At 69.9% G+C, this 112,390-nt stretch carries 111 protein-coding genes and 2 pseudogenes (2 of these 113 only partly in view); 56 read left to right on the top strand and 57 right to left on the bottom strand.

Translation table 11 applies throughout. The features are described from left to right. A protein-coding gene (locus P3X83_RS28325; RefSeq protein ID WP_277308286.1) for a fructosamine kinase family protein crosses the window boundary here: on the top strand, positions 1 to 723 show its 3' portion. It extends 93 nt beyond the left edge of the window; only the last 723 of its 816 coding nucleotides appear in the window; the start codon falls outside the window, past its left edge; the stop codon is at positions 721 to 723. A gap of 25 nt (positions 724 to 748) precedes the next feature. Here the strand turns inward: P3X83_RS28325 and hisN are convergent, their stop codons facing one another. The 4 genes from hisN to P3X83_RS28305 form a co-directional block, all read right to left on the bottom strand. Then, the gene (gene hisN / locus P3X83_RS28320; protein ID WP_277308285.1) at positions 749 to 1,552 is read right to left on the bottom strand and encodes a histidinol-phosphatase; all 804 of its coding nucleotides are present in this window, start codon (positions 1,550 to 1,552) and stop codon (positions 749 to 751) included. 79 nt (positions 1,553 to 1,631) lie between these two features. Next, complete coding sequence (rsgA, locus tag P3X83_RS28315; protein ID WP_277308307.1) at positions 1,632 to 2,648, bottom strand: ribosome small subunit-dependent GTPase A; 1,017 nt, start codon at positions 2,646 to 2,648, stop codon at positions 1,632 to 1,634. Next, entirely contained in the window at positions 2,645 to 3,928 is a 1,284-nt protein-coding gene (aroA, locus tag P3X83_RS28310) for a 3-phosphoshikimate 1-carboxyvinyltransferase (protein WP_277308284.1), read from the bottom strand. The genes rsgA and aroA overlap by 4 nt, the downstream gene beginning before the upstream one ends. A gap of 35 nt (positions 3,929 to 3,963) precedes the next feature. Then, on the bottom strand, positions 3,964 to 4,629 hold the full coding sequence (locus tag P3X83_RS28305) for a Uma2 family endonuclease (protein ID WP_277308283.1): 666 nt from the start codon (positions 4,627 to 4,629) through the stop codon (positions 3,964 to 3,966). Positions 4,630 to 4,724: 95 nt separating this feature from the next. On the opposite strand from P3X83_RS28305, the gene P3X83_RS28300 reads away from it, so the two are divergent. After that, entirely contained in the window at positions 4,725 to 5,474 is a 750-nt protein-coding gene (locus P3X83_RS28300; RefSeq protein ID WP_277308282.1) for an SOS response-associated peptidase, read from the top strand. 211 nt (positions 5,475 to 5,685) lie between these two features. Then, positions 5,686 to 6,018, top strand: a complete 333-nt coding sequence (locus P3X83_RS28295; protein ID WP_277308281.1) for a TraR/DksA family transcriptional regulator — start codon at positions 5,686 to 5,688, stop codon at positions 6,016 to 6,018. Positions 6,019 to 6,055: 37 nt separating this feature from the next. On the opposite strand, the gene P3X83_RS28290 is transcribed toward P3X83_RS28295, so the two are convergent. Beyond that, the gene (locus tag P3X83_RS28290; RefSeq protein WP_277308280.1) at positions 6,056 to 6,802 is read right to left on the bottom strand and encodes a methyltransferase domain-containing protein; all 747 of its coding nucleotides are present in this window, start codon (positions 6,800 to 6,802) and stop codon (positions 6,056 to 6,058) included. Positions 6,803 to 7,095: 293 nt separating this feature from the next. On the opposite strand from P3X83_RS28290, the gene P3X83_RS28285 reads away from it, so the two are divergent. The 7 genes from P3X83_RS28285 to P3X83_RS28255 all read left to right on the top strand — a co-directional run bounded on the left by P3X83_RS28285 (position 7,096) and on the right by P3X83_RS28255 (position 14,156). Beyond that, entirely contained in the window at positions 7,096 to 7,701 is a 606-nt protein-coding gene (locus P3X83_RS28285; protein WP_277308306.1) for a sigma-70 family RNA polymerase sigma factor, read from the top strand. Beyond that, the gene (gene rsrA / locus P3X83_RS28280) at positions 7,698 to 7,964 is read left to right on the top strand and encodes a mycothiol system anti-sigma-R factor (protein ID WP_277308279.1); all 267 of its coding nucleotides are present in this window, start codon (positions 7,698 to 7,700) and stop codon (positions 7,962 to 7,964) included. Before P3X83_RS28285 ends, rsrA begins: the two co-directional genes overlap by 4 nt. A 50-nt stretch (positions 7,965 to 8,014) precedes the next feature. Continuing rightward, positions 8,015 to 8,959 carry an NAD-dependent epimerase/dehydratase family protein gene (locus P3X83_RS28275; RefSeq protein ID WP_277308278.1) on the top strand — a complete coding sequence of 315 codons (945 nt, stop codon included), beginning with the start codon at positions 8,015 to 8,017 and terminating at the stop codon, positions 8,957 to 8,959. A 374-nt stretch (positions 8,960 to 9,333) separates the two neighbouring features. Next, entirely contained in the window at positions 9,334 to 10,626 is a 1,293-nt protein-coding gene (locus tag P3X83_RS28270; RefSeq protein ID WP_346742756.1) for an HD-GYP domain-containing protein, read from the top strand. Beyond that, the gene (locus P3X83_RS28265; RefSeq protein WP_277308276.1) at positions 10,623 to 11,906 is read left to right on the top strand and encodes an HD domain-containing phosphohydrolase; all 1,284 of its coding nucleotides are present in this window, start codon (positions 10,623 to 10,625) and stop codon (positions 11,904 to 11,906) included. Before P3X83_RS28270 ends, P3X83_RS28265 begins: the two co-directional genes overlap by 4 nt. Positions 11,907 to 12,572: 666 nt before the next feature. After that, positions 12,573 to 13,901: a biotin carboxylase N-terminal domain-containing protein gene (locus P3X83_RS28260; protein ID WP_277308275.1), complete on the top strand. Its 1,329-nt coding sequence runs from the start codon at positions 12,573 to 12,575 to the stop codon at positions 13,899 to 13,901. Positions 13,902 to 13,940: 39 nt separating this feature from the next. Continuing rightward, on the top strand, positions 13,941 to 14,156 hold the full coding sequence (locus tag P3X83_RS28255; protein ID WP_277308274.1) for a biotin/lipoyl-binding carrier protein: 216 nt from the start codon (positions 13,941 to 13,943) through the stop codon (positions 14,154 to 14,156). Between the two features lie 49 nt (positions 14,157 to 14,205). Here P3X83_RS28255 and P3X83_RS28250 read toward each other — a convergent pair whose 3' ends face one another. Continuing rightward, positions 14,206 to 14,586 carry a hotdog domain-containing protein gene (locus P3X83_RS28250; protein ID WP_277308273.1) on the bottom strand — a complete coding sequence of 127 codons (381 nt, stop codon included), beginning with the start codon at positions 14,584 to 14,586 and terminating at the stop codon, positions 14,206 to 14,208. 353 nt (positions 14,587 to 14,939) lie between these two features. On the opposite strand from P3X83_RS28250, the gene P3X83_RS28245 reads away from it, so the two are divergent. After that, positions 14,940 to 16,850, top strand: a complete 1,911-nt coding sequence (locus tag P3X83_RS28245; RefSeq protein ID WP_277308272.1) for a serine/threonine protein kinase — start codon at positions 14,940 to 14,942, stop codon at positions 16,848 to 16,850. A 38-nt stretch (positions 16,851 to 16,888) separates the two neighbouring features. Here P3X83_RS28245 and P3X83_RS28240 read toward each other — a convergent pair whose 3' ends face one another. The 4 genes from P3X83_RS28240 to P3X83_RS28225 form a co-directional block, all read right to left on the bottom strand. Further along, the gene (locus tag P3X83_RS28240) at positions 16,889 to 18,535 is read right to left on the bottom strand and encodes an acetolactate synthase (RefSeq protein WP_277308271.1); all 1,647 of its coding nucleotides are present in this window, start codon (positions 18,533 to 18,535) and stop codon (positions 16,889 to 16,891) included. 95 nt (positions 18,536 to 18,630) lie between these two features. Further along, positions 18,631 to 19,347 (bottom strand): dethiobiotin synthase, encoded by a 717-nt coding sequence (gene bioD, locus P3X83_RS28235; RefSeq protein ID WP_277308270.1) that lies wholly within the window; start codon positions 19,345 to 19,347, stop codon positions 18,631 to 18,633. A gap of 127 nt (positions 19,348 to 19,474) precedes the next feature. Then, on the bottom strand, positions 19,475 to 20,194 hold the full coding sequence (locus tag P3X83_RS28230) for a GntR family transcriptional regulator (RefSeq protein ID WP_277308269.1): 720 nt from the start codon (positions 20,192 to 20,194) through the stop codon (positions 19,475 to 19,477). Then, positions 20,191 to 21,360: an 8-amino-7-oxononanoate synthase gene (locus P3X83_RS28225; RefSeq protein ID WP_277308268.1), complete on the bottom strand. Its 1,170-nt coding sequence runs from the start codon at positions 21,358 to 21,360 to the stop codon at positions 20,191 to 20,193. The genes P3X83_RS28230 and P3X83_RS28225 overlap by 4 nt, the downstream gene beginning before the upstream one ends. Before the next feature lie 161 nt (positions 21,361 to 21,521). Between P3X83_RS28225 and P3X83_RS28220 the strand changes: the two genes are divergently transcribed. After that, positions 21,522 to 23,042 carry a PAS domain-containing sensor histidine kinase gene (locus P3X83_RS28220; protein WP_277308267.1) on the top strand — a complete coding sequence of 507 codons (1,521 nt, stop codon included), beginning with the start codon at positions 21,522 to 21,524 and terminating at the stop codon, positions 23,040 to 23,042. 178 nt (positions 23,043 to 23,220) lie between these two features. On the opposite strand, the gene P3X83_RS28215 is transcribed toward P3X83_RS28220, so the two are convergent. Beyond that, a complete protein-coding gene (locus P3X83_RS28215; protein ID WP_277308266.1) occupies positions 23,221 to 23,475 on the bottom strand; it encodes a WhiB family transcriptional regulator in 255 nt (84 codons plus the stop codon). 283 nt (positions 23,476 to 23,758) lie between these two features. Next, positions 23,759 to 24,721, bottom strand: a complete 963-nt coding sequence (locus P3X83_RS28210) for a diacylglycerol kinase family protein (RefSeq protein ID WP_277308265.1) — start codon at positions 24,719 to 24,721, stop codon at positions 23,759 to 23,761. A gap of 74 nt (positions 24,722 to 24,795) precedes the next feature. On the opposite strand from P3X83_RS28210, the gene P3X83_RS28205 reads away from it, so the two are divergent. The 5 genes from P3X83_RS28205 to P3X83_RS28185 are packed head-to-tail and all read left to right on the top strand — an operon-like array spanning position 24,796 to position 28,044. Continuing rightward, positions 24,796 to 24,957 carry a hypothetical protein gene (locus P3X83_RS28205; protein WP_277308264.1) on the top strand — a complete coding sequence of 54 codons (162 nt, stop codon included), beginning with the start codon at positions 24,796 to 24,798 and terminating at the stop codon, positions 24,955 to 24,957. Positions 24,958 to 25,012: 55 nt separating this feature from the next. Continuing rightward, positions 25,013 to 26,230: an aminopeptidase gene (locus tag P3X83_RS28200; protein ID WP_277308263.1), complete on the top strand. Its 1,218-nt coding sequence runs from the start codon at positions 25,013 to 25,015 to the stop codon at positions 26,228 to 26,230. 48 nt (positions 26,231 to 26,278) lie between these two features. Beyond that, a complete protein-coding gene (locus P3X83_RS28195; protein ID WP_277308262.1) occupies positions 26,279 to 26,881 on the top strand; it encodes a helix-turn-helix domain-containing protein in 603 nt (200 codons plus the stop codon). Continuing rightward, on the top strand, positions 26,878 to 27,639 hold the full coding sequence (locus tag P3X83_RS28190; RefSeq protein WP_277308261.1) for an SRPBCC domain-containing protein: 762 nt from the start codon (positions 26,878 to 26,880) through the stop codon (positions 27,637 to 27,639). Before P3X83_RS28195 ends, P3X83_RS28190 begins: the two co-directional genes overlap by 4 nt. Before the next feature lie 9 nt (positions 27,640 to 27,648). Next, positions 27,649 to 28,044, top strand: a complete 396-nt coding sequence (locus P3X83_RS28185; protein ID WP_277308260.1) for a hypothetical protein — start codon at positions 27,649 to 27,651, stop codon at positions 28,042 to 28,044. 26 nt (positions 28,045 to 28,070) lie between these two features. Here the strand turns inward: P3X83_RS28185 and P3X83_RS28180 are convergent, their stop codons facing one another. The 3 genes from P3X83_RS28180 to sodN all read right to left on the bottom strand — a co-directional run bounded on the left by P3X83_RS28180 (position 28,071) and on the right by sodN (position 29,871). Next, the gene (locus P3X83_RS28180) at positions 28,071 to 28,871 is read right to left on the bottom strand and encodes an RNA polymerase sigma factor SigF (RefSeq protein WP_111169729.1); all 801 of its coding nucleotides are present in this window, start codon (positions 28,869 to 28,871) and stop codon (positions 28,071 to 28,073) included. Further along, positions 28,868 to 29,293 (bottom strand): anti-sigma factor, encoded by a 426-nt coding sequence (locus P3X83_RS28175; RefSeq protein ID WP_277308259.1) that lies wholly within the window; start codon positions 29,291 to 29,293, stop codon positions 28,868 to 28,870. The genes P3X83_RS28180 and P3X83_RS28175 overlap by 4 nt, the downstream gene beginning before the upstream one ends. Positions 29,294 to 29,469: 176 nt before the next feature. Then, positions 29,470 to 29,871, bottom strand: coding sequence for a superoxide dismutase, Ni (gene sodN / locus P3X83_RS28170; protein WP_277308258.1), 402 nt, complete (start codon positions 29,869 to 29,871; stop codon positions 29,470 to 29,472). A gap of 17 nt (positions 29,872 to 29,888) precedes the next feature. Between sodN and P3X83_RS28165 the strand changes: the two genes are divergently transcribed. Continuing rightward, entirely contained in the window at positions 29,889 to 30,272 is a 384-nt protein-coding gene (locus tag P3X83_RS28165) for a S24/S26 family peptidase (protein WP_346742755.1), read from the top strand. A gap of 15 nt (positions 30,273 to 30,287) precedes the next feature. Here P3X83_RS28165 and P3X83_RS28160 read toward each other — a convergent pair whose 3' ends face one another. Genes P3X83_RS28160 through P3X83_RS28145 form a run of 4 tightly spaced genes read right to left on the bottom strand, consistent with a single transcriptional unit; the run spans position 30,288 to position 33,334 of the window. Further along, a complete protein-coding gene (locus P3X83_RS28160) occupies positions 30,288 to 30,821 on the bottom strand; it encodes a CGNR zinc finger domain-containing protein (protein ID WP_277308257.1) in 534 nt (177 codons plus the stop codon). Between the two features lie 44 nt (positions 30,822 to 30,865). Continuing rightward, complete coding sequence (locus P3X83_RS28155; RefSeq protein WP_277308256.1) at positions 30,866 to 31,624, bottom strand: amino acid ABC transporter ATP-binding protein; 759 nt, start codon at positions 31,622 to 31,624, stop codon at positions 30,866 to 30,868. After that, the gene (locus P3X83_RS28150; RefSeq protein WP_277308255.1) at positions 31,621 to 32,460 is read right to left on the bottom strand and encodes an amino acid ABC transporter permease; all 840 of its coding nucleotides are present in this window, start codon (positions 32,458 to 32,460) and stop codon (positions 31,621 to 31,623) included. The genes P3X83_RS28155 and P3X83_RS28150 overlap by 4 nt, the downstream gene beginning before the upstream one ends. Positions 32,461 to 32,464: 4 nt before the next feature. Continuing rightward, on the bottom strand, positions 32,465 to 33,334 hold the full coding sequence (locus P3X83_RS28145) for an ABC transporter substrate-binding protein (RefSeq protein WP_277308254.1): 870 nt from the start codon (positions 33,332 to 33,334) through the stop codon (positions 32,465 to 32,467). Positions 33,335 to 33,757: 423 nt separating this feature from the next. On the opposite strand from P3X83_RS28145, the gene P3X83_RS28140 reads away from it, so the two are divergent. The 3 genes and pseudogenes from P3X83_RS28140 (at position 33,758) to P3X83_RS28130 (ending at position 37,713) form a co-directional block, all read left to right on the top strand. Beyond that, the gene (locus P3X83_RS28140) at positions 33,758 to 34,888 is read left to right on the top strand and encodes an NADP-dependent malic enzyme (protein ID WP_277308304.1); all 1,131 of its coding nucleotides are present in this window, start codon (positions 33,758 to 33,760) and stop codon (positions 34,886 to 34,888) included. Between the two features lie 54 nt (positions 34,889 to 34,942). Then, a pseudogene (locus P3X83_RS28135) lies at positions 34,943 to 36,117 on the top strand (RNA-guided endonuclease TnpB family protein); the annotation flags it as partial. Between the two features lie 237 nt (positions 36,118 to 36,354). After that, positions 36,355 to 37,713, top strand: a complete 1,359-nt coding sequence (locus P3X83_RS28130) for a hypothetical protein (protein ID WP_277308253.1) — start codon at positions 36,355 to 36,357, stop codon at positions 37,711 to 37,713. 69 nt (positions 37,714 to 37,782) lie between these two features. On the opposite strand, the gene P3X83_RS28125 is transcribed toward P3X83_RS28130, so the two are convergent. The 4 genes from P3X83_RS28125 to P3X83_RS28110 form a co-directional block, all read right to left on the bottom strand. After that, on the bottom strand, positions 37,783 to 39,303 hold the full coding sequence (locus P3X83_RS28125; RefSeq protein WP_277308252.1) for a hypothetical protein: 1,521 nt from the start codon (positions 39,301 to 39,303) through the stop codon (positions 37,783 to 37,785). A gap of 189 nt (positions 39,304 to 39,492) precedes the next feature. After that, the gene (locus P3X83_RS28120; protein ID WP_277308251.1) at positions 39,493 to 41,004 is read right to left on the bottom strand and encodes a hypothetical protein; all 1,512 of its coding nucleotides are present in this window, start codon (positions 41,002 to 41,004) and stop codon (positions 39,493 to 39,495) included. 408 nt (positions 41,005 to 41,412) lie between these two features. Further along, the gene (locus P3X83_RS28115; RefSeq protein WP_277308250.1) at positions 41,413 to 42,591 is read right to left on the bottom strand and encodes a trypsin-like serine protease; all 1,179 of its coding nucleotides are present in this window, start codon (positions 42,589 to 42,591) and stop codon (positions 41,413 to 41,415) included. A gap of 296 nt (positions 42,592 to 42,887) precedes the next feature. Beyond that, entirely contained in the window at positions 42,888 to 44,369 is a 1,482-nt protein-coding gene (locus P3X83_RS28110; RefSeq protein WP_277308249.1) for a hypothetical protein, read from the bottom strand. Between the two features lie 319 nt (positions 44,370 to 44,688). Between P3X83_RS28110 and P3X83_RS28105 the strand changes: the two genes are divergently transcribed. The 4 genes from P3X83_RS28105 to P3X83_RS28090 all read left to right on the top strand — a co-directional run bounded on the left by P3X83_RS28105 (position 44,689) and on the right by P3X83_RS28090 (position 47,065). After that, complete coding sequence (locus P3X83_RS28105) at positions 44,689 to 45,177, top strand: SSI family serine proteinase inhibitor (protein WP_277308248.1); 489 nt, start codon at positions 44,689 to 44,691, stop codon at positions 45,175 to 45,177. 99 nt (positions 45,178 to 45,276) lie between these two features. After that, entirely contained in the window at positions 45,277 to 46,317 is a 1,041-nt protein-coding gene (locus P3X83_RS28100; protein WP_277308247.1) for a DUF2293 domain-containing protein, read from the top strand. Beyond that, positions 46,314 to 46,682: a VOC family protein gene (locus tag P3X83_RS28095; protein WP_277308246.1), complete on the top strand. Its 369-nt coding sequence runs from the start codon at positions 46,314 to 46,316 to the stop codon at positions 46,680 to 46,682. Before P3X83_RS28100 ends, P3X83_RS28095 begins: the two co-directional genes overlap by 4 nt. A 50-nt stretch (positions 46,683 to 46,732) precedes the next feature. Continuing rightward, a complete protein-coding gene (locus P3X83_RS28090) occupies positions 46,733 to 47,065 on the top strand; it encodes a hypothetical protein (RefSeq protein WP_277308245.1) in 333 nt (110 codons plus the stop codon). Here P3X83_RS28090 and P3X83_RS28085 read toward each other — a convergent pair. From P3X83_RS28085 to P3X83_RS28075, 3 genes are all read right to left on the bottom strand, one after another. Continuing rightward, positions 47,046 to 47,237: a DUF397 domain-containing protein gene (locus P3X83_RS28085; RefSeq protein ID WP_277308244.1), complete on the bottom strand. Its 192-nt coding sequence runs from the start codon at positions 47,235 to 47,237 to the stop codon at positions 47,046 to 47,048. The two genes, P3X83_RS28090 and P3X83_RS28085, sit on opposite strands and share 20 nt — an antisense overlap. Positions 47,238 to 47,343: 106 nt before the next feature. Continuing rightward, entirely contained in the window at positions 47,344 to 47,535 is a 192-nt protein-coding gene (locus P3X83_RS28080) for a DUF397 domain-containing protein (RefSeq protein ID WP_277308243.1), read from the bottom strand. Further along, positions 47,526 to 48,353 carry a helix-turn-helix transcriptional regulator gene (locus tag P3X83_RS28075; protein WP_277308242.1) on the bottom strand — a complete coding sequence of 276 codons (828 nt, stop codon included), beginning with the start codon at positions 48,351 to 48,353 and terminating at the stop codon, positions 47,526 to 47,528. Before P3X83_RS28075 ends, P3X83_RS28080 begins: the two co-directional genes overlap by 10 nt. Positions 48,354 to 48,436: 83 nt before the next feature. Here P3X83_RS28075 and P3X83_RS28070 point away from each other — a divergent pair, with 83 nt between their 5' ends. After that, complete coding sequence (locus tag P3X83_RS28070) at positions 48,437 to 48,919, top strand: ATP-binding protein (RefSeq protein ID WP_277308241.1); 483 nt, start codon at positions 48,437 to 48,439, stop codon at positions 48,917 to 48,919. Positions 48,920 to 48,938: 19 nt separating this feature from the next. Here the strand turns inward: P3X83_RS28070 and P3X83_RS28065 are convergent, their stop codons facing one another. From P3X83_RS28065 to P3X83_RS28055, 3 genes are all read right to left on the bottom strand, one after another. Continuing rightward, complete coding sequence (locus P3X83_RS28065) at positions 48,939 to 49,163, bottom strand: DUF397 domain-containing protein (protein WP_277308240.1); 225 nt, start codon at positions 49,161 to 49,163, stop codon at positions 48,939 to 48,941. 669 nt (positions 49,164 to 49,832) lie between these two features. Continuing rightward, entirely contained in the window at positions 49,833 to 50,414 is a 582-nt protein-coding gene (locus P3X83_RS28060) for a hypothetical protein (protein WP_277308239.1), read from the bottom strand. A 19-nt stretch (positions 50,415 to 50,433) separates the two neighbouring features. Next, entirely contained in the window at positions 50,434 to 57,996 is a 7,563-nt protein-coding gene (locus P3X83_RS28055; protein ID WP_277308238.1) for a LamG-like jellyroll fold domain-containing protein, read from the bottom strand. Positions 57,997 to 58,800: 804 nt separating this feature from the next. Here P3X83_RS28055 and P3X83_RS28050 point away from each other — a divergent pair. From P3X83_RS28050 to P3X83_RS28040, 3 genes are all read left to right on the top strand, one after another. After that, the gene (locus P3X83_RS28050; RefSeq protein ID WP_277308237.1) at positions 58,801 to 59,094 is read left to right on the top strand and encodes a nuclear transport factor 2 family protein; all 294 of its coding nucleotides are present in this window, start codon (positions 58,801 to 58,803) and stop codon (positions 59,092 to 59,094) included. Between the two features lie 66 nt (positions 59,095 to 59,160). After that, positions 59,161 to 59,985, top strand: coding sequence for a phosphotransferase (locus P3X83_RS28045; RefSeq protein ID WP_277308236.1), 825 nt, complete (start codon positions 59,161 to 59,163; stop codon positions 59,983 to 59,985). A 95-nt stretch (positions 59,986 to 60,080) separates the two neighbouring features. After that, positions 60,081 to 60,464 carry a RidA family protein gene (locus tag P3X83_RS28040; protein WP_277308235.1) on the top strand — a complete coding sequence of 128 codons (384 nt, stop codon included), beginning with the start codon at positions 60,081 to 60,083 and terminating at the stop codon, positions 60,462 to 60,464. A gap of 3 nt (positions 60,465 to 60,467) precedes the next feature. Here P3X83_RS28040 and P3X83_RS28035 read toward each other — a convergent pair whose 3' ends face one another. From P3X83_RS28035 to P3X83_RS28020, 4 genes are all read right to left on the bottom strand, one after another. After that, positions 60,468 to 61,121, bottom strand: coding sequence for a response regulator transcription factor (locus P3X83_RS28035; protein ID WP_277308234.1), 654 nt, complete (start codon positions 61,119 to 61,121; stop codon positions 60,468 to 60,470). Next, positions 61,118 to 62,233, bottom strand: a complete 1,116-nt coding sequence (locus tag P3X83_RS28030) for a histidine kinase (RefSeq protein ID WP_277308233.1) — start codon at positions 62,231 to 62,233, stop codon at positions 61,118 to 61,120. Before P3X83_RS28030 ends, P3X83_RS28035 begins: the two co-directional genes overlap by 4 nt. 29 nt (positions 62,234 to 62,262) lie before the next feature. After that, a complete protein-coding gene (locus tag P3X83_RS28025) occupies positions 62,263 to 63,093 on the bottom strand; it encodes a hypothetical protein (RefSeq protein WP_277308232.1) in 831 nt (276 codons plus the stop codon). A gap of 188 nt (positions 63,094 to 63,281) precedes the next feature. Then, the gene (locus tag P3X83_RS28020) at positions 63,282 to 64,382 is read right to left on the bottom strand and encodes a serine protease (RefSeq protein WP_277308231.1); all 1,101 of its coding nucleotides are present in this window, start codon (positions 64,380 to 64,382) and stop codon (positions 63,282 to 63,284) included. Between the two features lie 432 nt (positions 64,383 to 64,814). On the opposite strand from P3X83_RS28020, the gene P3X83_RS28015 reads away from it, so the two are divergent. From P3X83_RS28015 to P3X83_RS28005, 3 genes are all read left to right on the top strand, one after another. After that, positions 64,815 to 65,720, top strand: coding sequence for a hypothetical protein (locus P3X83_RS28015; protein WP_277308230.1), 906 nt, complete (start codon positions 64,815 to 64,817; stop codon positions 65,718 to 65,720). A gap of 55 nt (positions 65,721 to 65,775) precedes the next feature. Continuing rightward, positions 65,776 to 66,732: a zinc-binding dehydrogenase gene (locus tag P3X83_RS28010; protein ID WP_277308229.1), complete on the top strand. Its 957-nt coding sequence runs from the start codon at positions 65,776 to 65,778 to the stop codon at positions 66,730 to 66,732. Between the two features lie 90 nt (positions 66,733 to 66,822). After that, positions 66,823 to 67,710, top strand: a complete 888-nt coding sequence (locus P3X83_RS28005; protein ID WP_277308228.1) for an oxygenase MpaB family protein — start codon at positions 66,823 to 66,825, stop codon at positions 67,708 to 67,710. A 141-nt stretch (positions 67,711 to 67,851) separates the two neighbouring features. On the opposite strand, the gene P3X83_RS28000 is transcribed toward P3X83_RS28005, so the two are convergent. From P3X83_RS28000 to P3X83_RS27990, 3 genes are all read right to left on the bottom strand, one after another. Further along, positions 67,852 to 68,637, bottom strand: a complete 786-nt coding sequence (locus P3X83_RS28000; protein WP_277308227.1) for a PadR family transcriptional regulator — start codon at positions 68,635 to 68,637, stop codon at positions 67,852 to 67,854. Continuing rightward, positions 68,634 to 69,512 (bottom strand): DUF4097 family beta strand repeat-containing protein, encoded by an 879-nt coding sequence (locus tag P3X83_RS27995; protein ID WP_277308226.1) that lies wholly within the window; start codon positions 69,510 to 69,512, stop codon positions 68,634 to 68,636. Before P3X83_RS27995 ends, P3X83_RS28000 begins: the two co-directional genes overlap by 4 nt. Positions 69,513 to 69,622: 110 nt before the next feature. Then, a complete protein-coding gene (locus tag P3X83_RS27990; protein WP_277308225.1) occupies positions 69,623 to 69,805 on the bottom strand; it encodes a DUF6104 family protein in 183 nt (60 codons plus the stop codon). Between the two features lie 149 nt (positions 69,806 to 69,954). Between P3X83_RS27990 and P3X83_RS27985 the strand changes: the two genes are divergently transcribed. The 4 genes from P3X83_RS27985 (at position 69,955) to P3X83_RS27970 (ending at position 71,500) form a co-directional block, all read left to right on the top strand. Continuing rightward, on the top strand, positions 69,955 to 70,179 hold the full coding sequence (locus P3X83_RS27985) for a hypothetical protein (protein WP_277308224.1): 225 nt from the start codon (positions 69,955 to 69,957) through the stop codon (positions 70,177 to 70,179). Positions 70,180 to 70,353: 174 nt separating this feature from the next. Next, a complete protein-coding gene (locus tag P3X83_RS27980; protein ID WP_277308223.1) occupies positions 70,354 to 70,527 on the top strand; it encodes a hypothetical protein in 174 nt (57 codons plus the stop codon). Between the two features lie 8 nt (positions 70,528 to 70,535). Next, positions 70,536 to 71,159 (top strand): TIGR00645 family protein, encoded by a 624-nt coding sequence (locus P3X83_RS27975; RefSeq protein ID WP_277308222.1) that lies wholly within the window; start codon positions 70,536 to 70,538, stop codon positions 71,157 to 71,159. 206 nt (positions 71,160 to 71,365) lie between these two features. Further along, positions 71,366 to 71,500: a hypothetical protein gene (locus tag P3X83_RS27970; protein WP_277308221.1), complete on the top strand. Its 135-nt coding sequence runs from the start codon at positions 71,366 to 71,368 to the stop codon at positions 71,498 to 71,500. A gap of 69 nt (positions 71,501 to 71,569) precedes the next feature. Here the strand turns inward: P3X83_RS27970 and P3X83_RS27965 are convergent, their stop codons facing one another. Both P3X83_RS27965 and P3X83_RS27960 read right to left on the bottom strand, forming a co-directional pair. Then, a complete protein-coding gene (locus P3X83_RS27965; RefSeq protein WP_277308220.1) occupies positions 71,570 to 75,283 on the bottom strand; it encodes a multifunctional oxoglutarate decarboxylase/oxoglutarate dehydrogenase thiamine pyrophosphate-binding subunit/dihydrolipoyllysine-residue succinyltransferase subunit in 3,714 nt (1,237 codons plus the stop codon). 202 nt (positions 75,284 to 75,485) lie between these two features. Further along, entirely contained in the window at positions 75,486 to 76,154 is a 669-nt protein-coding gene (locus tag P3X83_RS27960) for a phenylalanine--tRNA ligase beta subunit-related protein (protein WP_277308219.1), read from the bottom strand. 170 nt (positions 76,155 to 76,324) lie between these two features. On the opposite strand from P3X83_RS27960, the gene P3X83_RS27955 reads away from it, so the two are divergent. After that, positions 76,325 to 76,888, top strand: coding sequence for a winged helix-turn-helix domain-containing protein (locus P3X83_RS27955; protein ID WP_277308218.1), 564 nt, complete (start codon positions 76,325 to 76,327; stop codon positions 76,886 to 76,888). Continuing rightward, positions 76,885 to 78,213, top strand: a complete 1,329-nt coding sequence (locus P3X83_RS27950) for an MFS transporter (protein WP_277308217.1) — start codon at positions 76,885 to 76,887, stop codon at positions 78,211 to 78,213. Before P3X83_RS27955 ends, P3X83_RS27950 begins: the two co-directional genes overlap by 4 nt. Here the strand turns inward: P3X83_RS27950 and P3X83_RS27945 are convergent. Next, entirely contained in the window at positions 78,131 to 79,021 is an 891-nt protein-coding gene (locus tag P3X83_RS27945; protein WP_277308216.1) for a glutathione S-transferase C-terminal domain-containing protein, read from the bottom strand. The two genes, P3X83_RS27950 and P3X83_RS27945, sit on opposite strands and share 83 nt — an antisense overlap. 87 nt (positions 79,022 to 79,108) lie before the next feature. Here P3X83_RS27945 and P3X83_RS27940 point away from each other — a divergent pair, with 87 nt between their 5' ends. Beyond that, on the top strand, positions 79,109 to 80,167 hold the full coding sequence (locus P3X83_RS27940; protein ID WP_277308215.1) for an MBL fold metallo-hydrolase: 1,059 nt from the start codon (positions 79,109 to 79,111) through the stop codon (positions 80,165 to 80,167). A 152-nt stretch (positions 80,168 to 80,319) separates the two neighbouring features. Next, positions 80,320 to 80,862, top strand: a complete 543-nt coding sequence (locus tag P3X83_RS27935; RefSeq protein WP_277308214.1) for an NAD(P)H-dependent oxidoreductase — start codon at positions 80,320 to 80,322, stop codon at positions 80,860 to 80,862. Positions 80,863 to 80,868: 6 nt separating this feature from the next. Here the strand turns inward: P3X83_RS27935 and P3X83_RS27930 are convergent, their stop codons facing one another. Further along, complete coding sequence (locus tag P3X83_RS27930) at positions 80,869 to 81,927, bottom strand: dihydrodipicolinate reductase (protein ID WP_277308213.1); 1,059 nt, start codon at positions 81,925 to 81,927, stop codon at positions 80,869 to 80,871. A gap of 220 nt (positions 81,928 to 82,147) precedes the next feature. Between P3X83_RS27930 and P3X83_RS27925 the strand changes: the two genes are divergently transcribed. Both P3X83_RS27925 and P3X83_RS27920 read left to right on the top strand, forming a co-directional pair. Continuing rightward, positions 82,148 to 83,047, top strand: coding sequence for an SDR family oxidoreductase (locus P3X83_RS27925; protein WP_277308212.1), 900 nt, complete (start codon positions 82,148 to 82,150; stop codon positions 83,045 to 83,047). A 161-nt stretch (positions 83,048 to 83,208) separates the two neighbouring features. Then, positions 83,209 to 83,982 (top strand): ROK family protein, encoded by a 774-nt coding sequence (locus P3X83_RS27920; RefSeq protein WP_277308211.1) that lies wholly within the window; start codon positions 83,209 to 83,211, stop codon positions 83,980 to 83,982. On the opposite strand, the gene P3X83_RS27915 is transcribed toward P3X83_RS27920, so the two are convergent. Continuing rightward, positions 83,947 to 84,429 (bottom strand): TIGR00725 family protein, encoded by a 483-nt coding sequence (locus P3X83_RS27915; RefSeq protein WP_277308210.1) that lies wholly within the window; start codon positions 84,427 to 84,429, stop codon positions 83,947 to 83,949. The genes P3X83_RS27920 and P3X83_RS27915 overlap by 36 nt on opposite strands. A gap of 390 nt (positions 84,430 to 84,819) precedes the next feature. Here P3X83_RS27915 and P3X83_RS27910 point away from each other — a divergent pair, with 390 nt between their 5' ends. Both P3X83_RS27910 and P3X83_RS27905 read left to right on the top strand, forming a co-directional pair. Then, positions 84,820 to 85,113, top strand: coding sequence for a hypothetical protein (locus tag P3X83_RS27910; RefSeq protein WP_277308209.1), 294 nt, complete (start codon positions 84,820 to 84,822; stop codon positions 85,111 to 85,113). 278 nt (positions 85,114 to 85,391) lie between these two features. After that, positions 85,392 to 85,733: a VOC family protein gene (locus P3X83_RS27905; protein ID WP_277308208.1), complete on the top strand. Its 342-nt coding sequence runs from the start codon at positions 85,392 to 85,394 to the stop codon at positions 85,731 to 85,733. Positions 85,734 to 85,754: 21 nt separating this feature from the next. On the opposite strand, the gene P3X83_RS27900 is transcribed toward P3X83_RS27905, so the two are convergent. After that, on the bottom strand, positions 85,755 to 86,849 hold the full coding sequence (locus P3X83_RS27900; protein WP_277308207.1) for a sigma-70 family RNA polymerase sigma factor: 1,095 nt from the start codon (positions 86,847 to 86,849) through the stop codon (positions 85,755 to 85,757). A gap of 129 nt (positions 86,850 to 86,978) precedes the next feature. On the opposite strand from P3X83_RS27900, the gene P3X83_RS27895 reads away from it, so the two are divergent. From P3X83_RS27895 to P3X83_RS27885, 3 genes are all read left to right on the top strand, one after another. Next, the gene (locus P3X83_RS27895; RefSeq protein ID WP_277308206.1) at positions 86,979 to 87,668 is read left to right on the top strand and encodes a DUF4429 domain-containing protein; all 690 of its coding nucleotides are present in this window, start codon (positions 86,979 to 86,981) and stop codon (positions 87,666 to 87,668) included. A 196-nt stretch (positions 87,669 to 87,864) separates the two neighbouring features. Then, the gene (locus tag P3X83_RS27890) at positions 87,865 to 89,025 is read left to right on the top strand and encodes a S1 family peptidase (protein ID WP_277308205.1); all 1,161 of its coding nucleotides are present in this window, start codon (positions 87,865 to 87,867) and stop codon (positions 89,023 to 89,025) included. Between the two features lie 137 nt (positions 89,026 to 89,162). Further along, positions 89,163 to 89,552, top strand: a complete 390-nt coding sequence (locus P3X83_RS27885; RefSeq protein ID WP_277308204.1) for a hypothetical protein — start codon at positions 89,163 to 89,165, stop codon at positions 89,550 to 89,552. Here P3X83_RS27885 and P3X83_RS27880 read toward each other — a convergent pair. Both P3X83_RS27880 and P3X83_RS27875 read right to left on the bottom strand, forming a co-directional pair. Beyond that, complete coding sequence (locus P3X83_RS27880) at positions 89,542 to 90,630, bottom strand: Zn-dependent alcohol dehydrogenase (RefSeq protein ID WP_277308203.1); 1,089 nt, start codon at positions 90,628 to 90,630, stop codon at positions 89,542 to 89,544. The two genes, P3X83_RS27885 and P3X83_RS27880, sit on opposite strands and share 11 nt — an antisense overlap. Before the next feature lie 51 nt (positions 90,631 to 90,681). Beyond that, positions 90,682 to 90,873 carry a ferredoxin gene (locus tag P3X83_RS27875; protein WP_277308303.1) on the bottom strand — a complete coding sequence of 64 codons (192 nt, stop codon included), beginning with the start codon at positions 90,871 to 90,873 and terminating at the stop codon, positions 90,682 to 90,684. Between the two features lie 109 nt (positions 90,874 to 90,982). Here P3X83_RS27875 and P3X83_RS27870 point away from each other — a divergent pair, with 109 nt between their 5' ends. Beyond that, positions 90,983 to 91,636 (top strand): class I SAM-dependent methyltransferase, encoded by a 654-nt coding sequence (locus P3X83_RS27870; RefSeq protein WP_277308202.1) that lies wholly within the window; start codon positions 90,983 to 90,985, stop codon positions 91,634 to 91,636. Here P3X83_RS27870 and P3X83_RS27865 read toward each other — a convergent pair. The 4 genes from P3X83_RS27865 to P3X83_RS27850 form a co-directional block, all read right to left on the bottom strand. Further along, a complete protein-coding gene (locus P3X83_RS27865) occupies positions 91,623 to 94,004 on the bottom strand; it encodes an acyltransferase domain-containing protein (protein WP_277308201.1) in 2,382 nt (793 codons plus the stop codon). The two genes, P3X83_RS27870 and P3X83_RS27865, sit on opposite strands and share 14 nt — an antisense overlap. Positions 94,005 to 94,163: 159 nt before the next feature. Beyond that, positions 94,164 to 95,219: a prenyltransferase gene (locus tag P3X83_RS27860; protein ID WP_277308200.1), complete on the bottom strand. Its 1,056-nt coding sequence runs from the start codon at positions 95,217 to 95,219 to the stop codon at positions 94,164 to 94,166. Continuing rightward, on the bottom strand, positions 95,216 to 95,929 hold the full coding sequence (locus tag P3X83_RS27855; RefSeq protein ID WP_277308199.1) for a class I SAM-dependent methyltransferase: 714 nt from the start codon (positions 95,927 to 95,929) through the stop codon (positions 95,216 to 95,218). The genes P3X83_RS27860 and P3X83_RS27855 overlap by 4 nt, the downstream gene beginning before the upstream one ends. Further along, on the bottom strand, positions 95,929 to 97,188 hold the full coding sequence (locus tag P3X83_RS27850) for a glycosyltransferase family 4 protein (RefSeq protein WP_277308198.1): 1,260 nt from the start codon (positions 97,186 to 97,188) through the stop codon (positions 95,929 to 95,931). The genes P3X83_RS27855 and P3X83_RS27850 overlap by 1 nt, the downstream gene beginning before the upstream one ends. A 289-nt stretch (positions 97,189 to 97,477) precedes the next feature. On the opposite strand from P3X83_RS27850, the gene P3X83_RS27845 reads away from it, so the two are divergent. Together P3X83_RS27845 and P3X83_RS27840 are read left to right on the top strand one after the other, a co-directional pair. Next, positions 97,478 to 98,506, top strand: a complete 1,029-nt coding sequence (locus P3X83_RS27845; RefSeq protein ID WP_277308302.1) for a GDP-mannose 4,6-dehydratase — start codon at positions 97,478 to 97,480, stop codon at positions 98,504 to 98,506. Between the two features lie 79 nt (positions 98,507 to 98,585). Further along, complete coding sequence (locus P3X83_RS27840) at positions 98,586 to 99,368, top strand: DUF1707 domain-containing protein (RefSeq protein ID WP_277308197.1); 783 nt, start codon at positions 98,586 to 98,588, stop codon at positions 99,366 to 99,368. Between the two features lie 9 nt (positions 99,369 to 99,377). Here P3X83_RS27840 and P3X83_RS27835 read toward each other — a convergent pair whose 3' ends face one another. From P3X83_RS27835 to P3X83_RS27825, 3 genes are all read right to left on the bottom strand, one after another. Beyond that, positions 99,378 to 100,586, bottom strand: coding sequence for a cytochrome P450 (locus tag P3X83_RS27835; RefSeq protein WP_277308196.1), 1,209 nt, complete (start codon positions 100,584 to 100,586; stop codon positions 99,378 to 99,380). Between the two features lie 184 nt (positions 100,587 to 100,770). Next, a complete protein-coding gene (gene argG, locus P3X83_RS27830) occupies positions 100,771 to 102,219 on the bottom strand; it encodes an argininosuccinate synthase (protein ID WP_277308195.1) in 1,449 nt (482 codons plus the stop codon). Positions 102,220 to 102,308: 89 nt separating this feature from the next. After that, positions 102,309 to 103,535, bottom strand: coding sequence for an esterase-like activity of phytase family protein (locus P3X83_RS27825; protein WP_277308194.1), 1,227 nt, complete (start codon positions 103,533 to 103,535; stop codon positions 102,309 to 102,311). A gap of 105 nt (positions 103,536 to 103,640) precedes the next feature. Here P3X83_RS27825 and P3X83_RS27820 point away from each other — a divergent pair, with 105 nt between their 5' ends. Genes P3X83_RS27820 through P3X83_RS27810 form a run of 3 tightly spaced genes read left to right on the top strand, consistent with a single transcriptional unit; the run spans position 103,641 to position 105,924 of the window. Beyond that, positions 103,641 to 103,976: a helix-turn-helix transcriptional regulator gene (locus tag P3X83_RS27820; protein WP_277308193.1), complete on the top strand. Its 336-nt coding sequence runs from the start codon at positions 103,641 to 103,643 to the stop codon at positions 103,974 to 103,976. Further along, positions 103,973 to 104,914: a permease prefix domain 1-containing protein gene (locus tag P3X83_RS27815; RefSeq protein ID WP_277308192.1), complete on the top strand. Its 942-nt coding sequence runs from the start codon at positions 103,973 to 103,975 to the stop codon at positions 104,912 to 104,914. The genes P3X83_RS27820 and P3X83_RS27815 overlap by 4 nt, the downstream gene beginning before the upstream one ends. 44 nt (positions 104,915 to 104,958) lie before the next feature. Then, positions 104,959 to 105,924 carry an NAD(P)-dependent alcohol dehydrogenase gene (locus P3X83_RS27810; RefSeq protein ID WP_277308191.1) on the top strand — a complete coding sequence of 322 codons (966 nt, stop codon included), beginning with the start codon at positions 104,959 to 104,961 and terminating at the stop codon, positions 105,922 to 105,924. On the opposite strand, the gene P3X83_RS27805 is transcribed toward P3X83_RS27810, so the two are convergent. From P3X83_RS27805 to P3X83_RS27795, 3 genes are all read right to left on the bottom strand, one after another. Beyond that, positions 105,914 to 107,179 carry a sigma factor-like helix-turn-helix DNA-binding protein gene (locus P3X83_RS27805; RefSeq protein WP_277308190.1) on the bottom strand — a complete coding sequence of 422 codons (1,266 nt, stop codon included), beginning with the start codon at positions 107,177 to 107,179 and terminating at the stop codon, positions 105,914 to 105,916. The genes P3X83_RS27810 and P3X83_RS27805 overlap by 11 nt on opposite strands. Beyond that, a complete protein-coding gene (locus tag P3X83_RS27800; protein WP_277308189.1) occupies positions 107,176 to 107,544 on the bottom strand; it encodes a hypothetical protein in 369 nt (122 codons plus the stop codon). The genes P3X83_RS27805 and P3X83_RS27800 overlap by 4 nt, the downstream gene beginning before the upstream one ends. Positions 107,545 to 107,971: 427 nt before the next feature. Continuing rightward, complete coding sequence (locus P3X83_RS27795; RefSeq protein WP_277308188.1) at positions 107,972 to 108,688, bottom strand: polyprenol monophosphomannose synthase; 717 nt, start codon at positions 108,686 to 108,688, stop codon at positions 107,972 to 107,974. Positions 108,689 to 108,807: 119 nt separating this feature from the next. Here P3X83_RS27795 and P3X83_RS27790 point away from each other — a divergent pair, with 119 nt between their 5' ends. Continuing rightward, positions 108,808 to 109,380, top strand: coding sequence for a TetR/AcrR family transcriptional regulator (locus P3X83_RS27790; RefSeq protein ID WP_277308187.1), 573 nt, complete (start codon positions 108,808 to 108,810; stop codon positions 109,378 to 109,380). A 100-nt stretch (positions 109,381 to 109,480) separates the two neighbouring features. Further along, on the top strand, positions 109,481 to 110,680 hold the full coding sequence (locus P3X83_RS27785) for a Cmx/CmrA family chloramphenicol efflux MFS transporter (protein WP_277308186.1): 1,200 nt from the start codon (positions 109,481 to 109,483) through the stop codon (positions 110,678 to 110,680). Between the two features lie 527 nt (positions 110,681 to 111,207). Here P3X83_RS27785 and P3X83_RS27780 read toward each other — a convergent pair. From P3X83_RS27780 to P3X83_RS27770, 3 genes and pseudogenes are all read right to left on the bottom strand, one after another. Next, a complete protein-coding gene (locus P3X83_RS27780; protein ID WP_277308185.1) occupies positions 111,208 to 111,621 on the bottom strand; it encodes an HAD-IA family hydrolase in 414 nt (137 codons plus the stop codon). 20 nt (positions 111,622 to 111,641) lie between these two features. Continuing rightward, entirely contained in the window at positions 111,642 to 112,019 is a 378-nt protein-coding gene (locus P3X83_RS27775; protein ID WP_277308301.1) for a DUF2255 family protein, read from the bottom strand. A 60-nt stretch (positions 112,020 to 112,079) separates the two neighbouring features. Continuing rightward, positions 112,080 to 112,202 (bottom strand): annotated as a pseudogene (locus tag P3X83_RS27770) (IMP dehydrogenase); the annotation flags it as partial. A 183-nt stretch (positions 112,203 to 112,385) separates the two neighbouring features. Between P3X83_RS27770 and P3X83_RS43370 the strand changes: the two are divergent. After that, positions 112,386 to 112,390, top strand: the beginning of a protein-coding gene (locus P3X83_RS43370) for an SDR family oxidoreductase (RefSeq protein ID WP_346742754.1). 244 nt of this gene lie beyond the right edge of the window; the window shows 5 of its 249 coding nt (coding positions 1-5); it begins with the start codon at positions 112,386 to 112,388; its stop codon lies off the right edge, out of view.

The following is a 112,390-nucleotide window of genomic DNA, read 5'->3' as shown; positions in this document are numbered from 1 at the left end:
GCCGAGACAGGCGGTGTTCCCGCCCTGTTCACCTCGGAGGCCGCCGGGCTGCGCTGGCTGGCCGACGCGGGCGCGGTCGCCGTGCCCGAGGTGTTAGAGGCCGCGGACGACCGTCTGGTGCTCTCCTGGGTCGAGGCGGGCGACGCCACCGCCGAGACCGCCGTACGCCTGGGACGCGAACTGGCCCGGATGCACGCCACCGGCGCCGACGCATTCGGAGCCCCGTGGCCGGGCTTCGTCGCCGAACTGCCGATGGACAACACGGCCGGCGCCGAATGGCCCGCCTTCTACGGCGAGCGCCGCCTGCTGCCGTTCGTGCGCCGGGCGCGCGACGCCGGGCAGCTCTCGGCGGGCGACGCCGATCTGCTCGACGAGGTGATCGAGGCGCTGCCCGGCCTGGCCGGGCCGGCCGAGCCGCCCGCCAGGATTCATGGCGACCTGTGGGGCGGCAACGTGCTGTGGACGGCGGAGCGCGCCGTCCTGGTCGATCCGGCCGCGCACGGCGGGCACCGTGAGACCGACCTCGCCATGCTCGCGCTGTTCGGGGCCCCGCACCTGAACACCATCGTGTCCGCCTACCAAGACGAACGCCCCCTGGCCGACGGCTGGCGGGAGCGGGTCCCGCTGCACCAGCTCCACCCGCTGCTGGTGCACGTCTGCCTGTACGGCGAGGCGTACCGGGGCAGCCTGCTCGACGCCGCCGCCCGCGCCCTCGCCCTCTGAGGCGGGCCGGGTGGGTTACGGCGGGTCAGACGGGAAGCGTGAGCGGGCCTCCGCCCAGCCGCCTGAGCACCTCACTGTGCAGCGGTCCGTTCGAGCACACCAGGCTGCCGCCGTCGAGGCCGGGCACTCCGGACAGGTCAGTCCAGATGCCGCCCGCCTCCTCGACGATCACGGTCAGCGCCGCCATGTCCCACGGCGACAGCTCCGGCTCGGCCGAGACGTCCACCGACCCCTCCGCCACCAGCACGTGCGACCAGAAGTCGCCGTAGGCGCGGGTCCGCCAGCACGAACGCGTCAGCTCGATGAACGCCGACAGCCGCCCGGCCTTCTCCCACTCTTCGAGGTCGGAGTACGACAGCGAGGCGTCGTTCAGTTTGCCGACCGACGACACGCGGCAGCGCGACGCCTTGGTCAGGCCGCGGCCGGTCCACGCGCCGCCGCCCCTGGCGGCCCACCAGCGGCGGCCGAGCGCGGGGGCCGACACCAGCCCGACGACGACCTGGTCACGGTCCATCAGGGCGATCAGCGTCGCCCACACCGGGACACCGCGCACGTAGTTCTTGGTGCCGTCGATCGGATCGACGATCCACGAACGCGCGCCGTACCCCGTGGTGCCGAACTCCTCGCCGACGACGGCGTCACGCGGGCGGGCCCGCCGCAGGGTGCCGCGGATCGCCTCCTCGACCGCGCGGTCCGCGTCGCTCACCGGAGTGAGGTCAGGCTTGGTCTCGACCCGCAGGTCGGCCGCCCTGAAGCGCCGCATGGTCAGATCGTCCGCCGCGTCCGCCATCACGTGGGCTAGGCGGAGATCGTCGCTGTAGTCCGTCACGATGGCAAACGGTATCGCGTCATCGCCCGATCGCCGCTTTCTAGGGACATAGCGTGGTCAATCGGCGTGGCTTTCCGGCTCACCCCTGCTGGGCCTGCTCCGGGTCGGGCTCGCCCTCCCGGCTGGCCAGCAGCCGCCGCAGGGACGCCAGCCGCGCGGCCCCGGCGTGGCCCTGCTCCACCCAGGCGTCGAGCGCGCACTCGCCGGCCTGGTGGGTGCAGCCCTTGGGGCAGTGGACGGTGCCGTCCACCAGGTCGGGGAAGGCGTGCAGCACGTTGTCGGGCGACACGTGGGCCAGGCCGAAGCTGCGCACCCCGGGCGTGTCGATGATCCAGCCGCCCTCTGGCAGCTCCAGCGCCACCGCCGAGGTGGAGGTGTGGCGGCCCCGGCCGGTCACCGGGTTGACGTGCGAGACCGCGCGTTCGGCCGCCGGGACCAGCGCGTTGACCAGCGTGGACTTGCCCACGCCCGAATGGCCGACGAGCACGCTGAGGCGGTCGACCAGCCGCTCGCGCAGCTCGCTCAGGTCGCCGCCCTTGCGCACCACGACGTACGGCACGCCCAGCGGGTCGTAGAGCGCCACCAGTTCGTCCGGCGGCGCCAGGTCTGCCTTGGTCAGGCAGAGCAGCGGGTCGATCTCCGCGTCGTAGGCCGCCACCAGGATGCGGTCGATCATCCGCGGCCGGGGCGGCGGATCGGCCAGCGCGGTGACGATCACCAACTGGTCGGCGTTGGCCACGACCGGGCGCTCGATGCCGTCGCTGAACTCGGTGTCGTCGGCGGAACGGCGCAGCATCGAGCGGCGCGGCTCCAGGCGCACGATCCTGGCCAGGGTGTCGGGACGCCCGCTGACATCGCCCACCAGGCGCACCCGGTCGCCCACCACGATGCCCTTGCGGCCCAGCTCACGGGCCTTCATCGCGGTCACCACGGTCGGCCGGTCGCCCTGGACCAGGCAAGTGAACCGGCCGCGGTCGACCGCCACGACGAAGCCCTCCACCGCGCCTTCGTGCGCAGGGCGGATCCGCGTCCGCGGCCGCGACCCCTTCCCCGGTCGGACCCGGACGTCGTCTTCGTCGTACTGGCGCTTCCTCAGCGGCCACCCTCCAGCATTTCCCGCCACATCCGGGCGAACTCGGGGAGGGTCTTGGCGGTGGTCGCGATGTTCTCCACCCGCACCTCCGGGACGGCCAGGCCGATCACCGCGCCCGCCGTGGCCATCCGGTGGTCGTCGTAGGAGTGGAACAGCCCGCCGTGCAGCGGGCGCGGCCGGATGATCAGACCGTCGTCGGTCTCCTCCGCGTCGCCGCCCAGCCGGTTGATCTCGGTGACCAGCGCGGCCAGCCGGTCGGTCTCGTGGCCGCGCAGGTGAGCGATGCCGCGCAGCCTGCTCGGGCCCTCGGCCAGCGCCGCCAGGGCGGCGATCGTGGGGGTCAGCTCGCCCACGTCGCGCAGGTCGGCGTCGATGCCGGACGGCCTGCCCGAGCCGGTGACCGTGAGGCCGCCGGAGCCGCGCCGCACCGTGCCGCCCATCGCGGTGACCAGGTCGCGCAGCGCGTCGCCCGGCTGCGTGGTCTCCTCGGGCCAGCCGGGAATGGTGACCGTGCCGCCCGTCACCAGTGCCGCCGCCAGGAAGGGCGCGGCGTTGGAGAGATCGGGTTCGACGGTGAGGTCACGGGCCGCGATCGGGCCGGGCTCGACCCGCCAGACATCGGGCTCTGAGTCGTCGACGCGCACGCCCGCCGCGCGCAGCATCTCCACGGTCATCCGGATGTGCGGGGCAGAGGGCACCGGGGGCCCGGAGTGGCGTACGGTGACGCCCTTCTCGAAGCGCGGCGCGCACAGCAGCAGCCCGGAGACGAGCTGGGAGGAGGCCGACGCGTCGAGCGTCACCTCGCCGCCCTGGACCGGGCCGCGGACCGTGAACGGCAGCGCGTCTCCCTCGACCCGGGCGCCCAGCGCGCGCAGCGCGGCCAGCAACGGCCCCATCGGCCGCTTGCGGGCGTGGGGATCGCCGTCGAAGAACACCTCGCCGTCGCCGAGCGCCGCCATCGGCGGCACGAACCGCATCACGGTGCCCGCCAGGCCCGCGTCGATGCGGGCGCCACTGCGCACCGGCCCGGGAACGACCCGCCAGTCGGTGGAGGACGTGGTCTCATCCGTGGGTTCCATGGTCGCGCCGAGCGCGCGCAGGGCCGCCACCATCAGATCGGCGTCACGGCTGCGCAGCGCCCGCAGCACCGTGCCGGGGCCGTCGGCCAACGCGGCGAGCAACAGCGCACGGTTGGTCACGGACTTCGAACCGGGCAGCGGGACGGTCGCCGCCACGGGCTCGCTCACAGTGGGCGCGGGCCACGGATCCGGATGCTGGGACATGCCGCAACTCTACCGGTCAGGCTCGCGCGAGACCGTCAGAGGAAGATCGCGGTGTCGAGCGTGACGTCGATCGGCTCGGGAATGTGGATCTCCTTCCCCATGGTGACGGTCGTGAAGGTCGTGTAGGTGCCGTCGGCGGGCTCACTGAAGACCGTGACGGACGGGGGGTCGTCGATCGGGTCGACCAGCAGGTAGATCGGAACGCCGCCGGTGGCGTAGACCTCCGGCTTGTGCTCTCGGTCGTTGTCGACGCTGCTCGGTGACACCACCTCGCCGACCATGACGAGCCCGCTGACGAACAGTTCCCGTCGTCCCCAGCGGGGAGCGTCGTGCGGAGCGATGACGAGGTCGGGCGCGTAACACTCACGCGTGTCGTCCGTACACACGTCCAGACCCGCGTAGGTCTTCCAGCCCTTCTCTCGTGCGTGCGGGACGAGAGCGACCGACAGGATCGTCACGGCGTCCTGGTGCTCGGGGCTGCCTAGGGGGCTCACTATCAACCGTCCTTGGAAGATCTCGGCGCGCATTCGGGTGCGGCCGACGAGGGAAGAGTGGATTTCCCGAAGGGTCGTCAGCTCGTCGCCGGCCGGGACCGCGGGCTCCGACGCCGGGGGAATCGGCATGGTCACGGAGGGTTCCAGCGGCTTGCCGTGCGCGGTGACGTCGGATCGGGAGAGGCGGGCTTTCATGGTCATCTTCATCGGGTCAATGTGTCCCTTCGTGTCCGCACTGACACGCTCAGTATTCACCATCGCAATCGCACATGCGAGCGATTCGGAGATGGCACCCTGAAGGGATGTGCGGTAGATACGCGTCGGCGCGCAACAAGCATGAGCTGCTCGAAGAGTTCCGGGTGGAGGTGGACGGCGAGCCGGAGCGGGAGCTTCGCCCCGACTACAACGTGGCCCCCACCAAGGAGGTCTACGCGGTGCTCAGCCGGGTGCCGAAGGAGGAGGGCAAGTCCAAGGAGCCCGTCCGGCAGCTCCGGATCGTCAAGTGGGGGCTGGTGCCGTCCTGGGCGAAGGATCCCTCGATCGGGTCGCGGATGATCAACGCCAGGGTCGAGACGGTCGCGGAGAAGCCGTCGTACCGCAAGGCGTTCGCGCGGCGGCGCTGCCTTCTGCCCGCCGACGGCTACTTCGAGTGGTACCAGTTCGACAAGAAGCGCAAGCAGCCCTATTTCATTCATCCCGCCGACGGCGGGGTGATGGCGATGGCCGGCCTCTACGAGTTCTGGCGCGACCGGAACAAGCCGGACGACGATCCGAGTGCGTGGCTGGTGACCTGCACGGTGATCACCACCACGGCCAAGGACGAACTGGGCCGCATCCACGACCGGATGCCGATGCTCGTCGAGCGGGACCGCTGGTCCGAGTGGCTCGACCCGAAGCTGACCGCGACCGACCAGGCCCAGGGGCTGCTGGTCCCGGCCACGCCCGACCGGCTGGAGGCCTATCCGGTGTCCACGGCGGTGAACAGCGTCCGCAACAACGGCCCGGAACTGCTCCAGCGGGTCGATCCCGAGGAGGGCGCCGCGATCGGCTGATGTCGTCGAATGCTCACTTCTCAGACAGAGGAGCGAAAAGTGGGGGTCACGGCGGTGTAAGAAGCGCGTCAAGTGGGCATCCGGTCAGGAAAGCGGTGACCCGTCCTACGCCGTGGTAGGGCGCCACCGGTATAGAGCGGACCCCTGCGCCTGGCGGGAACTTCGGGGACTTCCGTCGCGAGGCACTCATCCGTCCCGGAGGTGCGGACTCGTGGATGACGCGACCGCGCGTATGCGCCTGGAGAACATGCTCGGGGATCTCGACCGGTCGATCGCGGTGCTACGCGGCGATCCGGTGGGCGTGCGCGACCGCTCGGCGGCCGACGCGGGCTCCCATCTGACCGACGCCGACCGGCACCAGGCCATGCTCGACGTCGCCGACCGGCAGCGCGGCGCCGTCATGGACGCGCTGAAACGGCTCGAAGAAGGCAGTTACGGCCGGTGCGTGGACTGCCGCAAGCCGGTCCCCGAAGGCCGGCTGGAGGCGAGACCCGAGGCGTCCCGCTGCGTGCAGTGCCAGTCGAAGCGGGAGCGCCGCCGCTGAGCCGCGCCCGTGCGGCGGCGCGTGGCCGCCGCGCGGGTCAGGCCGCCTTTCTGGCGCTGGCCACCAGGTGGATGCCGACGGTGTCGTCGTCCTCCGGGTTGGCCTCCAGCTCGGTGCGGACCAGCCAGGTCAGCGCGCGGGAGTCGGACGCCAGCACGTGATCCACCGTCGAGGGCGACAGCACGGTGCGCGGCCGGATCCACTCGACCTCCAGCCCGGCCCCGGTCAGCAGCTCGCGGAGCTGGGCGCTGGTGAAGCAGCGGGTGATGCTGCCGTCGGGCCACGGCACCAGCATGACCTCGCCCTTCTGGCACAGGTGGGCCCAGTAGTTCTGCTCGGCCAGGATCGCCATGCCCAGCACCAGTGAGTCCACGCAGACCAGCGCCCGCCCGCCGGGCCGCAGCACCCGGGCCACGTCGTCCATCGCCGACTCGGCCATCAGCTCCACAGAAAGCGCGCGTTCCTCGGCGACCACCGCGTCGATGCTCTCGTCGGGCAGGAACCCGAGGTCGTCCGCCCTGATCTGACGCACCCGGTCGGCGTCGCGCAGCTTGTCCTGCTCGGCCGCCGCGTCGATGCGGAAGTCGATCACCTCGATGACGCGGTGCCCGCAGTGCGCCGCCTGGGCCGCCCACTGCCCGCCGCCTCCGGACATGTCCAGCAGGGTCGAGGGGCGCTCGGGCAGCCACCGGCCGAGCTGCTCCGCGGCGACCGCGCGGTAAAAGGTCCAGTACGGCCCGAGGGTGCCTGAGCCGTTCAGTTCTTCGGCCGGAATGGGCAGCACACGCGGCTCCTGGGCTTTCGGGGTTTTCCGGGGATTGGGGCTACCAGCCGGTACGTATCTTTTTCCCCGTACCGGGACTCTCGTCACCTTCTATCTTGCGGGAACAGACGACCGGGCGCCGGTGTTGCCGACTACTGACGCACGATCTTCTCCCGAGAGGATGTCCGCGCATGCAGGCGCTGCTCGAACCCGGTACTCGCTCCGGCCCCGCTCAGCGGCCGGAGACGCAGGAGCGGGTATCCTCCGCTGAGTACGGTATCCCGCTTCTGCCGGGCACCGGTGATCTTAAGGGGGTGGGTCCGGTCCCTGCGACAGGCGCGGAGACTCTGGAACAGCGGAGCGGGCGGTTCGAGCGCGACGTAATGCCGTATCTCGACCAGCTCTACTCCGCCGCTCTCCGGATGACGAGGAACCCGGCGGACGCGGAGGATCTCCTGCAGGAGACCTTCGCCAAGGCTTTCGCGTCCTTCCACCAGTTCCAGGAAGGGACCAACCTCAAGGCGTGGCTCTACCGAATCCTGACCAACACCTTCATCAACAGTTACCGAAAGAAGCAGCGGGAGCCGAAGCAGTCGGGCACCGAGGAGATCGAGGACTGGCAGCTCGCCCGTGCCGAGTCGCACACGTCGGCGGGGCTGAAGTCGGCCGAGATAGAGGCGCTCGACCACCTGCCGGACAGCGACGTGAAGGATGCCCTGGCCGCGTTGCCGGAGGAGTTCCGCATCGCCGTCTATCTGGCCGATGTCGAAGGCTTCCCCTACAAGGAGATTGCCGACATCATGGGCACTCCGATCGGCACGGTGATGTCGCGGCTCCACCGCGGCAGGCGCCAACTCCGGGGGCTTCTTGAGGACTACGCGCGCGAGCGCGGTCTGGTCCCGGCGGAGGGATCCAAATGAGCTGCGGCAACCCGCACGACACCGACTGTCGTGACGTACTGGAAATGGTCTACAGCTACATCGACGGCGAGCTGGACGAGGGCGACTGCGTCGACATCCGCGTCCACCTCGACGAGTGCGGGCCCTGCCTCGCCGAGTACGGCCTGGAGGAGGCGGTCAAGCGCCTGATCGCGCGGCACTGCGGCTGCGATCCGGTTCCGGCCGACCTCCGGGCCAAGGTCCTCACCCGGATCCAGCAGGTGCGCGCCGAGCTGGCGGAGTGACCTCCTAGGATCGTCTCTAGATCGTGGTGGAGACGAGGAGGGGCGATCCGATGCGGGTCATGGTCACCGGCGGGGCTGGATTCATCGGATCCAACCTGGTCGACCGGCTACTGGGCGAGGGCCACGAGGTCATGGCGGTGGACGACCTCTCGGGCGGTCACCTCGACAACCTCGCGGATGCCTCCCGCGAAACACGCTTCGAGCTGCGCACGCTCGACATCCTCGACCCGGCGCTCGCCGCGCTGACGGCCGAGTTCCGGCCGGAGGTCATCTGCCACCTGGCCGCGCAGATCAGCGTCCGCAAGAGCGTCGCCGACCCGATCCGCGACGCGCGGCTCAACGTGGAGGGCACCGTCTCGGTGCTGGAGGCGGCCCGCGCGGGCGGCGCCCGCAAGGTGGTCTTCGCCTCCTCCGTCGCGGTGTACGGCAGGCCGTCGGTGATCCCGGTGCCGGGCGGCGCGGCGACCGACCCGCGCTCGCCGTACGCGGCCTCCAAGCTCAGCGCCGAGGTCTACCTCGCGACCTACCGCGCGCTGCACGGCATCGACCACACCAGCCTGGTCCTGTCCAACGTGTACGGCCCGCGCCAGTCGCCCGACGGCGAGGCCGGCGTCGTCGCGATCTTCACCGACGCCCTGCTGAGCGGCGCGCCCACCGTCCTGTACGGCGACGGCACGCAGACCCGCGACTACATATACGTCGACGACGTCGTCGACGGCTTCGTCCGGGCCTGCGGCGAGGCGGGCGGCGGCGGGCGCTTCAACCTCGGCACCGGCGCGCAGACCACCGACCGGCGCCTGCACACCCTGGTGGCCGACGCCGTGGGCGCTCCCGACGAGCCCGGCCTGGCCCCGGCCCGCCTCGGCGACCTCCCGGCGATGGCCGTGGACCCCGCACCCGCCGCCGAAGCCCTCGGCTGGACACCCCGTACCGACCTTCCGGCCGGCCTCAAAGCCACCGCCGAATGGGCCAGAGGACGGACCTCCGTCGGCTGACCCGCAGGTAGAAGGCATGATTTCTGTGACTTCAGGCCACACAAGTTCCCTGAGGTGCTCAACTGCGTGGCTTACGGTGACGTCATGATTACGCTTTGCTTGCGATTCCCTGGGATTCCCTGCTGGCGGCCGCGTCTTTCTGTAGCCTGAAGTGCGAAATCGACGTGGAGGCGGGCGAATGTTGAAGGGTATGACCACCTGGCTGATGGCAGCACTGGTGCTGTTCACTCCGGTGGTGATGGAGGCGAGCGAGGCCGCTCCCCCCGGCATCTCTTGGACGTGAGCACGCGCCTGTAGCACCGTAGGGTGGGGCCGCATTGCGTGGACTGCCGTGGGTTGCCAGGTTCTATTTGGGGGCCGTGATCGTCGGGGCGGTGGCCCTGGTCGTTCATGGGGTTTTCGTGGGCGGCCGGTTCGACCGGCCCGACTGGCCGGCCCTGCTCGTGCTGGGCCTGCTGTTCCTGGTCTGTGAATCCGTCCCGGCGCTGCTCAACGTGCGCCAGGCCGCGATCTCGGTGAGCTTCTCGGCGGCGCTGGCCGCCGTCGTGCTCGTCGGTCCGGAGGGCGCGGCGCTGGTCGGCATGACCGCCGTCTTCAGCGTCCGGCCCGGCCTGGCGCTGACCAAGCGCCTCTACAACGGCGCGCAGTTCGCGATCTGCGGCTATGCCGCGGGCGAGACCTACCTGCGGCTCGGCGGGCAGCAGGGCGTGCCGCGCATCGCCGGGTTCGACGACCTGATCATGCCGTTCGCCGGGGCGGCGGCGGTCTACGTTCCGCTCAACTTCGCGCTCATCGCGATCATGCTCTCCCTGGCCGGTCAGATCGAACGGGTGCCACTGCGCGGCATGGCCCAGCTCCTGGTCTCCTACCTGGGCTACGCCACGTTCGGCCTGCTGATCGCCGGGCTGTGGGCCACCGTGCAGTCGATCTCCGCGGTGCTGGTGCTGCTGCCGCTGTTCGTGGCCCGCTGGGCCTTCGGCCAGTACTGGGCGCAACAGCGCTCCTACGACGCGACCATCGCCGCGCTGTGCCAGGCGGTGGAGACCAAGGACTACTACACCCGGGGCCACTGCACCCGGGTCTCATTGGCGTCCACGATGATCGCCGAGGAGATCGGCATGGGGCCCGAACGGCTGCGCGCGATCCGATACGCGGGAATGCTGCACGACGTCGGCAAACTCGGCGTCCCCACCAAGGTGCTGCAGAAGGACGGCCCGCTCACCGAGGAGGAGTTCGCCGCCATCCAGCTCCACCCGATGCGCGGCCTGGAGATCGTGCAGGGCATCGACTTCCTCGACGAGGCGTTCGCGGGGATCATGCACCACCATGAGAAGCACGACGGCACCGGCTACCCGATGGGGCTGGCCGCGGGCGAGATCCCGGAGTTCGCCCGCATCATCGCGGTCGCCGACGCGTTCGACTCCATCACCTCCGACCGCTGCTACCGCGTCGCCAGGTCCGTGCCCGTCGCGATGGACGAACTGCGCAAAGGCGCGGGCAAACAGTTCGACCCGGTGATGGTGACCGCGTTCGTGCGGGCCATCGAGCGCGACGGATGGAATCCGCCGCAACGCGCCCCCGCCGCCCCGCCGGACGACGAGGCCGAGACCACGCTCAAGGACCACGACGACCCGACGATGCCCATCCAGGTGGTGTCGGACCGGTGACCGGGGCCGTCACGCCGCCGCCGTCCTGGCAACGACTCGACTCCGGCCAGTTGCTGCTGATCTGCGCCGCCGGGCTCGTCTCCATCGCCGGAATCGCCCACACCGCCGCCGTCGGCCTGCTCGACCCGCCGATCGCCGTCGGCTTCGGCGCGCTGATCGCCACCGGGGAACTGGCCCGGCTCACCATGCCGGGCAAACGCGAGGTCGCGCCCATCGGCACCGCCGCCGCGCTCGGCTACACCCTGCTGCTCGACATGGGCGGACGGCCGGTCGGGCACTCCGCGCTGCAGGTCGTGGCCGTGCTCGCGGTGGGCATGGTGGCGGGCGCGCTGCCGCACCTGGCGGTCGGCCGTACGCCGAGGCTCGACGCCATGGCCCGCCGGCTGCTCACCGGCGCCCTGCTGGCCATGGCCTTCCGCCCGCTGGCCGGGCCGCTGCACGACCTGACCAAGGGCGCCACCCAGACCTGGACCCCGGCGCTCGGCGTGATGGCCATCATGATCATGGTGTCCATGCTCGCCGACATCGTGATCGCCGCGATGCTCCGCGCCGACCAGGTCCGCACCGCGCTCGCCGTCGCGGTGCGCGACGAATTACGCATGGCGGCGCCGTTGGGGGCGGCCGTCGCCGCATCGGGCATCCTGCTGGTCCTGGCCGCGCACAGCATGGACATGGCGGCCCTGCTGGTGTTCGCCGCGCCGCTGCTGGTCACACAGGTCGCCTTCCGCAAGTACGCGGGGATCCGGGCCACCTATCTGCAGACCGTGCGCGCCCTGTCACGGGTCACCGAGGTCGGCGGCTACGTCGAGCCCGGCCACTCCCGCCGCGTCAGCCACCTGGCCGTCGCCGTGGGCCGCGAACTCGGCATGGCCGAGTCCGAACTGCTCGAACTCGAATACGCCGCGCTCATGCACGACATCGGCCAGCTCTCGCTGCGCGACCCCATCCCGGGCGGGGCCACCGTCCTCGCCGGGCGCGAACAGTCCGCCCGCATCGCCGAACTGGGCGCGGAGGTGATCCGGCAGACGGGCGTGCTCGGCTCCGTCGCCGAGGTCGTCCGCCGCCAGTGCGAACCGTGCGCCGACAAGCCCCCATTGGCCAGCCGCATCATCAAGGCCGCCAACGCCTACGACGACCTGGTCGGCGGCTCCACCGACCGCGACCGCGCCGCCGCCGCCCTCGAACGCCTCCGCGTCGGCGCCGGCACCGAATTCGACCCCGACGTAGTAGACGCCATGTCCCACGTAATCGACCGCCTCACTCCCCTCCACCGCCTCTGACCACCCCTCACACCCCACGGAACGCCTGGCCGCCGTCAGCGGTCCCCGCACACGCCCCAGCCCCGACGTACAGGACACCTGGCCGCCGTCAGTGGTGCGGCCGTGTACCCAATCGCCCTCGCTCCGCCCGGACGCCGCTCTTGTGTCGGGCTCCGCCCGACGCTGTCGCCGCCCGTGGATCACCTGGACGTGATGACAAGGCCGGACACCTGACTGCTGTCCAGGGCGTACACGGGACCGTGGTGGTTCAACCTGCTGGCCGCCTGGACGGGGCGTCCTGGGCGGTGCGGATATGCACCGCCACCCTCTACAAGGTGCGGGCCATCGGACGGCCGATCGGTCCCGGTTCCCGATGTCCGGCCGGCGGAGTCCGACCTCGGGAAGATCACCTGAGCGGACGAGGGCGATTGGGTACGCCCTGCCCCAGGGATGACGGCCAGGCATCCCCGTGGGCCCATTGGGCGCCCGGTAGGGCGCGCCAGTGCGGCGGGACGGGGTGGGGTCTAACTGGGGGGAGTGGGGTGGGCTTGGTTGAACACTGTAGGAAACCTACAGAAGGTGCCCGTTGGAACGGTGGTTTTGGAGGAAAGGTTCCACAGGTTGGCGGTCCTAAAGTGGGGAGCCGTTGGATTCGCCGCGTCGCCTCGATGAGAAGGAGTCCGTCAGGTGTTCGAGTCCGTGTTGGTCGCCAACCGGGGTGAGATCGCCCGGCGGATCATTCGCACTGTCCGCCGGACGGGTCTCCGGGCCGTGGCGGTGTATTCCGAGGCCGATGCCGACCTGCCGTACGTGCGGGAGGCGGATGACGCCGTGTTACTCGGTCCCGCCGATCCGAGGCAGAGTTACCTCGATGTCGAGCGCGTGCTGGACGCCGCGCGGATCACGGGGGCGCAGGCCGTCCATCCCGGGTACGGGTTTCTCGCCGAGCGGGCCGATTTCGCGCGGGCCGTGGAGAAGGCGGGGCTGACGTGGATCGGTCCGTCCGCCGACGCGATCGAGCGGATGGGCGACAAGATCAACGCGCGGAACCTGATGGAGCAGGCCGGGGTGCCGGTGGCCGCGGGGACGCGCATGCCGGTGACCGAGGTGGAGCAGGCCGTCGTGGCCGCCGCCGGGATCGGTTACCCGGTCATGGTGAAGACCGCGGGCGGAGGCGGCGGTATCGGCATGGGCGTGGCCCGTGACGAGGAGGGCCTGGTCAAGGCGTTCGAGGCGGCCTCCCGCGCGGCGGCGCGGTCCGGTGGCGGTCCGGCGATCCTCCTGGAGCGGTACATCGAGCGCGCCCGCCACGTCGAGGTGCAGATCCTCGGCCTGGCCGACGGGCGTGTGGTCGCCGTCGGCGAGCGCGACTGCTCGGTTCAGCGCCGCCACCAGAAGGTCGTGGAGGAGTCGCCGTCCCCGGGGATCACCGCCGAGCTGCGCGAGCGGATGCTCGCCGCCGCCGTGCGCGCCGGTGAGGCCGTCGGCTACCGGGGCGCGGGCACGGTCGAGTGCCTGGTCGACGCGGAGAAGCAGGACTTCGTCTTCCTTGAGATGAACACCCGCCTTCAGGTGGAGCACCCCGTCACCGAGCTGGTCACCGGGATCGACCTGGTGGAGGCCCAGCTCAGGATCGCGGCCGGGGCGGACTTCGGCCCGATCCCCGCGCCGCGCGGGCACGCCTTCGAGTTCCGCGTGTACGCCGAGGACCCCAAGCGTTTCTTCCCCGGCCCCGGGAAGATCGGCGTGTGGAAGGAGCCGTCGGGCGACGGCGTGCGCGTCGACTCCGGATACGCCGAGGGCAACATCGTCACGCCGTTCTACGACCCGCTGATGGCCAAACTCTGCGTGTACGGCGAGACCCGCGAAGAGGCGTTGGAGCGCGCCCGGCGGGCCGTCGCCGACTTCACCGTCGTGGGCCCCAAGAACAACCTCCCGTTCTGCGCCGAGCTTCTGGACCACCCCGAGTTCGCCGGCGGCGACTACGACACCGGCCTGGTGTCTCGCATGCGATAGCAGCGTGGCAGAGTTGGATTAGAGGAAGGAAGCAGTCCAGTGGCAGAAGTACGCGCGGAGATGGTGGCGAACGTCTGGAAGGTCATCGCCGCCGAGGGCGACACCGTCGACGAGGGCGACACCCTCGTCATCCTGGAGTCCATGAAGATGGAGATCCCGGTCCTGGCCGAGGACCCCGGAGTGGTCGCACAGATCAAGGTCGCCGAGGGCGACGTGGTCCAGGAGGGCGACCTGATCGCCCTGATCGACGAGTGAGACGACTGATCCGTCCAGCCGGGTGATCCGTTCCGGCCAGACGGACGACTCAGCGGGCGAGGCGGCCGAGGAATCTCTCGCGGTCCACGACGGCCCGCTCGATGGTGCCCGTGCCCACGGGCACCTCCTTCTCGCGGGCGGTGAACTCGAAGACCAGCCGCCTGCCGTCCACCTCCGTCAGCTCGGCGCTCACCATGACGTGCGCGCCGACCGGGCTCGCGGCGAGGTGGTCGAGTTCGACGCGGGTGCCCACGCTGGTCTGGCCGGGGGCCAGGTGTCCCTCGACGGCGCGGACGGTCACCGCCTCGGCGATGGCGAGCAGGCGCGGGGTGCCGAGCACCGGCACGTCGCCGCTGCCCAGCCGCACCGCGGTGTCCTCGCGCTCGACCATGATGAGTATTTCGGCGCGCAGTCCCGGGGCCAGCGTCATGCGGGCCAGTTTAGATCGCCGCCCCCGCAGGCGGGGCGGCCGGAGCCCCGCCGTGCCCCCCGAATGGGCCAGGACGCGAAATGCCGCCACGTGCCGGGCCGCGATGCGGGATGATCGAGCGGTGACGCCCGGAGGTTGGACGGCCGGGCTGCGCGGGGCATGGGATGAGAGTAGGCTGATCGACGCCTTACCCTTTACCACCTATTGGGAAATCGGCAACCCCGCGGGTGAGACGGATCGCACGCTCACCGGGTTTCGTGACCCGGCTGTTATCTCCCCGCGATACTAATCCGCTTTGTTGGAAAATCCTGGGGTGGGAGAGGTCTGACGCGACAGGGGGTAACGGGGGAACCATGGTGGCCCAAGGGACGACGCTGGCGGGGCGGTATCGCCTGGACGCCCGCATCGGCGCCGGCGGCATGGGTGAGGTGTGGCGTGGGGAGGACGTGGTCCTCGCGCGGACCGTGGCCGTCAAGGTGCTGCTGCCGGTCCACACCGACGATCCGGGGTTCATGACGCGCTTCCGCAACGAGGCGCGGGCGATGGCCACGATCAACCATCCAGGTGTGGTCGATGTCTACGACTACGGCGTGGACCAGGTACCGGGCGCGGGGGCCCAGACGTATCTGGTGATGAAGTTCGTCGACGGCGAGCCGCTCGACCGGCTGCTGGCGCGGCTGGGGCGGATCGCCCCGGAGTCGGCGATGGACCTCATCGCGCAGGCCGCCTCGGCGATGCAGGCGGTGCACGGACAGGGGATCGTGCACCGCGACATCAAGCCGGGCAACCTGATGGTCCGTGCCGACGGCACGCTGGTACTGACCGACTTCGGCATCGCGCGCGCTGACGCGGCGAGCCGTCTCACCGACGCGGGGATGGTGCTCGGCACCGCCGCCTACTGCGCGCCCGAGCAGGCCGAGGGCGCGCCGGTCACTCCGGCGGTCGACATCTACGCGCTGGGCGTGGTCGCCTACGAGTGCCTCGCGGGGCACCGGCCGTTCGACGGCGACACTCCGGTGACGATCGCGCTCAAGCACATCAGGGAGGCGCCGCCGCCACTGCCCGCCGATGTTCCGGCTTCGGTGCGGCGGCTGGTGGAGAAGGCTCTCTCGAAGGATCCGGCGCGCCGGTTCCGCGACGCGGCGGAGATGAGCGACGCGGCGCGGCAGGCGGCCGCGGCGGCGCACGAGCCACAGGGGACGGCCGGCTCTCCCACGCAGCTCCCGCCACCCGCCCTGGCGGAACCGCCGTCGACCGGCGCCTACAGTGAGCATCCCGGCGGATACGCCGAGCACTCGGGCGCCTACGCCGACAACGCCTACGCCGACAACGCCTACGCCGACAACGCATACGGCGACAACTCGTACGCCGACAACGCATACGGCGAGCAGCCGACCTTCGGCGGGCCGTCCACGGGGGCCTACAGCGAGCACCCCGGCGCCTACGGCCATCAGGGCGATGCCTACGCGCGCCCCTCAACGGGCTCCTACCCGCCCGCGCGCGAAGACGGGCCGCTTACGGCGGCGACGTCCGCCTCGCCCGCGCACGGGCCTCCTGGGGGCGTTGTGGCGCAGGGTGTCCCGAGTGGCTCCGGTCCGCCCACCGCCGTCTCCGGCGGCGGTGGCGGCGGGCGAAGGCGCGCGCCCGCGGGCAAGCGCCGGGTGGGGCTGCTCAGCGTCGCCGTCGCGGCGGGCGTGCTGTGCGTCGGCGGCGTCTCGGTCGCGCTGGCCGACTTCTCGTCGCCCGACCCCGGCGACACCAAGGAGATCGTCTGGCAGGGCGGAGAGAAGACGGAGGACCCGAGCACGGGCCCGCTGGCCTCGCCGACGAACACCATGAAGGAAGAGGAGATCAAGCCGACGAGGGTGAGGGCCGAGGCGTCAGAGGAGCCGACCAGGCGGGAGCGGACCCCCACTCCCACCCCGACTCCCACTCCGACGCCGAAACCGACTCCCACTCCGACGCCCACGCCCACCCCGACGCCGAAACCGAAGCGGCCGGTGCCCGATGTCGGCGGTCTCACCCTCGCCGAGGCCCGTTCGACGATCCAGGCGGCCGGGTTCAAGGTGCGCGCGGAGCTCAACGGCGGCGGGCAGGTGCTGGCCTGCCACACCGTCGTCTATCAGGACCCGTCGGGCGGGGCCAAGCTGGAGCTGAACAAGACGGTGATGATCCTGTTCGACCCCGAGAACGGCTGCGCCTCACCCGGCCCGAGCTCGTCGGCGACCCCGGTTCCTCCCAAGGTGCCCGCCGACAAGCCCTAGTTGGCCGGCGAAGCTCAGACCGGTCGGCGAGAACGAACTCACAATCCGGTGGTGTTGCGCGGGTAGGCGATGTCCGGGTCGGTGGCCACATTGACCATGTACGGCACGCCGGAGTCGAACGCCCTGCGCAACGCCGGACCGATCTCGTCCGGGGAGGTGACCAGCTCGCCACCGCCGCCGAGCGCGGTCACCACCTGGTCGTAGCGGCAGTTCGGCTGCAGGTCGGCGGCGACGTCGTAGCCGTAGAGCATCCGCATCGGGTGCTTCTCCAGCCCCCACGCGCCGTTGTTGCCGCAGATCATCACGACCGGCAGCCGGTGGCGCACCAGGGTGTCGACGTCCATCAGCGAGAACCCGGCCGCGCCGTCGCCGAGCAGCAGCACCACCTGGGAGGACGGCCTGGCCAGGCGGGCGGCGATGGCGTAGCCGAGGCCGGTGCCCAGGCAGCCGTAGGGGCCGGGGTCGAGCCAGCAGCCGGGACGCCTGGGCTCGACGTACTTCCCTGCGTAGGAGACGAAGTCGCCGCCGTCGCCGATCACCACGGCGTCGTCGTCGAGCACCCGGTTCAGTTCGCCGTAGATCCGCATGGGGTGGATCGGGTCGGCGGCGGAGGCGAGCAGTTCGGCGTCGCCCGCGATGGCGGCCTTGGCGGCGTCGGCGAGCTTGGTGGTCCAGGGGGCGTAGGAGGCCGGGTCGACTCCGGCGGTCTCGCAGGCGGCGGCCAGGCCCCAGAAGACCAGGGAGAGGTCGCCCGCGGCGGTGCCGGAGGTTCCGGTGTGGGTGGCGAGCTGGGACGGCGCGTCGGCCAGGTGGACGACCCGCGCGAGCGGCGCGCCGTCCTTGCCGCCGAACCAGCCGTAGCCGAGCCGGAAGTCGAGCGGCGTGCCCGCCACGATCACCAGGTCGGCCTGCCCGAACGCGGTGCCCCTGGCCCTGGTGACCAGCAGTTCGTGTCCGGCGGGCAGGATGCCCCTGCCCTGGCCGTTGGGGACCACGGGCAGCCGCCACTGCTCGGCGAAGTCGCGGGCGGCCTCTTCTGCGCGGTCCATCCACACGTCGGAGCCGAGGACCAGCACGGGCCGCTCGGCCTCGGCGATCAGCCGGGCGATGCCCGCGAGCCCTTCGGGGTCGGGTTCGAGCGGCGAGGGGGTCAGCTTCTCGACGGTGTGCGCGGCGGCGGGTGAGAACAGGTGGTCCATGTAGAAGTCGAGGAACACCGGGCCGCGGTGCGGGGCGATGGCGGTGCGGAAGGCGCTCTCGACGTCCTGGCCGACGCTGTCGGCGGATCCGGCGGTGAACGACAGTTTGGTGACGGGGGCGAGCAGCGGCGGGTGGTCGAGCTCCTGGAGCGCGCCGGAGCCCCAGCGGGACTGCGGGGCGCGTCCGCCGAGGACCACGACGGGGGAGCCGTTGAAGCGCGCGGTGGTGACGCCGCTGACGCCGTTGGTCACCCCGGGGCCCGCGGTGAGCACGGCCAGGCCGGGCTTTCGGGTCAGCCGGGCGGTCGCCTCGGCCGCGAAGACCGCGCTCTGCTCGTGCCGGACGTCCATGATCGGCATTTTCTCGTGCACCGCCCCGTCGTACAGGGGGAACACGTGACCGCCGGACAGGGTGAACATGGTCTCGACGCCGTAGGACCCGGCGACGGCGACGGCCACGTCGCCCGCGTGCTTCGAAGCCTCCATGCGGCCGAACCTACCAGTCGGTCACAAGCGTGGGACAGGGTTGCGCGAACGGACCGCCAGGCCGGGTGCTGTGTCACCGTATGCCGGGCTGGGCGTCAGGGGGTGAGGCCCGCGCGGAACTCGGCGGGGTCGAAGGCGCCGCCGAGCACGGGGGCGATGCCGTCTCTGGCGGCCCGCAGGAAGGCGGCGCGGGAGAGCGCTCCCGCCCCTTCGGGGAGCACGCCTGCGAGCGGGCGCGCGGCGAGCATCTCCAGGTCGGGGACGTTCATCCGTTCGGCGAGCCCGGGCGCGGACGGCCAGGAGCCGATCACCACCCCGGCGAGGGCGAGCCCCCGGTTGGCCAGCGCCTCCAGGGTGAGCGCGGTGTGGTTGAGCGTGCCCAGCGAGGCCCGCGCGACCACCAGGACCTGCGCGCCCAGCGTCCGGGCGAGGTCGGCGACGGTCGCGCCGTCCTCGTCGAAGCGGACCAGCAGCCCGCCGGCGCCCTCGACGATCACCAGCCGGTGCGTCTCGGCCAGTTCGGCCACGCGCTCGGCGGCCGTGGTCAGCGAGAGCGGCGGGAGCCCGGCCGCGCGGGCGGCGGCGGCCGGGGACAGCGGGTCGGGGAACCTGGCGAGCTCGAAAGTCGTGCGGACCCCGGAGAGCCGGATGATCTCGTCGAGATCGCCGGGCTCCTGGGGCGCCACCCCGGTCTGCGCGGGTTTGACCACCGCCACCGAGACGCCGCGGTCCAGCGCCAGCGCGGCCACCGCCGCGCTGACCACCGTCTTGCCGACTCCGGTGTCGGTGCCCGACACCACAAGCACGCTCATAACGCCGTCACCCTACCGTCGTGACACCGCCGCGACACCGCCGTGAGGACCTTCGTCCGTCGCCCTGACGAAGGCGTCGCCTCGGTGAATCGTCGCGCCGGCGAGGGTGTCGCCCGGCGAAAGGTCGTCACGGCCTGCGCAGGCGGGTGACGAACTTGTAGCGGTCGCCCCGGTAGAGGGACTGCGCCCACTCGACCGGGTTGCCGTCGGCGTCGAACGCGTGCCGGGTGAGCAGCAGCATCGGCAGGCCGACGTCGACGCCCAGGAGCTGGGCGTCGTACGGCGTCGCGAGCACCGTCTCGATTATCTCCTCGGCGTCCGTGAGCCGGACGCTGTACGCGTTGTGCAGCGTCTCATACAGCGAGGAGTGGGCCTCCAGCTCACGGCGCAGCCGGGGGAAGCGGCGCGCGGACAGGTGGGTGGTGTCCACCGACATCGGCTCGCCGTTCGCCAGCCGCAGGCGGTGGATGCGCAGCGCCCGCCCGCCCGGGTTGATGGCCAGCCGGCGGGCCAGCGCCTCCTCCGCGCTGACGTAGCTGATGTCCAGGATCTTGGTGTCCGGTTCCAGGCCGACCGTGCGCAGGTCGCCGGTGTACGAGGTCAGCTGGAGCACCTGGGCGACCTTGGGCTGCGCGACGAAGGTCCCCTTGCCCTGGATGCGCAGCAGCCGTCCTTCGACGACCAGCTCGGTCAACGCCTGCCGCACGGTGGTGCGCGAGGTCTCGAACCGCAGCGCGAGGGTGCGTTCGGGCGGCAGCGCGCTGCCCGGCGCCAGGCTCTTGGTCAGTTCGAGCAGGCTCCGTTTGACGTCGTAGTACTTCGGAACCCGAGGGGAGTCTTCTGTCACGCGTTCACCTTCATCTCGGCCACGGCGGTGAGCGCGACTCTGATCACCGCGAGATCATCGGAACCCAGATTCGCCCGTGCGGTCAACCGCAGGCAGGAACGACCTTCGGGAACCGAGGGCGGGCGAAAGCATCCGGCCCGCACTCCGTGCTCCGCGCAGACCGCCGCCGCCCGCAGCGCGGCTTCGGGCGGGCCGAGCACGACGGGCACGACCGCACCCGCCGGTTCGCCCGGGTCGGGGAGTCCGAGACCGGCCGCCATCGCGGCCAGCTCTCGCGCCCGTGACCTGGTGATTTCCGGGAGTTCAGGGTGGCTAGTCAGGATACCCACGGCGCACAGTGCCGCCGCCACACAGGCCGGCGCGAGACCGGTGTCGAAGATGAACGGCCGCCCGGTGTCGATCAGCGCGGTCATCACCTCGGGCGCTCCGAGCACCGCGCCGCCCTGCGATCCGAACGACTTGGACAGGGTGAGCGTCCGCACGATCGACGGCTCGCCCGCCAGCCCGGCCGCGTGGACCGCGCCCTTGCCGCCCTCGCCGACCACGCCCATGCCGTGCGCCTCGTCCACGATCAGCAGCGCGCCCTGGCGCACCACCGCCTGGTGCAGCTCGGCGATCGGCGCGATGTCGCCGTCCACGGAGAAGACCGAGTCGGTGACCACGACCGCGTGCTCCTCCGACCGGTCGGCCAGCGCCTTCTCCACGGCCTCGACGTCCTTGTGCGGGGTCACCACGACGCGGGCCCGCGACAGCCGGCAGGCGTCCACGAGCGACGCGTGGTTGCCCGCGTCGGAGACCACCAGCGCGCCGCGCCCGGCCGTGGCCGTGACGGCGGCCAGGTTCGCCAGGTAGCCGGAGGAGAGCACCAGCGCGCCCGGCGCCCCCGCGAACGCGCGCAGTGCCTCCTCCAGCTCGGCGTGCAGCGTGGTGGAGCCGGTGACCAGCCGTGACCCGGTCGAGCCGGTGCCCCAGGTGGCGGCGGCCTCGGCGGCGGCCCGTGCCAGGCGCGGGTCGCGCGCCAGCCCGAGATAGTCGTTGGACGCGAGGTCGAGAAGGCCGTCGTCGTCGGGGGTACGAGGCCGCAGCGCGCGTGTCAGGCCCGCCGCGGCCCTGGTGGCCGCGGCGTCCCTGAAACGTTCCAGCGGATCTAACCGGGTGGGGTGCATACCGTATTGTCGCAAGTACCGTGAGCGTGTTCGGCAACGGGTGGTGATCGGAGTGTTTCCGTCGATCACGAGCCGCTGACCAGGCGCTCCGGCGTGCTCCGCGGCGGCTTCACCAGTGGGCCGGTTTGGACCCCGGGCGGTGCAGCACGCATGATGCACAGGTGCCGACACTCAGCGACCTGGCCCTCAGCCACACCGCACTCGACGACGCCGACCTGGACTGGATGCACTCGCTGGTCTCCGACTGGCAACTGCTCGCCGACCTGTCCTTCGCCGACCTCATCCTGTGGGTGCCGCTGCGCGACGGTTCCGGCTGGATCGCGGTGGCGCAGATGCGCCCGACCACGGGCCCGACGGTCTACCACGACGACGTGGTCGGCTCGGTGGTCGCCAGGGGCGAGCGCCCGCTGATCGACACGGCGTGGAACGAGCGGCGCATCTGCCGCGAGGGCGATCCCGACTGGTCCAGCGGGGTTCCGGTGCGGGAGGAGACCATCCCGGTACGGCGGGCCGTCCCCGAGGCGGCGCCGGTGCGCGACTACTCGCAGGAGATCCCCACCGGGCACTTCGTCGGGGTGATCCAGCGCTCGACGAACCTGTCGTCGGCGCGCACGCCGTCCAGGCTGGAGCTGACCTACCTGCAGAGCGCCTCCGACCTGGCCCAGATGGTGGCCGAAGGCCGCTTCCCGTTCTCCGGCGACGAGCCGATCCTGGTGCGCTCGCCGCGCGTCGGCGACGGCCTGCTGCGGCTCGACCGCGCCGGGCGCGTCACCTACGCCTCGCCGAACGCGCTGTCGGCCTACCGCAGGCTCGGCCTGAACGCCGACCTGGTCGGGGCCGAGCTGGGTAAGGTGACGGCCGCGCTGTGCTACGGGGACGAGCCCGTGGACGAGTCGCTGATCATCGTGGCCAGCGGGCGCGCGCCGAAGGAGACCGAGGTCGAGTCGGGCGGCACGATCGTCCAGCTCAGGGCGATCCCGCTGATCGTGGGCGGCGGCAGGATCGGGGCGCTGGTGCTCATCCGCGACGTCACCGAGCTGCGGCGGCGCGAGCGGGAGCTGATGACCAAGGACGCCACGATCCGTGAGATCCATCACCGGGTGAAGAACAACCTGCAGACGGTCGCGGCGCTGCTGCGGCTGCAGGCCAGGCGGCTGCAGGTGCGCGAGGGCCGGGAGGCGCTGGAGGAGGCGGTACGGCGGGTCGGCTCGATCGCCATCGTGCACGAGACGTTGTCGCACGCGCCGGAGGAGTTCGTCGACTTCGACGACATCGCCGACCGGGTGATCGCCATGACGGGGGAGGTGTCGTCACCGGAGGCGCAGGTCGTACCGCGCCGGGAGGGCTCGTTCGGGGTGCTGCCCGCGGCGATCGCCACGCCACTGGCGATGGTGCTCACCGAGTTGTTGCAGAACGCGATGCAGCACGGGTTCGCGCAGCGAAGCGGGAAGCTGTCGGTGGTGGTGACGCGCGAGGCGGAACGCCTGGACGTGCTGGTGCTGGACGACGGGGCGGGCCTGCCCGCCGATTTCGACCTGGAGACCTCGACCAGCCTGGGCCTGCAGATCGTGCGCACGCTGGTGGTGGGGGAGCTTTCGGGCCGCCTGCGGGTAGAGCCGCGCGCGGGCGGAGGAACCGAGGTCAGCCTGACCCTGCCGCTTCCGGCACCCTCGAATCAGTGACCCGGGACACAGGGGCCGACTCAGTGACCATATACTTCGTCCCCAGGTGGCGTTATGGTCGCGCCGCACTGGGGACGTAGGGGGATCGGTTCGGCTGGTGAATCCGCTGGTGAGCCGGCGAGAGGTCTCGTCCGGGCATGCGGGAGAATCGTCGGGGAGGGGTTCGTGGGTAAGATGCTCAGGCGCTGGCCCTGGCACGAGCGCGGGCGGTACGACGCTTGAGCGCGCGGCGCTCGTCCTCGCTCAGCCCGCCCCAGACACCGGCGTCCTGTCCGGACGACAGCGCCCACGTGAGGCAGGCCTCACTGACAGTGCACTGACGGCAGACCTGCTTGGCCTCTTCGATTTGCAGCAGAGCGGGCCCGGTGTTGCCGATCGGGAAGAACAGCTCGGGGTCCACGTCACGGCAGGCAGCTACGTGGCGCCAGTCCATGCGTTCCACTCCTTCATCAGGTGGAGCGTGGTAGCTCCGTCGGCGGCATACTTTGTGAAGAGTTTCACTAACTCCTGCGAACGACTTCCCGAGCCGTTGTGCGGCGCGGAAGGCTGCTCTGATCGCCGGTGGGCCTGCTGAACCGGGGTTCTTGGCTCAAAGGTCCTACGTTCCGACGTCAACTTGAGATTGTCAGCCACGCTGCGTGCACGCAAGGGGTTTGGGGCGAAGTTTTGGCGGAAATGGCTGTCGGATGCGTCACACTATGACCGAATGTAACCGGCTAGAGCAGAACTTGTAACGCGGCGGGTGTGGAGCGGTACGTGACCTGCTCACGTTCCCCAAGGTAGTCCCCGTCAAGCTGGAAGGCCACGGGACGCGACGCGGTCAGTGTGAATTCCGCCTCATCGTGCAGTTGAACCAGGTGCCTGCCCTTGGGCAACGTCTGCGGAAGGCCCACGATCTGCGGTGCCACCTGGGCCATGACATGCGGGCCGAGCCGCCGTAGAGCCAGCATGTCAAGTCCGGTCTCGAAGCTCGCCCAGGGGGTCGGGCTGACGGGCCGGTCGCCGATGTAGGTCCACGGTGTGGTATTGCAGATGATCGCCAGGAAGATTCCCTCGGCGGCGGGGATTCCGGGACCACGGAGCGTAATCGGCGGGTCGTGGTGGTCGGTCATGAAATAGTGCCGCAGCATGGTCGCCACATAGCGGGCGGGCGTCGCCTTGAACCCGGCTCCGCGCAGTCCTTCCACGGCGCGGATGACCTCGGCGTCGAACCCCATGCCCGAGCAGAAGGTGAAATACCTGCTCTGGTCGTCCCACAGGGCCTGCCCCAGGCCCACCACCCGGCGTCGGCCCTCGCGCAGGGCCTCCAGCACGGCTCCGGTGGCCTGCACCGGATCGTTGGGCAGGCCGAGTGCCCGCGCGAAGACGTTGGCGCTTCCGCCGGGGATCACGATCAGTCCCGGCCGGTCCTCCGCGCCGCCGGCCGTATCGCCGGTGCGTCCGTTGACCGGGTTGAGCAGGCCGTTCACGGCCTCGTTGATGGTTCCATCGCCGCCCAGGACGGCGACCGCGTCGTAGCCCTTGGCGTGCGCGGTGGCGGCCAGCGTGGCGGCGTGCCCCCGGTAGCCGGTCTCCTCTACCGACAGGTCCACGGCGGCGCTCAACGCCCGGATCAGCACGTCGCGCGTGCGCGCGTTCGTGGTCGTCGCCTTGGGGTTCACCAGGAGCATGGCCCGCATTCCGCCAGGGTATCCACCCCATGGGTAGTACTTCGCCCGCATTCGACAGGGAATGCGATTGTCTTCCCGTTGCGGTGGGTTGGTCACCATCGCGGATCACCGTCCCGGCCGAGGCCGTCGAGCTGATCGGCCGGGCCGCCGCCCTGGTGCACGGCAAGGCCGGCCCGCCGCGCTCCGGCGAGCGCCTCAAGGTCAGCATGACCGCGTTACTCCTGGAACTGCGCGACGAGCGATGACCCGCCTCCTGCCGCTGGACCATGAAGATCACCGCCACCCCCCGAGGAGAGAGCGATGAACGTTCCCGCAAGTGAGCTGGCCCGCTACGCCGACATCGTCTTCGACGTGGCCGTGCCCGTCCTGGCCGGAGACCGGGTGCTGATCAACGGCGAGATCGAGCACGCGCCGCTGACCAGGGCCCTCGCCGAGGCCGCGTACGCCCGGGGCGCCCGCTACGTGGACATCTGGTACTTCGACCCGTACGCCAGGCGGTCCCGGGTCAGGCACGCCGGGCAGGACACCCTCGGCGAGATCCCGTCCTGGCTGGACCTGCGCAACGAGGAACTGGGCCGCGAGTGCGGCGTCCTGATCAACCTGTGCGGGCTCGCCACGCCCGACCTGCTCTCCGGGGCCGACCCGGTGCGGGCCGGGCTCGACCGCATGCCGAGGATGCCCTCCAGGCAGCGGATCCAGCTCGGCAGCCTGGTCCGCTGGGCCATCGTGGCGTGCCCGACCGCCGAGTGGGCCCGCGCGGTCTTCGGCGAGCCGGACGAGGCCCGTCTGTGGGAGAGCCTGCGTCCCGTGCTGCGCCTGGACCGGCCCGACCCCGTCGCCGCCTGGCACGAGCGGATCGCCGAGCTGCAGGCCCGTGCCGGGGTGCTGAACGGCATGGGCCTTTCGGCCGTCCGCTTCGAGGGCCCCGGCACCGACCTGACCATCGGCCTGCTGCCCGGCGCGCACTGGGCGACGGCGCGGCTGGAGTCGGCCAGGGGCCATGTATTCCAGGCCAACCTGCCCACCGAGGAGGTGTTCACCACCCCCGACCACCGCCGGGTAGACGGCACCGTCCGCTCCACGCGCCCGCTCGTGCTCAACGGGAGCGTGATCCGCGACCTGGAGCTGACGTTCGCCGGGGGAGTCGTGACGGAGGTACGCGCCGGCGAGGGCGCGGAGCTGGTGCGCACCCACCAGGCGACCGATGTGGGCGCGGCCCGGCTCGGGGAGGTGGCCCTCGTGGACGGCTCCTCGCCGATCGGGCGCTCGGGTATCACCTACCTGGAGACCCTGCTCGACGAGAACGCCACCTGCCACCTGGCCTGGGGCGCGGGCTTGCCGCCCGGCGTCCCCGAGCCGCTGCGCGGCCTGGACGCCGCCGGGCTCGACGCGGCCGGGGTGAACGTCTCCACGGTGCACATCGACTTCATGGTGGGCGGCCCGGAGGTCACCGTCACCGGCATCGGCCCCGACGGCGGGGCGATCGAGCTGCTGCGTGACGACGAGTGGCAGGTCTGAGCCGCGCCTCAATTGACAGAAAAAACTGTCTAATGGCAGGATCGCCTCATGGCGACGAGAAGACTGCTCGACGAGCCGGAACGGCTGCGGCGCGCGCTGTCGCCGGTCCGGCGGCGGATCCTGGCCCGGCTGCGCGAACCCGCGTCGGCCGCGCAGCTCGCCGCCGAGTTCGACATGCCACGCCAGCGCATCGGCTACCACCTGCGCGAGCTTGAGGCGCACGGCCTGGTCGAACTGGTGGAGGAGCGGCGCAGGCGCGGGTTCGTGGAACGGGTGCTCAGGGCCGGCGCAGAGGCGTACGTGGTCGATCCGGACGTGCTCGGCGAACGCCGGGCCGACGTGGACGACCTCGACCGGCACGCCGCAGAGCACCTGCTGGGGGTCACGTCGCGCACCGTGCGCGACGTGACCCGCATGCAGACGGCCGCCGAGCAGGAGGGCACCCGCCTGCTCACCTTCACGGTGGAGACCGAGGTGCGGTTCGCCCAGCCGGGCGACGTGCACCGCTTCACCGACGCGCTCGCCGCGGCGATCGGCGAGGTGGTCGCGGCCTTCGACACGCCGGACGGCCGGCCGTACCGCGTGGTCGGCACCGGCCACCCGGCGCCCCGGCGATCAGATGAGACCGAGCAGAGCGGAGAAGACACATGACTGAAACGCGCATCGAGGTCACGATCGGGGCCCCGGTCGAGCAGGTGTGGCAGGCGGTCCGGGACCCCGAGCTGATCAGGCGCTGGCACGGCTGGCACTTCGGCGACGCGACGGACGGCCTCGACGATGAGATCCGCTTCATCTACGTCGACCACGCCAAGGACGTGAACCCCGAGGCGCACTCGTTCATCGTCCAGGACAGCGACCGGTTCGCCCTCCAGGAGACCGCCGAGGGCGGCACGCTGGTCCGGATCACCCGCGCCCCGCGCGGCACCCACCCCGAGTGGGACGCCTACTACGACGACATCACCGAGGGCTGGACGGCCTTCCTGGTCCAGCTCCGCTTCGCGATGGAGCGGCACGCCCTGGCCGAGCGCCGCATGGTCGCGCTCACCGGCACCCCGCGCGAGGGGGCGGCGTTCGAGGCGCTGGGCATCGCCGCGGCGGCGGCCCTGCCGGTCGGCGCGGCGTACACCGCCACCGCCGCGACCGGCGACGCGCTCGCGGGCGAGGTCTACGCCCGCTCGGAGAACCAGGTCGTGCTGACGATCGACAGACTGGGCGACAGACTGGGCGACGGCATCGGCGACGGCCTGCTGGTCGCCTCCCGGAGCGGCGGCTTCACCGCGCTGCTCACCCTGTACGGCACCGGCGACGATGAGTTCACCGAGATCGCCGGCCGCTGGACCACCTGGTGGAACACCGTCAAGAGCACCGAGCAGAGCGCCGAGGCGGAGACCGCGACTCCGGCGCAGTAGGCTCGGCGCGTGTCGAAGCGTCCGCTTAGCTTGGTCGTCGCCGCCGTGATCCTGGCGGTGGAGGGGCTCGTCGCCTTCGTGCTGGGCTGCGTCGTCGGTGTGCTGACGGTGACGTCCCGCCCGTCGGACCTGGTCACCTCGATCGTCGTCGCCGCCTTCGGGCTGCTGGTCGGCGCGGGCCTGATCTGGGTGGGCTGGGGCCTGTTCACCGCGCAGCGATGGGGCCGCTCGCCCGCGGTGCTCACCCAGATCATCGCGGTGCCGGTGGCGATCACGCTGATCGAGTCGGGGCAGCCGGCGATGGGCGTGCCCCTCATCGTGGCCGCGGCGGTCGCGGCGGTCGGGCTGCTCGCACCGCCCACCACGCGGGCGCTGTACGGCGACGACCCGCGACCCGGCGACTGAGCGGGGCGCCCCGCCCGTCGCGTGGGTCAGTCGTCGGCGGTCAGGCCCTCGCGGAGCTGGGCCAGCGTGCGGGCCAGCAGCCGCGAGACGTGCATCTGTGAGATGCCCAGTTCGGTGGCGATCTGCGACTGGGTCATGTTGCCGAAGAACCGCAGCAGCAGGATGCGCTTCTCGCGCGGCGGCAGGCGTTCGAGCAGCGGCTTGAGCGACTCGCGGTATTCGACGCCCTCCAGGGAGTCGTCCACGATGCCGAGCGAGTCGGCCACCGCGGGCGCGTCGTCGTCGCCCGAGTCGGGCGCGTCGAGGGAGACGGTGGAGTAGGCGTTGGCCGACTCCAGGCCCTCCAGCACCTCTTCCTCGCTCATCTGCAGGTGGGCGGCCAGCTCGCCGACGGTGGGCGCGCGGCCCTCCCGCTGGGACAGCTCGCTGATCGCCTTGGTCAGCGAGAGCTTCAGCTCCTGCAGCCGGCGGGGCACCCGGACGGCCCAGCCCTTGTCACGGAAGTGCCGCTTGATCTCGCCGACGATGGTCGGCGTGGCGTAGGTGGAGAACTCGACCCCGCGCGCGAGGTCGAAGCGGTCGATCGACTTGATCAGCCCGATGGTGGCCACCTGGGTGAGGTCGTCGAGCCACTCGCCCCGGTTGCGGAACCGCCGGGCCAGGTACTCCACCAGTGGCAGGTGCAGTTCGACCAGTTCGTCGCGGATCCGCTGGCGGCGCGGCTCCTCGGGAGCGAGCTCGGCCAGTTCGGCGAAGAGCGTGCGGGCGCGCACCCGGTCGGGCACCGCGTCCTCGCCGGCCGCCATGGCACGTGTCCTTTCCGTCACGCCGGCCTCGCCGCGCCTCGGCGCTTGCGCAGCACGATGGCCATGCGGTCGGGGGAGTCGGTCACCGCGTCGACGTCGTCGGCCAGCGCCGTGAGCACCATCCAGGCGAAGTCGTCACGCGGCGGCGCGGAGCTGCCGACCGTGGCGACTTCGACGCTGACCTGCATCTCCTGCCCGGTCAGCTCGAACTCGGCGGTGAGGTCGGTGCCCGGCACAGCCTGGCTGAGCAGCATGGCGCACGCCTCGTCGACCGCTATCCGCAGATCCTCGATCTCGTCGAGCGTGAAGTCGAGCCGTGCGGCGAGGCCTGCGGTAGCCGTACGCAGCACGGACAGATAGGCACTCGCGGCGGGCAGCCGTACGCTGACGACGTCGCGGATCCCGGCCCTGCCTTCCACGCGCGTCTCGGTTTCCTCTGTCACGTTCCTCCTCAGGCCAGCGGGCGTGCATTGCCGCTGACTGCAACTTACCGCCCTCAGAGACCACTTGGCGGCCTGAGACTCGCGATCATGGGAAAATGCTGAGGCCCCGTGTGATGTCTCATCACACGGGGCCCATACACCCAAGATGATGCCTAATCCAGACAGATCAGGGCGACTCAGGCGGCCTTCGTCTCCTTGAAGATCTCCGAGATGCGGCCGATCTTCGACAGGAGGTCGTCGGCCTTGGTGACGTCGACGGTGCCCTTGGCGCCGGCGGCCCCCGCGAGCTTGGTGGCCTCCCAGAAGAGCTGGTGCAGCTCGGGGTACTTCTCCAGGTGCGGCGGCTTGAAGTAGTCCGTCCACAGCACCCACAGGTGATGCTTGACCAGCTCGGCCCGCTCTTCCTTGATCGTCAGAGCGCGGGAGCGGAATACCGGGTCGTCGTTGGCGGCGTACTTCTCCATGATCGCCTTGACGGACTCGGCCTCGATCCGCGCCTGAGCCGGGTCGTACACCCCGCACGGCAGGTCGCAGTGCGCGGACGCCACCTGCTTGGGGCGCAGCAGTCGTGCGAGCATCGGAATTTCCTTCCTTGATGCTGATGTCAGCATGGTCCGGTACCCGACCTTACTCGGCTAGATTCGACCCGCGCGGGAGGGGGCTGTTCGCCGTGAGGGTGCGTGTCGAAGGGGATTCCATGCTTCCGGCCCTGCGACCAGGAGACTGCCTGGTCGTGCTCCGGTCCGTCCAGGTGCGTCCCGGCGATCTCGTGGTGGCCCGCCTTCCCGGCGACGAGTCCCGGCTCATCGTCAAGCGGGTGGCCTGGCGCGAGGGCGACGGCGGGTGGTGGCTGGAGAGCGACAACCAGCGGGCCGCGGGCCGTCGTGACAGCTGGGACTTCGGCCCGCTGCCGCCCGGCCTGCTGGTGGGCAGGGTCGTGCTGCGCTACTGGCCGCCGCGCCTGCCCGGGCGGGGCTGAGCCGTCATTGAGCCGTCAGACGGCCACGCTGCGCTTGCGCGCCCGGTAGGCGGCGACGTTGGCGCGGCTGGAGCAGCGCTCGGAGCAGTAGCGCCGCGACCGATTGGATGAGGTGTCGAGGAACGCCCGGCGGCACGGCGCGGCCCGGCACAGGCCCAGGCGGTCCACCCCCAGGTCGGTCACCAGCGCGGCCAGGCCCATCACGCAGCCGACGGTGTACTGGTCGGAGATGCGCCCGCCCTCGGTCAGGTGCAGGTGCCAGCGCTCGCCGTCGTGGCCGGAGATCTGCGGGTGGATCGGGTGGCGGACCAGCAGCCCGTTCAGCCGCTCCACCGCGGCCTCGTCGTCGCCCGCGTCGGCGTGCTCGAAGATCGTCACCAGCTCGTCGCGCAGGCCGCGCATCGCGTCGAGATCGGCCCTGGTGGCCCGCGCGGCCAGTGCCCCGCGCCCGGACTCGTGCAGCAGCGCGCGGAGCCCCTCCAGGCTCTCCAGGCGGCCCGAGCCGTTGACCAGCAGGACGGCCAGCTCGGCGTACGTGGTCAGATCCACTGCGCCTCAGATCGTCACGTAATGGACGGTGGACCAGACGAGTATTACACGCGATCGGTGCGGACATGTGTCGGATCCAGCACGCGCCGCAGGAACGTGCGGGTCCGCTCGTGCTCGGGACGTCCGATGACCTGGCCCGGCGGGCCGTCCTCCACGATCACCCCGGCGTCCATGAACACCACGCGGTCGGCCACCTCCCGGGCGAAGGCCATCTCGTGGGTCACCACCAGCATGGTCATGCCCTCCTCCGCCAGGTCGCGCATCACCGTCAGCACGTCGCCCACCAGCTCGGGGTCGAGCGCCGAGGTCGGCTCGTCGAACAGCATCAGCGCCGGATCCATCGCCAGCGCCCGCGCGATGGCCGCCCGCTGCTGCTGCCCGCCGGAGAGCTGCGCCGGGTAGGACCCGGCCTTGTCGGCCAGGCCGACGCGCTCCAGGTTGGCGCGTGCCACGGATTCCGCCTCGGCCCCGCCGCGCCCGAGCACCCGCTCCTGCGCGATCGTCACGTTGCGCAGCACGGTCAGGTGGGAGAACAGGTTGAACTGCTGGAACACCATGCCGATCCGGCGGCGGGCCGCGTCGATGTCGGTGTCGGGGTCGGTCAGCTCCACGCCGTCCACCACTACCCGGCCGGAGGTGGGCCGCTCAAGCAGGTTCACGCACCGCAGCAGCGTGGACTTGCCCGACCCGGAGGGGCCGATCACGCAGACCACCTGGCCGGACTCCACGCTGAAGTCGATGCCGCGCAGCACCTCCAGCTGCCCGAAGCGCTTGTGCAGGTCCCGGATCTCCACCGCGGTCACTGGCGGCCCCCTTGGCGTCGTTCGAGCCGCCTGGCCAGGTAGCCCAGCGGGATCGTGATGATCAGGTAGGCGGCCCCCGAGACCAGGATCGGGGTCGGGCTGGAGAACGTCGAGGACTGGTCGTTGCCGAACTTGGCCAGCTCGACCTGCCCCGCCGTGACGCCCAGGAACAGCACCAGCGAGGAGTCCTTGAACAGCAGGACCAGCTCGTTGGTGAGCGGCGGGATGACGATCCTGATCGCCTGCGGGAGCACGATCGTGACCATCGCCCGCAGGTACGGCATGCCGAGCGAGCGCGCCGCCTCCATCTGCCCCCTCGGCACCGCCTGGATGCCCGCGCGGAACGTCTCGGCCATGTAGGCGGCGGAGACCAGGCCGAGGCCGAGGGCGGCCATGCCGTACACGCCACCGGGCAGGGTGAAGCTGGGGAACGCCAGCGGCAGCGCGCCGATCATGAGGAAGATGACCAGCGCGGGCAGCCCGCGGAAGATCTCGATGTAGGCGGCGGAGATCCACCGGTAGGGGGCGATCGACGACAGCCGCATCAGCGCGAGCACCAGGCCCAGGGCGAACCCCAGGACGAAGCCGCTGAGCGTGTAGACGACGGTGTTCTTCAGCGCGACGGTGAACAGGTCGGGCAGCCCGTCGGCGGCCACCTCGGCGTTGAAGAACGCCTGCCCGATCGCGGGCCAGTCGGCCAGCAGGGCGAGCACCACGACGACGGCCGCGAGGATCGTGTACTGGACGCCCCGGCTGACGCGCTGCCGTCTGCGCGGGCTCAGCCTGGGGCGCGGGCTCGCGTCGGTTCGCGAGCCGTCCGCTCGCGGTCCGGACACGCGCTCACGACCCGGACGGGGCAGGGGTGGGCTCCTCGCCGATCCACTTCTTGTAGATCGCGTCGTAGGCGCCGTCGGACTTGGCCTGCTGGATGACCTCGTCGACGACCTTCTTCAGCGCGGTGTTGCCCTTCTTCATGCCGATGCCGTACTTCTCTCCGGTGTCGAGGGAGGCGACCAGCTCGAACTTCGCGCCGATGTCGGGCTTCTTCAGCCAGGTCGCCACGACGGCGAGGTCCTGCACGATGACGTCGGCCTGGCCGGTCTGCAGGCCGAGCAGCTCCTTGGGGGAGTCGGCGAACTCGATCGGGTCGAAGCCCTGCTTCCTGACGTGGTCGAGGCCGGTCGTGGACGCCTGGGCGCCCAGCGTGAGGCCCTTGGCCTTGACGTCGGCCAGGGAGGTGACCCCGCTGCCCTTCTTTGCCATCAGCGCCTGGGTCGCGTCGAAGTAGGGGGCCGAGAAGGTCAGGTTCTTCTCCCGGTCGGGAGTGATCGTCATACCTGCGGCGGCCAGGTCGCACCGGTTGGAGTTGAGTGCGGCGCCGCTCTTGATGGCGGCGAAGTCGATGTCGACGATCTCCTGCGTGACGCCGAGCCGCTTGGCGACCAGGTCGACGATGTCCACGTCGAAGCCGACGACCTTCTGGCCCTGCTTGAACTGGAAGGGCTCGTAGGGGACGTTGGTGCAGGTGGTGAGCTTGCCGGCGTGGACCAGCCGTACGCCTTCCTGGCCGGTGGCCTGGGCGCCGGTGGTGCCGCCGCCGGACGATCCGCATCCGGCCAGCAACAGTGCGGACACCAGCGCCGCCGCTCCCGCTGCGGTCGTACGGCGGCGCGTCGCGGTCGTCCATGGACGCGTGGCACGAAGGGCCATGGTCGTCCTCCTAGTGTGGTTTGACCAGATTTGGTGAGTCACGGGTAGTTTTTGGGCAATTACTACTGGCGGGTTAACCGATTGTCAACAGGGGAATGTCAATGTGACAGTCAAGTCTTACCTCTCCGTCCGGTGCCGCACACCCCAAGGCCGCGCCGGTGGCGAGATGTGGCACAATCGAGCAACGGGTGACCCCCGTGCCCCCTCTCACCGCACGACCGCAACCGACGTCAGGTCCCCGGCGGCTACCGAAGCCAGGGGATCTTTGTCGTTCGCGGCGTCCGCCGAAGACCTGTCCGTCTGACTACAGGGGTCGCAGTGGCCGTCACGCCATCCTCCGTTTCCACCGAAAGCTCCGCCGCGGAGTCGCCCGCGGCCTCATCGGCCGACCTTCAGGCCCTCGACGCCGATCCGGCCTTCGCGCTGCATCGCGGCGGCAAGCTGGAGGTCCGCTCCACCATCGCGGTGCGCGACGCCGACGACCTGGCGCTCGCCTACACCCCTGGCGTGGCGCGGGTCTGCAGCGCCATCGCCGAGACGCCCGAACTGGCCAACAACTACACCTGGGCCTCCCGGGTGGTCGCGGTCGTCACCGACGGCACCGCCGTACTCGGCCTGGGCGACATCGGCCCGGCCGCCGCCATGCCGGTCATGGAGGGCAAGGCGCTGCTCTTCAAGGAGTTCGGCGGCATCGACTCGGTCCCGATCTGCCTCGACTGCACCGGCGTGGAGGAGCTCGTCGAGACCGTGGTGCGCCTCGCGCCCTCCTTCGGCGGCATCAACCTCGAAGACATCAGCGCCCCGCGGTGCTTCGAGGTGGAAGACCGGCTGCGCGAGCGGCTCGACATCCCCGTCTTCCACGACGACCAGCACGGCACCGCCATCGTGGCGCTCGCCGCGCTGCGCAACGCCGCCAAGATCACCGGCCGCACGCTGGGCGACCTGCGGGCCGTCGTGGCCGGGGCCGGGGCGTCCGGGGTCGCGGTCACCCGCATGCTGCTCAACGCCGGCATCGGCGACATCGCGGTCGCCGACTCCAAGGGCATGATCCACCCGCGCCGCGAGGGGCTCAACTCCGTCAAGCAGGCGCTGGCCGCCGACACCAACCGCGCCCGCTTCACCGGCTCGACCGAGGAGGCCCTGGCCGGGGCCGACGTCTTCATCGGGCTGTCCGGCTCCACCGTGAGCGAGGGGGCGATCCGCTCGATGGCGCCGGACTCGATCGTCTTCGCGCTGTCCAACCCCACCCCCGAGGTCCACCCCGACGTCGCGCGGCGGCACGCCCGGGTGGTCGCCACCGGCCGCTCCGACTTCCCCAACCAGATCAACAACGTGCTGGCCTTCCCCGGCGTCTTCCGGGGCGCGCTCGACGTGCGGGCCACCACCATCACCGAGAACATGAAGGTGGCCGCCGCCGACGCGCTGGCGGCCGTGGTGGGCGACGAGGCGTCCGAGGACTACGTCGTCCCCAGCCCGTTCGACGCGCGGGTGGCCCCGGCGGTCACCGCCGCCGTGGCGGCCCAGGCGCGCAAGGACGGCGTCGCGCGCGCCTGACCTACATCACCGGGTAATCCACCAGGGCGAATCGCCACGGGCCTGGATCATCTGATGCCTCCGAGGAAACCCCCGCCTTCAGGCAGGGGAGGAATCGGGCTCCCGCGTCGCGGGGCAGTTGCCCGGACGTTCGGTTGCGTCCGCCTGGTGTACAACAAGGCCCTGGAAGAACGGACCCGCGCCCACCGGGTGGAAGGGCGTCGTGTCTCCTACGTGGAGTCCTCGGCGATGCTGACGGCGTGGAAACGCGACGGCGAGTTCGGTTTCCTGTCGGAGGTGTCCTGTGTGCCGTGGCAGCAGGCGCTGCGGCACCTGCAGGCGGCGTTCACGAACTTCTTCGCCAGACGCGCCGGGTACCCGGTCTTCAGGTCCAAGAAGAGGTCGCGGGCGTCGGCGGAGTACACCCGTTCGGCGTTCCGCTGGCGCGAGGGCCGGTTGACGCTCGCGAAGATGGACGCCCCGCTGGACGTCCGCTGGTCGCGTCCTCTGCCGGAAGACGCGCAGCCGTCCACGGTCACCGTCTCCCAGGACGCGGCCGGACGCTGGTTCGTCTCCCTCCTGGTGGAGGAGAAGATCGCCCCTCTGCCACCGGTCGGGCGGAACGTGGGTGTGGATGTGGGGATCACTGCCCTGGTCACGCTGTCCACCGGCGAGAAGATCCCCAACCCGCGCCATGAGCGCCGTGACCGGTGCAGGCTGGCCAAGGCCCAGCGGGCGCTGGCCCGTAAGGAGAAGGGATCGAACAACCGGGCCAAGGCCAGGCTCAAGGTCGCCAGGGTGTACGCGCGGATCGCCGATCGCAGGCGGGATCATCTGCACAAGGTCACCACACGGCTTGTTCGCGAGAACCAAGTGATCGCCGTGGAGGACCTGGCCGTGCGGAACATGGTCCGCAACCGCTCCCTGGCCCGTGCCGTTCCTGACGCGTCCTGGCGGGAGTTGCGTTCGATGCTGGAGTACAAGGCGGCCTGGTACGGGCGCACGCTGGTGGTGGCGGATCGCTAATTCCCCTCCTCCAGGCTGTGCTCGGTGTGCGGGGCCCTGCAAGAGAAGATGCCGCTGAACATCCGCGAATGGACATGCGCCTGCGGGACCGTCCACGACCGGGACGTCAACGCGGCCCGTAACATGCTCGCCGCCGGGCAGGCGGAGAGTGGAAACGCCTGTGGAGCCGGTGTAAGACCCAATGGGGAGACCTCCTCGGCGGGCGGTCGGTGGTGAAGCAGGAATCCCCTTCCTTCAGGGAGGGGAGAAGTCAAGTGCTTGCGAATCACATGATCCAGGCCCGTTTTGACGATCTAGGACCCATCGGAAGATCACCGATCGTTTACTTCTTTCACCTTGTTTTCGGGGAACACGGGCATCTCTAGTGACTCTCCGTGCTATTCTCAAAGCATTCCGTTACTTTACGAGCCTCGGGCGTCCCTGTGCCCTGACGGGCGACGGCCGCGACGGGGAGGAGACCCATGGACCGTGAGCCAAACCGTGTTCTGCAACGGCTCATCAGCGAGTCGGGCTTCTCCCACAAGGGGCTGGCCCGGCATCTCAACGACCTGGGCAGCGCCCGGGGGCTCGCCGGGTTGAAGTACGACCACAGTTCGGTTTTGCGATGGCTCGGGGGACAACGCCCGCGTGACCCCGTCCCGGGGCTGCTGGCAGAGATCTTCGCCGCGCGTCTCGGTCGTGCCATGACCTCGGAAGATCTTGGCATGCCCGCCGTGTGCACCCCCGTGGACCTCGGGCAGGAGTTTCCTCATAGCTGGCGGGAGGGTGTGGCGACCGTGACGGCACTCTGGCGGGCGGACGTGGAGAGGCGGAGGTTCCTCGTCGAGTCGACCTTCGCCGTCGGGGCCGGTTCCGCCGGCGCGTTGCGCTGGCTGACCGCGCCACCGGAAGGCCGCCCGAGCGGCGTGGGCGGGCGGGCCGTCGGGGCCGCCGACATCGCCTCCATCCGGGAGGTGACCCGGGCGTTCGGCGAGCTCGACAACCGCTTCGGCGGCGGCCGGGTCCGCACCGCGGTGGTGAAGTACCTCGACAGCGCGGTCACCCCGCTGATCCGGGAGGGCGCCTACGGCGAGGCCACCGGCCGCGAGCTGGTCTCGGCCACCGCCGAGCTGACCCGCCTGGCCGGCTGGATGGCCTACGACCTCGAACAGCACGGCCTGGCCCAGCGCTACCTGATCCAGGCCCTCCGACTGGCCAGGGGCGCGGGCGACCACGGCCTCGGCGGCGAGATCCTGGCCGGGCTCGGCCACCAGGCCGTCTACATCGGTCAGCCCGACCATGCGCTCGACCTCGCGCGCGCCTCCCAGCTCGCCGCCCGCCGCGCCGGGATCCACACCCTGCTCGCCGAGGGCCACGTGCTGGAGGCCCACGCCCACGCCGTGCTCGGCGACCGCGCGTCCTGCGGCCACGCCCTGCACGAGGCCGAGCAGGCCTTCGACAAGCGCTCCCCGGAGTCCGACCCCGAGTGGCTGCGCTACTTCGACGAGGCGTATCTGGCGGCCAAGTTCGCCCACTGCTTCCGCGAGCTGGGCGACGGCCCGCAGACCGTCCGCAACGCCCAGCGCTCCCTGGAGATGAACGAGAGCTACGTCCGGGGGCGGATGTTCAACCTCTCCCTGCTGTCGGCCGGGCTGGTCCACTGCGGCGACGTAGACCAGGCGTGCGCCGTCGCCCAGCAGGCGCTCGACGTCGCGGGCGGCCTCACCTCCACCCGCACCCGCTCCTACATGACAGATCTCCGCAAGCGCCTCGCCCCCTACTCCGACGCGCCCGCCGTAAAATCCTTCACCGCCCGCACCGGCGAACTGGTCTCTGTGTAGCCCGGAGAGATACGACGGGCCCGGCACGTCATCCGCGCCGGGCCCGTGTGGGGGAGTGCTACTTGAGCACTACTTGAGCAGTTCGCCCTTCGGGCTGACGATCTTGACGTTGAGCGCGCCCTGCGCGGTGTTGTACAGCGTGCCGGTGTCGCCGTTGAAGTACGGCGTGCTGATGTGGTCCACCCGGTCGTTGCCGTCCTGGTCGTGGAACAGGCTGATGACACCGTTGATGTAACCGGTCCGCTTGGCGTTGTCGTACTTCATGATGAGCGGGCCGCCGTCCGCGCCACCGGTCATCGAGCACTTCAGCGCCACGTGCTCAGCCACCTTGAAGGCGGTCGCCGTCACGGCCTTCTTGAGCGTACGGCCGGCGCAGTACTTCGGCGTGAGCCCGGTGAACGCCTTGTTCCCGTCGGGATGCCGGTCGCCGGGGTACCCGAACGCGTACACCTGCTGCCCGACCGGCTGGTTCCACGCGAGCCCCTGCCCGCCGACCACGTCGCCGAGCCGCCCGTGGTCTTTGGCGAGCACGACCCGGTAGGTGTCCTTGTAATACTTCTTGACCGTGCCGGGCTTCAGCCACTTCTGCACGTAGTAGCGGGTGACGAAGTGGTTCCCGTACTTGTCGACGGACTTGGTGCCCGGACCCTTGTACGCCTTGTACTCCGTCTCGGTGACCGGTTCGGTGACCGGCTCGCCGTACTTGTTGCCCTGGCCCTTGCCGACCTTGGCCTTGTCGTACTCCTCCTTGGAGACCTCACGCTTGTCGAGCACCGCACCGGGGTAGTCCGGGCCGACCAGGTCGTCCGGGGTGTCCTTCCCGTCGGTCCAGCAGGGGCCGAGGTCGAGCACGCACTTCTCGTAGGTCTTCTTGTCGATCTCGACCGGCCGCACCCACTTGGCGCCCTTCCAGGCGTTGTACTCCTCGAAGGAGACCTCCTTGGAGGAGGCGAGCGAGATCCCGTCGGTGACCGAGACGAACGCGTAGTCGCTGTCGAAGTCCTCGAAGTTGACCATGTCGTAGGGGGCGTAGGCGGTCACGCCCACGTAGAGGCCGTTGACGGCCTTGCCCTGGAAATACCCGGGGATGAAGACCCACTTGTCCATGACGTCCTTGTTGCCGTCCACGTCATAGACACAGTGCGCGGCGGTGGCCACCAGGTTGCGGTGGCGGGCCTGCACCGAGGAGGCCGAGCACCAGCGGTAGGCGCCCTTGCTGTCGACGAAGAACACCTTGCCGATGGTCAGCGGCAGGTTGATGTTCTTGATCTTCGCGGTGGACCCCTTCTTGGATCCCGTGGGCGCGATGAGCCCAGCCTTGCCGTCGTCCGGGAGACCGTTCTGCCCGCGGGTGACCAGCTTCGTCACCTCCTTGGCGTCCCAGTCGTACTCCTTAGCCTTCTTCAGGGCCGCGCCGTTGGCGTCCAGCCAGAACTTGGCGATCGAGTAGGCCTGCGGCGCGCTGGTCACCAGCTTCTCCGGCGTGAGGGTGGGCTCGGCCTGCGCGGCCGCGGGCCCGGCGGCGATCAGGCCGCCGGACACGAGCACGCCTGCCAGGGGCAGGACCAGGCGCTTGGCGGGGGTGTTCAAGGGGGCTCCTTGTCGAGGACGCGGTGCGAGCGTCCCGAGCGTCGGAAGAGGGGGTTGGGGTTCGTTCGACGCACTCTGAAATGACACGCGCGCTGAAATGACACAAGGCCCGGCTGGAGGCCGGGCCTTGTGCGTTAAGCGGGAGTGAGCTCAGGAGGTGAGTCCTTCGCTCAGGCGAACCTCAGGGTCTTACTTGAGGACTTCGCCGTTCGGGCCGACGATCTTGCCACTCCACTGCTTGGCCGCGAACTTGTAGATGTCCGCGGTCTCACCGTCGAAGTACGGCGAGGTCAGCGTGTCGTAGCGACCGTTCCTGTCGGTGTCGGCCACGAGGCTCGCAACACCGTTGACGTACCCGATCCGCTTGGTGTTGCTGTACTGCAGCACCCAAGGACCACCGGAGACGCCCGGAGTCTGGGAGCACTTGATGGCGATGTGCTCTTCGACCTTGAACGCCGGAGCCTGGTAGGTCTTGTTGCTCGGCTTCTTGCTGTAGCACCACTTCATGGTGACGCCGGTGTAGGGCTTGTCACCGTCCGGGTGCGCACCCGCGGGGTAGCCGAACACGAAGACCGGCTTGCCGGGCTTCTGGTTCCAGGCGAAGCCCTGGCCGCCCACGTTGTCGCCGAGGCGACCGCGGTTGATGACCGCACCGATGTAGTACACGGCGGTGTAGTACTTGCGAGCGGTACCCGGCTTGATCCACGACTGCACGTAGTAGTGCGTGATGTAGTAGTTGCCGTACTTGTCGTACCACTTCTTGCCAGGGCCAGCGTACTTGTCGTACTCCGACTTGGTAACAGTCTCGGTGACGGGCTCACCGAGCTTGTTGCCATTGCCCTTGCCGACCTTGGCCGCCTTGTAGGTCTGCTCGTTGACTTCGACCTTGGTCAGGACGGCACCCGGGTAGTCCGGGCCCACGACGTCGTCGCCGGTCTTCTTGCCCTCGGCCCAGCACTCACCAAGGTTGAGCTTGCACTTCTTGTACTCGTCCCTGGTGATTTCCTTCTTCTCGGTCCACTTGTCGCCGACCCACTTGTCATACTCCGCGCGGCTGACTTCCTTCTTGTCGCCGATGGAGATGCCGTCGTAGACGGTGACGAACGCGTAGTCGCGGTCGAAGTCCTCGAAGTTGGCGAAGTCGTAGTGGGTGTAAGCGGTCTTACCCACGTACACGCCCCAGGTGGCCTTGCCCTGGTGGTAGCCGGGGACGAAGACCCACTTGTCGAGGACGTCACCGTTGGTCGAGACGTCGTAGACGCAGTGCCCGGCGGTGGCGACCAGGTTGCGGTACTGGGCGTCGATCGAGGTGGCGGAGCACCAGGCGAGGCCGCCGCCCTTGGTCTGGAAGAACACCTTGCCGACGGTCTTCGGCAGGTTGATGTTCTTCACAACACCGGGGGTGACCTTCTTGTAGCCGGTGGGGGGAACCAGGCCGGCCTTGCCGTCGTCAGCAGCGGGGCCACCGATGTTCAGCTTCGGAGCCGCCTGCGAGTCCCACTTGTACTCCTTGGCGGCCTTCAGCGTCGCACCGTTGGCGTCCAGCCAGAACTGTGCGACCGAATAAGCCTGAGTGGGGCTGGCCATGGCGTCGCTGGCCTTCTTCGGCGCGGCATTGGCCGTGGTGGCGCTGGCCAGACCGGCAGCCAGCAGACCAGTGGCGACGAGGGCGCCACCGGCCGGGAGGAGGATGCGCTTCAAGGTGACTCCTTGCGCTGTCGTGGAACGCCTCTTGCGTCCCATGCGTCAGTAAAGGGATAGCCAGGAACATACAGCGCTGATCTTGAAGTCGGGAAGCTGTTTGGGGTGAAAGATCGGGACCTGGGAGCGCGTGACCATTTCGTGATGTTTATGTGTGCGATGCGTGTGTGGTCGCTTGGCTCCAGGTGAGCGCAGTTTCCGCAGATCATCATAAGGTTGTGGTTAGTGTGGTGATTGGGGAGACTGTGGCCGGATACGGTGAGTGACGACCCATCTGTGACGCAGATCACATGAGGAAGATGGCACCGATTTGGCGTGGCTTGCGTCTAACGCGCCCGAACGAGAGAGGCCCCGGCGTGATCGCCGGGGCCTCTCTCTACGTATGAACCGGGCAAACGCCCCAAATGCCTACCTGGCCTTCACCGTCTCGGCGTAGCCGTAGACCGTGCGCACGTGCGCGCCGAAGTAGGCCGAGGAGATGTGATCGTTCTTGCCGTCCACTTTGCGGTTCCAGCTGAGGCTGTTGATGCCCGCGAGCAGCCCGGTGCCGGTCGTCTTGCTGTAGGCGGTCAGCCAGGGGCCGCCGCTGGCGCCGGCCGTGAAGTCACAGTTCTTGATGGCGATGCCGTGGTCGAGCTGATAGGTGGGCGAGCGGACCCCGCTCGTCAGCCCGGAGCAGCTCTTCAGCGTGTGGCCGTTGTACGGCCTGCTGCCGTCCGGCTGCGGCCCCGCCGGATAGCCGAAGGCAGTCACCTGTACGGCGACGGGCCTGCCGGCGGTGATGCCCTGCCCGCCAACGTTGTCCTGGAGTGGCCCTACATCAGTCTTCTTGTAGGTGACCTGTCCCTTGGCGTTCTTGCTCTGCTGCCACTTGACGCCGTGGTAGACGGTCACGAAGGCGTAGTCGTAGTCGTAGTCGCCCTGGCTGTATTCCATGTGCACGGTGGCCGTGTGGCCCACGTAGAGGCCGGCGTCCTGGGTGCCCTGCCGGTAGGAGGGGACGAAGATCCAGTTCTCCATCGCCTTGTTGGTGCGCAGATCGAACGCGCAGTGCGCGGCGGTCGCCACCAGGCTGCGGTTCTTGGCGTTCACCGCGGAGGCCGAGCACCAGAAGTCCTTGCCGCCCACCCGGAAGTAGACCTTCCCGATCGTGGCCGGGCTTTCCTTCGTGAGCTTCTTCTTCGGCATCGCGGGCGGGACGGCCCAGATCGCCGGGGCGTTCGGGCCCGCCGAGGCGGTCGCGGCGGCCGTCGTGGCCGTGGTCGCGATGGCCGCGGTGCCCGTGCCGCCCGCCGAGGCGGCGTCCTCCGACGAGGCCGCTCCGCTAGCCGCCGCCTTGGGCTTGGGGTCGGCCGTCTTCGGCGTGGCGTCGTCGGCCGCCTTCAGACGCTCGGGCTTCCAGTATTCCTCGACCTGCGCCACCGCCGTCGCCGTCGCCGCCATCCGGAACGGGAGCACGTTGTCCGGCACCTTCCCGTGCGACGCGACCGTGGCCTGCGCGGTCCCCTGGCAGGTGGACATGACGAGCGCGCCCGCGGCCGCGAGGCCGCCGAGCGCGGCCGTGAGCCGCCGGGCATGGGGGGACATTGAGCCGGGCCTTTCCGCTGTCGTGGGGGGCGACGAAAGCTGTATCGAGTGATTTTTCCAGATCAACTAGGTTTTGTGTTGCCTGTCGTCATGATCCGGTTTGCGGAGGTTCGCAAAGCAGTCTGATGACCGAGGGATAAAGACGCTATCAACCAGGGCTCACGCCACCCGGGCACCTCGTGCGAAGAGAGTCCGATATGAGGATGCAGGATCAGGGTCCCGATAGGCAACGGAGGGGCCCGGTCAGACCGAGCCCCTCCGCCGTCACCTTGAATCCTCGGCTACCGAGGAACCCCTCAGCTACCGAGCTTGCCGGTCCAGAGGTTGGCCGCGTAGTTGTAGATGCTCTTCGTCTCACCGTCGAAGTACGGGGACGAGATGCGGTCATAACGCTTGTTGCCGTCGGTGTCGAGGGTGAGGCTGACCACGCCGTTGATGTAACCGACGCGCTTGGCGCTCTTGTACTGCCAGATCAGCGGGCCGCCGCTGGCGCCGGGGGTGAAGGCGCACTTGATCGCGACGTGCTCCTCGACCTTGTACTTGGGCACCGCCGGGCCCGGGTAGGTCTTGTTGTAGCACCACTTCATGGTCTCGCCGCTGTAGACCTTGTCGCCGTCCGCGTGGGCGGAGGTCGGGTAGCCGAAGGCGAAGACCTTCTTGCCCAGCTTCTGGTTCCAGGCGAAGCCCTGACCGCCGACGTTGTCACCGAGGCGACCGGCGTCCTTGGTGATGACGATCCAGAAGGTCTCGCGGTAGAACTTGCGGGCGGTGCCGGGCTTGTACCAGCCCTGCACGTAGAAGTGAGTGATGGTGTAGTTGCCGCTCTTGTCGACCTTCTTGGTGCCCGGGCCCTTGTACGCGTCGTACTCGGACTTGGTCACGTGCTCGACGAAGGGCTCGCCGTACTTGTTGCCGTTGCCCTTGCCGACCTTGGCCTTGCGGTAGACCTCTTCCTTGACTTCTTCCTTCTTCAGGACCGCGCCCGGGTAGTCGGGGCCGACCTTGTCATCGGGCGTGTTCTTGCCCTCGGCGAAGCAGGACCCGAGGTTGAGGACGCACTTGCGGTACTCCTCGCGGGTGATCTCCTGGCGCTTGGTCTCCTTGCCGCCCTTCCACTTGTCGTACTCGCTCTTGCTGACCTCCTTCAGCGAGGTCTGCTTGATGCCGTTGTAGACGTTGACGAAGGCGTAGTCCTTGTCGTAGTCCTCGAAGACATCGAAGTCGTAGGGCAGGTGCACCTTGGCGCCGACGTAGATGCCGTAGTTGGCCTTGCCCTGATGGTAGGCCGGGATGAACACGAAGTTCGAGACCGGCTTGTTCTTGTCCGTGTCATAGACGCAGTGACCGGCGGTGGCGACCAGGTTGCGGTACTTCGACTGAATCGAGCTGCCGGAGCACCAGTACGGCTTGCCGTCCACCTCGAAGAACACCTTGCCCACCGTGGTCGGCAGGTTGAGGTTCTTGGACTTGCCCACCGAGCGGCTGTTGCGGTTGGTCGGCGCGATGAGGCCGGCCTTGCCGTCGGGGGACGCCTTCTTGGCGGTGGAGAGCTTCTTCCCGTACTGGGTGGAGTCCTCTAGGTAGCTCTTGGCGGACTTCAGCTTGCTGGCCGTCCAGGAGCCGGCGATGGCCTTGGCGTCGGCGGAGGACGAAGCGAGGGTACGGGTCTTGCGGTCGGGAGCGGCCTCTGCCGTGCTGGACAGCGACGCGCCGATCACCGTGGAGGCGACGATCGCCCCTCCGAGCGGGAGTACGAGGCGCTTGGCTCGGGTGTTCATCTAGCTCCTTCTCGATTCGTCGTACGGCGGGGCGCGAGGGTGCGTTCCGGTGCCGTACGTCGGTGGTCATGGGCTTGACAAGGCAACCCCATGGCCGCGTAAAGAGACAGGAGAAGACCGTAGCCGCCTGATCTTGGTCGAACGACCCTAAATCCGTACAAACGAAGAGACCGTTACTTTTTCGTTACCTATCTGGTGGAACCAGATAGACCCCTGGTGCGTCGGATTTGGCTAATTCCTGGAGTGTCGAACGCGCCGTGACCTGGCCGGATGCGCGATTCTGGGCCCGCAGTCGTCGTCAGCCGATTACGGGGGATCGATGCGAAGCCTTTTCCGCCTGGCCGCCATGGGCCCGGCCATCCTGCTCGGCGCGCTCCTCGCCGCCACGCCCGCCACAGCCGGTACGTCCGCGCCGGGGGACGAGCCGAACTACTACACCATGCCGGGTGAGCTGGGCCCATGGCCGGAGCCCCCGGTCTACGGCACCGGCGCGAGGACCGTCGCGCTCACCGTCAACGACGGCTACTCGGCCGGCAACAACTACGGGCGGCATGTCTACCTGGTCTGCTCGCCGGTCCGCGGTACGTCCCACCCGTACGCCTGGAGCGCCTGCAACCAACTGGAGCGCGCCGAGGGAAACATCGAGGACATCCGCGCGATCACGCCCTGGTTCGGTTGCACCCGGCAGTACCGCCCGGTGACCGTCACCGCGAACGGCTGGTGGGACGGGCGCTACATCCGCTACCAGCGCACGTTCGACAACAGCTGCTCGATGCGAGCAAGGACCGGGTCTATCTTCCGTTTCTGACCTGACCGAAATTCCGGCAAGGGGCTCCGGGTCGATCACGACCCGGGCCCTTTCGCGCTTTGGCGAGCCGTAGCGGTGATCTTTGGCAAGCTTGTCAGGGTGAGCCGACCCAACCTCGCCCGCCGCGTCACCGACGCGGCCGAAGGCGCCCTCGCCAGGCAGAAGTACGTGACGTTCGTGGATGTGCTGGGCGGGCTCGGGTGGGTGCGCTCGCGTGATGTCGACCTGTGGCGGCAGGGGCGCGCCGGCACGCTGGAGGAACTGGCGCCGGTGGACGGCGAGCGGATGGGCGCCGCACTCGACGCGTTGCGGCGATGGGCGGTGGGGCAGGGGCTTTCAGGGGTCGAAACCCCTTATATAGGGGCCAGTCGTGGTCGCCGGGAGCTGCGGTTCACCGTGGACGGCGAGCCGGGGGTGGAGCGGGCGTGCCGTACGCACTGGGTCTCGCCGGCGCTCGGCGAGCGTGGGCGTCAGAGCATGGCCAAGATCCCCGACCTGACGGTCGTGACTCCGCTGAACGCCTGGACCTGCGCCGGGTGCGGCGACACCGGCCCCTACCTGATCATGGAGGACGTCGAGCCGTACTGCCTGACCTGCGCGGACATGGACCACCTGGTGTTCCTGCCGTCCGGCGACGCGGCGCTGAGCCGGCGGGCCAAGAAGGAGAGCGGGCTGTGCGCGATCGTCGTCCAGTTCAACCGCCGCCGCAAGATGTACCAGCGGCGCGGGATCCTGGTCGAGGAGGCCGCGCTGGCGCGCGCCGAGGAACAGTGCCTGGCCGACGAGGACGCCCGGCAGCGCCGCCGCGAACGCGACCGGGTTCGGCGGGCGGATGAGGACGTCGAGTTCGTCGCCCGCATGTCCGTCGAGATCCGGCGGCTGTTCCCGGGCTGCCCGGTCGAGCGGGCGGACGAGATCGCCGGGCACGCGGGCCTGCGCGGCAGCGGACGCGTCGGCCGTTCGGCGGCGGCCCGCGTCCTCGACGAGAACGCGATCACGCTGGCGGTGATCGCGTCGATCCGCCACCTGGACACCGACTACGACAAGCTGCTCATGACGGGTACTCCTCGTATGGAGGCGCGCGAACGTATCCGCGCCGCCATCGACCGCAAACTCGCCCAGTTCCGGGAGACCGCGTGACCGGCACCATCCAGTGCGTCGTCCTCGACTGCCCCGACGTCCAGCGCCTCGCGGAGTTCTACCGCAGCCTCCTCGGCGGCGAGGTCAACCGCCCCGACCGGCGCTGGGCCCTGAACGACGACTGGTCCACGCTGCACACTCCCAGCGGGTTCGTGCTCTGCTTCCAGCGCGTGCCCGAACACCGCGCGCCGCTGTGGGGCGACCCCACCCGGCCCCAGCAACTCCACCTCGACATCGCCGTCCCCGACCTCACCGAGGCCGAACAGATCGCCCTCGACAGCGGCGCCGTCCTCCTGGACGGCACGCAGCCTTGGCGTGTCTACGCCGACCCCGCCGGCCACCCCTTCTGCCTTCTCCAGGAGTAGGCCCTCACCGACACCACGGAGGTACCTTCATGTCCCGCCCCTGGATATGGATGATCGTCAACTTAGCCGCGGGCGCGGCGGCGGTCGCCACCTGCGTCGCCACCGCCCCCCAGGTATCGGCGGACGCCCCTCGCGACCTGTTCGACTCGCCCTTCTTCTTCCCGTCCTTCGTCGTCCTGACGGTCGTAGCGGGCCTGGCGGCCTATTTCGCCACCGGCGGCGGCGCACTCCTCGGCGTCCTGACAGTGCTCCCGTTCTTCATCCTCTTCGCCGCGCGCGTGGTAACCGACGACCAGGGCCTCTGGCCGATCGGCCTGGCCATCCTGCTCGTGTGCTCGGCCTTCCCGATCGGAGCGGCTTGGATCATCGGCCGCCGCTCTTGAGGCTGTGAAGGAAGGTGTTCCATTCGGCGGAGGTGAAGAGGAGCTTGGGCCCGTCGGGGTCTTTGGAGTCGCGTACCGCGATCACCCCTGTTGTGGTGGCGACCTCCACACAGTTGCCGCCGTTGTCGCCAGAGAAGCTTGACTTGACCCAGGTGGCACCGCTCAGGTCCATTTTTCCTCTGCCGTTCTCGTGATGAGGTCAACCGACATGGAAAGCGACCGCGCCTCGAACCGCTGACGGCTGGCTGCCCGCTGCGGGCATGCTGACGGTGTGTGGATCATCGCCCGCCGCTTTTGAGGTTGTGGAGGAAGGTGTTCCATTCGGCGGGGGTGAAGAGGAGCTTTGGCCCGTCGGGGTCCTTGGAGTCGCGCACCGCGATCACCCCTGTTGCGGCGGTGACCTCCACACAGTTGCCGCCGTTGCTGCCCGAGTAGCTTGACTTGACCCACTGGGCGTTGCTTACGTCCATCTTTCCTCTGCCGTCCTCTTGATGAGATCAATGGACATATTCAGCGGCAGAGCTTCCGTCCGTAGTGCCTCGAAGCATTCGACCGCCTCCACGACGTCCTCCGGATCGCTCGTGGTCAGGCCGCGTATGGCCGTCTCCAAGTACAGTATGTCGCTTCCATCGCTCAGAGTCGCGAGCGCGAATCCACCGAGCAGCCCGACGTGCATTCCATGCGGAAGCACCTGCACGCTCAGCCGTGGTCCAGTGCACCCAGCCAGGTGAAGAAGCTGCTCACGCATGATGGCCGGGTCGCCGCACGGGCGATGGAGTATCGCCTCGTCGATCACACACCGCAGGATCGGGGGCGGCGGGCTCTCCCGGGTGAGGAGCGCCTGTCGCTCCATTCGCACACCGATCGTGGCGTCGGGCTCCTCCAGCAGGGCGCGCGCGTAAGCCTCGGTCTGCAACAACCCTGGCACGACCAGCGGCTCGTATGACCGAATCGTCAGCGCCGCCTGCTCCTTGTCGCGCCACTTGCCGAACCACGGCGGAATGAGCTGGCCGCGACGCCAGTCGAGAAGGCGCGCCAGCGCGCCGCCCGTGTTCAGTACCCGGTCACACTGCTCGGCGAAATCCCGGCCCGCCGGTAGCTGACCGGTCTCGATGCCGCTGATCAGCGACTCGCTGAAATGAATCAGCTTGGCGAGCTGCGCCTGGGTGAGCCCGGCCGCCAGGCGGTAGTGGCGCAGCTCTCTGCCCCAAATCGCCTGAGGTGTGTACTGCTCCACCGTCATGTCCGCCTCGCCGGGGTTCAAGGAAACACGCGCGATCTTCAGCAAAGCCGCTTGGTAGCCGAATCTGTACGCAGCGTAACCGTCGCACGCCAGGATGAGCGCAGGAATTCGAAAGGAGAAGACACGCGATGACATTGGCCCCCAGCGTTCGCGTGGCCCTGGCCGCCAGCCGTACCGTCGCCACCGGCGTCCTCGCTGAGAAATGGATACCGCGCGACCCCGCCTGCGTCGCGTCCGTCCGCCGGTTCGCCTATGACACGGCCACTGACTGGGCCGTCGCCGACGACATCCCAGACGTCGCCGCTCTGCTCGTCTCCGAACTGGCGACCAACGCGTTCACCCATGTTCCGATGGCGGGGCCCGTCCGCATCACCCTGGCCCGCGAGGCCGAGCTGCTCATCGTGGAAGTGCACGACCCCTCCACGGAGATCCCTCGCGTGACCGCCTCGGCCGACCTGGCCGCCGAATCCGGCCGGGGCCTCACCATCGTTCACAACCTCGCCCACAACTGGGGCTGGACGCTCACCCCGACGGGCAAATGCGTCTGGTTCGACCTCCTCGCCTGGCCGACGGGCGGAACAAGGCAAGAGGGGGCAGCCGAATCCGGCTAGTGCCTCGTCCGGCGAACCGTTAGCGGTAGAGCTCCTCGGTCCGGATACCGTCCACGAAGGCGTGCCATTCCGCTGATGTGAAGAAGAGCATGGGACCGCTGGGGTTGTCCGAGTGGCGCAGCACGATCATACGGTCGTGGGTCGCGTTGTACGGCACTTCTATCTCGGAGACCTGCACACCGCTGGCGTCGGGGTTGCCAGGGTAGAAGCATGACCTGAACCACATCATTATGCTCAGTCCCATCCAGTGCAGTCGCTATATCCGACATTTCCTTTCCGGCACCACGAACCAGAGGATCGCCCCCGATTGCAGTACCCCTTGCACGAGCCGGCACCTCCTCGCCCAGATGGCCTGGTATGTAACGGCATCACTCCGGGGCCGACCAGTCGCCACGAAAAGGCCGAACTCTGATCACCCACCGCCCAGCGGAGTCCAGCAAAGCGTAACCCCTTCCCCCGCACTCGCCACCCCTTCCCCAAAATCCTTACCTTCCCGCTGGCTCGGCGGACTGGGATTATCAAAACTCCGATCAATGGCTGATATCGGCATATTCTTCACCAAGTGGAGGCGTAAGCGTGGCATACCTATGTACCACTGTGGCCAGCCGGTTCAGCGTGCTGGCATGCGGAGCGGTCGTAGGAGTGGATCGGATCGCGCGGCGGCATCGGCGCAGGACGCGGGACGCCGACCGGGCGGTTAAGCGTCTGGGATGACACCCGCAGTGAGGCACGATTGAATAGCACTCAAACCCCTGCTCTACTAGTTGATCTTGGTCGACAACCCTTCTGTCGGGGGTATCTGTGTCCCGGATAGGGAACGCTGATCTGTAGCGAGCCTGTGACCTGTGGCGTCACGGTGAAAAGGGTCACTGTCGTGGCTGCCCGCGCATCGATATTGCTCCCCCCTGAACACTCATTCAGACTCGTCGGTACCTGTCGCCTGAGTGTTCCCACCGTTGAGCTCTCGCTCGCGGGCCAGTTCTGTCGCGACCTCTAACTGATCGCGCGCCGACTGGAGTCGCTCGCCGGACGATCTCGAAACTTCGCGCTCCAGTATCGCGATCGCCTGATTGCTGTATTCGCCAATATCGCCTAGGAGGAAGGCTGCATATTCAAAATCTTTGCCTGAAAGATTTGTGGCCACCTCATCAATGACTGGAAGGGTTTCCAGTATTCGTTCGCGGCAATAGGCGTCTATCTCGATGGGGTGACCATCTATCATAAGATATTTGTCGCGACCGAAGCTGCGAAATATCTCATGGAGCATCAGCCAGCCGAACTCGGGAATGTATCTTCCCAGCCGCAAATCATTGAGAATTGTGTCCGTTACTCCGGCCGCCGAAGTATAGAGATCTCCTTGGTTTGCCACTTTTCCGTACAGGGAGCGAAACGCCTTCGCCCGTTGTTCAGCGGTGCCGTGTAGGAGCTGCTGTAGAACCGATGGAATGCCGGATGCCTCGCCGGACATCGTTTCGAGTTCTCTCCAGTCCCACACTATCAACACCTGCCTGTATTTACCGAGATTTTGTCCAACGCCGGTCCGGTGGCACTTGCGACGGATCGATGCGACTTTGGCACCTGGCGCAGAATTCCGCCTCGTTCATTGAGTCTGGGTGGGCCGGGTGTCCATAGCGGATATTCTCCGCACGCGATCCCCGGCCGACCAACTCATCGCGTACGAGGTCTTCGGCGCAGTGCGTTGAGCCCCCTTTCTCTGATCGCTTCTTGCCAACGGCAACGGAGCCTGTAACGCAGTCTACCGCGCCAATAATCATGACATGTTTTCTACGTTGTGTGTTCGACATGCTCTCGCGGGTTTCGTTTCTCACTCTGTCGGCGATCGCCCAGCATTCCTCGTCCGTGTAGGGAGGGCCATCGTTGTGTACGAGTACGGCCTGACCGCTGGCCACCACATAGTAGGTGTGGAGGTCGTCGACGGTCAGGTTGTGGACGCGTTGGGTGGTCGTGCGGCGGTCTACGGCGGCGATCTGGACGAAGGTGCCGGCGGAGGTTTGGAGCCAGGTGCCGGGCTGGAGGCGGGTGGCGTTGACCCATTCGTCGAGGGCCGGGACCCAGAAGGGGTGCTCGTCGGTGGCCGTGATGGTGTCGGTGGCGTCGCCGCGGGGGCCGTCGATGTCGACGGTGATCTCGACCAGGTTCTTCGTGCCGTCGCCGGTGATGGCGGTGGTGACCGGGCGGGGGCCGCTGTAGCCGGCCTCGGGGTCCGTGGCCCAGACCAAGTCGCCGGGCTTTACGTCCTCGATGGGCTTGGTGGTGCCGTCGGCCATGAGTACCGGTGTGCCGGCCACGAAGCTGTTGGGGCGTAGGCGGCAGCTCTGGTTTCCGTCGCCGGGGGTGTCGATCGGCGGAAGGTCCGGAGCGACCTGGTCGATGAGTTCGTTCACGACCTGGTCAGTGGTGTTCTCCACCACGTTCTCGATCAGGTCCTTGGCGCAGCCGCGGAGGCTGACGCAGCCGAGGTCTAGGTCGATGTCGATGGGTTCCACGCCGGTCGGCCCGCCGGACACCTCGCCGACCATGTGCTCGAAGCCGTCGAGGATCATCTCGTTCTTGTCGAACGACTTACTCTTCTTGCTCTTGCTGGACTTCGACTTCGTCGACTTGGACTTCGATTTCGACTGAGATTTCGATTTACTCTTGGTCTTCCGGCTTTTCGCCTTCTGCTTGACCTTCTGCTTCGCCTTCTGTTTGGCCTTTTCCTTGACTTTCTGCTGGACTTTCTTCTTGGCCTGCTGCTTGACCTTGCTCTTGATCTTCTGCTTTATCTTCTCCTTGACCTTGGCCTTGATCTGTCTCTTTGCCTGCTGCTTCACCTTGCTCTTGACGAACTTCTTCGCCTGGTTTTTCGCCGCTTGCTTGGCAGCCTTTCCGGCTGCCTTCTTCGCGGCTTCCTGCGCCGCCTTCTTCGCGGCCTGCTGGGCGGCCTTCTTCGCCGCCTCTTGCGCGGCTCGCCTGGCCAGAGCCGCCGCCGCGCGTTTGGCGGCCTCGGCGGCCAGTCGCTGGGCGATCCGGCGGGCGATGATCTGGGCGGCGATCCGGGCCGCGTGGATCAGCAGCGGGATGCAGAACGGGCAGTTGCCCGAAGGGTCGGTGTAAGCGAGCGGGTCGCCCATGGCGTACGTGTACCGGTTGTTGTTGATCGACGGGTACGGATCCAGCGTGACGTCATCACGGGAGGCGAATCCGCCGGTGCCCGGGACGTACCAGCGGGCGAGCATGTTGACCTTGCCGGTGGCCGGGTCGGTGTACTCGCTCTGGTAGCCCAGCCGCCTTCGGGTGCCGCTTTGCGCGGTGACCTCGCCGAAGGGATCGTAGGCGGCCGAGTCCACCAGCGTGGTGCCCGAGAAGGTGGCCACCACATCGTCGTGCTGATCGGTCATGACGCCGACCGCGGGATCGGTGCCCTCCTGGAGGCCCAGCAGGTTTCCGGATGGGTCACGGCCGTATCTGGCCTGTACGGCACCGGCTGAGTCGGTGACCGAGACGATGTCGTTGTCCAGCCCCGAGTAGGTGTAGTTCTCGGTGGCCCCGCCCTGGATGCGGGATGTCAGCCGGCCCATCGCGTCGTAGCCGTAGGTGGCGTCGCCATCGGCCACCAGTCGGTCGAACGCGTCGAATGTCAGGCTGCGGGTGGTTCCGCTCGCGGTCTCCGTGGCCAGGGTGCCGCGTGGTGTGTAGGTGTAGTTGGTGCCGTCGCCGCTGAGCAGCCGGTTGCGCTCGTCGTAGCTGAAGGTCGCGGCGCCTGCCTTGGTACGGTTGCCCGCGGCGTCCCATTCGTAGCTGGTGGTGGCCCCGCCTGGCGCGCTCCAGGAGGTCAGCCGTCCGGACTTGTCGTAGGTGTAGGCGTTCGTGCCGGCCCCGGCCGTACCGGATGTGACCTTGGAGACGAGCTGGTCGTCTCGGTCCCACGAATAGTTCACCTTGGCCAGTTCGGCATTGCCCGTCTTCTTCAGTGTGTGGCTGGTCAGGCGGTCCAGCGCGTCGTAGCCGAAATTCTGCGTGGTGGCCGGATCGGCGGAGGTCAACGAGGTGAGGCGGTCGGCCGCGTCATAGGCGTAGGTGAGCTGGCGACCGGTCACCGGTTCGGCGGCGGACTGGAGGCGGTCGTCCATGTCCCAGCCGAACGTCGCCTGCCCGGCGGTGTCGGTGCGCTGGGTGACGTTGCCCAGGTCGTCGTAGCCGAATGCGGCGACCTGGTCGGCCCCCTTCGACACCGTGGTGAGGAGCCCGCGGTCGTTGTACGCCAGTGTGTAGTCACCGACCGCGGTCTCGCGACCCGCCAGGTCGTAGCCGTAGGTGCGCTCGGGAGTCGTGACCTGTGCGCCCGCGCCGGTCTCCCGCACAACGCGTCCCAGGTGGTCGTACTGCCGGTCCACGCGCACTCCGCCCGGCTGCAGGGCAGCGGTGAGGTTGCCGGCGGCGTCGTAGACGCTGGTCCAGGTCCGATCGGCCGCCTGGGGATGCGCGGTGGTGGCCGGTTCGATGACTGACTCGACCATGCCCAGGCTGTTGTACGTGGTCCACGTGCTGTTGCCGCGTCCGTCAGTCACTCGGGTCAGCGCGCCCGTAGCGTCGTAGCCGTACGTCGTGGTGATCGACTCAGTGCCAGAGACCGGTTCGACCAGTTCGACCACCGAGTCGGACGCGTCGTAGGTGTACCGGGTGATCGATCCTTCGCCGGAGATCTCCGCGATCATATTGTCATGGGCGTCGTACTCGTAGCCGATCGTTCGCTGCACGGCTCCGGAGTCGTTCAGGTCTCTGACCGCCGTTTCGCGTCCGGCCAGGTCGTACACCATCTCCTGGGCGTTTCCGAGCGGGTCGGTGATCTTCACGGTACGACCGGCCAGGTCGTACCGGTATATGGTCTCGTCGCCCAGGGGGTCGGTCACCTTCTCGGTCTCGCCCGCCGCGTTGACGGTGTAGCCGATGACGCGGTTGCCCGGGGATCTCTCCTTGGTCTTGTAGCCCGCCGTGTTGTACTCGATCTGGGACACGATCGCCCTCGGCGTGGGTTGACGCTCGATCAGCGTGGCGGTGATCTGGCGGCCGAGGTCGTCGTAGGTGGATTCCGACCTGGCCCCGGTCGGGTCGACGGCGGCGAGCAGTTCGCCGACGGTGTCGTATTCGTAGGTCCACTGCCCGCCGGTCTGGCCGGCCGATCCGGGCTCGACCACGCGCACCCGATTGCCCAGCGCGTCGTACTGGGTGGTCCAGGCTGATCCCCGCTCGTCCGTGTACCTGGTCACCCGCCCGGCCGCGTCGTATGCGTACTGGGCGCTCGGTGTGATCGAGGTCCCACCCGGCGGCGTGTACGGCGGTGCGCTCGACCGGGTGACGCGCCCCAGCCGGTCATAGGCCGTCGTGGAGATGCGGCCCTCGGCGTCTCTGCTGTGCGTCCGGCGTCCGGCGCTGTCGTAGCCGAGCGTGATCGTCGGACGCGCGTCCACCGCCGCGCTACCGGACTTCTCCACTTTGACCTCTGGTTCGCGGACCTCCACGAGCCGTTCGGACGCGTCATACCGATAGGTGGTCGTGAAAGCGGCACGATCGGCACCCGACAGGTTGCCACGCGGGTCCACGGTCTCGGTGACCAGCCCGCGGTCGTCCACGGTCCAGGTCGTGACCAGGTCGGTGGCACCGTTCTCGACAGTCTCCTTGATTCGGGCTCCGTCGGAGTTGTACTCGAACTCCGACACCTCGGTGCGTGTAGTGCCCGCTCCTGTCTCGGCTTCCCTGATCACGTTGTCATTGGCGTCATACGCATACGTCGTCCTGCGAGCGACCCCACCCGGGTCGAAGGTGGTCGACGTCAGCCGGTCGGCCGCGTCGTAGACGTAGGTCGTTCGTTGCTTGCCTCCGCCGTTCTCCTGTTCGGTCAGGTTTCCGGCGAAGTCATAGGTGTTCTTTTCCAGCACCACGTCCTGCGGGGTGGTGGAGCCGTTGAGCTTCGCGTCCTTGGCCACGATCGCGGCCACCGAGTCGTCGTCGAAGTAGCCATAGGCCAGTTTGCGGCCGATGGAGTCCACCCGGCTTTCCAGTCGGCCCTCCGCGTCGTACAGGCGCGACTCGAGTATCAGATCCTGGGGAGCGTGCGGATCGACGGGGTTTCCCGTCCAGTTCTTGAGTGTGCGTGAGGAGAGTTCGCCGCGGACCGTGTAGGCGTTGTGGATTACGTTGCCCAACTCGTCCGTCATGGAGGTCTGCGCCCCCGTCTGGTCCCATGTGTAGCGGACCACACCGCCTTCAGGACCAGTGACCGACTCGACGCGACCGTAGGCGTCGTAGGCGTATGCGATCCTGCGTTCTGGGTCGCCGCCGGTCATGTCCGCCACGGTCTCGGTCAACGTCAGGCCGTCGGCGTTGTAGACGTAACGGGTCTGTGGCGTATGCGTGACCTGGGTGATCTCGTTCTCGGCGGCGGTACCGGTGTGCGTGGCCACTCGTCCGGCGTCGTCGTAGGTAAGGCTCGTCGTGACGCCTCCCGGGTTCGCCGACGAGATCTCGGTCCGGGAGGTCTCCCTGCCGAGTGCGTCGTACTCGTACCGGATGACCAGGTCGGACTCATCGGTCACCTCGGCCACATCCCCCGCTGCGTTGTAGCGGTAGGACGTCTGGTTGCCCCCGGGGTCCTTCTCGGACTTCAGGAGGCCGGCGGGCGTGGTTCCGCCACCTACGGCGGATTCGCCGCCGTCAGTGAAGGTGTAGGCGGTCGATCGGCCCGCCGGGAAGTCGGTCGTCGCGGGCGTCGTCTCCTTAACCACGTCGCCATGGGTATCGAGCTCCCATTTGGTGGCGTACGTGTTGTCCGTAGCTGAGGCCGACCGTTCGTCCCGCGAGGCGGTCATCTGGTCGTTGCGAGGGTCGAAGGGGTCCGTCTCGTTGTAGTGGTAGGCGTAGTACTCGGCCTTGCACGTTGTCGCAGTGCGGCAGGTCGTACGACTGAGCATGTTGCCGCGCCTGTCGTGGGCCTGCTCGACGGACTTCCCGTTCCGGTCGATGATCTCAGAGAGGTGGCCGCCGGTGTCGTAGCCGTATTCGGTGGACTCCCCACGCTGATCGATCTCTGCGATGAGGCGGTGACCTCGCATCGCGTCGTACTCGTACTTGAGCGCTCCGTTGTGCGGGTCGGTTACGGTGACCGTGGAGATACCTTGTGTGGCGTCGTAGGCGGGAGCTCCTAGCGACCATCGACCGCCGTGCCGGTCGGTGTTCGTCGTCACCCGGTCGGTGGCGGTGTTGTAGGCGATCTCCGACCAGACCCGGCCGGAGGGGAGTGTGATCTTGGTCAGCTTGCCGGAGGCCTGGGCGCGGGCGGCGTGGTGGGCCGTCACCTCGACCTGTGTGAGCGGGCGGTCGTACACCGCCACTTCGTCGATCGTGGCCTCGAACTCGTCCTGAGGTGGCGAAGGCCAGCCGTTCATCGGTGGATACGAGCCGATCGAGGCGATCTCCCACCAGTCCTTGAAGTTGAGACCCGTGAGCGTGCCGACGGTCTGTCCGTCGAGGTAGAGGGTCTGCTGTCCCCCAGAGACCGCGAGCACCAGATGATGCCACTGACCGTCGTCCACGGATTGTGCGCTGGTCGTGGGTGTTTTCACCACGTTGCCGCCGGAGAACTTCTCCCGGTACTGCGCGCGCAGCTTGCCGTCGTCGCCGATATAGATGGCGGGCCACTCGCCGCCATCGATGGTGGTGCTCTCGACGCCGGTGGCGAGTAGCGTGCCCGGGTTAGCGGCTTTGAACCACATTTCTACCGACGCTTGGTTACCCGCCCGCGCTAAGACGTTCTTTGGCAGATGCATGGTGCCCGTGGTGGTCGCCGCCGTATTGGTCGAGCCGGCCAGGGCGCCCGGTTGTCCCAGCGTCATCGACTCCAGCGTGGCGTTCTGCTTTCCCCAACCGGAGTCGGCGGCGAACCTGGTCGCGGGCGGGATGCACTCGGGCAGTTGGGGAGTGGAGGAGCAGTAGCTCGGGGGGTTCCAGCCGGGTGGGTTCACCGGCTCGTTGAGCCGCCAATAGCCGACCGGATCGGAATTTCGGACGGTGCTGCTGTACCGGGAGGCGGTGCCGTAGGTGTAGTTCGTACAGTTCGGTGCTGGACCCGGCGCGCAGACCTTGGCCAACTGGTCGCCGGTGTAGGTGTATGTCCAGGTCAACGGGCTTCCGCCGACCGCGTCCGTGGACACGGAGGCCACGTGGGCACCGCTCCAGGTGAAGTGCAGCGAGCGCCCCCCGGTCGCGGTGACCGTTTGGAGCTTGCCGTCCGTTCCGTAGAGCAGGTTCTGTTCCCGTCCGCGGCTGTCGGTCATCTCGGTCAGCGCACCGGTGGAGTCGAAGGCGTATGACGTCGAGGACTTGTCCATAAGCCGCCAGCCGCCGCCTGCGACCTCGGCGAGCGTGGTGTGCACGCCAGGCGGTGGTTCGAAGGTCCCGTCGCCTCGTGCCGCGAATCGCAACTGCCTGCCCTCGGGATAGGTCACCCGCAAGGCGGCCATGCCTCCGGTGAAGGTCTCTGGAAGAACTCGCATGTCGTATCGGGTCGACCAACCGGCGCCGAAGATTCCACCGGTGCGTGGATCCAGGCTGTTGTACGAGCGGACCATGGACAGCGGAGGGCCGACGGTACTGACCGACGCGTCTGTGAACGCGGTGGTGTAGTTACCCGCCAGTTCATGAAATTCACGGTCACCTGCCTCGGCGGCGGAAAGCTGTGCCGTCACCTCCGGCTGGCGGATGCCGGTGAGGAAATAGTGGACGTCACTCGACACCGTGTTACCGCCCAGCCGCATCTGCACGGACCAGGCATACGGCTTCCCCCACTTGAGGGTCCCGGCGGGAACCTGCCAGCTATTCACACCAGCGGGCAGCCAGCCGGACTCGGCCCACACTTCCTCTTCTTCCGGTTCGTAGCCGGGTCCTTCCCACAGAATGAACGAGTACTCCAGCGGCTGTGTACTGAGATGTGCGCGACCGTACGCCTTGATGACGGGGGTCAGAGATCCCACATATCCGTTGGTCGTTGGATAGGCGTCGATGAGTTCTGGGATGGCCATGGCCGCTCGTGCGTCTCGCTGGTCCGCCCGGATCGCTCCGGACATTTTTGAGGGCTTCTGCCTGGGCATTCGAGGCGTCAGGCTGAATGTCGAAGGTGGCCGATTATCGAGGGGCAACGCATTTTTGGGGCGAGGCGGCTTCTTCACCGGCGCGGACCCGCCCGCGGCCATGGCGGCGCTCCTCTCGGCCGGCGGCACGAGGTGGCGATGCTCGCCGCGCTGTTGCTCGGGGGTGGTCACCTGTGCCGATGCGCGTGTCACCGCCGCCGGTGCGGCGGGCGTCTGTAACAGTCCCGGAAGAGCGGAAACGATTACCACAAGTGTCAGGCGACGAAGCCATATTTCCGAAGAGAAGCGCAGGCGGAAAGGACGCACGTTAGGCCCCCAACAGTGCGGTCACGAAAACGGCCGAGTCACGTCGATCTTTGCGACATGGTTTCCGGTATGTCATGAACATTAGTGATCACGACAATCGGAAAGTAACCCGAGATCTCCGATCCAGCAATTGTGATCTATGTCACATTGACTTTCCATTCACTGCCTGTTATCGCACTGTTTCGGATTATGTGCGGGGGTGAAGGCGATGGTGTGGATAATTTCGAATTTCGAATTCGACGGGCGCGCCTCGGTGAGCTTCGCGTGGTTGTTGGCGAGGGCGGGTGTCTGCTGTGGGGGCGGCGGCTTTCGTGCCGGTGGGTACCGGGACCGTCGTTGTTATCGGCGGGGCGCGGTTGGATGTCAATTCGTTTGGCGCGGAACCGGCGGATCCGAAAACAAGTTCCACCTGGCGGTGGACCGTCGCGAGTGGGCCGCTCCTGCGTGGCCGCGGAGGTGGTGCTGACGAGCGAGTCGGGGGAGCGGAGCCTGACCGGCGAGGAGTTCGCCGACCTGCTGCGCCGGAACGTCACCCGGTTCGAGGCCACCCAGCACCTGGTCGCCGGCCACCAGGTGGATCTGGAGGGAGACGGCTCCGCCCGCTGCCGGGCGAGCTACCAGAGCCACCTCGTCATGGACGGTGACCGGTGGGTGCACGCGGGGCAGCAGGAGGTGCGGCTCCACCGCACAGGGGGGAGTGGCGCATCGCGGCGGCTACTTTGACGCGGGCTTGGGAGCGGGGGGAGCGGCCGGCCATCGTGTGACGCCGTCGGGAGTTAGGCTGCGGGCGTGATCGACCGGGTTGAGGTTGTGGTGGGGCGGTATCTGCCGGGCTATCGGGTCAGGTCCGTCGTGAAGCTGGGTGAGGGGCTCGACAACCTCGCCTATGAGGTGAACGGTGAGTTGGTCGTCCGGGGGAGCAGGGAGCCGGACCCGGAGGCCATCCGGCGGGAGGCCGAGGTGCTCGGGGCGCTCCGGGAGTGGGCCACGCTGCCGGTGCCCGAGCCGGTGTTCGCCGCCCCCGAGGCCGGGTTCATCGCGTACGGCAAGCTCCCCGGCACCCCTCTGCAGACCGCGCCCCTGACCGGGCTCGGCGACCTCGCCGCCCCGCTCGGCGAGTTCCTGGCCCGGCTGCACCGCGCGCCGATCCCCCTGCCGGAGGACCGCCACCCGATGGAGGAGTGGCTGGCGGAGGCCGAGGGCCACTACCGCAAGATCGCCGGCCACCTGCCCGCCAGCGCCCGCCGTCCGGTGGAACGGTTCCTGCAGAGCGCGCCCCCGGCGGAGCCGGAACGCCTGACGTTCTGCCACAACGACCTGGGCGCGGAGCACATCCTGGTCGCGGACGGCGCGATCACCGGGGTGATCGACTGGACGGACGCCGCCCGTGCCGACCCGGCCGTGGACTTCGCGCTGATCCTGCGTGACCTGGGGCCGGGTGTGTTCGAGAATAGCCTCGCGCACTACGACGGCGAGTGGGACGGCGCGGCGTCCGAGCGCGCCGCCTTCTACGCCCGCTGCGCCCTGCTGGAGGACATCGCGTACGGGCTGGCCGAGCCGTCCGCCGCGAGGTACGCGGACGCGGGCATCGCCCACCTAGCACGGACCTTTTGAGCGCGGACCGAAAATCGGGTGCGCTTCGGCGAGGGGTTCGACATGGTGGGCTGAAACGTATGACACAGGGGGTTTCATTGGGGAAGCGGATTATCGTGCCCGGGTTGTTTCCGCCGCCGGACTACGCGCACGCGGCCATCGTCGAGGCCGGGCGGCGGCTGGCGTTCATGGCGGGGTCGGTGCCCCTCGACGCGGACGGCGGGCTGGTCGGCGCCGGTGACTTCGAGGCGCAGACCCGGCAGGTCCTCGCCAACCTCGTCGAGGCGCTCGAAGCCGTCGGCGCGGACCTGACCGACGTGGTGGCATCGACCGTCTACGTGGTCGCCACCGAGCCGAAGGACCTCAGCACGGTCTGGGAGATCGTCCGGGTGTCGGGCCTGGAGCGCGGGCCGCACACGTCCACCCTGCTGGGCGTGTCCTGCCTGGGCTATACCGGCCAGCTCGTCGAGATCACCGCCGTGGCGGCCCTGCCGGACTGACGCCTACGGTTCCGCCAGCCGGTGCCGGTAGGCCCAGATCACGATCTGCACCCGGTCCCGCAGCCCGAGCTTGAACAGCACCCGCCCGACGTGCGTCTTGACCGTCCCCTCCGCCAGGTACAACCGCGCGCCGATCTCGGCGTTGGACAGGCCCCGGGCGACGAGCAGCAGCACGTCGCGCTCCCGCTCGGTCAGCGGGGCCAGCGGGTCGGGGCCTCCGGCGGCCGGCAGGGCGGGCGCGACGTGGTCGAGCAGACGCCGGGTCGTGGACGGCGCGATGACGGCGTCGCCCCGGTGCACGACCCGGATCGCGGTCAGCAGGTCCTCGGCCGGGGCGTCCTTCAGCATGAACCCCGAGGCGCCCGCGTTGAGCGCGGCGAACGCGTACTCGTCCAGGTCGAAGGTGGTGAGCACGAGCACGCGTGGCGACGGGCCGGGGCCGGACAGCAGCCGCCGGGTGGCCTCGACACCGTCCATCCGGGGCATTCGCACGTCCATGAGCACCACGTCGGCGGGGACGGCCGCGAGGAGCGCGACGGCCTCCGCGCCGTCGGCGGCCTGGCCGACGACCTTCATGTCGTCCTGGGAGTCGATGACCATGACCGTCCCGGTGCGGACGAGTTCCTGGTCGTCGGCCACGAAAACGCGAATGGTCATGGCTGTATCCTCGTGGTCCTCGCGGGGATGAGAGCGGTGACGGCGAAGCCGCCGTCCGGTCCGGGGCCGGTGGCCAGCGAGCCGCCGACGGCGGTGAGACGCTCGCGCATGCCGATCAGCCCGAGACCTCCGGCGGGATCCTTGACGCCCCGGCCGTCGTCGCTGATCCGCACGCGCAGATCGTCGTCCGCCCAGTCCAGTTCGACGGCGGCGCGGGCGCCCGCCCCGGCGTGCTTGACGACGTTGGTGAGGGACTCCTGCACCAGGCGGTAGACCGCGAGCCCGGCGGCGGGACTGAGCGGGCGGGGATCGCCGCGCTCGGTGTGCCGTACGTCGAGGCCGGCGGCGCGGACCCCGCCGATCAGCGCGGGAAGATCGCTCAGCGCGGGTGCCGGCCCGGTGGGCGCGGGGGAGCGCAGCAGGCCGAGCAGGCCGCGCACGTCGTTGAGCGCGTGCCGGCCGGTCTCCTCGATCGCGGTGAGCGCGGCCGGGGCGTGCTCGGGGGCGTAGCGCCCGCCCTTGGCCTGGCTGACGATGACCGACAGGCTGTGCGCGATCACGTCGTGCATCTCGCGGGCGATGCGGGTCCGCTCGGCGAGGACGGCGAGCCGCGCCCGCTCCTCGACCACCGCCACGTATGCGAGCTGCGTGCGGCGGAACATGCCCATGCTCCACGCGGCGGCCACGACCGCCAGCAGCAGCGCCGGCACCAGCACCCGGTCCGGCTCGATCCGGGCGGCGACGACGCTCTCGTCCATCGAGAGGCGCCAGGTGACGACCGCCGCGCCGATCGTGCCGGTGACGGGCGCGGCCCAGCGCACGCCGTACGCGGTGACGGCGTAGACCGACATCGGGAACACCAGCGCGGAGGGCATGATCATGAACAGGCCGGTCGTCGCGGCCTGCGCGGCGAAGGCGGCGCAGATCACCGTGTGCGAGAGAAGCGGACGGCGGCGGCGGTACGCCAGCGCGACGTGCGCCACGACCGCCGCCGTGATGGCCGCCACGGCCCGGCCGTCGGGCATGGACAGCGCCGCCACGACGACGGACAGGGACAGGAGTGGGACGCCGCTCACGAAGGCGAGCAGCAGGTCCGTCCGATCCGGGAGCATATGCGGGAGCGTAGCCGGGCCGGTGACCGTCACCTCCGGCCGAGTGCGGCGGCGCCCAGCGCGACACCGAGCAGCAGCCACGATCCGTAGACCAGCCCGACCATGGCGGCGGATCCGGAACCGAACTCCACCGGCCCGTCCGTCATGCCGGTGAGCTGGGACAGCGTGCCGAAGACGGCGAGCGCGCCCATGCTGACCAGCGCCGCCGCGGCCACCCACGCCGCCACCAGCAGCAGCCGTCGCGGGACGGCTCGGCCCCAGTCCTGCACCAGCGCCAGGGACAGGACGGCGAGCCCGCCCAGCGTGATCAGCTCCATCGCCGGGAAGCCCTCGTGGTAGACGGCCGGGCGAGCGGTGGTCCCGCCGAGGGACCAGTAGAGCTTCAGCAGCGGATAGGGGAAGCAGAGCGCGAAGGCGGCGTAACCGGGCCAGGCGGTGGTACGCGGGGCGCGGCGGGCGGCCAGCAGGACCGCCACCGTTGCCGCGGCGGCGGCCAGGCTGAGCGCGCGGGTGAGCGCGCCGGGCCAGTCCACCTGGGCGAACGTTCCTGCGGGGATGCCGGTGACCCAGAAGAACGCCCGGAAGGCGTCGAGCACCACGCCACCGGCGGACCACAGCAGCAGTGCCACCGCCGTCCACCCGGCGACGAGCCCCCAGGCGAGGCGGGGGCCGGGCGGGCGCGCCCCGGAGACGGCGAGGATGCAGAGGACGGCGAGCAGCGACGCGACGACCGTCGCCCACGCGGGCGCGAAGCCCCGGTCGTAGTCGAGGCCGCCCGGCAGCACGGCGGCGAGCGGTACCGAAAGGCACGTCGCCACGGCGGCCCCGAGGGCGAGCCGGGGCGGTGAGATGAAGGCCATGCCACGACAGTGGCCCGGCGCACCCGCCGCCCGCGTCCGCACCCGGTCTCGCGATGCACGACCTGAGGGGTATTGACACGAACCGCCAAAGCGAAAGGGGTCCGGTGAGGAAGTCCGGGCCCCTTTCTTTCGGGCTTTGGGTCAGGAGGACGGCCGAATGGCCTGACGGCCGCCCTCGCCCGAGGTGGCTACTTGGTCCAGCGGTTGGCCGCCTTCTTGTAGACCTGGTAGGTCTCGCCATTGAAGTACGGCGAGGAGATGTGGTCGTAGCGGTCGTTCTTGTCGGTGTCCCAGGCGATGCTGTTGACGCCGATCAGGTAGCCGCTGCGGCTGGAGTTCTTGTAGCTGTAGAGCATCGGGCCGCCGCTGGCGCCCGCGGTGAACGCGCACTTGAAGCCCACGTGCTCCTCGACCCGGTAACGCGGGGCGGCGGGCATCGGGCCGGTCTTGCCGTAGCACCACTTCATGGTCCGGCCGGTGTAGGGCTTGTCGCCGTCCGGGTGCGGCCCGGCGGGGTAGCCGAAGGAGAAGACCTGGGCCTTGGTGCTGCGGTTCCAGGTGAATCCCTGGCCGCCGACGTTGTCACCCAGCCGCCCGGCGTTGGTGATCTCGTCCGGCACCCAGTCGCCGTTCGGCTTCTTCTTCCACTTGATGTTCAGGCCGCTGTGGACGTTGACGAAGGCGTAGTCGAAGTCGTAGTCCTCCTTGACCACGAAGTCCTCGTGCGCGTTGAACTGTTCCGCGACGTAGATGCCGTACGGCGTCTTGCCGTTCCAGACCTGGTCGCCGTCCCAGTACGCCGGGACGAAGATCCAGTTGTCGTAGAAGGTGTTCTTGGTGGTGTCGTAAACGCAGTGCGCCGAGGTGGCGACCAGGTTGCGGTACTTGCCCTGGACCGAGGTGGCCGAGCAGTACTTCCAGCTCGACGCCTTCTTCGGGTCCTCGCCGGGCAGGGTGAAGAACACCCGGCCGACCGTGTTGGGCAGGTTGACCTGCTTGCTCTTACGAGAGGTCGCCTTCTCGCCGCCGGTCGGCGGAACGGTGCCCGCCGGGCCGTCGGGGGTGGCCTTCTGCGCGCCGCCCGTGCCCTTGACGCTGACGTCGAGGTCGTGGGTGGCGTCCTTGGCGGCCCGCAGCCGTGCGGGCGACCAGAACTTGATGGCCTCTTTCGGTGAGGCCGACGCCGCGCGTGAGACGACGTCGCCGGGGGCCAGTTCGGCACTGGCGCCGGTCGTGGTGGTGACGCCGATCATTCCGGTGGCCAGCAGCGCACCGGAGAGGGGGATCATGAGGCGCCTTGCTCGGGAAAACAATGGAGCTCCTTTCGTTTCTGCGCGCTGAGCGGGACTTCTCAGCCGTAAAAACGATCGGAACGCTAACGGACCCGATCTCCCCGGCGCCGCTTAACCAACCGGAAAGCTATCGCCGATACGCGTCTGTTATGGATATACCATTAATGAATACATGGCGAGGCGGTATAACGGCAGGTGGAAGCGGATGCGGAGAATGCCGAAACGGGCATTGGAGACCTGTTTTCCGTCGCATATCTCACGCCACAAACGCATCAAGCGGAACGGGCGTGCCGCCGGTGTGGTTGTGAAGTTGTGACCTTCGGCGGCGCGGTTCGCCGAGCTCAGGGGTTGCGCACGGGGCGCGGCTGAACTGAACTTGCCCTACGAGCACCCGTCGGCCAGGCGCGTGCCGTACCGTACCGCGATGAGGTGGCCGGGCAAGTGATCGACGGCGGCCGGAACGACGTCATCGAGTCAGGGCCGCGCAGGCGCTGGAGCGGCCTGGTGGTCACCGGGGTGCTCGTCGCCCTGGTCGGCATCCCCGTGGTGGGACTCCTGGCGAACCGCGAGCCCGCCGAACCGCCGCCGCAGCCCTCCCGGCCACTGCCCAGCTCGCCGGCGCCGGTCTCCGAGGAGCGTCGGGCCAACTACCTGCTGCCCAAGACGTCCCGCTCGGGAGACCGCAGGATCCTGCACGTCACCTTCCCGGACGGCACGCGCGCCCGCGTGAGCTACCCGGCGGGCGTGACGCTGGCCGAGTTCGGCGTCCGCCCCGCGATCGGGGTCCGCGCGGTCGAGGGCGGTCCGATCTACCCGCTCGTCGCGCCGCTCCTCGGGCAGAACGGCTCGTCGGCGGGCGGGCCGATGCTGCGGCGGCTGACCGACGACGTCGGACTGTGGCCCAAGCGCGCGGTACGCGGGCGCGGCTACCTCATGGTGTTCGACTTCGGGAAGTGGACGATCTCGCTCAGCGACCCGATCGAGGGCGGGCCGACCTTCGAGCAGCGGATGGACCTGGCCCAGCGGCTGCACGGCCGTACCGACAAGCGCGGGTACCTGGTGCTGCGCGCCGGCGACCCGGTCAGACTGGCCCGGCCGGACGAGCTGATCGGCAGCGTCACGTTCGGCCCGCAGCTCTGGTTCGGCGGCGGCACCCGTCCGCTGGTCGTCTTCGTGCTCAGCCCGGACTGTGGGGCCGACTCGCCCGCCCCACCGCGCGTGGACGCGCGGCGTTACGTCGCCGTGGCCTGCAAGGGCGACGTCCAGGTGGCGGTGGTGTCGGGCCGCGAATACGCCGACCGGCTGCTGAGCGGCCTCCGGATCGAACTGATCTGACGGCCACCGCCGCCCGCGCCGGGGTGGCTCCGAGGGCGAGGGGTAAGGTGCGGCCATGTTCGCCGTTACCGCAACGCAGACCGATCCCGACAACCCGCTCGCCGGACTGACGCTCGGCGACCACCCCGATCCGAAGGTCCCCGACGGCTGGACCACGGTGACCGTGAAGGCCGCCGCGCTCAACCACCACGACCTGTGGACGCTGAAGGGCGTGGGGATCCGGCAGGAGCGGCTGCCGATCGTGCTCGGCTGCGACGCGGCGGGGCTGGACGAGAACGGCAACGAGGTGATCGTCCACTCGGTGATCGGGGAGGGGCCGGACGAGACGCTCGACCCCAAGCGGTCGCTGCTGTCGGAGGTGCACGACGGCACGTTCGCCGAGCTGGTCGCGGTGCCCCGGCGTAACCTGGTGCCCAAGCCGGCCGCGCTGTCCTTCGCCGAGGCCGCCTGCCTGCCGACGGCATGGCTGACCGCCTACCGGATGCTGTTCGACAAGGCCGCGCTGGAGCCGGGTTCCACGGTGCTCGTGCAGGGCGCGGGCGGTGGGGTGGCCACGGCGCTGATCGCGCTCGGCCGGGCGGCGGGCTACCGGGTGTGGGCCACCAGCCGGTCGGCGGACAAGCGGGAACGCGCCCTGGAGCTGGGCGCGGACCAGGTCTTCGAGAGCGGCGCGCGGCTGCCCGAGCGGGTGGACGCGGTCATGGAGACCGTCGGCCAGGCGACGTGGTCGCACTCGCTGAAGTCGCTGCGGCCGGGCGGCCGGATCGTGGTGTCCGGGGCGACCAGCGGCCAGGCCCCGCCCGCCGAGCTGAACCGGGTCTTCTTCCTGCAGCTCTCGGTGATCGGCAGCACCATGGGCGACCGCGACCAGCTCGCCCGGTTGGCGATGTTCCTCCAGCAGACGGGCGTGCGCCCGGTGATCGACCGCGCCATGCCGCTCGCCGACGCCCGCGACGGCTTCGCCGCGATGGCCGAGGGTGAGCTGTTCGGCAAGGTGGTCTTCACCCTCTGATATCAGGTAAAGCGCACACCAGCGGGGCTGGCCGGGGATCGACCTCCCCGGTGGTACAACCGAAGAGAGGCACCATCCTGGAGGTCGCCCATGGCAGCTCCGCACCCCAGGCAGTCCACGCCGCCCCCCGAGCCCTTCGGGCCCGGGTCGCTGCTGTGGGAGGGGATGGGCGACGTCCGGCTGATGTTCCTGCTCGGCGGGGCGCTGATCATGCAGGTCATGCACCCGGCCGTCGGCGCGGCTGTGGGGGAGCGGTCCGTCTACCGTGACGACCCGTGGGGACGGCTGACCCGCTCGCTCACCTCGTTGCAGAAGTGGGTGTACGGCGGGCCCGCCGCCCTTGAGGAGGGCCGGCGGCTGCGGGAGCTGCACCGGGGGTTCAGCGGCACCGACGAGCGGGGCCGGAGGTACCACGCGCTGAGCGCCGAGCCGTACGCGTGGGTGCACCTGACCGCGTTCGAGCGTTCGGTCACCGCCGCCCGCTACTTCGGCGAACCGGTGGACGGCGAGCGCCAGCGCCGGATGTACGACGAGATCCTGCGGCTCGGCCGCATCCTCCAGGTGCCGGAGCGGATGCTGCCGCCGACCGTCGAGGACTACTGGCGCTATTTCGAGGACATGGTGGCCGGGACGCTGGAGGACCACCCGACCGCGCACGACGTGCTCGACGTGGCGCGGGGGGTCGGGCCGCCGCCGATGCTCCCGGCCGTGTTCGCGCCGCTGTGGCGGCCGTTGGGGCTGACCTCGGGGCGGGTCAACCAGTTCGTCACGATCGGTACGTTGCCGCCCGCCGTCCGCGCCAAGCTGGGCCTGGACTGGTCGGCGCGCGACGAGCGGCGGCTGCGGGCGCTGGGCCGCGCGGTGGCCGCGCTGGCGCCGCGCCTGCCGGAGCGGATCAGGTATCTGCCGATCGCCTATCACGCTCGCCGGGCCGCGCGCAGCCGCGCCCGCCTGGAGCAGGCACTGCGCGCGGCCTGACCCGCCTCCCGCCGTGCGCCTCCTGCCGCGGCAGGAGTCCCGCTTCCTGTCGTGGCGGCGGCGACAGGGCCTCGCCCGCCTCGGGAGCGGTGGGCTGGGGGGCCGAGCCGAGGATGGGGAGGCGCAGGCCGCCGAGGATCATCATCGGAGTACGTCGCGGATCCGGTCGCCGGCCTCGGCGATGATGGCGCGGCACCGTTCCACGGCCTCGTCGGTGAGCGCGGCCCCCGCGGCGTCCTGCCTCACGTGGGCGACGAAGTCGGCCAGCGCCTCGCCCAGCTCGCTGTCGAGGTCGGCGCGGCGGCCGGAGTCCTGGGCGCCCCCGAAAACGGCCCAGGCGTCTCCCCAGATTCGCCGCCACTCGCCGGACCAGCGCTCGCCCTCGTCACGGAGGTTGCGCGCCTGCCTGCGCCACTCCTCGCCGTGCTCCTTGGCCATCCGCTGCCACTCTGCCTGCTGCTCCTTGCGCATCCGCCGCCACTCGCCCTTCTGGCCGGAGAACCGGTCGCGGGCGTCCGCCTTCCCCTCGGCGCTCTCCCGGCGCACGTCGCGGGCCATCTGGGTCAGTTCCTCGCGCAGCGACTTGACCGTGTCGCGCACGTCCTCCTTGACCTCCCTGGCGATGTCCTTGACCGACTGGGAGATCTCGACCTCCAGCTCGGCGATCTCGTCCATCCGCGCGGCCAGCTCGGCGCGCCCGCGGTCGGTCAGCGAGAAGACCTTCTTGCCCTCGACCACCTCGTGGGTGACCAGGCCCTCGTCCTCCAGCCGGGCCAGGCGCGGGTAGATCGTGCCGGGCGAGGGGGAGTAGACGCCGAGGAACCGGTCCTGCAGGAGCCGGATCACCTCGTAGCCATGGCGCGGGCTCTCCTCCAGCAGTTTCAGCAGGTAGAGCCGCAGCCGGCCATGGCCGAACACGGGACTCATCGCGCGTCCTCCTCGTTCTCATCGCCGTCGCGCAGGGTGTCGCCGCTCAGGAAGTCGCCGCGGATGATGTCGTCCTCGTCGCCGCTGTCGCGGGCCAGCAGGGTGATGTCGCCGGAGACGGTGGTCGCCCCGAGCGAGGCCATGCCGCCGCCCAAACGGCCCTGCAGGGATTTGGTGCCGGGGTTGTGCTTCACGTTGAGCTCGGGGAAGCCGCTGTCGAGCCGCCCGGAGGTGGATCGCAGGGTGACGTCGGAGTCGACGAGGCGCGGCACCCGGACCACGATGGGGGCCGAGACGCTGTTCAGCGTGACGTGGCCGGTCGGGGCGAGGCCGAGGTCGGCGGTGATCCGGCCGCTCACGGTGTTGGCCCGCAGCCTGCGCGGACGCCCGTCGGCGACGGTCAGCTCACCGGAGACGCTGGTGAACGACAGGTCGCCGGTGAGGTTGCGGCTCTCGACGGCGCCGGAGACGGTCTCGGCGGAGATGTCGCCGCTGACGCCGTCCAGGACGATCTCGCCGGACACGCTCTTCACGCGGGTGCGCTCGACGAAGCCCGCCACCAGGGCGGAGGCCGAGATGACCCCGACGTTGACCGGGCAGGTCTTGGGGACGGTGATCGTCACGTTGCTGATCCGCTTGCCGGGGCGCAGCCAGCCGAGCAGGCCCTCCCAGGTGAGATCACGGTAGGCGATGGAGAGCACGCCGTCGTCGTCGTGCGTGACGATCAGCGGGGGGTCGCTCACTTCGGTGACTTCGAGGCTGGGCGGGCCGTCGCTGGCCAGCACCGCCAGGCGGCCGGCCACGATGCGCACGTTCAGCCTGCTGACCGGGCCGAAGGTGAGCTGCTCCGGCCGGTCGATCGTCCAAGAGGGCATGGCCCCGGTTCCCTTCGTACGCGACACTGGCTTGCACCTGCTACAGACACGATATGTCGCGTCTGCCAAAAGTCAAGATGTATCGCGTCTTGGGCCGAAGTCGGCCGGGGTTATTCGTCGTCCTCCGCGTCGTCGAGCCGGGCCAGCCAGGTGGCCAGCCGCTCTACCGGGATCTCGAAGCCCGGGTTGAGGTCGACGAACTCGCGCAGCCGCTCGGCGAGCCAGGCGACGCTGACCTCTTCTTCTCCGCGACGCTCGACGAGCTCCTCGATGCCGCGATCGGTGAAGTACATCATCCTCCTCCAGCTAATCCCGCTAAAAGTAGCAGTTCACGCATGAATCCCAATATCGGATTGCCCGAAAACGCTGAACCGTACGTTACTGATCCCATACCCTGGGTAGTGGAAGAAGAGGCGCTCATTACATGATCCAGGAGGTTCCCATGCGCCGCGTTGCCCGACTGTTCGCCGTCGCCGCGATCGCCGGAGGTCTGCTGTCCCTCGGGTCGGCGGCCTCCGCCGCAGTCGTCCCCGCCGTCCCCTCGCCCACCGATGCCGTGACCTGCCTCGTGCACACGGCGACCGATCCCGCCGCCCTCCTCGACCCGGCCGCGCTCGCCACACCGGCCGAGGCCCCCGGCGTGGCCTGTCTGCAGCCCGCTCCCTGAACGAGGCTGTCGCGGACGGCCGCCGGGTGGCGACACCCGGTGGCCTTTGGCGTATCCGACGCCCGTTCGCGAGCCGCAGGCGGCCGATCTTCGAGTGCCCAAAGGTTTTGGACAGCACATGACCGGATACCCAGCGTTCTACATCTGCCCCCCAGCGTAGTCATAGGAGTCACCGTGCAAATCCGTGCCGTGATCGTGGCCGCCGCGGCGACGGCCGCCCTGACCCTCGCCGCGACCGCCACCGCCTCCGCCGCGCACGCCGTCCCCAGGGTGAGCGACCCGGTCGGCTGGCTCATCGTCGACCTGCTCGTCGAGCAGCCCACGATCAACGTCATCCCGCCCAAGTAAGCCGTGCCGTGCTCTCCCTTCACTCGGTGCCCCGGGTGTCCTACGCCCACGAGAACGCCCGTAGCCGATTGGGCTACTTCATGTTCTTCAGCCGGTGGATCCAGGCACCGCTCTATCTAGGCCTCATCGTCGCCCAGGTGGTCTACGTCTGGCGCTTCATGCTCGAACTGAAGCACCTGATCATGCTGGGCTTCGGCGGATACGCCGCCGAGACCACGATCATGCTGATCGTGCTCGCCCTGGTCGACGTGGTGATGATCTCGAACCTGCTGATCATGGTGATCATCGGCGGCTACGAGACCTTCGTCTCCCGGCTTCGTATCGAAGGGCATCCCGACCAGCCGCAGTGGCTGTCCCACGTCAACGCCAACGTGCTCAAGGTCAAGCTGGCGATGGCGATCATCGGAATCTCGTCCATCCACCTACTGCAGATCTTCATAAACGCGGGCAGGCCGGCCGTCACCGACAGGGAACTGCTATGGAAGACACTCATTCACCTGACCTTCATCCTCTCGGCCGTGGCGCTGGCCCTGATCGACAGGTTCATGCAGGGCGGCAGGCCCGAGCACGCCGGCGGCAGCAGGGGCGTGGCCGAGCAGGCCGCGGGAAGCCAGGACCGGCGCATCGCCTGACCTGGCGCGGGGCGGTCATCGGGCTCCTGCTCGCCGGTGGCCTCGCGTACGTCGTCCCGGCCTGGGCCACGCTCACCGTCAACGTCGGCGCCCAGCCGATCCGCGTCCTCGGCGCGGCGCCGCCCCCGGCGCAGCCGGAGACGGCCGAGGCGCCAGAAGAGCCCGAGGCGGTTCCGCCCGCCCCGGGCCCCTCGCTCATCGGCAACGTGGTCATCTTCAACGACGAGATCGTCGAACCCACCTCGCTGCCGGTGACCAACTGCGGGCCGCTGGTGGCGCTCGGCGACGGCAACCGTGCGCAGTGCGACGGCGCGTCCCGGGTGTCCGACGACGACGCCTGAACCGGGCAGCACCCCGAAAACGGAAAGGCCCCCGGAGACCGGGGGCCTTTCCTTCTCAGCGATCAGGGGCTATCCGAAGACGCCCTCAAGGATCGTCTCCAACTCGTGATCGTGCGACGCGTGCGAACCGGTCGCGGGCGAGGAGTTGGGCTTGCGGGAGACCCGGCGCAGCGTGCGTCCGCCCAGTGCCTCGGGGTTCTCCGCGAGCTTGAGAGTGAGGTACGGCCACGGCCCCATGTTGACCGGTTCGTCCTGCACCCAGACCAGCTCGGCGTCGGCCGGGTAGCGGGACAGCTCGGCCTGAATCTCCTCGGTCGGGAACGGGTAGAGCCGCTCCAGCCGGAGCAGCGCCACATCGCCGCGCCCCCGCTTGTCGCGCGCCGCCGCCAGGTCGTAGTGCACCCTGCCGGAACTGATCGCGATCCTGCGGACCCCCGCCGGATCCACGCCCGCGTCACCGAGAACCGGGCGGAAGGAACCGGAGGTGAACTCGCCCACCGCCGAACTGGCCGCCTTGGCCCGCAGCAGCGACTTCGGCGTGAAGATCACCAGCGGACGGCGGCGGTTCGACAGCACCTGCCAGCGCAGCAGGTGGAAGTAGTTCGCCGGAGTGGACGGCTGGGCGACGGTCATGTTGTCCTGCGCGCAGAGCTGCAGGAACCGCTCGATCCTGGCCGAGGAGTGGTCGGGACCCTGGCCCTCGTAGCCGTGCGGGAGCAGCAGCACCACGGAGGAGCGCTGACCCCACTTCTGCTCACCGGCCGCGATGAACTCGTCGATGATCGTCTGGGCGCCGTTGACGAAGTCGCCGAACTGCGCCTCCCAGGCCACCAGGGCGTCGGGACGGACCACGCTGTAGCCGTACTCGAAGCCCATCGCCGCGAACTCGCTGAGCAGCGAGTCGTAGACGTAGAACTTGGTGATGCCCTGGTTGAACGTCTTGAGCGGGGTGTGCTCCTCGCCGGTGACCCGGTCGACGAGCACCGCGTGCCGCTGGCCGAACGTGCCGCGCCGGGAGTCCTGGCCGACCAGGCGCACCGGGTGGTTGTCGATCAGTAGCGAGCCGAACGCGAGGGTCTCGCCCATCGCCCAGTCGATGGTCTCCTCGGCGACCATCTTGCCCCGGCGCTGGATGACCGGCGCCAGACGCGGGTGGACGGTGAAGCCCTCGGGCAGGTTGAGCTGGGTCTCCACGACCCGCTTGACCGTCTCCTCGGTGATCGCCGTGCTCGTGTCGTCGTGCGACCACGGCACGACCTCGGGGTCGGCCGGACGGTGGAACTCGCCGGTGTCCTCCTTGAGGGCCTCGCGGGTCTCGGTGAAGGCCTGCTCCAGCCGCGCCTGGTAGTCGCGCAGCGCCTGCTCGGCCTCCTCCACCGTGATGTCGCCCCGGCCGATCAGCGCCTCGGTGTAGAGCTTGCGGGTGGACCGCTTGGCGTCGATCAGGTCGTACATCAGCGGCTGGGTGAAGCTGGGGTTGTCGGTCTCGTTGTGGCCGCGCCTGCGGTAGCAGACCAGGTCGATCACGACGTCCTTGCGGAACGCCTGGCGGTACTCGTAGGCGAGGCGTCCGACGCGGACCACCGCCTCCGGGTCGTCGCCGTTGACGTGGAAGATCGGCGCCTGGATCATCCGCGCGACGTCGGTCGCGTAGACCGACGAACGGGACGAGGCGGGCGAGGTGGTGAAGCCCACCTGGTTGTTGACCACCACGTGCACGGTGCCGCCGGTGCGGTAGCCGCGAAGCTGCGACAGGTGCAGCGTCTCGGCCACGACGCCCTGCCCGGCGAAGGCGGCGTCGCCGTGCACCAGGATCGGCAGCACGGTGAAGCCCTCCTCACCGCGCTCCAGGATGTCCTGCTTGGCGCGGACCACGCCCTCCAGGACGGGGTCGACGGCCTCCAAGTGGGAGGGGTTGGCGACCACGGAGGTGACGATCTTGCGGCCGTCGGGGGAGACGAAGTCACCCGTCGAGCCCAGGTGGTACTTCACGTCGCCGGAGCCGTGCGCGCTGCGGGGGTCGAGGTTGCCCTCGAACTCGCCGAAGATCTGCCCGTAGGACTTGCCGACGATGTTGGCCAGCACGTTGAGCCGGCCGCGGTGCGCCATGCCGACGACGGCCTCGTCGAGGCCATCGGCCGCCGCCTCGCTGATCACCGAGTCGAGCAGCGGGATCAGCGACTCGCCGCCCTCCAGCGAGAACCGCTTCTGGCCGACGAACTTGGTCTGCAGGAAGGTCTCGAACGCCTCGGCGGTGTTGAGCCTGCGCAGGATGTGGAGCTGTTCCTCGCGGTCGGACTTGGCGTGCGGCTTCTCCACGCGCTCCTGGATCCAGGCCCGCTCTTCGGGGTTCTGGATGTGCATGTACTCGATGCCGGCCGTACGGCAGTAGGAGTCGCGCAGCACGCCCAGGATCTCGCGCAGCTTCATCAGCGGCTTGCCGCCGAAGCCGCCGGTCGCGAACTCGCGCTCCAGGTCCCACAGGGTCAGGCCGTGCGACTGGATGTCGAGGTCGGGGTGCTTGCGCTGCTTGTACTCCAGCGGGTCGGTCTCGGCCATCAGGTGGCCGCGCACCCGGTAGGCGTGGATCAGCTCCAGCACCCGGGCGGACTTGGCGACGTCGTCGTCGTGGGTGGCCGAGATGTCGGGCACCCAGCGGACCGGCTCGTAGGGGATCCGCAGCGCCTCGAAGATCTCGTCGTAGAAGCCGTTCTCGCCGAGCAGGAGCTGGTGGATCCGGCGCAGGAACTCGCCCGACTGGGCGCCCTGGATGATCCGGTGGTCGTAGGTGCTGGTCAGCGTGATGACCTTGCTGACCGCCAGCCGCGCCAGGGTCTCGGTCGAGGCGCCCTGGTACTCGGCGGGGTACTCCATCGCGCCGACGCCGATGATCGTGCCCTGACCGGGCATGAGCCGGGGCACCGAGTGGACGGTGCCGATGGTGCCCGGGTTGGTCAGGCTGATCGTGGTGCCCGCGAAGTCGTCGATGCCGAGCTTGCCGTTGCGGGCCTTGCGGACGATCTCCTCGTAGGCCATCCAGAACTGCCGGAAGTCCATGGCCTCGGCGGCCTTGATGGACGGCACCAGGAGCTGGCGCGTGCCGTCGGACTTCTGCACGTCGATGGCCAGGCCGAGACCGACGTGCTCCGGCTTGATCAGCGCGGGCTTGCCGTCGAGTTCGGCGTAGGAGTAGTTCATGTCCGGCATGCCGGCCAGGGCCTTGACGATGGCGTAGCCGATCAGGTGCGTGAACGACACCTTCCCGCCGCGTCCGCGCAGCAGGTGGTTGTTGATCACGATCCGGTTGTCGACCAGCAGCTTGGCCGGGACGGCGCGCACGCTGGTCGCCGTCGGCACGACCAGCGACGCCTCCATGTTGGCGGCGGTGCGGGCGGCGGCGCCGCGCAGGCGCACCTCCTCGGCGCCGGCCGGGGCGGCCGCCTGCTTGGCGGGTGCCTTGGCCTCCTGCTTGGCGGGCTCCTTCGCGGGGCCCTGCTTGGCGGCGGGCTCGCGAGGAGCCGCCTTCGCCGGTGCGGGAGCGGTTGCCGGTGCCGCGGCCGGTGGTGTGGACGGTGCCGCGGTGGCGGCCCCGTTCCCCGTGCTGGGGGCCGTGGGAGTCGCCCGATTCGGCCCATAGTCGGGGTTGTAGTCAGCGAAGAAGTTCCACCAGGCACGGTCTACTGACTCTGGGTCCTGGAGGTACTTCTGGTACAGCTCGTCGACAAGCCACTCGTTTTGCCCGAAGCTTGCCAGCGGGTTTGACCGCGACGACTCAGACGACACGGCGGAAATCGCCCTCTTCCGCAGATCGGCGTTGATGTTGTTGATGGTTGAGGATCCTGTCCAAGGTTACTCGCCCATACCGGCGGAAGATGCAGCCCCGGACAGCTCCCAGCCCCGATCCTCCCAGGACCGTCCGAACTCGTCACGTGGAGGGGGTCGGTCTGGGGGGTCTACGCCTGATCACCCGATGGTCATGTAGAGGTTACCCCATGGCCAGAAGTCTGTCCTCGAAGCTCGCGGAGGGCGAGATCCGCCGCAGCAGCGCGGTCAGCTCCCGTCCGGCCGCCGCCAGCTCGTCGAGGCGCATCGGGGCCAGGCGTTCCAGGATGAACAGCGCGTCGGTGGTTTCCTCGGTGATGCGCGTGCGGACGCACTGCCGCCAGTTCCAGCGGCGGCAGGTGACGCCCAGGTCGTCGCGCCACACCACCTCGCCGATCTCCGGGTGGTCCACGATCTCTTCACCGGAGGCCGTCGTGTCGAACGGCTCGTCGCCGCTCGCCCGCACCAGCCGCGCCGGGCCCTGGTAGCGGCGCAGGTCCTCACCGCCGATCGGCAGGGCGTGCGCGACGCTCACCGCGTTGTAGGCGTCGACGACCAGGTTGATCTCGGGCAGCGGGGCACGTCTGATCAGCGCGTCGACCGAGGGGCGGGTGCGCTGCGGTTTGGCGCCGAAGTCGCGGTAGGCCGACCGCCACGCCTCGATCCGCTCGTGCTCGGGCCCCACGGCACGCCCGGCCGCGTCGGTCAGCCAGGCCCGCGAGCGATCGTCGGACGGGCCGTTGCGCAGCCCCCGCACCACCATGAGCAGCACCGCGAAGTCGGGCCGCAACTCGCGTACGGCCTCGTCGATCCAAACGTCGTCGATTCGCACTCGCCTCACTCTAGCGAGATGAACCCGGGTGAACCGATCGCTCGCGGATTACGTGCCAGGGATGGGCCCGTCGGCCGACCGGGGGGACGGCCGACGGGCTGGGAACCCTATGTCCGCTGATCGCAAAGAAATGTTTGCAAAACTTCCTTTGCGATCGTACGCTGCCGATCGTGAAAGAGACCTTCCGCGTCACCGATCCCGGCGTCCTGAAGGGCGTCGCCCACCCGCTGCGCCTGCGGCTGCTCGGCCTGCTGCGCTCCGACGGCCCCGCTACCGCCTCCGAGCTGGCCAGGAAGGTCGGGGAGAGCTCCGGCCTGACCAGCTACCACCTGCGGGAACTGGCCAGATACGGCTTCATCGAGGAAGACCCCGAGCGCCGCGACGCCCGCGAGCGCCGCTGGCGGTCGGTGCACCGCTACACCTCCTGGGACAACGCCGAGATGGCCGCCACTCCCGAAGGCAGGGAGGCCGTGGCCGCGCTCCGCGAACGCCAGGTCGAGATGCTGATCCGCGCCGCCGCCGAGTTCGACGAGGCAGCCGGCTCCTGGGACGTGGAGTGGGTGGAGGCGGCCGGCATCAGCGACGACATCACACGGCTCACGCCCGCCTCGGTCGGCGAACTGTGGGAGCGTTTCGAGGCGATCCTGCACGAGTTGGCGGCCCGCGACGCCGCCGACCCCGCGGCCGAGCAGGTCGTCGTGCACTACTCCGCGTTCCCCAGAAGGCCGTCGTGAGCGCGGCCGTGAACGCCCCAGTGAACGCGGCCTCCGCGCGCCGCCGCTATGTGCTGGTCAGCGCCCTGACCTGGTTACCCCCCGGCCTGATGATGGCCCCGATGGTGCTGCTGATGGCCGGGCGCGGGCTGAGCCTGGCCCAGATCGGGCTCACGATGGGCGCCTACGCCCTGGTCGTGGTGCTGCTGGAACTGCCCACCGGCGGGCTGGCCGACGTGCTCGGGCGGCGCTGGGTGCTGGCCGCGTCGGCGGCGATCGGCGTGGCCGGTTACACCACGCTGGCCCTGGCCCACTCGCTTCCGGTGTTCGTGCTGGCCGCCGTGCTCAAGGGGGTGGCGAGAGCGCTCTCCAGCGGTCCGGCGCAGGCGTGGTACGTGGACACCCTGCACGCCGGGGAGGGGCCCGACGCCGACCTGAAGCCGGGGCTGGCCAGGGGCGAGTCGATGGGGTCGGCCGCGCTGTGCGCGGGAGTGCTGGTCGGCGGCTTCCTGCCGCTCGCGCTGGGCGGGGTGGTGGCCGAGCCGCTGGCCGTGCCGGTGCTGCTGGCGGCGGGCGCGTCGGCCGTGCTGTTCGCGGTGGCACTGGTGGCGCTGCCCGAGCCGCCGCACGAGCGCCCGAGCCTGGCCGAGGTGGTGCGCGACGTGCCGCGCACCGTCGCCGCGGGGGTGCGCCTGGGGGCGCGCGACGCCGTACTGGCCCGGCTCCTGGGCGTCAGCGTGGCCGGTGGCGTGACGCTGTGCTCGATCGAGCTGCTCACCCCGATCCGGCTCGCCGAGCTGGCGGGCGACGCCGGGGCGGGCGGCACCGCCTACGGGGTGGTCACCGCCGTGGGCTTCGCGGCCAGCGCGGTGGGCAGCGCGGTGGCCCCCGCCGTGGCGCGGACGGCGGGCGGCTCCGCGCGCGGTGCGATGGCCTCCGGGATCGTCGCGGTGCTGGCCCTCGCCGGGCTGGCCGCCTCGGCGGCGCTGCCCGCTCCCGCCGGAATGGTCGCCACGGCGGTGGCCTACCTCATGCTCTTCGTCGGGTTCTCGGCGAGCGCGCTGCTGCGCGCCGAGCTGATGCACGGCCGCGTGGACCGCCGCCAGCGGGCCACCCTGCTGTCGGTGGACTCGCTGGCGCTCCAGGCGGGCGGGTTCGCCGCCAACATCGGGCTGGGCGTGCTTGCCGGGACGGCCGGCATCGGCGCCGCCTGGGCGCTGGCCGCCGTGGTGCTGCTGGCCGTCCTGCCCCTCTACGCCGGGATCAGCCGCGTCCGTGCCGCGACTCCCAGTCGAGCTCCGGCCCCACCGGGACGATCCGGCTCGGATTCACGTCCACCTGGGTGATGTAGTAGTGCCGCTTGATCTGGTCGAAGTCGGTGGTCTCGCGGAACGCGGGCCGCTGGTAGAGGTCGCGGGCGTAGGCCCACAGCACCGGATAGTCGATCAGCCGCCGCACCGCGCACTTGAAGTGGGAGTGGTAGACCGGGTCGAAGCGGGCCAGTGTGGTGTAGATCCGCACGTCGCTCTCGGTGATCTCGTCGCCGTGCAGGAACCGCTGCCCGGAAAGGCGTGACTCCATCTCGTCGAGGGTGGCGAACACCCGGCCCGCGGCCTCCTCGTAGACCTCCTGCGAGCGGGCGAACCCGGCCTCGTAGACGGCGTTGTTCAGGCCGTGGAAGAGCCGGTCGTTCAGCTCGTCGATCTGGGGGCGCAGCGCGAGGGGATAGAGATCGGGCGCGCCCTCGGCGTGCAGCGGGGTCAGCAGCGTCTCGAAGTCGAGGGTGATGCGCGGGTAGTCGTTGGAGATCAGGCGCTTCTCGCGGACGTCCCACACGCAGGGCACGGTGTAGCGGCCGTCGAACGACGGGTCGCTCGACAGGTACAGCTCCGAGAGGTATTCGGCCCCGGTGACCGGGTCGCCGCCGGGGAAGCGCCAGCCCTTCTCGTCGCGGATGGGATCGACGATGGTGACGCCGACGGCCTCCTCCAGCCCGAGCAGCCGCCGCACGATCAGCGCCCGCTGGGCCCACGGGCAGGCGTAGGAGGCGTAGAGGTGGTAGCGGCCGGGCTCGGCGATCTCGACGCGGCCGGTGAACCGGTTGGGCTGCCTGACGAAGCGCCCGTCGGATGCGATCTCACGTCCCATCTTCATGGCTCACCAGCCTACGCACACCCCGGTAAAACAACATTTCGGTCAAGGGAGAGAATCGTAACGGTCCACGCGGCGAAGGAGTTCGGGATGCGGATTGTGACACCGGCGAACGAGGCGCAACGGGAGGCGTGGCGCGCGGGCGTCCTGCCCGATGTCGAGCAGGTACGGCCGGGCCTGTGGTCGATCCCGGTGCCGATCCCGATCAACCCGCTCCGCTACGTCCTCGTCTACGCGCTCGAACTTCCGGACGGCGTGGCCATCGTGGACGCCGGGTGGAACACCGACGAGGCGTACGCGGGCCTAACCGACGGCCTGGCCAAGGCCGGGTACGGCATCGGCGACGTGCGGGCCGTCCTGGTCACTCACATCCACCCCGACCACTACGGGCTGGCCGGGCGGGTGCGTGAGGAGTCCGGCGCCTGGATCGGGCTGCACCCGGCCGACGCGCGGCTGCTGCGCGAGCGCTACGACGACGGCGAGATCGGCGCGCTGGTCGAGCGGGAGCGCGCGCTGCTGGTCCGCTGCGGCGTGCCGCCCATGGACGCCGACGAACTCGCCGGGGCCTCCACGAGGATCCGGTCGTTCGTCTCGATGGCGCAGCCGGATCGGCTGATCGAGGACGGCGAGCCGCTCGGGCTCCCCGGCTGGGGCCTGCGCGCCCACTGGACGCCCGGCCACTCGCCGGGCCATCTCTGCTTCGTGGACGAGGGCCGGCGGGTGTTGTTCTCCGGCGACCACGTGCTCGCCAAGATCACCCCGATCGTGGCCGTGCACCCGCAGTCGGGCCCGAACCCGCTCGCCGACTACCTGGACTCGCTGGGCCGCGCCCGCGCCTGGGACGTGGACGAGGTGCTGCCCGCGCACGAGTACCGATTCCTGGGGCTCGCGGACCGGGTGGACGACGTGATCGCCCACCACGAGGAGCGGCTGCGCGAGATCGAGACGGTGCTGGCCGGGGCGGACGGCCTGAGCTGCTGGGCGGCGGCGGGCATGCTGACCTGGTCGCGGCCCTGGGAGACCATCCCCGCCTTCATGCGCAGGGCGGCGAACAACGAGACGCTGGCCCACCTGGTCTGGCTGGCGGCGAAGGGGCTGGCGCGGCGTGTGGAGGGCGAGCCCGACCTCTGGTACCCGGCATCCATGTAAATCCAGTAGGAAATGTTGACTTAGCTGTCCGGCGTGCGTAGGTTTTCCGTTATGAACCGGACCGGCACGCCGTCCCAGACCGAGTACGAGGGCGATCGCCACTGGTACGACCTTCCCGACGACGAAGTCGAACTCGACGCGGAGGTGTTCTCATGACGATCACCGCTCTGGTGGGCAATCCCCGAGCCGGATCGCGCACCCACGGGGTCGCGCTGACGGCCGCTGAGGCCGTGGCCGCCGGCCTGGGCCACGCGGCCGCGCCCGAGGTGATCGACCTCTCCGCGCTCGGCCCCGTGCTGCTCTCGCCCGAGCCGTCGGCCGGGCTGGAGATCGCCCTGGAACTGGCCGCCGCCACGGACGTGCTGGTGGTGGCGAGCCCGACGTACAAGGCCACGTACACCGGCCTGCTCAAGGCGTTCCTCGACCGGCTGCCGGGCGGCGCGCTGCGCGGCACGGCGGCGCTGCCGCTGCTGGTGATGGGGGATCCCCGGCACGCGCTGGCGGTCGAGGTGCACCTGCGCCCGGTGCTGGTGGAGCTGGGAGCCTTCGTGCCGACCCCCGGGCTGGCCGTGCTGGAGTCGCAGCTCCCCGACCTGGAGCAGGTGGTCGGCGCCTGGGCCGACCGCGTCGTCCCGCAGGTGGCGACGGTGACGCGCGGGGTGGTGGCCACTAGCGGCCACCTAGCGGCCACATAGCGGCCACTAGGCCAGCCGCACCGCGCCACGGCCGGTGGCCAGCGGGAGGTCGAGGATCGTGCGGATGCCCGGACCGGCCGCGCACACCGCGGGCACCGAGTTGACCGCGTGGGCCGCCGCGCCCGCCAGGCCGTGCGAGACCTCCTCGATGCTGATCATCATCTGCGGCACACCCTCGATGTGGATGGTGAACCCGGGCTCCGGCCAGCGCGGGGCCTGCGCGGCGTCGGCCTTGTAGACGCACTCCACGGTCATGAACGGCAGGCCGCGCACCAGCCCGGAGAACACCCAGCGCGAGGCGCACACCGTGCCCCGCGCGACGACCCCGGCGGCGATCTCGAACTCCTCGGTGGCGAGTTCGAACTCGTCGCTCTCCTCGACCTCGTCCAGGACCACGCCCAGGGCGTCGGCGACGAGCTGCACGCTCTCGGCGAAGAGGGACCGCTGGAAGGCCCGGAACGGCCGGACCGCGGCGGCGTACTCGACGGCGGGCCGGGTGAAGCCGATCAGGTCGACCACGACCTGCCGGGACGGGTGCCCGGCGAAGTCGGAGGTCTCGCGCACGTAGATGTGATCGACCCGGCTGGACAGCCCGGTCATGGTGAGCGGCAGCAGGTCGCTCATGAAGCCCGGGTTGATGCCGGTGCCGTGCAGCGTGGAGCCGCCCGTCCGGCAGGCGGTCTCCAGGCGGTCGAGCACGCCCGAGCCGTACGCCTTGGGGTAGACGAACCCGGTGGTGGTGATCACGTTCTTGCCCGAGGCCAGCAGCGCGGACAGCGAGCCGACGTCGTCGGCCTGGTCGCCGCCGAAGAACGAGGACGGCAACGGCATGTGCAGCACGCAGTCGGCGTCGAGCGAGAGGATCTCGTCGACGTCGTCGGTGCACTTCACCCCGGCGGGCGGCAGGCCGACCAGTTCGGCGGCGTCTCTGCCCACTTTTTCCGGGTCATATACCAAAACGCCCGCGAGTTCGAGGTCGGGGCGTTTGATCAGGTCGCGTAATGAGAACCGTCCAACTGCGCCCGTGGCCCACTGGACCACTCGGAGGGGCGGCTGTACGGGCATGCAAAGCCTCCAGCCCGGTTTCAGATGGCGGGCGGCGGGTCAGGAAGACGACATCGGCCCACGCCCGTGCAGGAGTGGAAACTCTAGCAGAAATTTAACCGACCAATCACTATCCGCGACGTTCTAGGCGTCTGCCCCTTCCTGAACTGTGCATTCATGTGCTTAGGCGCGAGCGTGCGGCGAGTTATCGTGTGGATTCACGAGAACGAAGGGCGGGCCGATGCCGGAGCTGCGTTTCGAGGGAAAAGTCGCGATTGTTACTGGTGCGGGGCATGGTCTCGGCCGTTCACACGCGTTGCTGCTCGCCGCCAGGGGGGCCAGCGTGGTGGTCAACGACCTCGGCGGCACGCTGGAGGGCGCGGGCGCGTCCCCCGCGCCGGCCGAGGAGGTGGTCAAGCTGATCGCCGACAACGGCGGGCGCGCGGTCGCCAGCACCGACGACGTGACCACCCCCGAGGGCGCGCGGGCGATCGTCACCACGGCCCTCGACGCCTTCGGCGCGGCCGACATCCTGGTCAACAACGCCGGGATCCTGCGCGACCGGTCGTTCGGGAAGATGTCGGTGGAGGAGTTCGACGCGGTGCTTGCCGTCCACGTGCGGGGGGCCTTCCTGGTGACGCGGGCCGTCTTCGGGCACATGAAGGAGCGCGGCTACGGGCGGATCGTCAACACCAGCTCGCCGTCCGGGCTGTTCGGCAACTTCGGGCAGGCCAACTACGCGACCGCCAAGATGGGCCTGGTCGGCCTGACCAAGACCCTCGCCATCGAGGGCACGCGGGCCGGGATCAAGGCCAACGCGATCGCCCCGCTGGCCTGGACCCGCATGACCGACGCGCTGCTGCCCGCCGAATTGGAGGCGCGGCTGACGCCCGGACGGGTCAGCGCCCTGGTCGCGTTCCTCTGCCACGAGGAGTGCCCGGTCACCGGTGAGGTGTTCAGCGTCGGCGGCGGCCGGGTGGCAAGGGTCTTCGTCGCCGAGGGGCCGGGGTGGCGCAAGGAGGACCACACCGTCGAGGACATCAGGGACAACTGGCAGGCCATCACCGCAGAGCAGCCCTACCTGACCCCGACCGCGCTCGGCGAGCAGTCGGGCGCGTCGCTGCAGGCGATGCTGGACTGACCCGCCTCCCGGAGGGCCTTCCGGGTGCCCGTGTGCCCACCTTTGTTCGGTGATCGGCGTAAGTGGCGGTAGGTTGCGATTCTGTCTCGGAGGATTTAGGTATTGAATTTGCGATAAGTCGGCTCCTGCATTCACGGCATGACGTTCGGTCCCTGGGTGACGTGCTCAAGCTGATCGGCGCCGGTACCGCCACGACCCGCGCCGACCTCGCGAAGGTCACGGGACTGGCCCGCTCGACGATCTCCCGGCGGGTGGACGCGCAGGCGATCGGCATCGGCGTGCCCGGCCCCGTGGAGTTCGCCACCGGCCGCCCCACCAACCCGCCGATCATGCCCGGCTGGAACGAGTACCCCGTCCCCGAGTTCTTCGCCGGACGCTACGACGTCACCGTGCTCGTCGACAACGACGTCAACGTGATGGCCCTGGGCGAGCAGCGCGACGCCTACGCGGCCACCGGCTACCTGCTCTTCGTCAAGGTCGGTACCGGCATCGGCTGCGGCATCGTGGCCGGGGGACGGCTGCACAGGGGAGCCCAGGGCTCGGCCGGCGACATCGGCCACATCAGGGTCAGCGGCCACGAGGACGCGGGCTGCCGCTGCGGCAACAGCCAACCTGTTCCGGATCATCCGCGAGCTGACCGCCCAGGGCGTCGCCGTCGTCTACATCTCCCACCGGCTGGAGGAGATCCGCGAGATCGGCGACCGGGTGACCGTCATCAAGGACGGCCGGGCCGACGCCGTCGCGCAGATCGCCGCCCCGCAACCTGCTGGTCGCGTACGTCTCCCGGGGTGTGGCGGGCAAGGCCGTCGAGGTCACGGGCACGGTGGCCGTGCCGAAGGTGGTGGCTCTACTGGTCATCCGGCTGGGTCACCGCACGCCGGCCTTACGAGGTGGCCTCGTCACCTGGCCGGGGTCCAGAGCCCTGTCGCCGTTAGTGCCTCCTCGGGAGAGGGGGCGTGCCGGACGCCTTCGACTGGCCGTCCCGACCGATCGAGGAGCCGCCACCCCCCGAGCTGCACGACGGGTACGTTGCCGCGACGCATCGCCAGGGCCAGCTCCGAGAGGGTTCCCCAGGACCCGCCAACGACGATCACCGCGTCCCCCGAGTTGACGATGATGCTGTTGCGGGCTTCGCCGACTCCGGTGGGGATGACGATGGACAGGTCGGGATTGGCATCCTCTCGGTCGGCACGGGACAGGATGCCCACCACCGTTCCCCCGGCACCACGGGCCCCGGCCGCGACAGCGGCCATGACCCCGGTGTAACCGCCGCAGATCACCACCGCCTCTCGCTCCGCCAGCAGCCGCCCGACCTCGCGAGCGTTGGACTCGTCTTCGGGAGTGCAGTCTCGCGGCCCGCACACGGACACCTGAATCGCCACGAGCCGATCCTGCCAGCCAGGAGGGTTCCAGCCGGGTATCTCCGGCGCGACAGGAATTTCATCCCGGGCCCGAATCGCCAGGTCCAGGTGATCGAGCCGGTGGTGCGAGCGTCGGGCGAAGCCCGACACCAGGAAGGACAGTCCGAGCGGAGCGAGGTCCATTTGGTGCACATCTCGGGCGGCGGGCGGGCGTTGGTGGGGCCGCCACTGGGCGGTGGTGTGGTCGGATTTGGATTGAATTGATTACTTAGAGTGGGCGGTTGAGCTGCGGCGATGTGGAGGATCCGTTCCGGGCGGGGTGGAGACCCTGCCGGAATGGCCCGGGGGAGGGTGTCCGGGTGGCAGGCTAGGAAGTCCGGCGATCACAAGACGATCACGAGGAGAGCAGTGATGACCCACCCGCGCGGCGCGGAGCCTGCGGTTCGGAAAACCCCTCTCAGTGTGGAGGAGAAGGCCAGAAGCGAGGCGAGTTTCACTCCTCTCGTCGCCGAGCACCTGCTCACCAGTGGGCGGTTCAGGGTGTCCGCCGATACTCCGGAGATGGTGGAGCTGTTCCAGAACGTCGCGCGCAGGGTGGGGGCCATGCTCCGGCAGCCGGTGGTCAGCTACTCCAACGGCAGGTACATCGTGATCACCTTCGGGGAGGAGCCCCAAGGGGAGTCGCGCGACTCACTGGTGTCGTAGAGCCGGACGTCGGCGGATGGGCCTGCCCGCTGACCGGCTGAGCGGCGGGGATCCGCCGTAACGCGTCATCGGCTCGGCCGTGGCGAAGGCAGAGCCGGGCGCGCTCTTCTCAAGGCGAAGGGCTTCAGCCGGCAGGGCCGGGAGTTCATTCTGCGGCTCGTGGACAAGATCACGGTGTGGGCCCGGGTGATCGTGCCGAAAGCCGATGTGCGATGAGGTGTGCGATGAGATATGCGATGTGATACTCGATCACCAGAACGAATCCGTAGGATCGTGTCATGTCTCTGAGCCTGTTCGCCGGTATTCCAGTGGCCGACTATCCGGCGGCCCTGAAGTGGTACGAACAACTGCTGGGATCCCCGCCCACCCATGTCGTGAACGACCACGAGGCGTTGTGGGAGTTCGCCGAGGACCGGTCGGTGTACGTCGTGGAGCTGCCCGAGCGGGCGGGCAACGCGATCGTCACCGCCTTCGTGGACGACCTCGACGCCCGGGTGGCGGGGATCAGCTCGCGCGGAATCGAGCCCACATTGCGCGAGACCTATGACAACGGTGTGCGCAAGATCATCTACCGTGACCCCGAGGGCAACGAGATCGGTTTCGGCGGTCCTCCCGCGTGACCCCGCCGGGTACGCGGCAGATCACGCGGGTGGAACGGCTTCGAGCGACTTGGGCAGGCCGAACAGGTCGAAGTGTGCGAGGCCGACGAAGGACGTGACTTCGGCGATCAGGTCGTCGCGGAGTGTCAGGACGTTGATCGACCAGGGAAGGTGGGCGCCGGCCGTGTCGTCCCACATGTAGGCGGCCACGGCGGGCTGGCCGTTGGCGGTGAGCGGCAGGTGGCGCCAGGCGCCGCAGTGGGTCATCGGGACCCGCACCACGAAGTCGGTGACGGCCTCGCGTCCCCGGTACCAGTGCCCGAGCGGGGGCATCGACCAGGTGACGTCTTCGGTCAGCAGCGCGAGCAGGGCGTCGGCGTCGCGGCGCTCCAGCGCGGCGGAGTAGTCGCCGACGATCTCCGCCAGGCGCGTGTCGCCGATCTTGCGGAGGGTGCGCTGCTGGCTGGGAGAGGTGATCTTCGTGCCCACGATCGCGCGGGCGCGCTGCAGTGCGCTGTTCACCGAGGCCGTCGAGGTGTCCATCATGGTGGCGATCTCGGCGGCGGAGAAGCCGAGGACCTCGAAGAGCAGCAGCGCCGCCCGCTGGTTGCCTGGCAGGTGCTGGAGCGTGGCGACGAAGGCCAGTTCGACGGCCTCGCGCTGCTCGTAGCGGGCGTCGGGGGAGGCGGGGCCGTCGCCCAGGCCGGTGCCGGGGTAGGGGGCCAGCCAGGCGATGTCGGTCAGCGGGACGTCGCCCACCACGGCGTGGTCGCTGGACGGGCCGAGGTCCATCGGCAGCGCGCGCCTGCCGCGCGCGGCCACGGTGTCCAGGCAAGTGCGGGTGGCCACGGTGTAGAGCCAGGACCGTAGCGAGCCGCGTCCCTCGAAACGGCCGAGTGCGCGCCAGGCGCGCAGCAGGGCGTCCTGGAGGGCGTCGTCGGCGTCGTGGGGCGAGCCGAGCATGCGGTAACAGTGCGCGTGCAGTTCGGCGCGCAAGGGGGCGACCAGCCGGGTGAACGCCGCGTCGTCACCCTCGCGCGCCCTGGCCAGATCCGAACTCGCATCCGAATCCGGCGCCGCCGCGGATGCGGACGCGGGCTCGTGCGAGTCGGTGAATCTTTCCGGGTCTTCCCTCACGAACACGATTCTGCCGCACGCGCCGCGATGCTTCTCACGCCCGCTGCACCTGCCTCCACCAGGCGATCTTCGCCGGGCGCGATCGGCCGACCGCGCCCGTCCCCGCCGCTCCTTCCGTATCTTTGAATCATGTCGGATGTGCTGAGCGGGCGGAAGTCGGAGTGGATCTTCGAGCCGGATCGGCTGCGGATCCGGCCCGCCGCCTCGGCGCCCAAGGTCCTGCGGGCGCTCGGGGAGCGGGAGGTGCCGTACCGGGCCGTCGCTGAGATCTCCGTGGTGCCTGGCGGGCGCGGCACCGTGCTCCTCAGGCTCACGCCCCGGCCGGGCGCGTGCCCGATCACGACGGTCGCGGCGGGCCAGCTCAAGCCGCAGCACCTGCCGTACTCGCTGGTACTCCCCGCCGAACGGCGGACGCTCGCGGAGTACTACGCCGAAGAGATGACCACCGGCCTGTCCGAGACGGGGCCCGCCGATTCGTTCCTGATCCCGGGCCCCGACGTGCCGCGCGGGTTCAAGGCGTGGGACGGCGCCGCGTCCTTCGACGGCGAGAACGTCACCTTCAAGTGGTTCTGGAGCGGGGCCACCACCCGCAAGTTCAACACCGGCGACCAGCGATACCGGATCACGGACATCGAGGGCGTCGAGTGGTTCGCCCCGACGGCCGGCAGCGGCTCACTGCGGCTGCGCGTGCGCGGGCAGGAGCGCGAGCCCGACGCGGCCAAGGATCCCGCCTCGGTCATATTCGGCCTCGGCTACGGCGCCACGCACATGTCGCTGCCGTTCGCGGCGGCCGTGCTGTCCCGCGTCACGCGCGCATAGCGGCCGGCGGACGGCCCCGGATTCACGCTGGTGCCGGCCTCGCCCAGCGGGTCGGCCATGACGATGACAAAGCAGGTGTCAATGTCAGTGGAAATCCGAGTCCGTCTCATAGCGCCGGGGGGATGACGAGATTGGTAGACCCTTTGGTCCGTGCCATCGCCGTACCGTTACGGCACGGCCACAGGAGGAGAACGTCATGCACCGAACCCCCCTGACCGTCGCGAGCCTGGCGCTCACGGCCGTCGCTCTCACCCTCACCGCCACGCCCGCGCAGGCCAGGCCGTCCAGTGGGCCGGAGTCGGGGATGGTCGCGGCCATGGCCCGCGATCTCGGGCTCAGTCCGGCCGGGGCGTCGGCGCGACTGGCCGCCGAGGAACGCGCGCAGGCGATCGAGCCCGGTTTACGCGCCGGACTGGGGGAGCGGTTCGGCGGGTCCTGGGTGACCGGTACGGGCGCGCTCGTGGTGGCTACGACGCGCGCCGACGACGTCGCCGCCGTCACCGCGCGCGGCGCGCGGGCGCAGGTGGTCGGCCGGTCGCTGGCCGCGCTCGACGCCGTCAAGGCGGGCCTGGACCGCACGGCGGTGCGCGGCTCGGTGTGGAGCTGGTTCGTGGACGTGGTGTCCAACCAGGTGGTGATCCAGTCGGGCGACGTAGCGGACGGCGAGGCGTTCGTGCGGGCGAGCGGGGTGGACCGCGCCGCCGTACGGGTGGAGCGCGCCGCCGAGCGGCCCAGCCCGCACGGCGACATCCGCGGCGGCGACCCCATCCGGATCGGCGCCAACAGCCGCTGCGTGGTCGGCTTCTCCGTACGGAAGGGCGCCAAGCAGGGCTTCGTCTCCGCCGGGCACTGCGGCCGTCCCGGCGACCTGGTCTATCCTCCGCTGGGCGGGACGGCCATCGGGGTCGTCGAGGGATCGTCGTTCCCCAGCCGCGACTACCTGTGGGCCTCGCTCTACCCCGGCTGGAACGCGACCGGTTACGTCAACAGCGGCGGCCTCGGGCTGCGTCCCATCCGCGGCGCGAACGAGGCGGCCGTCGGCTCGTCCGTCTGCAGCGTCAGCCCGGTGACCGGCTGGCGGTGCGGCACCATCCAGCAGCGCAACGCCACCGTCACCTACCCCGGGGGCACGGTGTTCGGCCTGACCCGTACCAACGTGTGCAGTGAGCCGGGTGGCTCCGGCGCGCCCTTCGTGTCCGGTGACCAGGCTCAGGGTGTGGCCTCCGGCGGCTCCGGCAACTGCTCCTCCGGCGGCACCACCTACTTCCAGCCGATCCGCCCGGCCCTCACCGCCTACCGGCTCACCCTGGTGACCGCCGTGCTGCCCACGCTGCCGCCCTCCCCGGCTTCCCCCTGATCCCTCCGACCCCGTCCTTCCTGACGCGCGCACGGTTCGCCGACATCAGCGCCGGGCCGGCGCGGGCGAAGTCTCAACGGGCGGTGTGGTTGTCTGGAACCCGGCCGCGCCCGGGACGGCCGGAACCGGAGGTCGTGATGCCCTTCGCCGAAACGCCGCTGACCGATCCCATGCGGCGTGCGATCCGGCACGCCTGGGGACGGCCACTCGACGATGAGCCGGTGCGGCTCTACGGCGGCGAGGAGTCCGCCGCGTACCGGGTGGAGGTGGCGTCCGCCGCGCTGGAGTGGACCGACGAGAACGGCGAGGGCCCGGCCCAGCGCCGCCGCTTCATCGCCGACTACCACGAGGCGGGCGGCACCGCGGGCGACATGGACGAGGAGACGGTCGTCCAGTTGATCAGGCACCGGCTGCGCCGCGAGGCCGCGTACTTCGACCATGCTCGGCGCCAGGGCGCCGAGCATGACGAGGACGACATCGAGTACCACCTCCGCCGGGTGAAGGCCTTCTTCGATCTCAGTCCATGACGACCATCTGGCGCAGGGCCTCACCTGCGCGCAGGGCGGCGACGGCGTCGTTGAGGTCGGCCAGCGTGATGCGGGCGCTGATCATGCTCTCCAGGTCGAGCCTGCCGGCCTTCCACAGGGCCGCGAAGAGGGGGAAGTCGCGGCGCACGTCGGCTTCGCCGTACAGGGAGCTGAGCAGGTTCTTGCCCTCGAACAGCAGGTTGAAGGCGGACATCGAGAACAGGTCGTCGGCCGCGCCCGCGCCGACCACGATGACGTCGCCGCCCCGGCGGGCGGCCTTCCACGCGGTCTTGATGGCGGCGGCCTTGCCGACCACCTCGAAGGAGTGGTCGACGCCCTGCCCGCCGGTCGCCTCGGCGAGGCCCGCGCCGAGGTCGTCGGGGGCGCAGGCGTGGGTGGCGCCGAGCTTGACGGCCAGTGCACGCTTGGACTCCAGCGGATCGACCGCCAGGATCGTGGTCGCGCCGGACAGCCGCGCGCCCTGCACGACGGACAGCCCGACCCCGCCGCAGCCGATCACCGCGACGCTCGCGCCGGGGCGCACCCGGGCGGTGTTGAGCACCGCCCCGACGCCGGTGGTGATCCCGCAGCCGATCAGCGCGGCCACCTCGTACGGCACGTCGGCATCGACCTTGATCGCGCCCTGCCACGGCACCACGATCTCCTCGGCCCAGGTGCCGCAGCCCGCCATGCCGAACGCCGGGTCGGACCCAGGCCCGTAGCGGAACCGCGCGGTGGTGAAGCCGCGCGACATGAACTCGGTGCACAGGTACGGCTGGGCGCGCAGGCACGACGCGCACCCCCCGCACGCGGGGGTCCAGTTGATGATCACATGGTCGCCGGGCGCGACGGCGGTCACCTGGTCGCCGACCTCGACCACCTCGCCCGCCCCCTCGTGCCCGGGGATCACCGGCAACGGCTGCGGCAGCACGCCCGTCAGCACCGACAGATCGGACTGGCACACGCCGGTGGCCTTGATCCGCACCCGGACGTCGGCGGGGCCGACCGGGGCGAGAGTGAAGTCGTCGCGGATGTCGAGGGCGTCGTCGCCGACCGCGTGCAGCAGGGCCGCTCGCATCAGGGGGTTCCTCCTAGGGGGTCGATCCGGTCGATCCGGCCGACCGGGGGGTCACTCGCTCAGGGAGAGGGCCGCCTTGGGGCACGACCTGACCGCGTGACGGACGCGGTCGGCCAGGTGCGCGGGCGGCTCGGGCAGCAGTACGCGCAGTTCGTCGTCGTCGTCCAGTTCGAAGACCTCGGGGGCGAGGCCGGTGCACACCCCGTTGGCCTCGCACACCATGGGATCGACCTCGACCTGCATGATGATCACCTCCATTGCGGCGCGCCGGGCGGGTGCCGCGGGCCCACCTACGATGATCCCAGCAGACCGCCCCGCCCGCGCGCCGTCCGCCCCCGGATATCCTGCGCGGATGACCGACGCCACGATGGTTCCCGAGATGCCGCCCGACCTGCGGTGGGCCGCCGAGCGCGCCAAGGGGTTCATGCCGGGGCGCGAGGGCACGGCGCTGTTCGAGACGGCCTGCGCCTACGGCCCGCTCGGCCCGATCTGCGAGATCGGCAGCTACTGCGGCAAGTCGGCCATCTATCTCGCGGCGGCGGCCAGGCACGCCGGTTCCGTCGTGATCACCGTGGACCACCACCGGGGCTCGGAGGAGATCCAGCCCGGCTGGGCCCACCACGATCCCGCCCTGATGGACCCGCGCTTCGGCAAGATGGACTCGCTGCCGTTCTTCCGCACGGCCATCGCGTCGGCCGGTCTTGAGGACGAGGTCATCGCCGTGGTCGGCCGCTCGGAGCGGGTGTCGGCGCTGTGGAACACCCCGCTGGCCATGCTGTTCATCGACGGTGGGCACGCCGACGCCCCGGCCACCGCCGACTACGAGGGCTGGTCGCCGCACGTGATGCCGGGCGGCGCGCTGGCCATCCACGACGTGTTCGAGCGCCCGGAGGACGGCGGCCAGGCCCCCTACCGGATCTTCCGCAGGGCCTTGGAGTCCGGCGAGTTCCGCGAGGTGCGCCAGGTCGGCTCGCTGCGCGTGCTGGAGCGGGTCAGCCGCCGATGAACACCCGGTCCCGCCAGATGTCCATCGGGCGGGACGGCCGGTCGCCGTACAGCGCGGAGAGGTCGGGCAGGCCGCCGCAGACCCACAGCGCGGCGGCGGTCCTGGCGGCGGCGACGCCGTCGGGGCCGTAGGTGTCGGCGCTGACCGAGGGCACCCCGGTCGCCGCGACCAGCGCGGCCAGGCCGTGCCCCGGACCGGCCTCGCAGAACAGGTCGGTGACCCCGGCGACCCGGCCGACGGCGTCCCAGAACCGCACCGGGGCGAGGATCTGCGCGCGCAGCAGCATGGCCAGGTCGTCCAGGCGGCCGACGGGGTGGCCGGTGACGGTGGAGATCAGCGTGCGCTCGGGGGAGGTGAACTCGATGTCGCGCAGGCACTCCTCGAACGGCTCGACGCAGGCGGCCACGTGCGGGGAGTGGAACGCCCGGCTCACCGGCAGCACGATGGCCTCCAGTCCCACGTCGGCGGCCCGTTTGGCGATCGCGGCCACCTCGTTCTCGCGGCCGGACAGCACGTGCACGGCGGGGCCGTTCTGCGCGGCGATCACCATGCCGGTCCCCGCCGCGAGCAGTTCGGCCTGTTCCCGGTCGGCGGTCACGCTCACCATGCCGGTGCCGGGGGAGCCCAGTTCGCTCATGATCTGGCCGCGCCGCCGGATCAGCCTGCGGGCCTCGCGCACGGACACGCAGCCCGCCCAGACCATCGCGGTCAGCTCGCCGATGCTGTGCCCGATCGCCGCGCCCGCGTTCAGGCCGAGCCGGTCCAGCTCGCCCAGCGCGACCAGCGAGGCGTCCATGATGGCGGGCTGGGCCACGGCGGTGTCGGCCACCCGTGCGCCGCACGAGGTGTCGGCGGGGGCCGTCCCCAGTTCCTCGGGACGCCGCACCGGCGCGCCCTGGCCGGGGAACAGCAGGGTGACGCGTCCCCGCACGGACATGCCCAGGTAGACGCCCGGCTGTTCGTGCAGGCGGCCCACCGCGAGGTCGGTGCGCTCGGCGGCGCGCTGGGCGCGCTCGGCCAGTTCTCCCGAGGTGCCCGCGGTGATCGCCACCCGCAGCGGGCCGTCCGGCGGCAGGGCGGCCAGCCCGCAGGCCAGGTCGTGCAGCTCGGCCTCCGACCAGTGCCCGGCCTGGGCGGCGATCCGGGACAGGATCGGGCGCACCGCCCGCATGTCGGCCCCGGAGACGGCGAACACCAGCGGCTCGGCAGCCGACGGCATCCGCCACGTCTTGGCGCGGGGCGTCTCGTGGGTGCGCACCGGGTGCGCGCGGCCGTTGCGCAGCGGCCGGTCCGAGGGCCGGTCGCGGATGACCACATGGGCGTGGACGCCCTCCCCGGCCATCGCGCTCACGCCCGCGTGCCGGGGGCCCGCGGGCCACGACTCGGGCGCGGCGAGCAGCCGTACCGGCGCGTCGTGGCCGGTCAGCAGGTCGTGGTGGCGGCCGGTGCAGGACGCCGGGGGCAGCACGCCGTTCGACACGCTCAGCGCGGCCTTGATCAGCCCGGCCACGCCGGAGGCGGCCCCGGTGTGCCCGGCGTTCGCCTTGACCGTCCCGATGGCCGGACGGCCCGCCGGGTACGGCCTGCCGTCGGCCAGCAGCTCGACCAGCGCGGTGAGGTCGGCCGCGTCGCCAGGCGACGCGCCGTGCCCCTCGAACAGCGCGACGTCGCCCGGCCGCACGTCCGCGTGCGCGTAGGCGCGGCGCAGCGCCAGGAGCTGCCCTTCGGGGATGGAACGTTCCATGATGCCCTCGCCGCCAGAGGAGGCCACTCCCCATCCGGCGATCTCGGCGTGCACGCGGATGCCCCGCGCGGCGGCCTCGTCGGCCCGCATCAGCGCGACCATCCCGCAGCCCTGGCCGGGCCAGTGGTCGTCCGGGCGTTCCAGGTCGAGGTCCACGCCACCGGCCAGGGCCAGATCGGCCGCGTCGTCGCGGAGCGCCCGGCAGGCGGTGATCACGGCGAGCAGCGAGGCGGCGCTTCCGGCGGGCAGGTCGTGGCCGCCGCCGTGGAACGCGAACCGCTCGCAGACCGCCCCGGCCACCCGGTCGGCGGGGCCGCCGAGCAGCCCGGCGAGCGGATCGCCGGTGACGCCCATGACGACCTTCACCCGGCCGCGGTCCACCCGGCCGGTGTCCAGGCCGCTGGCGTCGGCGATGGCCTGCCCGGCGACGCTCACCGCCAGGTGCGAGGCGGGATCGGCGCCTTCGGGGATCTCCAGGCCCTCCACCGGGGCCACCCGGTCGGCGGTGTCGGCCGGACCCTTGGCCACGAACGCGCGGCGTCTCCAGAGCACGTTCTGCCACAGCGTCTCGGGGTCGGGAGCGTCCGGAAACACTCCGGCCATACCGACGATCGCGACGCTCATGGCCGCCCCCGTTCCCCGTTGCCACACGTCCGGACGGCCCGCCCTTACCGCCTACCGACGCCTCTTACCTCCCGAAAGTACTGATCCTCCAGGATGTCCCTCAAGCGCGGCACTCCCCGTCCCGGCAAAGAAACGTCGCGGAAACCATGCCGCCCCGGCTCAGGTGGACGTGATGGCCCGGTCGCAGTCGCAGGGACCGGCCGGGGCGGGGACCGGCGAGGCGGTCTCGCGGAACAGCCCGGCAGCCGGGGTCGCCCCGGACAGCGCGTCGGCCGCCAAGATGACGGCGGCGGCCGTGTAGGACGACTGCTCGTGCGGGAACCACGCCTCGTTGGCGTACTGCCAGCCGGTCCAGTACGACCCGTCGTCGTGGCGCAGCCGCTGCATCTCGCCGAAGATGCGCAGCGCCCGCTCGCGGTCGCCGCAGGCGGAAAGGGCCAGGACCAGCTCGCACGACTCGGCGCCGGTGACCCACGGCTCGTCGGCCACGCAGCGCACGCCCATGCCGGGCACGACGAAGTCGTCCCAGCGCCGGGCCAGCAGGGCGAGCGCGGCGGGTCCGCGGACCGCGCCGCCGAGCACCGGGTAGTACCAGTCCATCGAGAAGCGGCTCTTGTCGGCGAACGCCTCGGGGTGGGCGGCGACGACGTGCGCCAGGCGGTCGGCCGCCAGTTCCCACTCGGGCTGGGGGTCGCCGAGGCGCTCGGCCAGCCGTACGCCGCAGCGCAGGCCCTGGTGGATCGAAGAGCAGCCGGTGAGCAGCGCGTATCCGGCGGCGGTGCCGTCCGCGGCGCGCTCCCAGGCGATCTCGCCCCGGGGGGTCTGCAGGTTCACGACGAAGTCCAGCGCCCGGCGCACCACGGGCCACATCTCGCGGGCGAACGCCTCGTCGCCGGTGACGAGCAGGCCGTGCCAGACGCCGACGGCGACGTAGGCGGCGTGGTTGGACTCGCCGCCGTGCTCGACGGCCGCGCCGTCGTGGATCCGCATCGGCCAGGAGCCGTCGGGCCGCTGCAGGCGGGCCAGCCATTCGTAGCCGCGCCTGGCCTGGCCGGTCAGCCCGGCCGAGGTCATCGCCATCAGGCACTCGACGTGGTTCCAGGCGTCCACGTGGCCGTCGGGCCAGGGCACGCCGCCGTCGGCGTCCTGCACTGCGGCGATGCTGCGGGCGGTCAGTACGACGTCGTCGTGGCTCAGCACGCCCGGGACGTTCACGCCGGCTTCCTCGCGTAGAGCACCACGCTCTTGCCGATCAGCGGATCGAGCACGGCCTCGGCGAGCCTGGTCACCAGCGGGCGTTCCATGATGTCCCACACCAGCAGCTCGTGGTAGGCCTTGGCCAGCGGGTGGTCGTCGTCGTTCACCCCCACCGCGCACTTCAGCCACCAGTACGGCGTGTGCAGCCCGTGCGCGTGGTGGTGCTCGCCGATCCGCAGCCCCGCCGACTTCAGCTTGGCCGACAGCTCGGCCAGCGTGTAGATCCGCACGTGCCCGCCGGGGGCGGTGTGGTAGTCCTCGGAGAGGGCCCAGCAGACGCGCTCGGGCAGGAAGCTCGGCACGGTCACCGCGAGGCGCCCGCCCGGCTTGAGCACCCGCACGATCTCGCGCATCGCGGCGGTGTCGTCGGGGATGTGCTCCAGCACCTCCGCCGCGATCACCACGTCGAACGTGGCGTCTTCGAACGGCATGTCCAGCGCGTCGCCCACCAGGGTGTCGCCGCTGGCGCCCTCGGGCACCTCACCCGCCTTGTCCATCGCGACGAACATCGCCGCGACGCTCTCCAGCTCGGCGGCGTCCTGGTCGAAGGCCACCACGTCGGCGCCCCTGCGCAGCACCTCGAAGGCGTGGCGTCCGCCGCCCGCGCCGAGGTCGAGTACCCGGTCGCCCCGGCCGACCGGCAGGCGCGCGAAGTCGACGGTCAGCACTAGCGGCTCCTTCGCAGGCGCTTGGACTGGACCTTGATGGCCTCGCGGTAGGTCTCGACGGTGCGCGCCGCGACCACCCGCCAGGTGTAGCGCTCCATGACCCGGTCGTACCCGGCCTGGCCGACCCGCTCGCGTTCTGCGGGGGAGTCGTGCAGGCGGCGCAGGACCGCGGCCAGTTCCTCCGGCTCGCCGGGCGTCACCATCACCGCGGCGTCGCCGACCACCTCGGGCAGCGCCCCGGTACGGCTGGCCACCAGCGGGGTGCCGCAGGCCATGTGCTCCACGGCGGGCAGCGAGAACCCCTCGTAGAGCGAGGGCACGACCGAGATCTCGGAGGTGGCGATCAGCTCGCCCAGCTCGTCGTCGGAGATGCCGTGCACGAACCGGACGCGGTCGCGCAGGCTCAGCTCCGCGACCAGCTTCTCGGTGGGGCCGCCAGGGGTGGGCTTGCTGACCACGGTGAGGTTGACGTCGCGTTCGGTGGCCAGCTTGGCGACCGCGCGCAGCAGGGTGGCCACGCCCTTCATCGGGGAGTCGGCACTGGCCACGGCGACGATCGAGCCGGGCCGTCTGGGCAGGTGGGGCCGGGGGTGGAAGTAGCGGGTGTCCACGCCGAGCGGGATCAGCCGCATGTTGGCCTGCGGCACGCCGAAGTCGCGGTGGATGTCGGCGAGGGAGGACTCGCTGACCGTGAGGATCGGGTTGAGGCGCGGCGCGACGTGGCTCTGCATCCGGACGAACCCGTACCAGCGCCGCATGCTCAGCTTCTTCTTGCCGACCGCCTCGGCCAGCTCGATCCGGCGGTCCACGCTGATCGGGTGGTGGATGGTGCCGACGACCGGGAACAGCTTCTGGATGCCGAGCATGCCGTAGCCGAGGGTCTGGTTGTCCTGCACGACGTCGAAGTCGCCGACCCGGGCCCTGAGCGCGCGCAGCGCGCGCAGGCTGAACGTCAGCGGTTCCGGGAAGCCGCCCGCCCACATGGTGCCGACCTCCAGCAGGTCGACCCAGTCGCGGTACTCGTGCGGCTTCGGCGTGCGGAACGGGTCCTCGTCCCGGTAGAGGTCCAGGCTGGGAACCTTGGAGAGGATCACGCCCGGGTCCAGTTCGGGGTACGGCTGGCCGGAGAAGACCTCCACGCGGTGGCCGAGCGCGGCCAGCTCGCGGCTGAGGTGGCGAAGGTACACCCCTTGGCCACCGCAGGTCGGCTTGCTGCGATAGGAGAGCAACGCGACCCGCAGCGCATCCGCACCTGCCACGGGACCTCCTTCCACGCCCTGTAGCGGCCCCCGGCAGGGGCGGGTACGCATGTACCGTGAAGATGACCTTAGTGGCGAACCTTACCATCCGGTATGTCAGGTGCCCCTGATGTGGAATTGTGCCTCAGATCACCATCTACTACTCGTGAACTGCGAAGTTGGTTAAACCGAGCGGCACTCGGTGTAACGCGTTCTAGGGGGCGGCGGCGGGAGAGGACCGGCCAGTCCCGGACGACCGGCGTGAGGGTACATTCGCGTCTCGACAGGACGTGTAGCGATGGAGGACCCGTTGGCCAGGCGCGCGCTCATCACCGGCATCACCGGGCAGGACGGCTCCTACCTCGCCGAACACCTGCTCGACGCGGGCTACGAGGTCTGGGGGCTGATCCGGGGGCAGGCCAACCCCCGCGTGTCACGGCTGCGCCGCCTGCTCGGTGACGTGCGGCTGGTGCGCGGCGACCTGCTCGACCAGGGATCGCTGATCTCGGCGGTGGAGCGGGTGCGGCCGGACGAGGTCTACAACCTGGGCGCGATCTCCTTCGTGCCGATGTCGTGGGAGCAGGCCGAGCTGACCGCCGAGGTCACCGGGATGGGCGTGCTGCGGATGCTGGAGGCGATCCGGGTGTGCTCGGGGGTATCGGCGTCGCGGACGGCCGACAGCGCCGGACAGATCCGCTTTTATCAGGCTTCCTCCTCGGAGATGTTCGGGCAGGTCCGCGAGACCCCGCAGACCGAGCGCACGCCGTTCCACCCGCGCTCACCGTACGGCGTGGCCAAGGCGTACGGGCACTTCCTCACCCAGAACTACCGCGAGTCGTACGGCATGTTCGCCGTCTCCGGCATCCTGTTCAACCACGAGTCGCCGCGCCGGGGCGCGGAGTTCGTCACCCGCAAGGTCTCCCTGGGCGTCGCACGGATCAAGCTCGGCCTGGCCGCCGAACTGCGGCTCGGCAACCTGGAAGCGCGCCGCGACTGGGGCTACGCGGGCGACTACGTGCGCGCCATGCGGTTGATGCTGGCCGCCGACGCTCCGGAGGACTACGTGATCGGCACCGGCCGTACGCACTCGGTGCGCGAGCTGGTCGAGGCGGCCTTCGCCGCCGCCGGGCTCGACTGGGAGCGCCACGTGGTGTGCGACCAGGCCCTGCACCGGCCCGCCGAGGTCGACCTGCTGTGCGCCGACCCGAAGAAGGCCCGCACCCTGCTGGGCTGGGAGCCTTCGGTCTCGTTCGAGGAGCTGATCGCCCAGATGGTCGAGTCGGACATCCGGCTGCTCTCCGACGGGGGCGACCCCGACCAAGATTCTTCCTGGCCGTGAACTTGCGGCCACATCGCCCATGCCCACGGGGTTTTAGGTAGTTTTGCAGCACGGATGGAACATGCAGGGAGGGGCCGCCGTGCAGCCACATATCCGGGTCTCCGATGTCGAGCGCGACCGCGTGAGTGAGATCCTTCGGGAGCACTACGCGGCCGGACGGCTGAACCACGACGAGATGAACACCCGAGTGGGCGCGGCCCAGTCGGCGGTGAACTGGGCCGACCTGTACGGCCTGCTCGCCGACCTCCCCGTGATCCCCGGCATGACCCTCCAGCCGGCCGCCCCGCCGCCCGGCTACGCCCCGCACATACCCCCGGGATACCCAGGCCCGCCGCCGCGCAAGCCCGGCGCGCCGTACAGCACGGCCGCGTGGGTCTGCTTCGGGCTGGGCTTCTTCACCCTGGGCACCGCCTGGCTGCCCGCCCTGATCTTCGCCGCGCTGGCGAGCTCGGCCAACCGGGCCGCCGAGCCCAAGGAGTCCAAGCTGGCCAGGCACCCGGGGCCCTTCATCCTCGGCACGCTGCTGGTGGTGGTCGCCACGGTCGCGGGCGGCATCAGCATGTTCTCCGCCGCCCAGCCGAGGCACGAGGTCGCCATAGAGGTGACGGGTGAGAGCGGCGGCAAGGTCTTCTCGGTGCGCACCGGCATCGACGGAGACGAGCGGAGCACCACCGCCCGGCTGCCCTATGAGAAGAGCTGGCCGGTGCGCGGCTCCATCGACGACCTGGACCTGCAGGTCGATTCCATCGACGGCAAGCGGGCCCCCTCCGACCTGGCCTGCCGCATCAAGCTCGACGGCGAGGTCGTGGCGGAGGGCTCGATCTACGAGAACAGCTGCCAGGCGAGGTGGGAGGAGGACTGACGTCCCCGCTCAGCGCAGGGTGACCGGCAGCTCCTTGATGCCGTTGATGAAGTTGGACCGCAGCCGTCGCGCCTCGCCCGCCTGGCGGATGCCGGGGAAGCGCTTGGCCAGTGTCTCGAACAGCACCCGTAGCTCCAGCTTGGCCAGGTGGTTGCCCAGGCAGAAGTGCGCCCCGCCGCCGCCGAAGCCGATCTGCGGGTTCGGCTCGCGGCCGATGTCGAAGGCGTCGGGCGAGTCGAAGACGGCCTCGTCCCGGTTCGCCGACGAGTAGAAGATGACCACCTTGTCGCCCTCGCGGACCTGCTTGCCGCCGAGGACCGTGTCGGCGGTGGCCGTACGGCGGAACAGGTTGACCGGCGAGACGTAACGCACGATCTCGTCGGCGGTCGTCGCGGCCATGCCCGCCGGGTCGGCCACCAGCCGGTCCCACTCGCCGAAGTTCTCGAAGAAGGCGAGCATCCCGCCGGAGGCGGCGTTGCGGGTGGTCTCGTTGCCCGCCACCACGAGCAGCAGCACGAACAGCTCGAACTCGTCGTCGCTGAGCGTCTCGCCGTTCTCGTCGGGACGCAGCAGGCGGCTGGCGATGTCGTCCTGGGGGTTCTCCCGGCGCTCGGCGGCCAGCCGGGCGGCGTAGGAGTAGATCTCGGCCGCCGCCGCCATGCCGTCATCGGGGGTGGCGGCGTAGTCCGGGTCCTCCGCGCCGATCATCCGGTTGGACCACGCGTACAGCTTGTCGCGGTCCTCGACCGGCGCGCCGAGCAGTTCGCAGATCACGTAGAGCGGCAGCGGGGCGGCGATGTCGTGGACGAAGTCCACGTCGGACAGCCGCTCGACGCCGTCCAGCAGCACCTCGCAGATCTCCCTGATGTGCTTCTCCAGGCGGCCGATCACGCGCGGGGTGAAGCCCCGGTTGACGAGGCCGCGGCGGCGGGTGTGCTCCGGCGGGTCCTGGTTAAGGATCATCATCCGCTGGACGGCCATGGCCTCCTCGGGCATCTCGTTGAACAGCGAGAGCTTCCTGGCCGAGGAGAACAGGGCGGAGTCACGCGAGACCCGGACCACGTCCTCGTGGCGGGTGACGGCCCAGAAGCCGGGCCACTGGCGCTGGGCGTCGCCGGAGTGCCAGAACACCGGGTCGTTGGCCCGGAGCCAGCGGAACTGGTCGTGGGGGGCGCCACGGCGCGCGTAGCCGTCCTGGTCCACCACATTGATGATCATTTCTTCCCCTCACCAAGCGCTCGGCACGAGACCTGAAACGCGTTCTATTACGCCCGCTCGGTCGCGTCAAGCCGCGAGATGGGCGTCCGGTGGGGGAAAACAACGGATATCGGGGAGTGAGCGTAGGGTTCCGGCAAACGCCGGCGCCCCGCCGCAAGGGCGGGGCGTCGGTCATCGTGGCAGGTCAGTCGGTGCCCGACTCCATCGCGGCGTGGTCGAGCAGCACGTCGTCCTCCGGGACCTCGCCCCGGGAGGCGATCGCCTCGGCGCCGCCCTCGTCCATCTCGCCGATCAGCTCGGTGGGAGGCGTCGGCGCGGCCCCGAGGAGGGTGCGGTGCGCGTTGCCGACCATGCCGAGCCCGGCGTACTGCTCCAGCCTGGCGCGGGAGTCGGCGATGTCGAGGTTGCGCATGGTGAGCTGGCCGATCCGGTCGACCGGGCCGAACGCGGAGTCCTCGGTGCGCTCCATGGACAGCTTGTCCGGGTGGTAGCTGAAGGCGGGGCCCGCGGTGTCGAGGATGGAGTAGTCCTCCCCGCGCCGCAGGCGCAGGGTCACCTCGCCGCTGACCGCCGTGCCGATCCAGCGCTGCAGCGACTCGCGCAGCATCAGCGCCTGCGGGTCGAGCCAGCGGCCCTCGTACAGCAGCCGGCCGAGCTTGCGGCCCTCGATGTGGTAGCTGGCCAGTGTGTCCTCGTTGTGGATGGCGTTGACCAGGCGCTCGTAGGCCGCGTGCAGCAGGGCCATGCCGGGAGCCTCGTAGATGCCCCGGCTCTTGGCCTCGATGACGCGGTTCTCGATCTGGTCGGACATGCCCATGCCGTGCCGTCCGCCGATGGCGTTGGCCTCCAGCACCAGATCGACGGGGGAGGCGAACTCCTTGCCGTTGATGGTCATCGGACGGCCCTGCTCGAAGCCGATCGTGACGTCTTCGGCGGCGATCTCGACCGAGGGGTCCCAGAACCGGACGCCCATGATCGGTTCGACCGTCTCGATGCCCGCGTCGAGATGTTCGAGCGCCTTGGCCTCGTGGGTCGCGCCCCAGATGTTGGCGTCGGTGGAGTACGCCTTCTCCGCGCTGTCCCGGTACGGCAGGCCGCGTTCGAGCAGCCAGCCGGACATCTCCTTGCGCCCGCCCAGCTCGCTGACGAAGTCGGCGTCGAGCCACGGCTTGTAGATGCGCAGGGAGGGGTTGGCGAGCAGGCCGTAGCGGTAGAACCGCTCGATGTCGTTGCCCTTGAAGGTGGAGCCGTCGCCCCAGATCTGGACGTCGTCGTCCATCATCGCGCGCACCAGCAGGGTGCCGGTGACGGCCCGCCCGAGCGGGGTGGTGTTGAAGTAGGCGCGACCGCCGGAGCGGATGTGGAACGCCCCGCAGGCGAGTGCCGCGAACCCCTCCTCCACGAGGGCCGCACGGCAGTCGACGAGCCGGGCGACCTCCGCGCCGTACGCGGTGGCGCGGTCGGGCACCGAGGCGATGTCGGGCTCGTCGGCCTGGCCGACGTCAGCGGTGTAGGTGCAGGGGACCGCACCCTTCTCGCGCATCCACGCGACCGCTACCGAGGTGTCGAGACCGCCGGAGAAGGCGATGCCGACACGTTCACCGAAAGGCAGGGAGGTGAGTACCTTGGACACGAGTAGAAGTATATGCACACCTATGCATGACCATGCAAGGCGACTCGGAGGCCGTTCCCCCGGAGCGGGGAAACGGCCTTGGGGTGCGCCTACCGGCGGTAGGCGCGGGGGTCGGCGTGCAGGCGCTCGGCGAGGCGGATGGTGATGAACTCGTTGTTGTCCGGCACGCCCGGGGTGCGGCCGTTGGAGCCGGGGAAGTTGTTGTCGTCCAGCACGCCGAGCGTGCGGTCGTCGAGGATCACCACGTCCTCGATGGTCTGGAACGGGAAGCGGAAGGTCTCGCCGAAGCCGCCCACCCGCTTGGGGTTGGCCACGTCGAGCAGGTCGGCCACGAGGGTCTTGTCCATCGCGCCGTCACGGTCGCGGTCGCGGGCGTCGGCCAGGTAGATGCGCTTGAAGGCCGCCGCGTCGCCCTGCAGGTTGTCCCGCTCGATGATCAGGAAGCGGTGGTCGTCCACGGTGATGGCGTCGCCGATGGCGTTGGCCGGGTTCTCCAGCCGGTAGGTGAGCCGCTTGCCGGTGTACGCGCGCTTGCGCAGGTCGAACTCGTACATCCGCAGCGCGCCCGCCGGGTCGCCGGCCACCGTGCCCTCAAGGAGCGGGTAGAGCCTGCGGCCGTCCGCCGACCTGGCCATGCCCTCGAAGCCCTTGCTGGAGCCGAGGTTCGGCTGCCCGCCGTTCAGGTAGGGGTTCTCGGGGGCCTGGACGCCCGGCAGCAGGATCGGCGGCTCCAGCAGCCGGCCGGTGGCCGACACGTGCAGCAGGGCCGGGCCGAACTCGTCGCCGATCCAGTAGGTCCCGTCGGTGAGCCGCACGATCGACTCGATGTCGAAGTCCGAGCCGGTCAGCGTGCGGTCCTGCCTGACGAGCGGCCACGGCACCAGCCGCTTGGGGTCGGTGAGGTAGAAGCCGCCGAGCACCTGGACCGACCCTGAGCGGAAGTCGGGCTTGATCCGGTGCACCCGCAGCAGGAAGTCGGCGCTGTTGCGCTTGTTGCCGAAGCCGTTGTCGGACAGCGCGTCGAAGGTGCCGTCGTGCCGGTCCACGACACCGCTGAAGCCCTGCACCGGCTGGCCGGGGAACGGGGCGGCGACGCCGTTGACCGGCGCGGGGTCCAGCAGCGTCCCGGAGATCGGGCTGCCGGGCACGTAGGTGAGCGCGGGCAGCGACGCGAAGCCGGTCAGCGTGGCCCGGCCCCTGGCGTCGCCCGCCCCCGAGGTGACGCCGTCCGGCGTGGGCTCGGCGTGCGCGGGAGAGGCGAGGGCCAGCCCGAGGGTCAGGACGGCGGAGCCCGCCGCCAGCGTGATGCGTTTCATGGGCCGCACGGTAGGGCGGTCAAATGACGCGCAACCCAACAGAGCGCAACAGAACCCCTGCCGGTCTCGTTGCCAATATTGTGTGTCACACACTATTGTGTCATCATGCTCGAAGAGGAGCTTCTCTCCACCCACCTGCAAGAGCTCCGGCGGGGCACAGTCGTCCTCGCCTGCCTGCTCGTACTCAAACGCCCCAACTACGGCTACGCCCTGCTCGACCTGCTGAACCGGCAGGGCTTCGCCGTCGACGCCAACACCCTCTACCCGCTCCTGCGCCGTCTGGAGAAACAAGCCCTGCTGACCAGCGACTGGAACACCGAGGAGTCCCGGCCGCGCAAGTTCTACCGCACCAGCGCCAAGGGCGAGGCGCTCGCCGACACCCTCAGCAGCGACTGGGACGACCTCGCAGCCGCCTTCCGGCTCCTCAAAGGAGAGTTGTGACCGGCACCCTCACCGACCGCTATGTGGCGGCGGCACTGCATCACCTGCCCGCACGGCAGCGGCCCGAGATCGAGAAGGAGCTGCGAGCCTCCATCGCCGACACGCTCGACGGCCGCCTCGACGCCGGTGACGACCCGGCGGACGCCGAGGTCGCGGCGCTCACCCAGCTCGGCGACCCGGCGCGCCTGGCCGCCGGATACGCCGACCGCCCGCTCCAGCTCATCGGCCCGGCCCTCTACCTGGACTACCGGCGGCTGCTGACCGCGCTGCTGGTGACGATCGTGCCCGCCGTCGCGGTGGCGGTGGGGCTGACCCGCGGGCTGGCCGGGGCGGGCGCGGCCGACGTGCTCGGCGGCACGCTCGGCGCGGCGGTCACCACGGCCGTCCACATCGGCTTCTGGACGACGCTGGGGTTCGCGGTCATCGAACGGCTGGCCGTACGGGGGCCGCTGCGGCGCTCCTGGACCCCGGACGCGCTCCCGGCCGAACCCAGCCGCCGCCTGCGCTACGCCGAGCTGATCAGCGTCACCGTGGTGACGGTGCTCTTCTCGGCCGGGCTGCTGCTCTCCCCGTCCTTCAGCACCGAGACCGACGCCGCCGGCGCGCCGATCGGGCTGTTCGCGCCCTGGCTGTGGGAGACGGGAGTGGTCTACTGGTTCGTCGCCGTGGTGGCCGTCGAGCTGTGCTTCGTCTACGCCAGATACTACGCGCGCTGGAGCGTGCCGCTGGCCGTCGCCGGGGCGCTGGCCGACTTCGCCGCCCCCGTGACGCTGATCTGGCTCGTGCTCAACGACAAGGTGCTCAACCCCGCCTTCGTCGCGGCGGCCGGATGGCCGCCGGAGGTGCCCTACTTCATCGGCGTCGGCCTCGTGGTGATGTCCGTGCTCACCATCCTGCACACCGTCGCCGAAAGCCTGCGCCGCGCCCGGAACCGCTGAGTCCGTTGAGCCCGTTGAGTTCGTCCTACCGAGAGGAAGATCCCATGAAGGCGATCGTCTACACCAGATACGGCCCGCCCGAGGTCCTGAGCTACGCCGACGTTCCGAAACCCGTGCCCGGTGACCGTGAAGCGCTCGTGCGGGTGCGCGCGGCGTCGGTCAACTTCGGCGACCGGGCCGCGATGCGGGGCTCGCCGGGGATCATGCGCCTGGCCTTCGGGTTCCCGCGCCCACGCAAGACCATCCTGGGGCGCGCGGTCGCTGGCACCGTGGAGGCCGTCGGTCCGGGCGTGACCCGCTTCGCACCCGGCGACGACGTGTTCGGAGAGGCCGCCCAGCTCGGGTTCGCCGAGTACGTGGCGATTCCGGAGAAGCGGCTCGCCGCCAAGCCGCCGGAGGTCACCTTCGAGCAGGCCGCCACGCTGCCGGTGGCGGGCGTGACGGCGCTGGCCGCGCTGCGCCTCGGCGACGCGGGGCCGGGGCGGAACGTGCTCGTCAACGGAGCTTCCGGCGGTGTCGGCACGTTCACCGTCCAGCTCGCCAAGCGCCTCGGCGCACGGGTCACCGCCGTCTGCCGGGCCCGCAACGCCGACCTGGTCCGCTCGATCGGCGCCGACCAGGTGATCGACTACACCACGACGGACCTGACGCAGTCACCGGAGCGCTTCGACCTCATCATCGACCTCGCGGGCGGCCACCCGGTGTCCGCGATGCGCCGCCTGCTCACCCCACGGGGCACCTACGTGGCCACCACCGGCAACGGCGGCGCGTTCCTCGGCCCGCTCCCGCTCATGCTCGCCGTCCTGGTGACCGCTCCCTTCGTACGGCAGAGCCTGCGCCCCCTGGCCGTCGGGACCGACGCCGACGATCTGGCCCGGCTCGGCGAGCTCACCGCCAAGGGTGAGATCACTCCGGTCATCGAGGCCACCTACCCCCTGAGCGCCACGGCGGAGGCCATCCGCGCCCAGGAGACCGCCCACGCCCAGGGCAAGATCGTCCTCACCGTCTGACCTCCGCCCGCGCCGCGTCCTCGACGCTCTGCCTCCACTCGTCTTCCGTCGCGAACAGGACGGCCATGGCCTGCTCGAACGCGGCGGCCGAGTCCTCCGGCCGGCCCGCTCGATCCAGCTCCAGCCCGAGCCTCAGCAGGGCCTGGCTCATGCCCTCGACGTCGTAGCCCTGGTGGTAGTGCGTGATCGCCTCTTCGAAGGCGGCGACGGCCTCCTCGACGCGACGGGCTCGGAACAGCGCCAGGCCGCGGCGGACGTGCGACTGCGGATCGGGGCCGATGTTCGCGTACGACCGGTACTCCTCGATCTCGTCGATCCGGACGACACCGTCCTGAATGGCGCGCGCGAGCAGGTCCGTCTTGGTTGGGGCCGGGCGTCCGACGCTCGCGTACTTCATCCGGGCCCGGTGGATGTAGTCACGAACGGTGGCCTCGCTGATCCCCATCCGGCGGGCCACCGACTGCTTGCTCATGCTCTGGAACCAGAGCAGCAGAGCCGTCCGCTCCTGCTGGGAGAGACGCGGCGAGGTGTCCCGGTTCATCGCCTCGACCATCGCGGGCGGCACGGTGGGGCGGTCGTCGGCGACAGCGAGGATCGTCTCCACCAGGGCATCGCCGGACGTACTGCCGTCGAGCACGGCCACCGCCCCCGCGTCGAGGGCGGCCCGGACGGCCTCCGCCCTGGGCGGGTATCGCAGGTGCGCGATCACGCGCCGCCCCGGCGCGCAGGTGGCGGCGATGTGGCTCGCGAAGCGGACGTCGTCGCCGCTCTGGTCGATCACAAGGACATCGGGGTCCGGCGGTACCGAGTCGACGGTCGGGCCGGTCGCGACGAGGTCCAGACGCCGCCCGGGGTCGGCGAGGATCATCGACCGGATGCCCTCGGCGAGGACGGTCTGCTCGGTGACCAGCGCCACGCGCACCCGGGCGGAAGCGGAGGCATCCGGGACGCTCACGGTCGGCTGTGGCCGCGCCGTGGTGTCCCCGTCGCGGTTCACGGCCCGGTTCCAGCGCGCCCGCCATTCCTCCGCGTCGCCGCCGCACGCCTTCACCATGGCGAGGGTGACCGCGAGGCTGGGCAGGCTCCTGCCGCTCATCGCCGTCGAGACGGTCGCGGGGGAGCGCTCGATGAGCGCGGCGAGGGTGCGGACCGGCGGCTCACCGGCCGTCTGCCACAGGTTCCGCAGGGCCTGGGCGAAGGCGGCGAACGGGCCGTCGGTCACGGGGCCCATGGGGCGGCCGCGGCCCCGGGTCATTTGTCGCTCTCCCTCGCGATTCCGTTGAGGACGTTTCGCCCGATGGCCATCAGCGCGCTGCGGCCGTATATCGCGGCGGCGGATATTCCGAGGGACCACAGCGCGAGTTGGACGATCTCGTCGTCGGGGACGCCGAGCACCCGCAGCGTGCCGAAGAAGACGAGCAGGCTGATGGCGAGAACCACGAAGAAGGCCTCGCCGCAGCGGGTGGAACCGGACGGCTTCCGCGTGCCGTCCTCGGGGCCGGTCGTACGGTGACCGGCGGCCTGGTCGGCGTGGCCGAAGGGGATGTCCGCCGGGGGGATGCCGGCGAGGTCGTCCAGGGCGGCGTGCGCGACCGGTCTCTGGGACGCAGTGTGCGACATGTGCGGCTCGATCTTTCCGGGGACTGCCGGATATTCCATCTGAAATCAGGCGATTGATGGATAAATCGGTTCCCCATTGGCGGACTTGCGGTCTGATGGTCTCGGGCACTGGCCGCCTGTGGTTGGCGCCACAGGGCAGGCCATTGAACCGATGGTTGCATATCACGGCTTAGGTGACAATGCTGGGAAAGGCGCATCGAATTGGTGCTGATTTGTTCAGTGAACAATGCGCGCGATGCCCGTCGAACGCCCGACTCCCGAGGGCCCGTGCCGTGAGCGATGCTGGAGCAGTCGATCTTTCTGTTCCGATGGTCTCGGGCAGTGGGTGCGACAGGCCGTTCACCGGCCGCCCGGACCGGATCTTGTTGGCGCAAACCGGTCCACGCGAAAGCCCTCTCCGCACGCGGAGAGGGCTTCGTCGTGCCGATCAGCGCTTGAAGAGCAGCCGCCAGGGCATCAGCGCCGACTCCAGTTGCACGCGCAGGCTCATCTTGGACGTGCCCGCCCGGCGGTCGGAGAAGTGGATGGGGATCTCGATGATGGTCATTCCGGCCCTGGACGCCCGGTAGTGCATCTCGACCTGGAAGCTGTAGCCGCCGGAGGCGATGCCGTCCAGGTGCAGGGCGGCCAGGTCGGCGGCCCGCCAGATCTTGAAGCCGGCCGTGACGTCGCGCAGCCTGATCCGCAGGATGGTGCGGACGTAGAAGTTCGCCCAGGCCGACAGGGCGCGGCGGCGCAGGCTCCACTCGGCGGCCAGGGTGCCGCCGGAGACGTAGCGGCTGCCGATCACGCAGGCGGCGCCGGTCGCCTCGGCGGTGCCGAACAGGCGGGGGACGGCGTCCACGGGGTGGGAGAAATCGGAATCCATCTGGACCACGTAGTCGGCGCCGTCGGCGAGGGCGGTCTCCAGGCCCTGCACGTAGGCGCGGCCGAGCCCTTCCCTGACCTTGCGGTGGACCACCGAGACGTGGCCCGGGTGCGCGGTGGCGAGGTCGTCGGCGACCTTGCCGGTGCCGTCGGGGGAGTCGTCGTCCACGACGAGGATCCGCAGGCCGGGGATCGGCAGCGCGAGCAGCTCCGCGGCGAGGGCCGGGAGGTTGTCCGCCTCGTTGTAGGTCGGGATGACGACGGTGACGGTGGCCATGGTGGGGTCATGTTAGCGGCCGGATGATCGGTTTGACGCGGGTAAGCGGTTTTGTGTCAACCGGCTGATCGGACAGGAGTATTGCACTGATCAGTCTAAAATGTGTTAGCGTGCTCGGTATGGCGCGACCGAGGGGGTTCGACGAGGACCGGGCGATCGAGGCGGCGATGCGGGCGTTCTGGGGCGCGGGCTACGAGGGCACCTCGACGCAGGACCTCTGCGTGGCGACCGGCCTCGGGCGCAGCAGCGTCTACAACACCTTCACCAGCAAGCGCGACCTGTTCGCCAGGGCGCTGCGCCATTACATGGCCGACCGCAACGCCTCGATCGCCGAGCTGCTCGGCGGCGATCTGCCCGCCCGGGAGAGGATCCGCGCGATGCTGTGGGGGGCGGTCGATCCGCCGCCCGGCGAGCCCGCCGGGTGTCTCGTGGTCAACTCCATGGTCGAGGTGGCCCCGCACGACGCCGAGCTGGCCGGGGTGCTGTCCGCCGACTACGACCGGCGGCTGAAGATGCTCGTGGCGGTGCTCGAAGAGGGCATGCGGGCCGGAGAGGTCGACCCAGGCAAGGACGCCACGGCCCTGGCCCACTTCGTGATCGCCACCATCGGCGGGCTGCGGGTCGCGGGGCGCGGCGGGGCCGACCGGGCGACGCTGGAGGCGATCGCGACCACCGCCATGACCGCCATCTGAAACGAATCGCACCTGAGACCGCCCGGCCGGGCGGCGCTTCGGCGCGCCCATGTTTTGAACTGATCGATCTAAAATCATCGTGAGTCAAGGAGTCCCCTCGATGCCGCTGGCCGTCTACATCCTGGGCTTTTCGATCTTCGCCCAGGGCACCTCGGAACTGATGCTCGCCGGGCTGCTCCCGGAAATGGCCGCCGACCTCGGGGTTTCGGTGCCCGAGGCGGGGATGCTGATCTCCGCGTTCGCCGTCGGCATGCTGGTGGGCGCGCCGGTGCTGGCGGTGGCCACGTTGCGGTGGCCGCGCCGTACGGTGTTGCTCACCTTTCTCGGCATCTTCATCGCCACCCACGTGGTGGGCGCGCTGACCACCGACTACACCGCGCTGCTGATCACCCGGGCCGCCGGGGCGTTCGTGTACGCCGGGTTCTGGGCGGTGGCCGCGGTCACCGCGGTGAGCCTGGTCCCGGCGAACGCCAAGGGCCGGGCGATGTCGGTCGTGGCGAGCGGCCTCACGCTCGCCACGGTCTTCGGGTTGCCCCTGGGCACGGTGCTCGGCCAGCGTCTCGGCTGGCAGACCGCCTTCTGGGCGGTGGGCGTGCTGTCGGCGCTGTCCGTGATCGGCATCCTGGCCACCGTGCCCGGCGGCAGGCCGTCCGGCGAGAACGTCCCCCGGCTCGGCCGTGAGCTGCGCGCGCTGGTCAGCCCCCGGCTGTGGCTCGCGTACGGCACGACCGCGCTGATCACGGGCGCGCTGCTGGTCGTCTTCAGCTACCTGGCCCCGTTCCTGACCGAGACCACCGGCCTGCCGCCCGCCATGGTCCCCGTCGTGCTGGGCGTGTACGGGGTGGGCTCGTTCATCGGCGTCACCATCGGCGGGCGCACAGCCGACGCCCGTCCGTTCGCCACCCTGTTCGTGGGGGTGGCCGGGGTGATCGTGGTTTCGGCGGCCCTGGCCCTCGCCGCGCGGGAGCCGGCGCCGACCATCGCGCTGGCCTTCCTGCTCGGCGCGTTCGGCTTCGGCGTCAACCCGGCGCTGAACACCCGGGTGTTCTCGCTGGCGGGCGACGCCCCGACGCTGGCCGCGGGGACCAACGTCTCGGCCTTCAACGTCGGCATCACGGCCGGGCCCTGGCTCGGCGGGCTGGCGATCGGGGCGGGGGCGGGTTACCCGTCGCTCGCCTGGATCGGCGCGGCGCTGGCCCTGGCGGCGCTCGCGGCCGTCGCCGGGTCGGCGGCGCTGGCCCGCCGTACGCCCCGGGCGCGGGTGCCGGAGAGCCCGGCACCCAGTGTGATCTCCGCCTGAGCGGCGCAATTGCCGGAAATAATGGAATATTGCGTGTGATAAGCGGGCTTGTCTGATGTAACTTTCAATCAGTAATTATATGAGCATCGCTCGGGTCGTCCGATTCCCGATTTTAGGGCATGGTCAACCCTGAGTCGATCATGTTATTCTCGCCGCAACCCGATCTCCATTCGGGACAAGTCCACCGAACTGCGGCGATCCCCCATGTTCTGTCATGGGAAAGCGCTAACAGTGGCGCTCGCCCCATACGGCGGACGAGGTGTGAAGTCGTATGAAACGACGCGAATCATGGTCGCCGGTCCCGGCCGGCCGGTCGGCGAGGTGCGTTGCGGCCACTGTCAGGCCGGAGCGCGAGGGCCCCTCTCCGTCCGTCCACCGGGAACGGCCGGCCGGTGGCCGCCAGGCGGGACGGCGGGCTCTCGACGTCGAACCGCCGGGCCACCGGCCGACACCGGTCCGGGGGCGCAGTGCCACCGGAGGCGAGCCCTCCGGTGGCACTCCTCACCCCCGGGCCTCACCCCCGGGCCTCACCCCTCCCCGGCGGCCAGCAGCCTCTCGATCTCGCCGATCGTCCGCTCGTTGTCGCGGTGCAGCACCGCGTGCACCCCGCCTTCGCGCGCGGCGGCGACGGCCCGGTCCATGTCGTCCACGAACACCGTCTCCTCCGGGCGGACGCCGAGGCGTTCCCAGGTCAGCGCGTAGACGCGCGGATCGGGCTTGTTCATGCCGACCTCGTGTGAATAGACGATCAGATCGACGAGGTCCTCGAAACCGTAGGCGGCCTGCTCGCGTTCCCGCGCGCCGACGAAGCTGTTGCTCAGGATCCCGGTGGCGTACCTCGGCCGGAGCCCCCGGGTGTACTCGATCAGTTCGGTGTTGGGCACACCGAGGTACTGCCGCCACAGATCGGCCATGAACGCCTCGACCTGCGGGCCGGTCATCCCGAGGCGTCCGGCGGGCGTCAGCGCGGTAGGAGCTTCAGGGTGGTCTCGCGGGCGGGGCCGGCGATCATGGGATCGACGTAGTCGGGGCTGTAGTGGCCGTACTTGGCCCGGTAGGCGTCGTCGATCCGTTCATTGAGGCCGGGGTCGGTCTCCTCGGTGAAGGTGACGTCGGCCTCAATGCCGTCGGCCTGGACGTGGCCCCGGTGGGTGGTGACGGCGGCGCGGTACCACTTGCCGTCGTGGCCCCGGTAGGAGCGGGCGAACAGGTCGTCGTCCACTCGCACGACCCAGATCGGGACCTCGTGCCGGGTGGTGCCGTCCTTCTCGGCCGGTGCGACGTGCAGTTCGTCGGCGGCACCGATGCCGTCGAGCTGATCCTTGGTCCAGTCGCTCATGGTCCTGCCTTTCTGTGCGGATGTTCGCGACCGCCGCCGGGCGGGCCCCTCACGGGCGCGGTCGGATCCGCACACGCAGGTGGCCACGACGCGGACGATCACGTCGGTGGGCTGGACGATGACCGGGGCGGGGCGCTCTTCCAGTCGCACGTTCCCCGGCGCGTACAGAACGGCTCCACGCATGATGAGTCCTCGTTCGCGGCGTATCGATCCCCCTCGATACCTGCCTCATGCCCCGCGAAGGCGCACGTGAAGCGGCCACCATGGCAAGTCATCGGGTGTCTGATCGGGTTCTGGGATTGAAATGCCCATTTTCGGCGTGTAATCCTTTTGGAGATCCGATGTCTAGTTGAAGGAGTTGGCCGGATGAG

It is taken from the genome of Spongiactinospora sp. TRM90649, from assembly GCF_029382225.1.
Taxonomy (GTDB): Bacteria; Actinomycetota; Actinomycetes; order Streptosporangiales; family Streptosporangiaceae; genus Spongiactinospora.
The sequence above is the reverse complement of the archived record's forward strand: the minus strand, read 5'-3'. Positions and strand labels throughout refer to the sequence as shown.

Coding starts and splice junctions, on each gene's coding strand:
- aroA (WP_277308284.1), bottom strand. CDS start 3,928: ATGTCCCAGCATCCGGATCCGTGGCCCGCGCCCACTGTGAGCGAGCCC.
- P3X83_RS28305 (WP_277308283.1), bottom strand. CDS start 4,629: ATGAAGATGACCATGAAAGCCCGCCTCTCCCGATCCGACGTCACCGCG.
- P3X83_RS28300 (WP_277308282.1), top strand. CDS start 4,725: ATGTGCGGTAGATACGCGTCGGCGCGCAACAAGCATGAGCTGCTCGAA.
- rsrA (WP_277308279.1), top strand. CDS start 7,698: ATGAGCTGCGGCAACCCGCACGACACCGACTGTCGTGACGTACTGGAA.
- P3X83_RS28275 (WP_277308278.1), top strand. CDS start 8,015: ATGCGGGTCATGGTCACCGGCGGGGCTGGATTCATCGGATCCAACCTG.
- P3X83_RS28250 (WP_277308273.1), bottom strand. CDS start 14,586: ATGACGCTGGCCCCGGGACTGCGCGCCGAAATACTCATCATGGTCGAG.
- P3X83_RS28245 (WP_277308272.1), top strand. CDS start 14,940: ATGGTGGCCCAAGGGACGACGCTGGCGGGGCGGTATCGCCTGGACGCC.
- P3X83_RS28240 (WP_277308271.1), bottom strand. CDS start 18,535: ATGGAGGCTTCGAAGCACGCGGGCGACGTGGCCGTCGCCGTCGCCGGG.
- bioD (WP_277308270.1), bottom strand. CDS start 19,347: ATGAGCGTGCTTGTGGTGTCGGGCACCGACACCGGAGTCGGCAAGACG.
- P3X83_RS28225 (WP_277308268.1), bottom strand. CDS start 21,360: ATGCACCCCACCCGGTTAGATCCGCTGGAACGTTTCAGGGACGCCGCG.
- P3X83_RS28215 (WP_277308266.1), bottom strand. CDS start 23,475: ATGGACTGGCGCCACGTAGCTGCCTGCCGTGACGTGGACCCCGAGCTG.
- P3X83_RS28210 (WP_277308265.1), bottom strand. CDS start 24,721: ATGCGGGCCATGCTCCTGGTGAACCCCAAGGCGACGACCACGAACGCG.
- P3X83_RS28200 (WP_277308263.1), top strand. CDS start 25,013: ATGAACGTTCCCGCAAGTGAGCTGGCCCGCTACGCCGACATCGTCTTC.
- P3X83_RS28195 (WP_277308262.1), top strand. CDS start 26,279: ATGGCGACGAGAAGACTGCTCGACGAGCCGGAACGGCTGCGGCGCGCG.
- P3X83_RS28190 (WP_277308261.1), top strand. CDS start 26,878: ATGACTGAAACGCGCATCGAGGTCACGATCGGGGCCCCGGTCGAGCAG.
- sodN (WP_277308258.1), bottom strand. CDS start 29,871: ATGCTCGCACGACTGCTGCGCCCCAAGCAGGTGGCGTCCGCGCACTGC.
- P3X83_RS28165 (WP_346742755.1), top strand. CDS start 29,889: ATGCTGATGTCAGCATGGTCCGGTACCCGACCTTACTCGGCTAGATTC.
- P3X83_RS28145 (WP_277308254.1), bottom strand. CDS start 33,334: ATGGCCCTTCGTGCCACGCGTCCATGGACGACCGCGACGCGCCGCCGT.
- P3X83_RS28130 (WP_277308253.1), top strand. CDS start 36,355: ATGGACCGTGAGCCAAACCGTGTTCTGCAACGGCTCATCAGCGAGTCG.
- P3X83_RS28115 (WP_277308250.1), bottom strand. CDS start 42,591: ATGTCCCCCCATGCCCGGCGGCTCACGGCCGCGCTCGGCGGCCTCGCG.
- P3X83_RS28110 (WP_277308249.1), bottom strand. CDS start 44,369: ATGAACACCCGAGCCAAGCGCCTCGTACTCCCGCTCGGAGGGGCGATC.
- P3X83_RS28105 (WP_277308248.1), top strand. CDS start 44,689: ATGCGAAGCCTTTTCCGCCTGGCCGCCATGGGCCCGGCCATCCTGCTC.
- P3X83_RS28090 (WP_277308245.1), top strand. CDS start 46,733: ATGATCGTCAACTTAGCCGCGGGCGCGGCGGCGGTCGCCACCTGCGTC.
- P3X83_RS28085 (WP_277308244.1), bottom strand. CDS start 47,237: ATGGACCTGAGCGGTGCCACCTGGGTCAAGTCAAGCTTCTCTGGCGAC.
- P3X83_RS28080 (WP_277308243.1), bottom strand. CDS start 47,535: ATGGACGTAAGCAACGCCCAGTGGGTCAAGTCAAGCTACTCGGGCAGC.
- P3X83_RS28070 (WP_277308241.1), top strand. CDS start 48,437: ATGACATTGGCCCCCAGCGTTCGCGTGGCCCTGGCCGCCAGCCGTACC.
- P3X83_RS28065 (WP_277308240.1), bottom strand. CDS start 49,163: ATGGGACTGAGCATAATGATGTGGTTCAGGTCATGCTTCTACCCTGGC.
- P3X83_RS28055 (WP_277308238.1), bottom strand. CDS start 57,996: ATGGCCATCCCAGAACTCATCGACGCCTATCCAACGACCAACGGATAT.
- P3X83_RS28035 (WP_277308234.1), bottom strand. CDS start 61,121: ATGACCATTCGCGTTTTCGTGGCCGACGACCAGGAACTCGTCCGCACC.
- P3X83_RS28030 (WP_277308233.1), bottom strand. CDS start 62,233: ATGCTCCCGGATCGGACGGACCTGCTGCTCGCCTTCGTGAGCGGCGTC.
- P3X83_RS28025 (WP_277308232.1), bottom strand. CDS start 63,093: ATGGCCTTCATCTCACCGCCCCGGCTCGCCCTCGGGGCCGCCGTGGCG.
- P3X83_RS28020 (WP_277308231.1), bottom strand. CDS start 64,382: ATGATCCCCCTCTCCGGTGCGCTGCTGGCCACCGGAATGATCGGCGTC.
- P3X83_RS28010 (WP_277308229.1), top strand. CDS start 65,776: ATGTTCGCCGTTACCGCAACGCAGACCGATCCCGACAACCCGCTCGCC.
- P3X83_RS28005 (WP_277308228.1), top strand. CDS start 66,823: ATGGCAGCTCCGCACCCCAGGCAGTCCACGCCGCCCCCCGAGCCCTTC.
- P3X83_RS28000 (WP_277308227.1), bottom strand. CDS start 68,637: ATGAGTCCCGTGTTCGGCCATGGCCGGCTGCGGCTCTACCTGCTGAAA.
- P3X83_RS27995 (WP_277308226.1), bottom strand. CDS start 69,512: ATGCCCTCTTGGACGATCGACCGGCCGGAGCAGCTCACCTTCGGCCCG.
- P3X83_RS27990 (WP_277308225.1), bottom strand. CDS start 69,805: ATGTACTTCACCGATCGCGGCATCGAGGAGCTCGTCGAGCGTCGCGGA.
- P3X83_RS27985 (WP_277308224.1), top strand. CDS start 69,955: ATGCGCCGCGTTGCCCGACTGTTCGCCGTCGCCGCGATCGCCGGAGGT.
- P3X83_RS27945 (WP_277308216.1), bottom strand. CDS start 79,021: ATGAAGATGGGACGTGAGATCGCATCCGACGGGCGCTTCGTCAGGCAG.
- P3X83_RS27940 (WP_277308215.1), top strand. CDS start 79,109: ATGCGGATTGTGACACCGGCGAACGAGGCGCAACGGGAGGCGTGGCGC.
- P3X83_RS27935 (WP_277308214.1), top strand. CDS start 80,320: ATGACGATCACCGCTCTGGTGGGCAATCCCCGAGCCGGATCGCGCACC.
- P3X83_RS27930 (WP_277308213.1), bottom strand. CDS start 81,927: ATGCCCGTACAGCCGCCCCTCCGAGTGGTCCAGTGGGCCACGGGCGCA.
- P3X83_RS27925 (WP_277308212.1), top strand. CDS start 82,148: ATGCCGGAGCTGCGTTTCGAGGGAAAAGTCGCGATTGTTACTGGTGCG.
- P3X83_RS27910 (WP_277308209.1), top strand. CDS start 84,820: ATGACCCACCCGCGCGGCGCGGAGCCTGCGGTTCGGAAAACCCCTCTC.
- P3X83_RS27905 (WP_277308208.1), top strand. CDS start 85,392: ATGTCTCTGAGCCTGTTCGCCGGTATTCCAGTGGCCGACTATCCGGCG.
- P3X83_RS27895 (WP_277308206.1), top strand. CDS start 86,979: ATGTCGGATGTGCTGAGCGGGCGGAAGTCGGAGTGGATCTTCGAGCCG.
- P3X83_RS27890 (WP_277308205.1), top strand. CDS start 87,865: ATGCACCGAACCCCCCTGACCGTCGCGAGCCTGGCGCTCACGGCCGTC.
- P3X83_RS27885 (WP_277308204.1), top strand. CDS start 89,163: ATGCCCTTCGCCGAAACGCCGCTGACCGATCCCATGCGGCGTGCGATC.
- P3X83_RS27880 (WP_277308203.1), bottom strand. CDS start 90,630: ATGCGAGCGGCCCTGCTGCACGCGGTCGGCGACGACGCCCTCGACATC.
- P3X83_RS27875 (WP_277308303.1), bottom strand. CDS start 90,873: ATGCAGGTCGAGGTCGATCCCATGGTGTGCGAGGCCAACGGGGTGTGC.
- P3X83_RS27870 (WP_277308202.1), top strand. CDS start 90,983: ATGACCGACGCCACGATGGTTCCCGAGATGCCGCCCGACCTGCGGTGG.
- P3X83_RS27865 (WP_277308201.1), bottom strand. CDS start 94,004: ATGAGCGTCGCGATCGTCGGTATGGCCGGAGTGTTTCCGGACGCTCCC.
- P3X83_RS27835 (WP_277308196.1), bottom strand. CDS start 100,586: ATGATCATCAATGTGGTGGACCAGGACGGCTACGCGCGCCGTGGCGCC.
- P3X83_RS27825 (WP_277308194.1), bottom strand. CDS start 103,535: ATGAAACGCATCACGCTGGCGGCGGGCTCCGCCGTCCTGACCCTCGGG.
- P3X83_RS27820 (WP_277308193.1), top strand. CDS start 103,641: ATGCTCGAAGAGGAGCTTCTCTCCACCCACCTGCAAGAGCTCCGGCGG.
- P3X83_RS27810 (WP_277308191.1), top strand. CDS start 104,959: ATGAAGGCGATCGTCTACACCAGATACGGCCCGCCCGAGGTCCTGAGC.
- P3X83_RS27805 (WP_277308190.1), bottom strand. CDS start 107,179: ATGACCCGGGGCCGCGGCCGCCCCATGGGCCCCGTGACCGACGGCCCG.
- P3X83_RS27800 (WP_277308189.1), bottom strand. CDS start 107,544: ATGTCGCACACTGCGTCCCAGAGACCGGTCGCGCACGCCGCCCTGGAC.
- P3X83_RS27795 (WP_277308188.1), bottom strand. CDS start 108,688: ATGGCCACCGTCACCGTCGTCATCCCGACCTACAACGAGGCGGACAAC.
- P3X83_RS27790 (WP_277308187.1), top strand. CDS start 108,808: ATGGCGCGACCGAGGGGGTTCGACGAGGACCGGGCGATCGAGGCGGCG.
- P3X83_RS27785 (WP_277308186.1), top strand. CDS start 109,481: ATGCCGCTGGCCGTCTACATCCTGGGCTTTTCGATCTTCGCCCAGGGC.
- P3X83_RS27780 (WP_277308185.1), bottom strand. CDS start 111,621: ATGACCGGCCCGCAGGTCGAGGCGTTCATGGCCGATCTGTGGCGGCAG.
- P3X83_RS27775 (WP_277308301.1), bottom strand. CDS start 112,019: ATGAGCGACTGGACCAAGGATCAGCTCGACGGCATCGGTGCCGCCGAC.